At 34.6% G+C, this 115,343-nt stretch carries 99 protein-coding genes and 4 tRNA genes (2 of these 103 cut by a window edge); 71 read left to right on the top strand and 32 right to left on the bottom strand.

The window, feature by feature from the left end; translation table 11 throughout:
* From DR871_RS05260 to DR871_RS05270, 3 genes are all read left to right on the top strand, one after another.
* On the top strand, positions 1 to 895 hold the 3' portion of the coding sequence (locus tag DR871_RS05260) for an NADH-quinone oxidoreductase subunit N (RefSeq protein WP_113664535.1). It extends 476 nt beyond the left edge of the window; only the last 895 of its 1,371 coding nucleotides appear in the window; the start codon falls outside the window, past its left edge; it ends in the stop codon at positions 893 to 895.
* Positions 896 to 1,090: 195 nt separating this feature from the next.
* Positions 1,091 to 1,807 carry a DsbA family oxidoreductase gene (locus tag DR871_RS05265; protein ID WP_113664534.1) on the top strand — a complete coding sequence of 239 codons (717 nt, stop codon included), beginning with the start codon at positions 1,091 to 1,093 and terminating at the stop codon, positions 1,805 to 1,807.
* A gap of 140 nt (positions 1,808 to 1,947) precedes the next feature.
* Entirely contained in the window at positions 1,948 to 2,931 is a 984-nt protein-coding gene (locus DR871_RS05270; RefSeq protein ID WP_113665432.1) for a Gfo/Idh/MocA family protein, read from the top strand.
* Between the two features lie 75 nt (positions 2,932 to 3,006).
* On the opposite strand, the gene DR871_RS05275 is transcribed toward DR871_RS05270, so the two are convergent.
* Entirely contained in the window at positions 3,007 to 3,603 is a 597-nt protein-coding gene (locus tag DR871_RS05275; RefSeq protein WP_113664533.1) for a T9SS type A sorting domain-containing protein, read from the bottom strand.
* Between the two features lie 188 nt (positions 3,604 to 3,791).
* Here DR871_RS05275 and DR871_RS05280 point away from each other — a divergent pair, with 188 nt between their 5' ends.
* Positions 3,792 to 4,664 (top strand): AraC family transcriptional regulator, encoded by an 873-nt coding sequence (locus DR871_RS05280; RefSeq protein ID WP_113664532.1) that lies wholly within the window; start codon positions 3,792 to 3,794, stop codon positions 4,662 to 4,664.
* Between the two features lie 96 nt (positions 4,665 to 4,760).
* On the opposite strand, the gene DR871_RS05285 is transcribed toward DR871_RS05280, so the two are convergent.
* Positions 4,761 to 5,423 carry a hypothetical protein gene (locus DR871_RS05285; protein ID WP_113664531.1) on the bottom strand — a complete coding sequence of 221 codons (663 nt, stop codon included), beginning with the start codon at positions 5,421 to 5,423 and terminating at the stop codon, positions 4,761 to 4,763.
* 392 nt (positions 5,424 to 5,815) lie between these two features.
* Between DR871_RS05285 and DR871_RS05290 the strand changes: the two genes are divergently transcribed.
* The 4 genes from DR871_RS05290 to DR871_RS05305 all read left to right on the top strand — a co-directional run bounded on the left by DR871_RS05290 (position 5,816) and on the right by DR871_RS05305 (position 11,456).
* Positions 5,816 to 7,090, top strand: coding sequence for a Y-family DNA polymerase (locus DR871_RS05290; protein WP_113664530.1), 1,275 nt, complete (start codon positions 5,816 to 5,818; stop codon positions 7,088 to 7,090).
* The gene (locus DR871_RS05295; protein WP_113664529.1) at positions 7,081 to 7,521 is read left to right on the top strand and encodes a LexA family protein; all 441 of its coding nucleotides are present in this window, start codon (positions 7,081 to 7,083) and stop codon (positions 7,519 to 7,521) included. Before DR871_RS05290 ends, DR871_RS05295 begins: the two co-directional genes overlap by 10 nt.
* A gap of 517 nt (positions 7,522 to 8,038) precedes the next feature.
* A complete protein-coding gene (locus DR871_RS05300) occupies positions 8,039 to 8,833 on the top strand; it encodes a GLPGLI family protein (RefSeq protein WP_113664528.1) in 795 nt (264 codons plus the stop codon).
* Between the two features lie 7 nt (positions 8,834 to 8,840).
* Positions 8,841 to 11,456, top strand: a complete 2,616-nt coding sequence (locus DR871_RS05305; protein ID WP_113664527.1) for a carboxypeptidase-like regulatory domain-containing protein — start codon at positions 8,841 to 8,843, stop codon at positions 11,454 to 11,456.
* Positions 11,457 to 11,609: 153 nt separating this feature from the next.
* On the opposite strand, the gene DR871_RS05310 is transcribed toward DR871_RS05305, so the two are convergent.
* From DR871_RS05310 to DR871_RS05330, 5 genes are all read right to left on the bottom strand, one after another.
* Positions 11,610 to 14,783, bottom strand: coding sequence for an efflux RND transporter permease subunit (locus DR871_RS05310; RefSeq protein ID WP_113664526.1), 3,174 nt, complete (start codon positions 14,781 to 14,783; stop codon positions 11,610 to 11,612).
* A 90-nt stretch (positions 14,784 to 14,873) separates the two neighbouring features.
* Positions 14,874 to 15,935, bottom strand: a complete 1,062-nt coding sequence (locus DR871_RS05315; RefSeq protein ID WP_113664525.1) for an efflux RND transporter periplasmic adaptor subunit — start codon at positions 15,933 to 15,935, stop codon at positions 14,874 to 14,876.
* Positions 15,936 to 15,939: 4 nt separating this feature from the next.
* Entirely contained in the window at positions 15,940 to 17,280 is a 1,341-nt protein-coding gene (locus DR871_RS05320; protein WP_113664524.1) for a TolC family protein, read from the bottom strand.
* A gap of 1 nt (position 17,281) precedes the next feature.
* A complete protein-coding gene (locus DR871_RS05325; RefSeq protein ID WP_113664523.1) occupies positions 17,282 to 17,878 on the bottom strand; it encodes a TetR/AcrR family transcriptional regulator in 597 nt (198 codons plus the stop codon).
* A 155-nt stretch (positions 17,879 to 18,033) separates the two neighbouring features.
* Positions 18,034 to 18,555: a YceI family protein gene (locus DR871_RS05330; protein ID WP_113664522.1), complete on the bottom strand. Its 522-nt coding sequence runs from the start codon at positions 18,553 to 18,555 to the stop codon at positions 18,034 to 18,036.
* 212 nt (positions 18,556 to 18,767) lie between these two features.
* On the opposite strand from DR871_RS05330, the gene DR871_RS05335 reads away from it, so the two are divergent.
* Positions 18,768 to 19,742, top strand: a complete 975-nt coding sequence (locus tag DR871_RS05335) for a polyprenyl synthetase family protein (protein WP_113664521.1) — start codon at positions 18,768 to 18,770, stop codon at positions 19,740 to 19,742.
* Positions 19,743 to 19,899: 157 nt separating this feature from the next.
* Positions 19,900 to 20,250, top strand: a complete 351-nt coding sequence (locus tag DR871_RS05340) for a hypothetical protein (RefSeq protein WP_113664520.1) — start codon at positions 19,900 to 19,902, stop codon at positions 20,248 to 20,250.
* On the opposite strand, the gene DR871_RS05345 is transcribed toward DR871_RS05340, so the two are convergent.
* The gene (locus DR871_RS05345; RefSeq protein ID WP_113664519.1) at positions 20,251 to 21,582 is read right to left on the bottom strand and encodes an alkaline phosphatase D family protein; all 1,332 of its coding nucleotides are present in this window, start codon (positions 21,580 to 21,582) and stop codon (positions 20,251 to 20,253) included.
* A gap of 8 nt (positions 21,583 to 21,590) precedes the next feature.
* Positions 21,591 to 22,133, bottom strand: a complete 543-nt coding sequence (locus DR871_RS05350; protein WP_113664518.1) for a hypothetical protein — start codon at positions 22,131 to 22,133, stop codon at positions 21,591 to 21,593.
* 121 nt (positions 22,134 to 22,254) lie between these two features.
* Between DR871_RS05350 and DR871_RS05355 the strand changes: the two genes are divergently transcribed.
* Together DR871_RS05355 and odhB are read left to right on the top strand one after the other, a co-directional pair.
* Complete coding sequence (locus DR871_RS05355) at positions 22,255 to 25,029, top strand: 2-oxoglutarate dehydrogenase E1 component (RefSeq protein ID WP_113664517.1); 2,775 nt, start codon at positions 22,255 to 22,257, stop codon at positions 25,027 to 25,029.
* Between the two features lie 83 nt (positions 25,030 to 25,112).
* Positions 25,113 to 26,363, top strand: a complete 1,251-nt coding sequence (gene odhB, locus DR871_RS05360; protein ID WP_113664516.1) for a 2-oxoglutarate dehydrogenase complex dihydrolipoyllysine-residue succinyltransferase — start codon at positions 25,113 to 25,115, stop codon at positions 26,361 to 26,363.
* A 55-nt stretch (positions 26,364 to 26,418) separates the two neighbouring features.
* Here odhB and DR871_RS05365 read toward each other — a convergent pair whose 3' ends face one another.
* Entirely contained in the window at positions 26,419 to 26,859 is a 441-nt protein-coding gene (locus DR871_RS05365; RefSeq protein ID WP_113664515.1) for a retropepsin-like aspartic protease, read from the bottom strand.
* A gap of 155 nt (positions 26,860 to 27,014) precedes the next feature.
* On the opposite strand from DR871_RS05365, the gene DR871_RS05370 reads away from it, so the two are divergent.
* The 5 genes from DR871_RS05370 (at position 27,015) to DR871_RS05390 (ending at position 31,298) form a co-directional block, all read left to right on the top strand.
* Entirely contained in the window at positions 27,015 to 27,794 is a 780-nt protein-coding gene (locus DR871_RS05370) for a TatD family hydrolase (RefSeq protein WP_113664514.1), read from the top strand.
* Positions 27,795 to 27,859: 65 nt separating this feature from the next.
* Positions 27,860 to 28,996: a 1-acyl-sn-glycerol-3-phosphate acyltransferase gene (locus DR871_RS05375; RefSeq protein WP_113664513.1), complete on the top strand. Its 1,137-nt coding sequence runs from the start codon at positions 27,860 to 27,862 to the stop codon at positions 28,994 to 28,996.
* A complete protein-coding gene (locus DR871_RS05380; RefSeq protein WP_113664512.1) occupies positions 28,986 to 30,014 on the top strand; it encodes an asparaginase in 1,029 nt (342 codons plus the stop codon). The genes DR871_RS05375 and DR871_RS05380 overlap by 11 nt, the downstream gene beginning before the upstream one ends.
* Before the next feature lie 61 nt (positions 30,015 to 30,075).
* Positions 30,076 to 30,162, top strand: a tRNA-Ser gene (locus DR871_RS05385).
* Positions 30,163 to 30,596: 434 nt separating this feature from the next.
* Positions 30,597 to 31,298 carry a porin family protein gene (locus DR871_RS05390; protein ID WP_113664511.1) on the top strand — a complete coding sequence of 234 codons (702 nt, stop codon included), beginning with the start codon at positions 30,597 to 30,599 and terminating at the stop codon, positions 31,296 to 31,298.
* On the opposite strand, the gene DR871_RS05395 is transcribed toward DR871_RS05390, so the two are convergent.
* Entirely contained in the window at positions 31,293 to 31,898 is a 606-nt protein-coding gene (locus DR871_RS05395) for a hypothetical protein (protein ID WP_113664510.1), read from the bottom strand. The two genes, DR871_RS05390 and DR871_RS05395, sit on opposite strands and share 6 nt — an antisense overlap.
* 221 nt (positions 31,899 to 32,119) lie before the next feature.
* Here DR871_RS05395 and DR871_RS05400 point away from each other — a divergent pair, with 221 nt between their 5' ends.
* From DR871_RS05400 to DR871_RS05445, 10 genes are all read left to right on the top strand, one after another.
* On the top strand, positions 32,120 to 34,561 hold the full coding sequence (locus DR871_RS05400) for a bifunctional UDP-N-acetylmuramoyl-tripeptide:D-alanyl-D-alanine ligase/alanine racemase (RefSeq protein WP_113664509.1): 2,442 nt from the start codon (positions 32,120 to 32,122) through the stop codon (positions 34,559 to 34,561).
* Between the two features lie 86 nt (positions 34,562 to 34,647).
* A complete protein-coding gene (mscL, locus tag DR871_RS05405; RefSeq protein ID WP_113664508.1) occupies positions 34,648 to 35,064 on the top strand; it encodes a large conductance mechanosensitive channel protein MscL in 417 nt (138 codons plus the stop codon).
* A gap of 363 nt (positions 35,065 to 35,427) precedes the next feature.
* Positions 35,428 to 36,417: an aspartate-semialdehyde dehydrogenase gene (locus DR871_RS05410; RefSeq protein ID WP_113664507.1), complete on the top strand. Its 990-nt coding sequence runs from the start codon at positions 35,428 to 35,430 to the stop codon at positions 36,415 to 36,417.
* Between the two features lie 99 nt (positions 36,418 to 36,516).
* Entirely contained in the window at positions 36,517 to 36,870 is a 354-nt protein-coding gene (locus tag DR871_RS05415) for a hypothetical protein (RefSeq protein ID WP_113664506.1), read from the top strand.
* Between the two features lie 147 nt (positions 36,871 to 37,017).
* Positions 37,018 to 39,225, top strand: a complete 2,208-nt coding sequence (locus tag DR871_RS05420) for a TonB-dependent receptor (RefSeq protein WP_113664505.1) — start codon at positions 37,018 to 37,020, stop codon at positions 39,223 to 39,225.
* A 419-nt stretch (positions 39,226 to 39,644) separates the two neighbouring features.
* The gene (locus DR871_RS05425; protein WP_242497079.1) at positions 39,645 to 41,747 is read left to right on the top strand and encodes a prolyl oligopeptidase family serine peptidase; all 2,103 of its coding nucleotides are present in this window, start codon (positions 39,645 to 39,647) and stop codon (positions 41,745 to 41,747) included.
* A 312-nt stretch (positions 41,748 to 42,059) separates the two neighbouring features.
* Positions 42,060 to 42,455, top strand: coding sequence for a (deoxy)nucleoside triphosphate pyrophosphohydrolase (locus DR871_RS05430; protein ID WP_242497073.1), 396 nt, complete (start codon positions 42,060 to 42,062; stop codon positions 42,453 to 42,455).
* On the top strand, positions 42,452 to 45,592 hold the full coding sequence (locus tag DR871_RS05435) for a DEAD/DEAH box helicase (protein ID WP_113664503.1): 3,141 nt from the start codon (positions 42,452 to 42,454) through the stop codon (positions 45,590 to 45,592). Before DR871_RS05430 ends, DR871_RS05435 begins: the two co-directional genes overlap by 4 nt.
* 139 nt (positions 45,593 to 45,731) lie before the next feature.
* The gene (locus DR871_RS05440) at positions 45,732 to 46,046 is read left to right on the top strand and encodes an HPF/RaiA family ribosome-associated protein (protein WP_091255890.1); all 315 of its coding nucleotides are present in this window, start codon (positions 45,732 to 45,734) and stop codon (positions 46,044 to 46,046) included.
* A gap of 192 nt (positions 46,047 to 46,238) precedes the next feature.
* Entirely contained in the window at positions 46,239 to 47,066 is an 828-nt protein-coding gene (locus tag DR871_RS05445; protein WP_113664502.1) for a BRO-N domain-containing protein, read from the top strand.
* 189 nt (positions 47,067 to 47,255) lie between these two features.
* Here the strand turns inward: DR871_RS05445 and DR871_RS05450 are convergent, their stop codons facing one another.
* Positions 47,256 to 48,839 carry a L,D-transpeptidase family protein gene (locus tag DR871_RS05450; protein WP_113664501.1) on the bottom strand — a complete coding sequence of 528 codons (1,584 nt, stop codon included), beginning with the start codon at positions 48,837 to 48,839 and terminating at the stop codon, positions 47,256 to 47,258.
* A gap of 604 nt (positions 48,840 to 49,443) precedes the next feature.
* Between DR871_RS05450 and DR871_RS05455 the strand changes: the two genes are divergently transcribed.
* Positions 49,444 to 51,906, top strand: coding sequence for an AsmA family protein (locus DR871_RS05455; protein WP_113664500.1), 2,463 nt, complete (start codon positions 49,444 to 49,446; stop codon positions 51,904 to 51,906).
* Positions 51,907 to 51,910: 4 nt separating this feature from the next.
* A complete protein-coding gene (locus DR871_RS05460) occupies positions 51,911 to 52,417 on the top strand; it encodes a nuclear transport factor 2 family protein (RefSeq protein ID WP_113665430.1) in 507 nt (168 codons plus the stop codon).
* A 93-nt stretch (positions 52,418 to 52,510) separates the two neighbouring features.
* On the opposite strand, the gene DR871_RS05465 is transcribed toward DR871_RS05460, so the two are convergent.
* Positions 52,511 to 54,556, bottom strand: coding sequence for a M13 family metallopeptidase (locus tag DR871_RS05465; RefSeq protein ID WP_113664499.1), 2,046 nt, complete (start codon positions 54,554 to 54,556; stop codon positions 52,511 to 52,513).
* Positions 54,557 to 54,819: 263 nt separating this feature from the next.
* Entirely contained in the window at positions 54,820 to 56,424 is a 1,605-nt protein-coding gene (locus tag DR871_RS05470; RefSeq protein ID WP_113664498.1) for a L,D-transpeptidase family protein, read from the bottom strand.
* A gap of 232 nt (positions 56,425 to 56,656) precedes the next feature.
* Between DR871_RS05470 and trmB the strand changes: the two genes are divergently transcribed.
* The 6 genes from trmB (at position 56,657) to DR871_RS05500 (ending at position 60,540) form a co-directional block, all read left to right on the top strand.
* Positions 56,657 to 57,334: a tRNA (guanosine(46)-N7)-methyltransferase TrmB gene (gene trmB / locus DR871_RS05475; protein ID WP_113664497.1), complete on the top strand. Its 678-nt coding sequence runs from the start codon at positions 56,657 to 56,659 to the stop codon at positions 57,332 to 57,334.
* Between the two features lie 46 nt (positions 57,335 to 57,380).
* On the top strand, positions 57,381 to 58,016 hold the full coding sequence (locus DR871_RS05480) for a LysE family transporter (protein ID WP_113664496.1): 636 nt from the start codon (positions 57,381 to 57,383) through the stop codon (positions 58,014 to 58,016).
* Positions 58,017 to 58,066: 50 nt separating this feature from the next.
* The gene (locus DR871_RS05485) at positions 58,067 to 58,396 is read left to right on the top strand and encodes an MGMT family protein (RefSeq protein ID WP_113664495.1); all 330 of its coding nucleotides are present in this window, start codon (positions 58,067 to 58,069) and stop codon (positions 58,394 to 58,396) included.
* Between the two features lie 197 nt (positions 58,397 to 58,593).
* On the top strand, positions 58,594 to 59,724 hold the full coding sequence (locus DR871_RS05490) for an Mrp/NBP35 family ATP-binding protein (protein WP_113665429.1): 1,131 nt from the start codon (positions 58,594 to 58,596) through the stop codon (positions 59,722 to 59,724).
* 71 nt (positions 59,725 to 59,795) lie between these two features.
* Positions 59,796 to 60,035 (top strand): NifU family protein, encoded by a 240-nt coding sequence (locus tag DR871_RS05495; protein WP_073205171.1) that lies wholly within the window; start codon positions 59,796 to 59,798, stop codon positions 60,033 to 60,035.
* Between the two features lie 187 nt (positions 60,036 to 60,222).
* Entirely contained in the window at positions 60,223 to 60,540 is a 318-nt protein-coding gene (locus DR871_RS05500; RefSeq protein WP_113664494.1) for a 2Fe-2S iron-sulfur cluster-binding family protein, read from the top strand.
* A gap of 34 nt (positions 60,541 to 60,574) precedes the next feature.
* Here DR871_RS05500 and DR871_RS05505 read toward each other — a convergent pair whose 3' ends face one another.
* The 6 genes from DR871_RS05505 to DR871_RS05530 form a co-directional block, all read right to left on the bottom strand.
* A complete protein-coding gene (locus DR871_RS05505) occupies positions 60,575 to 61,471 on the bottom strand; it encodes a serine/threonine protein phosphatase (protein ID WP_113664493.1) in 897 nt (298 codons plus the stop codon).
* A gap of 153 nt (positions 61,472 to 61,624) precedes the next feature.
* On the bottom strand, positions 61,625 to 62,407 hold the full coding sequence (locus DR871_RS05510) for a DUF3050 domain-containing protein (protein WP_113664492.1): 783 nt from the start codon (positions 62,405 to 62,407) through the stop codon (positions 61,625 to 61,627).
* A gap of 92 nt (positions 62,408 to 62,499) precedes the next feature.
* Positions 62,500 to 63,678, bottom strand: coding sequence for an acyl-CoA dehydrogenase family protein (locus tag DR871_RS05515; protein WP_113664491.1), 1,179 nt, complete (start codon positions 63,676 to 63,678; stop codon positions 62,500 to 62,502).
* A 232-nt stretch (positions 63,679 to 63,910) separates the two neighbouring features.
* On the bottom strand, positions 63,911 to 64,621 hold the full coding sequence (locus tag DR871_RS05520) for a tRNA1(Val) (adenine(37)-N6)-methyltransferase (RefSeq protein WP_113664490.1): 711 nt from the start codon (positions 64,619 to 64,621) through the stop codon (positions 63,911 to 63,913).
* A gap of 104 nt (positions 64,622 to 64,725) precedes the next feature.
* Entirely contained in the window at positions 64,726 to 65,250 is a 525-nt protein-coding gene (gene rimM / locus DR871_RS05525; protein WP_113664489.1) for a ribosome maturation factor RimM, read from the bottom strand.
* A 14-nt stretch (positions 65,251 to 65,264) separates the two neighbouring features.
* Positions 65,265 to 65,822, bottom strand: coding sequence for a 30S ribosomal protein S16 (locus DR871_RS05530; RefSeq protein WP_113664488.1), 558 nt, complete (start codon positions 65,820 to 65,822; stop codon positions 65,265 to 65,267).
* Between the two features lie 198 nt (positions 65,823 to 66,020).
* Here DR871_RS05530 and DR871_RS05535 point away from each other — a divergent pair, with 198 nt between their 5' ends.
* On the top strand, positions 66,021 to 66,500 hold the full coding sequence (locus DR871_RS05535) for a DUF6252 family protein (RefSeq protein WP_113664487.1): 480 nt from the start codon (positions 66,021 to 66,023) through the stop codon (positions 66,498 to 66,500).
* Between the two features lie 153 nt (positions 66,501 to 66,653).
* Entirely contained in the window at positions 66,654 to 67,016 is a 363-nt protein-coding gene (locus DR871_RS05540; RefSeq protein ID WP_066079550.1) for an RNA recognition motif domain-containing protein, read from the top strand.
* 161 nt (positions 67,017 to 67,177) lie between these two features.
* On the opposite strand, the gene leuB is transcribed toward DR871_RS05540, so the two are convergent.
* From leuB to leuC, 4 genes are all read right to left on the bottom strand, one after another.
* Entirely contained in the window at positions 67,178 to 68,239 is a 1,062-nt protein-coding gene (gene leuB / locus DR871_RS05545) for a 3-isopropylmalate dehydrogenase (protein ID WP_113664486.1), read from the bottom strand.
* A gap of 33 nt (positions 68,240 to 68,272) precedes the next feature.
* The gene (locus DR871_RS05550) at positions 68,273 to 69,799 is read right to left on the bottom strand and encodes an alpha-isopropylmalate synthase regulatory domain-containing protein (RefSeq protein WP_113664485.1); all 1,527 of its coding nucleotides are present in this window, start codon (positions 69,797 to 69,799) and stop codon (positions 68,273 to 68,275) included.
* A 139-nt stretch (positions 69,800 to 69,938) separates the two neighbouring features.
* Positions 69,939 to 70,535 carry a 3-isopropylmalate dehydratase small subunit gene (gene leuD / locus DR871_RS05555; protein WP_113664484.1) on the bottom strand — a complete coding sequence of 199 codons (597 nt, stop codon included), beginning with the start codon at positions 70,533 to 70,535 and terminating at the stop codon, positions 69,939 to 69,941.
* A gap of 191 nt (positions 70,536 to 70,726) precedes the next feature.
* Positions 70,727 to 72,121, bottom strand: coding sequence for a 3-isopropylmalate dehydratase large subunit (leuC, locus tag DR871_RS05560; RefSeq protein WP_113664483.1), 1,395 nt, complete (start codon positions 72,119 to 72,121; stop codon positions 70,727 to 70,729).
* Between the two features lie 641 nt (positions 72,122 to 72,762).
* Between leuC and dnaE the strand changes: the two genes are divergently transcribed.
* The 9 genes from dnaE to DR871_RS05605 all read left to right on the top strand — a co-directional run bounded on the left by dnaE (position 72,763) and on the right by DR871_RS05605 (position 81,788).
* Complete coding sequence (dnaE, locus tag DR871_RS05565) at positions 72,763 to 77,307, top strand: DNA polymerase III subunit alpha (protein WP_113664482.1); 4,545 nt, start codon at positions 72,763 to 72,765, stop codon at positions 77,305 to 77,307.
* Between the two features lie 222 nt (positions 77,308 to 77,529).
* Positions 77,530 to 78,441: an outer membrane beta-barrel protein gene (locus DR871_RS05570; RefSeq protein WP_113665428.1), complete on the top strand. Its 912-nt coding sequence runs from the start codon at positions 77,530 to 77,532 to the stop codon at positions 78,439 to 78,441.
* 333 nt (positions 78,442 to 78,774) lie between these two features.
* Positions 78,775 to 79,092: a thioredoxin gene (gene trxA, locus DR871_RS05575; protein WP_024980008.1), complete on the top strand. Its 318-nt coding sequence runs from the start codon at positions 78,775 to 78,777 to the stop codon at positions 79,090 to 79,092.
* Between the two features lie 167 nt (positions 79,093 to 79,259).
* Positions 79,260 to 80,198: a DUF58 domain-containing protein gene (locus tag DR871_RS05580; RefSeq protein ID WP_113664481.1), complete on the top strand. Its 939-nt coding sequence runs from the start codon at positions 79,260 to 79,262 to the stop codon at positions 80,196 to 80,198.
* A gap of 86 nt (positions 80,199 to 80,284) precedes the next feature.
* Positions 80,285 to 80,358, top strand: a tRNA-Asp gene (locus tag DR871_RS05585).
* A 282-nt stretch (positions 80,359 to 80,640) separates the two neighbouring features.
* A tRNA-Asp gene (locus DR871_RS05590) sits at positions 80,641 to 80,717 on the top strand.
* 67 nt (positions 80,718 to 80,784) lie between these two features.
* Positions 80,785 to 81,030 carry a GIY-YIG nuclease family protein gene (locus DR871_RS05595; RefSeq protein ID WP_113664480.1) on the top strand — a complete coding sequence of 82 codons (246 nt, stop codon included), beginning with the start codon at positions 80,785 to 80,787 and terminating at the stop codon, positions 81,028 to 81,030.
* Positions 81,031 to 81,152: 122 nt separating this feature from the next.
* Positions 81,153 to 81,332, top strand: coding sequence for a GIY-YIG nuclease family protein (locus DR871_RS05600; protein WP_113664479.1), 180 nt, complete (start codon positions 81,153 to 81,155; stop codon positions 81,330 to 81,332).
* A 270-nt stretch (positions 81,333 to 81,602) separates the two neighbouring features.
* A complete protein-coding gene (locus tag DR871_RS05605; RefSeq protein ID WP_165355308.1) occupies positions 81,603 to 81,788 on the top strand; it encodes a GIY-YIG nuclease family protein in 186 nt (61 codons plus the stop codon).
* Between the two features lie 124 nt (positions 81,789 to 81,912).
* Here the strand turns inward: DR871_RS05605 and DR871_RS05610 are convergent, their stop codons facing one another.
* Positions 81,913 to 82,413 carry a DUF456 domain-containing protein gene (locus tag DR871_RS05610; protein WP_113664477.1) on the bottom strand — a complete coding sequence of 167 codons (501 nt, stop codon included), beginning with the start codon at positions 82,411 to 82,413 and terminating at the stop codon, positions 81,913 to 81,915.
* 51 nt (positions 82,414 to 82,464) lie between these two features.
* On the opposite strand from DR871_RS05610, the gene DR871_RS05615 reads away from it, so the two are divergent.
* Both DR871_RS05615 and DR871_RS05620 read left to right on the top strand, forming a co-directional pair.
* Positions 82,465 to 82,854 carry a hypothetical protein gene (locus DR871_RS05615; RefSeq protein ID WP_113664476.1) on the top strand — a complete coding sequence of 130 codons (390 nt, stop codon included), beginning with the start codon at positions 82,465 to 82,467 and terminating at the stop codon, positions 82,852 to 82,854.
* Between the two features lie 42 nt (positions 82,855 to 82,896).
* Entirely contained in the window at positions 82,897 to 83,373 is a 477-nt protein-coding gene (locus DR871_RS05620) for a hypothetical protein (protein ID WP_113665427.1), read from the top strand.
* 101 nt (positions 83,374 to 83,474) lie between these two features.
* Here the strand turns inward: DR871_RS05620 and DR871_RS05625 are convergent, their stop codons facing one another.
* Both DR871_RS05625 and DR871_RS05630 read right to left on the bottom strand, forming a co-directional pair.
* Positions 83,475 to 84,578, bottom strand: a complete 1,104-nt coding sequence (locus tag DR871_RS05625) for a glycosyltransferase family 2 protein (RefSeq protein ID WP_317125672.1) — start codon at positions 84,576 to 84,578, stop codon at positions 83,475 to 83,477.
* Between the two features lie 3 nt (positions 84,579 to 84,581).
* Positions 84,582 to 85,544 (bottom strand): lysylphosphatidylglycerol synthase domain-containing protein, encoded by a 963-nt coding sequence (locus DR871_RS05630; protein WP_113664475.1) that lies wholly within the window; start codon positions 85,542 to 85,544, stop codon positions 84,582 to 84,584.
* A 55-nt stretch (positions 85,545 to 85,599) separates the two neighbouring features.
* Here DR871_RS05630 and ruvC point away from each other — a divergent pair, with 55 nt between their 5' ends.
* The 14 genes from ruvC to DR871_RS05700 all read left to right on the top strand — a co-directional run bounded on the left by ruvC (position 85,600) and on the right by DR871_RS05700 (position 97,790).
* Positions 85,600 to 86,154, top strand: a complete 555-nt coding sequence (gene ruvC / locus DR871_RS05635) for a crossover junction endodeoxyribonuclease RuvC (protein ID WP_091172893.1) — start codon at positions 85,600 to 85,602, stop codon at positions 86,152 to 86,154.
* Positions 86,155 to 86,211: 57 nt separating this feature from the next.
* Positions 86,212 to 87,348: a radical SAM family heme chaperone HemW gene (gene hemW / locus DR871_RS05640; RefSeq protein WP_113664474.1), complete on the top strand. Its 1,137-nt coding sequence runs from the start codon at positions 86,212 to 86,214 to the stop codon at positions 87,346 to 87,348.
* Positions 87,349 to 87,428: 80 nt separating this feature from the next.
* A complete protein-coding gene (locus DR871_RS05645) occupies positions 87,429 to 88,226 on the top strand; it encodes a cyclase family protein (RefSeq protein WP_113664473.1) in 798 nt (265 codons plus the stop codon).
* Positions 88,227 to 88,235: 9 nt separating this feature from the next.
* Positions 88,236 to 88,601, top strand: a complete 366-nt coding sequence (locus DR871_RS05650) for an MmcQ/YjbR family DNA-binding protein (RefSeq protein WP_113664472.1) — start codon at positions 88,236 to 88,238, stop codon at positions 88,599 to 88,601.
* 116 nt (positions 88,602 to 88,717) lie between these two features.
* Positions 88,718 to 89,131, top strand: a complete 414-nt coding sequence (locus tag DR871_RS05655) for a response regulator (RefSeq protein WP_113664471.1) — start codon at positions 88,718 to 88,720, stop codon at positions 89,129 to 89,131.
* Between the two features lie 2 nt (positions 89,132 to 89,133).
* Entirely contained in the window at positions 89,134 to 89,676 is a 543-nt protein-coding gene (locus tag DR871_RS05660; RefSeq protein WP_113664470.1) for a heme NO-binding domain-containing protein, read from the top strand.
* 9 nt (positions 89,677 to 89,685) lie between these two features.
* A complete protein-coding gene (locus DR871_RS05665; protein ID WP_113664469.1) occupies positions 89,686 to 92,370 on the top strand; it encodes a PAS domain S-box protein in 2,685 nt (894 codons plus the stop codon).
* Positions 92,371 to 92,372: 2 nt separating this feature from the next.
* Positions 92,373 to 93,506, top strand: coding sequence for an FIST signal transduction protein (locus DR871_RS05670; RefSeq protein ID WP_113664468.1), 1,134 nt, complete (start codon positions 92,373 to 92,375; stop codon positions 93,504 to 93,506).
* Entirely contained in the window at positions 93,506 to 94,543 is a 1,038-nt protein-coding gene (locus DR871_RS05675; RefSeq protein ID WP_113664467.1) for a sensor histidine kinase, read from the top strand. The genes DR871_RS05670 and DR871_RS05675 overlap by 1 nt, the downstream gene beginning before the upstream one ends.
* Complete coding sequence (locus DR871_RS05680; protein ID WP_113664466.1) at positions 94,530 to 94,847, top strand: Hpt domain-containing protein; 318 nt, start codon at positions 94,530 to 94,532, stop codon at positions 94,845 to 94,847. The genes DR871_RS05675 and DR871_RS05680 overlap by 14 nt, the downstream gene beginning before the upstream one ends.
* A 13-nt stretch (positions 94,848 to 94,860) precedes the next feature.
* A complete protein-coding gene (locus DR871_RS05685; protein ID WP_113664465.1) occupies positions 94,861 to 95,568 on the top strand; it encodes a LytR/AlgR family response regulator transcription factor in 708 nt (235 codons plus the stop codon).
* Between the two features lie 107 nt (positions 95,569 to 95,675).
* Positions 95,676 to 96,023: a hypothetical protein gene (locus DR871_RS05690; protein WP_113664464.1), complete on the top strand. Its 348-nt coding sequence runs from the start codon at positions 95,676 to 95,678 to the stop codon at positions 96,021 to 96,023.
* A 177-nt stretch (positions 96,024 to 96,200) separates the two neighbouring features.
* Positions 96,201 to 96,491: an STAS domain-containing protein gene (locus DR871_RS05695; protein ID WP_113664463.1), complete on the top strand. Its 291-nt coding sequence runs from the start codon at positions 96,201 to 96,203 to the stop codon at positions 96,489 to 96,491.
* Between the two features lie 588 nt (positions 96,492 to 97,079).
* Positions 97,080 to 97,790 carry a PH domain-containing protein gene (locus DR871_RS05700; RefSeq protein WP_113664462.1) on the top strand — a complete coding sequence of 237 codons (711 nt, stop codon included), beginning with the start codon at positions 97,080 to 97,082 and terminating at the stop codon, positions 97,788 to 97,790.
* A gap of 70 nt (positions 97,791 to 97,860) precedes the next feature.
* Here the strand turns inward: DR871_RS05700 and DR871_RS05705 are convergent, their stop codons facing one another.
* The 3 genes from DR871_RS05705 to DR871_RS05715 form a co-directional block, all read right to left on the bottom strand.
* On the bottom strand, positions 97,861 to 98,961 hold the full coding sequence (locus DR871_RS05705; protein WP_113664461.1) for a DUF4407 domain-containing protein: 1,101 nt from the start codon (positions 98,959 to 98,961) through the stop codon (positions 97,861 to 97,863).
* Between the two features lie 166 nt (positions 98,962 to 99,127).
* Positions 99,128 to 100,729 carry a phosphoenolpyruvate carboxykinase (ATP) gene (gene pckA, locus DR871_RS05710; RefSeq protein WP_113664460.1) on the bottom strand — a complete coding sequence of 534 codons (1,602 nt, stop codon included), beginning with the start codon at positions 100,727 to 100,729 and terminating at the stop codon, positions 99,128 to 99,130.
* A gap of 74 nt (positions 100,730 to 100,803) precedes the next feature.
* A complete protein-coding gene (locus DR871_RS05715; protein ID WP_113664459.1) occupies positions 100,804 to 101,196 on the bottom strand; it encodes a DUF423 domain-containing protein in 393 nt (130 codons plus the stop codon).
* Positions 101,197 to 101,377: 181 nt separating this feature from the next.
* Between DR871_RS05715 and DR871_RS05720 the strand changes: the two genes are divergently transcribed.
* From DR871_RS05720 to DR871_RS05750, 6 genes are all read left to right on the top strand, one after another.
* Complete coding sequence (locus DR871_RS05720; protein WP_113664458.1) at positions 101,378 to 102,748, top strand: saccharopine dehydrogenase family protein; 1,371 nt, start codon at positions 101,378 to 101,380, stop codon at positions 102,746 to 102,748.
* 434 nt (positions 102,749 to 103,182) lie between these two features.
* Positions 103,183 to 103,923, top strand: coding sequence for a DUF3667 domain-containing protein (locus DR871_RS05725; RefSeq protein WP_113664457.1), 741 nt, complete (start codon positions 103,183 to 103,185; stop codon positions 103,921 to 103,923).
* A gap of 471 nt (positions 103,924 to 104,394) precedes the next feature.
* Complete coding sequence (locus DR871_RS05730; protein ID WP_113664456.1) at positions 104,395 to 105,045, top strand: DUF6624 domain-containing protein; 651 nt, start codon at positions 104,395 to 104,397, stop codon at positions 105,043 to 105,045.
* Between the two features lie 187 nt (positions 105,046 to 105,232).
* Complete coding sequence (locus tag DR871_RS05735) at positions 105,233 to 105,670, top strand: hypothetical protein (RefSeq protein ID WP_113664455.1); 438 nt, start codon at positions 105,233 to 105,235, stop codon at positions 105,668 to 105,670.
* A gap of 516 nt (positions 105,671 to 106,186) precedes the next feature.
* Entirely contained in the window at positions 106,187 to 107,035 is an 849-nt protein-coding gene (locus DR871_RS16525; RefSeq protein ID WP_242497074.1) for a carboxypeptidase-like regulatory domain-containing protein, read from the top strand.
* Positions 107,036 to 107,050: 15 nt separating this feature from the next.
* Positions 107,051 to 107,956 carry a clan AA aspartic protease gene (locus DR871_RS05750; RefSeq protein ID WP_165355309.1) on the top strand — a complete coding sequence of 302 codons (906 nt, stop codon included), beginning with the start codon at positions 107,051 to 107,053 and terminating at the stop codon, positions 107,954 to 107,956.
* Positions 107,957 to 109,167: 1,211 nt separating this feature from the next.
* Here the strand turns inward: DR871_RS05750 and DR871_RS05760 are convergent.
* The gene (locus tag DR871_RS05760) at positions 109,168 to 110,556 is read right to left on the bottom strand and encodes a dipeptidase (protein ID WP_113664452.1); all 1,389 of its coding nucleotides are present in this window, start codon (positions 110,554 to 110,556) and stop codon (positions 109,168 to 109,170) included.
* Between the two features lie 110 nt (positions 110,557 to 110,666).
* Between DR871_RS05760 and DR871_RS05765 the strand changes: the two genes are divergently transcribed.
* Positions 110,667 to 110,748 (top strand) — tRNA-Leu (locus tag DR871_RS05765).
* A 407-nt stretch (positions 110,749 to 111,155) separates the two neighbouring features.
* A complete protein-coding gene (locus DR871_RS05770) occupies positions 111,156 to 111,743 on the top strand; it encodes a DUF937 domain-containing protein (RefSeq protein ID WP_113664451.1) in 588 nt (195 codons plus the stop codon).
* A 107-nt stretch (positions 111,744 to 111,850) separates the two neighbouring features.
* Here DR871_RS05770 and DR871_RS05775 read toward each other — a convergent pair whose 3' ends face one another.
* Entirely contained in the window at positions 111,851 to 113,614 is a 1,764-nt protein-coding gene (locus DR871_RS05775) for a DUF885 domain-containing protein (RefSeq protein WP_113664450.1), read from the bottom strand.
* Positions 113,615 to 113,794: 180 nt separating this feature from the next.
* Between DR871_RS05775 and DR871_RS05780 the strand changes: the two genes are divergently transcribed.
* On the top strand, positions 113,795 to 115,343 hold the 5' portion of the coding sequence (locus tag DR871_RS05780; RefSeq protein ID WP_113664449.1) for a M3 family metallopeptidase. It continues 599 nt past the right edge of the window; 1,549 of the gene's 2,148 nt are visible here — the first part of the coding sequence; it begins with the start codon at positions 113,795 to 113,797; its stop codon lies off the right edge, out of view.

Consider the following 115,343-nt stretch of genomic DNA (forward strand, 5'->3'; position numbering starts at 1 on the left):
TCTTTTTGGTGTCTGTTTGATTTACGGAGCCATGGGAAGTTTTGATGTTACTGAAATCAGTGAGTTATCACAATCTGCTGAGTTGCCGGTTTGGTTCCCAATAGGAATTGTATTGGTAACTATCGGAATGTTATTTAAAGTGGCTGCAGTTCCATTTCATTTCTGGGCACCGGACGTTTACGAAGGTTCTCCAGCGTTGACAACAGCATTGATGAGTACTTTGGCTAAAGTAGTTGCTATGGCGACTTTGTACAAATTATTATCGGTTATGAATGCTGATGTTTCTGAGTCATTCAAAATGGTAGTTGTTATTATTTCTATGGCTTCAATGACCTTTGGTAATATTATGGCATTAAGACAAACGAATGTAAAACGTATGTTGGCTTTTTCAGGGGTTTCTCATGCTGGTTTTATGTTGATGACTTTATTGAGTTTGTCTACTTCAGCAGGAAGCTTGTTGTATTATGCATCAGCGTATTCTTTATCTGGAATCGCAGCTTTTAGTGTGATTTTATATGTTTGTAAAAATAGAGACAATGAAGATGTGGTTAATTTTCACGGATTAGGAAAAACGAATCCATTGTTAGCAGCCATTCTTACGGCAGCTTTACTTTCCATGGCTGGTATTCCAATTTTTGCAGGATTTTTTGCTAAGTTGGTTTTATTCAATCAAACGATTCAAGCAGGTTATTTAGCTTTAGTAATCGTGGCAGTTGTGAACTCTATTATTAGTGTTGGATACTACTTCAAATTAATTTTGGCGATGTATACCAAAGAACCAAACGAGGAACGAAAAGGAACTCCGGTTATTATTTATGCTGTTGCCGTTATAGCAATTGTGTTGAATATCGCATTAGGGTTGTTCCCTTCATTTATTTTAGATTTATTGGCATAAGCCAAATCTTTATAATTATACAAAAACCATCAAGAGTAATTTTGATGGTTTTTTTGTTTAAAGGTGTTTTCTTGATTGGAATAAATATTTACTATTCCGGTATCTATAATTAAATACTAAAACTAAAAAAGCTAAAAACTGAATTGATTAATTTTGTATCTCAGAATTAATTTGAATTTAATTATAGAAAGTAAGATGGGAAATACATTAAAAATACAAATCTGGTCGGATATCATGTGTCCGTTTTGTTACATAGGAAAAAGAAGAATAGAAGGTGCTTTAAAGAATTTCGAACATAAAGATGCTGTTGAAATTGAATGGAAAAGCTTTCAATTGGATCCAAGTTTTATAGCTTCTCCGGAGGATAATATGGTCGAGCATTTGGCAGAAAAATATAGAAAAGATACCGATTGGGCACAAGAAATGCTGGATAATATGACTCAAAATGCTAAAAATTCAGGATTGGATTTCCATTTCGAAAAAGCGGTTATGGCGAATTCATTGCATGCGCATCGCTTGTTGCATTTGGCAAAAAAATATAATTTGGCAAATGACTTAGAAGAATTATTATTCAAAGCCTATTTGACGGAGGGCAAGAACATAAATGATTTAGATACTTTGAAAGCATTGGGATTGGAAGTAGGACTGAATGCTGAAGCCATTGATGAAGTATTGCACTCGAATGCTTATGCCAATGAAGTGCAGCAAGATATTAATGAAGCACAGTCTGTGGGTGTTCAAGGTGTTCCTTTCTTTGTTTTCGATAATAAATATGCAGTTTCGGGCGCGCAACATGTCGAAACATTTGTGAAAACACTTGAAAAAGTATGGGAAGAAGGTAAATTTGATTCGAAAGTAACGCTATTGAATACTACCGATGGAGACAGCTGTGGAATCGATGGTTGTGACTAAAAATAGATTTTCAAACCATTCAGAGACAAAGTTACATGAGGTGTTATATCTAAATGAAACTCAATTTATGAATAGTTTAATTATAATGTGAACATTTGCATTATCGCACAACTGTCAGAAGCAATGAAAAATCAGTAATTATGAGTGAAGATACAAAAGTAATCCGTTGGGGGATATTGGGTTGTGGCGATGTTACCGAATTGAAAAGTGGTCCTGCATACCAGAAAACAGATGGTTTTGAAGTGGTTGCAGTAATGCGAAGAGATGTGGTTAAGGCTGCGGATTATGCTAAAAGACACGGAATTAGTAAGTATTACACGAATGCTGATGATTTGATTAATGATCCTGAAATTGATGCGATTTACATTGCTACACCTCCCGATGTTCATAAATTTTACGGACTCAAGGTCGCTGCAGCCGGTAAGATTTGTTGCATCGAAAAACCTTTGGCGCCAACTTATCAAGACAGTCTCGACATTTATACTGCTTTTGAAACAAAAAATATTCCTTTGTTTGTTGCCTATTACAGACGCACATTGCCTCGTTTTGAAAAGGTAAAAACGTGGTTGGATACAGATTGCATTGGTGAAATCAGGCATATAAGATGGCATTTGAGTAAACCGGCAAATGCTAAAGATGTATCTGGAGAATACAATTGGCGAACTGATGCCGCTATTGCTACAGGTGGTTATTTTGATGATTTAGCAAGTCACGGACTGGATCTATTCACACATCTTTTGGGAAATATAAAAGAGGTTTCGGGCTTAAGCCTCAATCAACAGGGATTGTATTCGGCTAAAGATGCCGCGGTTGCTTGCTGGTTGCATGAGTCTGGAATAACTGGTTCAGGAAGCTGGAACTTTGGTTGCTATGAACGGGAAGACAAAGTGGTCATTTATGGAAGCAAAGGAAAAATCACGTTTTCTGTATTTGAAAATGATCCTATAGTACTTTCTAATGCACAAGGAAAAACGGAATTATTCATTGAACATCCTGAAAATATTCAGTTGTATCATGTGCAGCAAATGCGAGAAGACCTTCTTGGGAATAGTACACATCCATCCACAGGTTTAACGGGAGCACATACGAGTTGGGTTATGGATTCTATAATTGGAAATCTTTAGGATTTTTTGATTATTTATAACAAAAAAAGAGGCTATCCGAAGAAAGCCTCTTTACTACAACAATTTATTTAATCACTATTTGATAGCCACTGTTTCGATATATGTTTTTCCGTTATAAGTAATCTCAAACGTATATTTTGAACTAGGAGCGCTTGTTAAATCAAATATTTTACCCACATAAAGATCAGCAGCCAAAGTTTCATTGTACACCTCGTTTTCCTCTGAGTTGTAGATGGCAACACTAACCGGAGTTTTTTCTAAGTTTAAAATGTTCACGGTAACCATTCCGTTTTTGTTCACTAAAACTGGTTTGTACACCTCAGAAATAGCTTCAGCTGATAATTTAGCTTTGTTACCTACAACTTCAATTTTGTACTTTGAAATTTTAAGATCACTCTCTGCTTTCAAGAAGTAAATTCCGTCTGGTAAAGCAGTCAAATCGTATGTTCTGCTGATATTTTCTTCAGAAGTAATTTTTTCTTGATAGATTAATCCGTCATTGGTGTCATAAATGGACAAATCAATTTTCTTTGTCTCTTTCAAATTAAAACTTACCGTTTTTCCTTCTTCTTTTATTAAATCCAGTGAAAAATCTGCGTTTCCGGCGTGTGCTTGTGCGGCAGTCAATACTATTGCGGCTAACACTAAACTAAATTTTAAAATCTTTTTCATAAATGTAAATTTTTAGATTTATAATGATATTTATCTGAGGCTAAATTACTGTAACCTATTTAGTATGAGTAGTGCTGAATTTTCTAATTTGTGTGCTATTTTACCTTTTACGAAATCGATTAAGGTTAAAAAAGTTAATTGAGTGTCTATTTTTGGTAAATTTGTGCTAATTCTAAATACGGATTCGTCTGAAAATTATACCGCCAGCTTTTGAAATCATTGCACCATCGTTCGGGAGTTCTTTTTACTTTTCGAAATATGTTGAAAACGCCAACAGCAAAGCACACTTGTGGCATTATCATCCTGAAATTGAACTTGTTTTTGTAAATGGTGGTTCTGGGAAACGTCAGATTGGAAGCCATATTTCGTATTATACCGATGGGGATTTGATTTTGATAGGAAGTAACCTGCCGCACTGTGGGTTTACCAATGAAGAAACCGGCAATAAAAACGAAACGGTTATCCAAATGAAACCGGATTTCTTAGGGAATGGTTTTTTTGATATTTCCGAAATGACGAATATTCGGAATCTTTTTAGTCAAGCCAAAGCCGGAATTGCTTTTCATGGCGAAACTAAAAAGAATATCGGGAAGAAAATAGAATCGATGGAACAACAACCGCAGTTTGAGCGATTGTTGACGATGTTGAGTATTCTTAATGAGCTGGAATTATCTAAGGAAGGGACTGTTTTGAATGCCGATGGATTTTCGATGGAAATGCAAATGCAGGATAATGACCGCATCAATGCTGTTTTTAATTACGTAAAAGATAATTTTCATGAACATATTACGCTGGAAGAAGTTTCAGAATTGGTGAGTATGACAGAACCTTCTTTTTGCAGGTATTTTAAAAAGATTACGAACAAAACTTTTACCAAATTCGTCAATGATTATCGCTTGGTTCACGCCTCGAAATTGCTGGCGGAGAAACCTATCAGCATCACTGAGATTTGCTATGAAAGTGGTTTCAATAATTTTAGTTATTTCAATAAATCGTTCAAAGAATTTACAGGCAAAAGCGCCTCGCAATATCGTCAGGAATTAAGATCGGTGCTGAAGTAGGGTAAATAATGATATTTCAGAATGCTTTTCAAACAAAAATCCCGCTGATACGAGTACCAGCGGGATTTTTCTAACCAATTATTCCAAACCAAATAATTATCTTCTGTTTAATACAATGACTGCATTGTCAATTACTTTTGTTTTTTCAACTTTGGCTTTTATGCCATTTGTTCTGTAATAGTAAAGGTCATCGTCATTTGAGTTTTGGTTGTTACCAAAATCATTGTTGCTGTTACTGTTTTGGCCGTATTGGTAGGCTCTTCCTCCTTTTACTGCTCCAACGGTGTCAACAATTTGACCACGACGGTTGTAAATAATTTCCAATCCGCCTACTCTTTCTAATGCATAACGGTTGTAGGTCATGTAAACAGAACCAATTCGTTTTACTCTGTCATTTGCATCATAGTTAATGAACACATTACCAACTTGTCGTACGCGACCCATATTGTCGTGTTCCACTTTTACACCATAGTTTCCGTTTCGGATATTTCCCGGAGCGCCAAAGGTTTTATTGACACCATTTTTTCGGCTTGATTTGTAATACATATCGCGACCGGTTGTTGGGCGTGTATTAAAATCTAATTGTCCGTCAGGGAACACGAAGAACTCAATTCCTCTTTCTGTGAACACAATTGGGTCGGCGTTTCTAAAATCTACTGGAGATCTTCTTTCTACAGAAAAATCGATTTTCTCTGCTGCGTTCGCTATACTACCTCCAAATACGAAGATACTAGCAACTAAAAGGGTAATTTTTTTCATGATAATTATATTTTGAATTTTGCCTACTCTTGAGCTTTTCGGCTTTCGCTTTTTTACTTATTTGATTAGGTATATCCAAGTAGCGTGCCAGAAAATGGAATAAAGGTTTTGTGTTTTTAGATTGAATATTGTTTTTACGAATTTAAATAATTTAAAATCAATGTTTTATTAGTGAAAAATAATTTTATTAAATACGATATATTAAGATTTTTTTAATAAAATTGATGATTCGGTTTATACTTTTTCTTGCGTTTTTAACAACGAAATAATTCCAATAAAAGAGAAATTATCTTGTTTTTAAAAACTTTTAATTTGAAAACTACTTATCAACAGTGCTTAAAATTAACTTATGTTACGAACTCACTTCAACTGATATTGAGTAATTTTGCAGCATGTATGCATTAGTCGATTGTAACAATTTTTACGCTTCCTGCGAACGTGTTTTTCAGCCGAAATTCAACGGGAAACCGGTTGCGATTTTGTCAAATAACGACGGCTGTGTGATTTCCAGAAGTAATGAAGCAAAAGCGGTTGGGATTCCTATGGGTGCGCCGGCATTTCAGATTAAGGAATTGGTAAAAGAGAAAAATGTACAATTATTTTCTTCGAATTATGCGCTATATGGGGATTTAAGTAATCGCGTGATGGCAATTTTAGGTCAGTTTACACCAAATCTAGAAATTTACAGCATTGACGAAGCATTCCTGAATTTTGATGGTTTGACGATTTCCGATTATCATGATTATGGAATCCAAATGAAAACCCGTGTGCAAAAATGGGTAGGAATTCCCGTTTGCATTGGCTTTGCACCAACAAAAGCATTGTCAAAAGTAGCCAACAAAATTGCCAAAAAATTTCAAGACAGAACGAAAGGTGTTTACGTTATTGATAGCGAAGAAAAACGAATCAAAGCTTTGAAATGGACAAAGATTGAAGACGTTTGGGGCATTGGTTACCGAATGAATAAAAAGATGAAAGCCAAAAATATTGTGACTGCTTTAGATTTTACTGAACCGCAACACGAAGCTTGGATCAAAAAAGAAATGGGCGTGATTGGTATGCGTTTAAAATACGAACTCGAAGGAAAATCAGTCTTGGATTTAGAACCCATCGTAGATCAAAAGAAAAGTATTGCTACAACCAGAAGTTTTCCAAAACAAATTGCTGATTTTGATTTGCTACGCGAACGTGTAGCGACTTTTGCAGCCGTTTGCGCTGAAAAATTGCGGAAACAAAACTCCTGCTGTCATACCATTATTGTAATGCTTGTGGTGGATAAACATACAGTTCAAACCTCCAAATATTATTTTAATATGGCGGTTACATTGCCGTATGGGTCAAACTCTACGTTGACAATTTCTAATGCTGCGATCTCGATGCTGAAAAAGCTGCACCAAGGAAATGAGCATTTAAAATTCAAAAAAGCGGGCGTTATTGTCACTGAATTGATTGATGAAAACAAAAAACAGTTGCAGCTGTTTGATGAGGAAAATCCAAAACATCTGCTATTGATGAAAGTAATGGACGGCCTGAATAAAAAGATTGGTGACAAGAAAGTAAAGTTGGCTACCCAAAATTTAAGTTTGACCTGGAACATGAATCAGAAGCATTTGTCACCTAAATACACCACTAATTTTAAAGATATACTCGAAATCAAATGTCAATAAACAAAGATCAAAAACTAACTTTTTTTCTGCCTGATTTTGAAAGTGAATTGCGAATTCCTTTCATCAGCGAAGGTGTTTCAGCAGGATTTCCATCGCCGGCAGCTGATTTTATGGAAATGAGCATTGATTTGAACAAACAATTAAGCGAAAATCCATTGGCGACTTTTTATATAAAAGTCAAAGGAAATTCCATGATTGATGCCGGAATCAATGACAAAGATGTTCTTGTCGTGGATAGAAGCTTGGAACCGCAAAACAATAAAATTGCCATTTGTTTCATTGATGGTGAGTTTACGGTGAAACGCATGCAAGTCGAGAAAGACTGTTTGTTTCTGATGCCCGAAAACTCCAATTATGCTCCTATAAAAGTCACCGAGGAAAACCAATTAATTATTTGGGGAATTGTGACGTATGTGATTAAGAAATTATAATTAAATCTTTTATTTCGAATTGATAGTATTAAAAAGAAAGTCTTCCAATATGATATTGGAAGACTTTCTTTTTAAATATAATTACGTTTTATACTGTATGTTTTGGATTAAAACCATCTTCGCTTAACTCGATGTGGTCATAATCAGCAACCATTTCCGCTTCGTAATCAACTACTGCTTTGCTGGTGAGAGCTTTGTGTTAGCTGTTTTTATTATGCTAGATTGTCAATGTTGTTTTTTATAAAACGATGTATTCTTTAATTAGGCTTAATAATACTGTTAATTATTTGTTAATATTTGTTAACTTACATTTTTTATATTCAGATTTGTGAGACAATAAAATGAAAGAATTTATTGTAAAAAATATTCAATAACGACGAAGTGTAGAGTTTTGTTTATTTGATAACCAAATAAAATTTAAAATAAAATAGTGATAGTTGATCAAAATAAATTTGCTTTGAAGGTCGAAAACTATCGGCTCAAGTCCTAAACGAGCTAGATAAAAAAACTGTTATTTATGAAAAAAATGTTATTATTAATACTTATTTCTTTTTATTACACGAGTTATTCTCAGGATGGGATTGTATATTATGAATTCACTGACGCCATAGGAATGGGAGGTGGCAATGGAGAGGTATATAATGCGTACTCCATGTTTTCAAAAGACAAGTCCTATTATGTAGTAGCAAAGGATTCTTTAGAGAATGCTGTTAGTATTTCTAAAGCAAAGTCTCATTATCAAAACAGTAATGGTAGTGTTAACAAAATTTCAAATGGATTAGTGCTATCTGCTGCAGGAAATCAAGTAGTTTGTGATTTCAGTACAAAAACACTTGACAGTAATTTGTTTGATGGCAAACAAATTTATGTTTCGGAAACGTTACCAAAGTTTAGCTGGAAAATTACAAAGCAAAAGAAAAAAATTGGCTCATTTGAATGTATTCTGGGAATCTCTAATTTTAGAGGTAGAAAATATTATGCATGGTATGCTCCTGATATAGCAGTGTATTCAGGCCCTTGGAAATTAAATGGTTTACCAGGAATGATTCTTGAAGCGTATGATGAGGGGAAGAATGTGATGTGGAATTTTAAAAGTTATAAATTTCCAATTATTGTTAAACAAGATTACACTATTCGTAAAGAGAAAAACAGCAAGAAGATTACATTTTTGACTATTGATGCGTTTAAAAAATACTGCATAAATACTATCGAAAGTAATTATGAAAGTGCCATAATAATTGCAAAAAGTCACCCAGGAATGACTCCAGTAAAGGCTCCTATGGCTTCCTACTATTTAGAATCTTTTGAATAATTTTTTAATGCAAAAAATTATTTTTCTACTCTTTTGGTTTGCATCAATTTCTGTTCACTCTCAAGAAATTATCGTAAAAGGAACAATTACGGACAAGGATGGACTTGGAATACAAAATGCGTCTATTACTATATTAGACGATAATGATGATAGTGTGGAGTATACATTTACAGATGATAAAGGGAGTTACGGTCTTTCATTTCAAAAAGAAAATCTGTCATCATTGAAACTAGAAATCTCTTGTCTAGGGTACAGTAAAACATCTAAATTGATAACTGCGGTAAGTCAAGTTCAAAATTTTGTTTTAGAAAAAAAAGTTGAAACGTTAAAGGAAGTAATAGTTGAGGCTAGTCAAAAAATAAAAAAGGAACAGGATACAACTACAATTAAAGTGGCTAGTTTTGGAAATAAAACAGAGCAAACACTGGAAGATGTTTTAAAAAAGCTACCAAGTATCGAGGTTCAACAAGACGGTTCCATTAAAGCGCATGGAGTGGCTATTGATAAACTATTGATTGAAGGTGAAGATATGTTTGATAAAAATTATAAACTGCTCACTAAAAATCTTGATGCCAATGTGTTAGATGCCGTACAAATTATTGACGGTTATGAAGATAATCCGGTTCTAAAAAAAATGAATAACTCTGATAAAGTTGCCCTCAATCTTAAACTAAAAAAAGGTAAAAAAAATATTTGGTTTGGTAATGCTACTCTTGGTGCCGGGATAGTTAGCCAAAACCGTTGGAAAGAGAGTTTGAATTTGGGATTGATAAGGAAAGAAATAAAGCTATTTTATTTAGCTGATTACAATAATCTTGGCGAAAAAGCAACTGATTTAGTTTCATCCAATGTAATGGAAAACGATATTTTTAGTGAGGATAGATTAGAATATACTGCTAAATCTTTATTTACTATTAACAGCAACGAAATTGGACTTTTTAGTAAAACGCAAAGTATTTTTAATATTGCGTTTTTAAACTCCTTAAGTTTTACCAAAAAAATTAAAAAAAATCTTTCTCTTAGGGGTGTGGCATATCTGGCCAATGACAAACAAAATCAAAATTCATTTGCAGAAACAAATTATAATTTTGGTGCTAATCCAATTTCTTTTACTGAAAATAGTTTTTACAAGAGTAGAAATTCGCTTGCATCAATAGAATTAGAACTAAAGTATTATCCTGATGATAAAAACTACATCACGAATTTGTTCCTTTTTAAAGAGCATCCCTCAAAAACTAATAATAATTTGCTCTTTAATACTAGTGAAATAAATCAATCGTCAAAAAACAATAATTATACATTTTACAATCATTTTAACCATACTTTGCAGCTGGATCATAACAAAATTCTAAATAATTACATCTACTTTGGAAACGATAAAATGGAAGAAAATGCAAAGATTATCTCTCCTTTGCTCAATTCCTTTTTAGAGGTAAATAGTGGTGAAGTTATTCAACAAAAGTCTAATAACAGTTTGTTTTATATAGGAGACAAGACAAAATTGATTACTCAATTTGATAATGTTGATCTCACCAACAGCTTGCAATTTGAGTACAGTAAAGAAATATTTGCTAACCAGTTCAGAATTGTTGAGCAAAGATTTCCTGACTACGAAAACAATTTAAATTTGAATAAGATTAAGGTGAGTTTTGATAACGCTGTCCGTTACAATTTTTCTAAAAAGATAAATTTTACAGCATCGTTGAACCTTCAAAATACCAACTTTAATACTAGTATTGATAATAAAAACTTCTGGATTGTCAATCCAACTATTTTATTGAACATCAAAAAAACAAGGTTTGGTAATTTTACAGTTTCGTACTCTGAAAATAATGATTTGCCAGAGATCAATCAGCTTACTTCTAATTTTCAGTTGATGGATTATCGTAGTTTTTTAAAAGGCACAAGTTTTCAAAATCCATTAAAAAATAGTGTAACGCAGTTTACGTATTCGATTTATCAAGATCAAAAAAGGTTTTCCGTAAATACTGGTATTATCTACATGAAATCAAAAACAATTCTGAATACTGCTAGCACAATAACGAATGATTTTAATTTTAGTTCTAGTGTGCAGACCCCGGGAGGTGATAATTTTAATTTCAATTTTAGTGTTGTGAATTACTTGCGCAAATTAAAATTAGCATCAAAAATAGAAACAATTCATAATTGGAATACTTCTCCTTTCAGTGTGAATAATGATGTTTTTTTAATTGCAAAAAACTATTCTAACACAATCAAATATACTGCTACGACGTATTTCAAAAAAGGAATCAATTTCGATGGAGGTTTTGCGTATCACTTCAATAAGTCTGTATTTGATGGAAATACAAATGAAAATAGGACTAAAGATGTTTTTCTAAATTTAAATTATCCTATTTCTGAAGTCCTTTTGGCTGAATGTAACAATGCATTGTATTTTGTTAATAATCAGAATTATACTTTTAGCAATCTTGTATTGAATTACAATCCATTAGAGAGTAGGTTTTCCTTTCGACTTATTTTCAATAATATTTTGAATGAAGATAAATTTACGTTTGTAACTTTAAACAATTTTACATTTTACCAGTCAAGTGTCGACTTAGTGCCCCGGTATTTGCTTGGAACTGTAAAATATCGGTTTTAATCCATACATCAATGAACTTGATTTTATCAATCTTTCAAGTCATAACTCCAATTTAAAAAAGGAAGGATTAATTCATTTTTCTAGCTCAGACTGCTCAATAAAAAAACCTGTTCAAACAAATGAACAGGTTTCGTATTTTAAAATTATTACGTTTTATACCGTATGTTTTGGATTAAAACCATCTTCGCTTAACTCGATGTGGTCATAATCAGCAACCATTTCCGCTTCGTAATCAACTTTTTCTCCTTTACTGAATTTAGCAATCAATTTCTCCATGATTTCATAAATTACTGGAACGACAATCAAGGTTAGGAATAAGGAACTTATTAATCCACCAATAATTACCCATGCCAAACCATTTTTCCATTCGGCTCCAGCTCCAGCGGCTAATGCAATTGGGAACATACCAAAAACCATTGCAATTGTTGTCATCAAAATTGGACGAAGACGCGCATGATTCGCTTGAATTAATGCGGTTCTAATGGTTTCACCAGCGGCTCTACGTTGGTTGGTGTAATCCACAAGCATGATCGCATTCTTACATACCAGACCAATAAGCATGATGACTCCAAGAATCGTAAAGATGTTCAAGGTGTTATTTGTTAATGCTAATGCTAGTAATGCTCCAATGAACGAAAGCGGAATAGCAAATAATACTACGAATGGATGCACAAAACTGTCGTATAAGGAAACCATTACAAGGTAAACCAATATAATGGCAGCCAATAAAGCAATTCCTAATGTTCCAAAACCTTCTGACTGGTTCTCTTGATCACCACCCCAAATGTAGTTGACACCAGTAGGTTTTTTTAGTTGATCTATTTTTTCTTGCCATTGCGCAACAATTGTTCCAGAAGCAACTCCCACGTTTTGTCCTTTTACTGTCACCGACGCCGTTTTGTCCCTACGTTCCAATTGGCTTGGACCAGAACCTTCCGTAACGGTTGCAAATTGATTTAACTTGATTTGTTGACCCATATCATTGATGAAAATCAAGTTGCTTACATCAGCAATACTTTTTCTATCGAATGCATTGTATTTAATATTGATGTCATATTCGTATTCTCCAGCTCTAAAACGTCCGTCGGTATTCCCGCTAAAAGCCGTTTGCATCGTAATACCAACTGTTTGTAAACTCAAACCAAGTGCGGCCATTTTATCTCTGTCCACTTTTACGTTTACTTCAGGATTTCCATCTTCTACAGATAATTCGATTTCTGTTGCTCCTGGAATAGTACGCAATTCTTTTTCAGCAGCAATGGCAAATTTCATGGCACTTGCTACATCTGGACCCGTTACAATAAGCCCTAAAGTAGCATCTTCAGCCGTTCCTAAAATACCTACCGGAACGGTTTTAACTTTTGCACCAACTAATAGTTTTTCTAATTTACGTTTGGTTTTTGCAGCGTAAACATTTGCAGGTTCATCGCGTTGGTCTAATTGGACCATTTTCACGTTAATTTCTGATTTGTATGCAGTTGCTTGCGAAGCTCCAAGCCCACCACTGGTTTGACCCACAATAGTAAACTGGCTTTCGACAAAAGCTTCATTCTCTAAAAAAGCTTCAGCTTTTTGTGTCATGAAGTTGGTTTGTTCTAGCGAGGCATCTTTTGGCATTTCGATTTGAACTAAAAACTCACCACTGTCTGATGCTGCAAAGAATTCACCTCCAATAAACCCTGCAGGAACCAATGCAATTGAGCTGAAAAAGATAACTAAAACAATAGCTAGTGTTGTTTTGTAATGATCTAAACTCCAAGTCAATAATCCAGAAATCCAGTTGATGAAACGCGTTAAATAACTTTCAAAACCAAGGATGATTCTTCCGAAAAGGTTTTTACCTTCAATATGCTCTAATTTTCCGTATCGGGAGGATAACCAAGGAATAATAGTAAATGATGCCACTAATGATAGTAAAGTAGATATAATTACCGTTACACAAAACTGCGTAATAATATTAGAAACCAGTCCAGAACTCAATGCAATTGGTAAAAACACAACCACGATTACAAGCGTAATCGATACTACAGTTCCACCAATTTCGGCTGTACCATCATAGGCAGCACGAACTTTGTTTTTGCCCATTTCCATGTGCCTGTAAATATTTTCTAGAACCACAATAGCATCATCCACAAGAATACCAACAACAAGAGACAGTCCTAATAAACTCATTAAGTTCAAGGTGTATCCCATTAAATAGATTCCAATAAAAGTAGCAATTAACGATGCTGGGATTGAAATCATTACAATCAACGAGTTTCGAATACTGTGTAAGAAAAACAACATTACAAACGCTACTAAAAGTACCGCAATAAGTAAATCATGTACCACGGCATCAGCAGCTTCAAGTGTAAATACAGTACTGTCTTTTGCGATTTCTAGTTTTAGTTCAGTCGTTTTATACTCCGCTTCTAGTTTAGCAATTGTTTTCACCAACTCTTCACTTACCGCAACCGCATTAGCATCGGACTGTTTTATGATTTGTAAAATAATAGCACTTTTTTGATTGACACGAGCTACTTTTTCAGTGATTTTTTGAGTGTCTTGAACATCAGCGATTTCGCCTAAACGAACTTGGATTCCGTTTTTAGAAGAAACAATTAAGTTTCTTAACTCTTCAACATTCTTATATTTTCCGGCTAAACGGATTAATATTTTTTGCTCACGGGTTTGAATATTTCCGGTTGGGAAATCCAGGTTGGAGGATAAAATGTTTTGTTGCACTTGCGGTACCGAAAGTCCGTAGGCTTGCATTTTTACAGCATCAAGATTGACTTGAATTTCTCTTTCTTGTCCACCGGTAATGTTTACTTGTGCGACTCCTTGTACACGAGATAATACGGGCGCTAATTTTTTATCAACTAAGTCATAAAATTCAACTTCGTCCATTTTTCCGTTGGCACCAATGGTCATAATTGGTAAATCGCTCAAAGAAAACTTGTTTAATGAAGGCGCTTCCGCATCATCCGGTAAGTCGTTTATGATAGCGTTTATTTTACGCTGTGCATCATTCATTGAAATATTAACATCAGCATTAGATGTCAGTGTTATAGACACCGAAGATAAACTTTCAAAGGACTTAGAGTCGATCTTCTTTATGTTTTCTAAAGAGGAAATCGCGTCTTCAATCTTTTTGGTAACGGTATTTTCGACCTCACTAGGTGATGCTCCGGGATAAACCGTTGCAATCGAAATCACGTTGGTTTCGAATTTTGGAATCAATTCGTAGCCTAATTGGCTGTAACTGAACAATCCTCCTAAAGTTAGTATCGTAAACAATACGATGACTAATGAGGGACGTTTTATGGATATTTCTGCTAATTTCATTTTTTTATTTTAAAAGAGTGATAAGTGATAAGTGAATAGTAAATAGTAAAAAGCTTTTGGCTAATAACTGTTCACTAATCACTAATTACTTTATTTAATAACTTCCACTTTAGATCCGTCTTGAAGGTTGATTTGACCGGTAACAATTACGGTTTCACCCTCTGAAAGTCCGTTTAAAACTTCTACTTTATCACCAAGAATTCTTCCTGCAGTAACCGTTTTCAGTTTAGCAGTTCCGTTTTCAATTACAAATATTTCATTGCTGCTCACACTTCCTACGAAAGCATTTCTAGGAACAACCATCAACGATTGTTTTCCTTGATTTGCAGAAAATTCAGCAGTTCCGTACATTCCTGCTTTCAAATCATTTGCTGCATTATTAGCAATTTCTATTTCTACAGGAAAGTTTAAACTCGCATCCGATTTTGGGGCGATGAACGAGATTTTCCCTGAGAATGTTGCATCTGGATACACACTCGCTTTTACAGATAGTGCAGTTCCTACTTTTAAACCTGCAACCTGATTTTCATTGACATTGACCTTTAGTTTCAATTTAGAAACATTAACAATGTCAAACAATTGTGTTCCGGCACCAAGAACCGATCCTGGTTCAACGTATTTTTTGTTCACAATTCCGTTGATTGTCGCTTTGATATTCGTATCGCCAATATTCACTTTTGCTTGTTGCAATCTTGATTTTGAAGTCACTAAACTCAATTTAGCCTGATCCAATTGTTGTTTAGTTACACCGCCAGTTTTGAAAGCATTTTCAAAACGACTGTAGTCGGTCAAAGCATTTTGATAGGATGCTTGTGCAGTTTGTAAGTCAGCTGTAATTTGTTCGCTTCTTACAATTGCCAATGTTTGACCAATGCGCACTCTGTCACCTTCATCAACTAAAACACGAACTACTCTTCCTGGCTTCTCAGCTGAAAAACTTAATTCTTGTAGTGGTGCAAAATTTCCATTGGCTACAAAATCAAGGGAAACTTCTTCGGTTTTTACCGTTGCTACTTTTACTGAAATGCTAGCATTTTTCTCTGCTACTACAGCAGTTTTTGCTTCATTTTCTTTTTTATTATTGGTTAAAACGTAGGCAATAATCCCTAAAGTGGCAACAATTAGTACTATGGTAAGTATGCTTTTTTTCATTTTGTTAATTATTTATAAGTGTTTTTAATTCGCCTTTTGATTTGATTAATTGTATTTCTGCCAGTTTGTATTCCAGTACGGCCGATGTGTAGTTGTTTTGTGCTTCCGTCAAAGCGTTTTCAGCATCCAATAAGTCAGTTAAAGAAGCTAATCCCTGAACATAATTATTTCTGGTATTGTCTAAAACTTCTTTGGCTAATTGCGCATTCTCTTTTTGATTGTTGATTGTAGTTAAGCTATTGTCAATTTGTGTTTTTGCATTGGCGAAAGCCAGATCAAGCGCTAATTTGGTGTCAACTAAATCTTCTTGAACCGTTCTAATTTCAATATCGGCTTGTCTTACTTTGGCACGGGTACCAAATCCAGTAAAAATAGGTACTTTCAAATTCAGTCCAATTGATGAGAAATCAGACCAATAAACTCCGTCAGCTGGTTTTCCTCCAATAGGCATTTTTGGACCTTGACCAATATAATTGTATCCGGCGTTCAATGATAATGTTGGGTAATACGAAGCTTCAACCGCCTTTTTTTGATAAAATAAAAGTTGTTCTTGTTTCTTCAAAAGCAAATATTCCGTTCTGTTAGTTGTATTTGGAATTTCCGAGAGTGCTTGTGGTCCCACTTCAAATGCAGTTTGTGGAATCTCAATTTGAGTTTCTATCGGCATTCCCATATAAAATTTCAACGCATTTTCCTGAATTTGAACCGCATTCAGCACTTGTTGGCGTTGCGTATTGATGTTTGAAATCTTCACTAAGATTCGATCCAAATCAATTTTCTTAGCTAATCCGTTGTCAAATTGCCCTTTGATAATGTCTTTTACTTTATTCGTATTTTTGTAAGTACTATCAATGACTGTTAGTTTTTGTCTTTGTACATAAACCTGGTAATAATTATTGGCTACGCGTTCAATTACTTGTTCTTCGCTCAACTGGTTGTTGATTTGGTAAAACTCTCTAGTAGATTTTGCTGCCTTCAAACCGGTAAAAACTGTTTGGTCAAAAATTGCTTGAGTCAAAGAAACTCCCGCTGTTGAAACCCATTTTTGTCCAAAAGCGGCCTGAATAGTTGTTCCTGGTTGTCCAAATCCAGCTCCATCAATTACAGTAGTTTGAATCACAGGATTATAAGTCAAATTTCCGTTTGCCGATATTTGTGGTAAAGCTCTGGAGCGTACTTCCTGAATTTGGTATTCACTGTTCTCTACTTTTAGTTTTGCTTTTTTGGCATCGGCTTTATTTTCTAAAGCGTAGTTAATAGCTTCTCTCAGCGTGAGGGTTTTTACTTCTTGTGCATTGGCGCCAAGCGCAAATGTCAGAATTATTAAAAGAATTGTTTTTTTCATTTTATGTAATTGGATTAAGTAAGTTTTTTTCTAATTCGGCTATTCCTTTCTCTGTTGCCATTGCTCGGGTGTGATATTCCAGTGCTTCCATTTCTAAGGCCGCAGCTTCTCTTTCGGAACGGGTATTTTCATTAATGGTAAAAATCAAAGCGTAATAAAGTTTAACATAAACGTCAATATTGATTTCTTTTCTGTACAAGCCTTGAGCAATTCCTTTTTCAATGTTTTGTGTAAAACAACTTTCACATTCTTGAACTTGATACTCTAAAGCCTTTTCATATACTTCCGGATAATGCTTTTTTAGCTGATAAATAGGGGAAGTGTCTGTCGATTTGAACATATCAGCAAACATTTTTCTAATCTGGAAGTTTTCCTCTATTGCATTGTAATCTCGAGAGATAATTTCGGTTATGATTTCGTGAACTTCCTTGTGAAGCACTTGTGTGCTTTCCTGTATCAACAATTCTTTATTGGCAAAATATTTATAAATCGTTTTCTTTGAAATACACATTTCACCAGCAATATCATCCATCGTTATGCTTTTGAAACCAAGTCTCAAAAACATATCTTTTGCTTTATTTATAATTTTTTCTTTCATCTTTGTATGCTGAAATAGTTTCAGTGTGTTTTAATTAAGTTTTCTTGTAAAAGCGGATTAATCAAATCGAGTGTAAATGTAAGAAGGAAACTTTGAAAACTAAAATAGTTTCCATTTAATTTGTAATTATTTAACGTTTAGTTTAAATTGGTTGGTTAAATCGTAAATTCAAGATTAGCAATCAGTTTGATATCTTGTCCCAAAGCCAAGCCACTGGTTTGATTGAAAGAATTAAAGGTCAGTCCAAAATCTTTACGGTTAATTTTACCTGTTATTTCAAATGCTGCTTTCTGATCGCCATTGTAAGCGTTTATTCCAATGAATTCCGCATCTAATTCCACCACTTTTGTAATGTTTTTGATAGTCAAATTTCCTTTCAAGAAATTGATGTTCTTATTTACTTTTTCGAATGAAGTTGACTTAAAACTAATGATAGGATATTCAGTGACATCAAAGAGGTCATTCATTTTTAAATGCGTGTCAATTTGCTCCAGTTTTCCATCCTTGTTGTTTACATCCAATGAAAATTCGATCGAGGCGTCTTCAATTTCATTGTTTTCAATATCGATATGCCCGTTGAATTTGTTGATGGTTCCCGCTAAATAGGCAATAATTGAATGCCTCATTTTAATCAGAACATCAGATTGGTTGGAGTCAATTGTCCATTTAGTTTTCATAATTCATCGGGTGTATTAAAATTTTAATTGATCTAACAATCACTTAAAAAAAGTAGCTAAGGATTTGAAATGTTAAATTCGAGTGCAAATGTAAGACGGAAACTTTGAATACCAAAATAGTTTCCATTGTATTTTGATTTATTTAACATTTGATAATGAAACGGAGTTTGTAATGCAAATTGAATACTGTAAATTAGCCGAAAATTTATTTTATGCATACCATTTATCAGTATCAGGAGTTCCTTTCGGATTATTTGCAATCACAATATGAAACCAAAGAACCTAGAAATTTATATGAGCCTATACATTACATTTTAGATCTTGGCGGAAAAAGAATGCGTCCAGTACTTACTTTAATGAGTGCGGAGGTTTTTGATGCAGATTACAAGAAAGCGCTTCCTGCTGCTCTGGCTGTCGAAGTTTTTCATAATTTCTCGTTGGTACATGATGATATTATGGATGATGCTCCTTTGCGCAGAGGACATGAAACCGTGCATGAAAAATGGAATTTAAACACCGGAATTTTGTCAGGGGACGCTATGTTAATTTTAGCGTACCAATATTTCGAACAATACGAGCCTCTTATATTTAGGGATTTAGCAAAGTTGTTTAGCAAAACGGCACTCGAGGTTTGCGAAGGACAACAATGGGATGTTGATTTTGAAGAGCGTACCGATGTAACCATTGCGGAATATTTGAAAATGATTCAATATAAAACAGCGGTTTTAGTGGCAGCTGCCATGAAAATGGGAGCAATAATTGCGGAAACTTCTGTAGAAAATGCTAATTTAATTTATGATTTCGGATTAAATTTAGGCTTGGCTTTCCAGTTGCAGGATGATTTTCTGGATGCTTTTGGTAATCCGGAAACCTTTGGAAAACAGGTGGGCGGTGATATAATTGAGAACAAAAAAACCTATTTGTATCTTAAAGCGGTTGCATTTTCAAATGAAGAAGAAGCGCAGGAATTGAAAAGCTTATTTTCGATTCAGCCAGAAGATAATACTGATAAAATAGAACGTGTAAAGGCGCTGTTCAATAGTTCTGGTGCTTCAAAGGCAACTCAGGATGCAATCCAGGACTTTACGTTTAAGGCTTTTCAAACCTTGGATAAAATGAATATCAGCACAGAGAAAAAAGAAATGTTGAAGGCTTTTGGTGAGAACTTAATGGGAAGAAAAGTTTAGATTTTTGATTGCAGATTAACGATTTTTGATCGCAGAAGTTTTACTTCGGGTAAATAATGGTTTATTTCAAAAATCAGTATAATTCAAAAAAATCAAACATTTAGAGAGTTTCTTAAAATCAAAAATCTAAATTCGTTAATCAACAATCTGAAATCAAATGTTTATAGTTCCAAAAAATACCGATTTACTACTTACTGAAGCCGAAGGTGAAAACTTATATTTGAAATTAATCGAACAAATGAATAAGGATTTCAATTTGGCTAACGAAGCAATTGATTTTCCTTTGAGTATTTCTCCTAATGAATTGAAGTTACAGCTTCATGAAAAAATCTACCGACTCATTCAGTATAAATTTGCTGAATATCTCAATTTACTTTATATAATTGATGTTTCCGAAGAAGAAATAAAAAAACTCGATGGTTCTGATTTAGTAATTCTGGCGGAACAAGTCGCTTTTCTGATTCTAAAAAGAGAATGGCAAAAAGTTTGGTTCAGGAATAAGTATTAATTATTCCAAGTCCTTTTTTAAGATTGTTTTATTCCACAATTCAATTCCTTTAGCATCAAAAACAGTAAGCTTCATTTGGCGGTTTTCTTTGGAACCTAAGAATGAAATTGTTCCAAAATTATGCTGTGCAATCAAGCTGCCTTTTGTTCTGTAAATATTGTTTTCCTTCCACACTTTTTCAGAAGCGACACCGGAAGTTAGTGGTGATACAGTCCAGTCAAACAAAGGATAAGTGTTCTCTCGCGGAAGTTCAGAGAACTCTGTAAAATGTCTGTCGCCACTTATAAACAACACACCTTTGATTTTATTATCTAGAATTTCTTGCAGTAATTTTTCTTTCTCTTTCGGGTAATTGCTATAATTCTCTTTTTCAGCAACTGAATTTAATACTTGGCCACCAATTACAATTATTTTAAAACTGGCTTTTGAAAAACTTAATGCGTTAATCAGCCATTCTAACTGTGTGTTACCTAATATTGTTCTTTCACCAGTAATCCTGTTGTTTGGAGTTTTGAAATAGCGGTCATCCAATAGAAAGAATTGCGCATCACCCCAGCTAAATGTTGAATAAATGCCTTCATTTTGTTCTGGATGCATGCCGTAGCTTTTATTTGCCCAGAAGTCTTTGAATGCTTTTTGAGTTAGGAATTTGTTGTAAAAACTGCCGTCGCTATCATCCGGACCAAAATCATGGTCGTCCCAAATAGCAAAATTTTGAGTTTTTGCGAGTAACGGTTGGATTGCTTTTATGGACCGGGAATGCGTATACCTGTGATAAATTCCGGTTTTACTATCCCAATCGGCTTCTCGAAGATAGATATTGTCACCACTCCAAATCATAATATCCGGATTCTTTTTGACTATACTTTCAAAGATTCCATTTTCGCTTCCATACGCTTTGCCAGGCCGATCCAGTGGTGGCTCATTAAAATAAGAACAACTCCCAACCGCGACGGTAAAATCTGGTGCATCTTCGCGCCATTCCCAAAGTTTTTTTGCTGAAAAAGAAGTTTCGTAAGGCAAGATTATTTTTTTGTCATTTATAAAAACATCATACTTGTATTTTTTCCCGGGAGTTAATTGATCTAAAATAATATGATGTGTAAAGCCAACCTCCTTCGAGGAAGAGTAAACATCCGAATACAATATTCTAGCAGGATTGTCAATGTCAAAATAAGTTATTTTTACGGAAGCTTTTTCGCTGGTTTGTAGCCAAATCACCGCTTCTGTCATTTCGCAATACCCTACCATGGGACCGGATTGCAAAAGGCTGTTTTGTGCAAAACTGTAAGTTGCAAAAAAAATAAATAGGAGTTGAAAAGTTTTTTTCATGATTAATTTTAAAAATATACTCGGATGAATGGCATAAAGGCACTGCCGTAAATGTTGTTTTTGTCTGTCAAAACATTATAGCGTCCGCCAATAGTAGCACTTCCGGAGCGGTAACCGGCTCCAATAAACAATCCAGTGTTCCAATAGTCCTGTGAATTAGTATTGGATCCTTCTAGATTTACATTGACTCTTAATTGTTCCAGTTCAGCCGAAAGTTGGATTTCAGGTATCGGATTAAACAATCCTATCGCACTTCCACCATACAAATGAGAAGCATAAAAATCTCTTTGTTTTAAATATTTATATTGTACGCCAGCGCCCAAAGCTAAATATTCATTGAAATTATAAATGGCGCTTGGAGCCAAAGAAATGTCCGTAAAGCCGGAACCAAAACCTAATCCAATTCCACCTCCAAATTGTACATTTTTCCAAAACTGATTTTGGATTTTTGGATCCGAATTATTTTGTTGCGCAAACAGACAGCTTGAAATAAATACAGTTAGTAATGCCAAAAATGATTCGGGAATACTATAAATGCAATTCTTTGTCATGAGTTTTTAGTTTTTTTAACATTATTCAATGTAAAAGTATCTTAAAATAAATTATAAATTTATTGTATTATCGTACTTTTGCCAAACTATTTTAACAAAAAAGGTATATTCACTAAATATTATGGATAGGTTTTCATTTTTAAACGCAGCACACACAGAATTTTTCGCACAATTATACGATCAATATTTAGAGAATCCAGATAGCGTAGAGCCAAGTTGGAGAAGTTTTTTTCAGGGTTTCGACTTTGGAATGACGACTTACAATGAGGAAAACCTTGTGGAACAAATAGCAAATTTTGCCTCTAATAATACGGATGTAAGTTTGGTCTCTGATAAGCTTCAAAAGGAATTCAATGTATTAAAACTAATAGATGGATATCGTTCTCGCGGTCATTTGTTCACTAAAACGAATCCGGTTCGAGAAAGACGTACAACATCGCCAACACTTGAAATCACAAATTTCGGACTTTCCTCAGCAGATTTGAATACTGTTTTTGATGCCGCCAAGGTGATCAATATTCAGCCTTGTACGCTTCAGGAAATTATAACTCACCTTGACACTATATATTGCCAGCACATTGGGGTAGAGTATATGTATATCCGTAAACCGGAAGTGGTAGAGTGGATTCAGAAAAAATTGGGTGTCAATGACAATCAACCTAAATTTTCATTGGAAGAAAAGAAATCCATTCTGAGTAAACTAAACCAGGCTGTTTCTTTCGAAACCTTTTTGCATACTAAATATGTAGGTCAAAAACGTTTTTCACTGGAAGGTGGAGAATCAATCATACCAGCTTTGGATGCTTTAATTGAAAAAGCAGCCGAAAAAGGAGTAGAGCAATTTGTAATGGGAATGGCACACCGTGGCCGTTTGAATGTTTTGGCAAACATTTTTGGCAAATCAACCCAAGACATTTTTGGAGAGTTTGATGGTAAAGATTACGATCAAGAATATTTTGACGGTGACGTAAAATACCATTTGGGTCTCACTGCTGATAAAGTGACTAGCACTGGTAAAAAAATCAATATCAATTTAGCGCCAAATCCTTCGCACCTTGAAACTGTAGGTGCAGTAATTGAAGGAATCACAAGAGCAAAACAAGACAAGTATTTTCCTAACGATTTCTCTAAAGTATTGCCAATCGCCGTTCACGGGGATGCCGCAATTGCAGGTCAGGGAATTTTGTATGAAATTGTGCAAATGGCGCAATTGGACGGTTACAAAACCGGAGGAACAATCCATATTGTAATCAATAATCAAGTAGGATTTACGACTAATTACCTTGATGCACGTTCTTCTACCTATTGTACGGATGTTGCCAAAGTAACACTTTCGCCAGTATTGCACGTAAATGCGGATGATGCTGAAGCTGTCGTTCACGCAATGTCATTTGCTTTGGATTTCAGAATGCAATTTGGACGTGACGTTTTCATCGATTTATTAGGATATAGAAAATACGGACACAACGAAGGTGATGAGCCTCGTTTTACGCAGCCGGTATTGTATAAAATTATTGCTAAGCACAAAAATCCAAGAGATATTTACATGGAGAAATTACTTGCTGATGGAGTAATTGACAACACTTTTGTAAAAGGATTAGAGCAAGAATACAAATCAAATCTAGAAATAAACTTAGAAGAATCCCGTAAAAAAGATTTGACCATCATTACCCCATTCATGAAAAATGAGTGGAAAGGTTTTGAGCAGGTTTCAGATGTTGAAATGCTTAAAAAAGTAGACACTACTTTCTCAAAAGAAGGACTTACTGAGGTAGCAAATGTAATTTGTAACTTACCAACAGATAAAAAGTTTATCAGCAAAATACAAAAATTGATTAACGACAGAAAAACAATGTTTTTCGAAACGAATAAGCTGGATTGGGCTATGGCCGAACATTTGGCGTATGGTTCGCTTCTGAAAGAAGGATACGACGTTCGTATTTCCGGACAAGATGTGGAGCGTGGGACATTCTCTCACCGTCACGCTGTTGTAAAAGTGGAAGATTCAGAAGAAGAAGTTACTTTATTGAGTAATTTAGAAGGAGCAACCGGAAAATTCAATATTTACAATTCTCTTTTGTCTGAGTACGGAGTGTTAGGATTTGATTACGGATATGCTTTGGCAAACCCAAATACACTAACCATTTGGGAAGCACAGTTTGGAGATTTCAGTAATGGAGCTCAAATTATGATTGACCAATACATTTCTTGTGGAGAAGATAAATGGAACAACCAGAACGGAATTGTTTTATTATTGCCTCACGGATATGAAGGGCAAGGAGCAGAACATTCATCAGCCAGAATGGAGCGTTATTTACAACTTTGCGCCAGACATAATATGTATGTTGCGGATTGTACAACGCCTGCCAACTTCTTTCACTTGTTGAGAAGACAAATGAAAACAACCTTCCGTAAACCGCTTATTGTGTTTACACCAAAGAGTTTATTGCGTGATCCAAGAGTGGTTTCTACAGTTGAAGAATTTGCGACAGGTAGTTTCCAAGAAACATTCGATGATGAAACAGTGAATAAGGATGAGGTGAAAACACTAGTTTTCTGTACCGGAAAATTCTATTATGACATTACTGCCGAAAGAGAAAATCTGGGTAGAAATGATGTTGCAGTTGTTAGAATCGAACAATTATTTCCACTGCCAGTGGAACAATTAAAAGAAATTATTGCTAAATATCCAAACGCTGATGATTATGTTTGGGCTCAAGAAGAACCAAAAAATATGGGAGCATATAGCTTTATGTTGATGAATTTCGATTTAGTAAAATGGAGATTGGCGTCCCTAAAAGCATACGCAGCTCCGGCAGCTGGAAGTTATACAAGAGCAAAACGCCGTCAGGCAGATGCTTTACGAATGGTTTTTGATAAAAATTTATACAGATAAAAAAATAGTTTAAAGTTTAAGGTTTAAAGTTGCTTTCAGGTGACTTTGAACTTTAAACAATTCAAACCTTAAACAAAAAAAAGATGATTTTAGAAATGAAAGTCCCATCACCAGGGGAATCTATAAAGGAAGTTGAAATTGCAACTTGGTTAGTAAAAGACGGAGATTATGTAGAAAAAGACCAAGCTATTGCTGAGGTTGATTCTGATAAAGCAACCTTAGAATTGCCAGCAGAAGCCAGCGGAATCATTACTTTAAAAGCAGAAGAAGGAGATGCAGTAGCAGTAGGAGCAGTAGTTTGTCACATTGATACTGACGGAGCAAAACCAGCAGGGGATGCGCCAGTGGCTGAAGCTACAAAAACAGTTGATCCCGAAACTTCGGGACCAAAAGCGGAAGTTAAGGCAGAAGCGCCAAAAGCGGCACCGGTAGCAGCAGCTCCAGCAGCGACTTATGCTTCAGGAACTCCATCTCCAGCGGCAAGAAAAATATTAGATGAAAAAAATATAGCGCCAGCTTCCGTAACAGGAACTGGAAAAGACGGAAGAATCACTAAAGATGATGCCGTAAATGCCGTACCTTCAATGGGAACGCCTACAGGTGGGTCTCGTGGATCGGAGCGTACTAAGTTATCGATGTTGCGTCGTAAAGTGGCTGAGAGATTAGTTGCCGCTAAAAACGAAACAGCAATGTTGACTACTTTCAACGAAGTAAACATGACGCCAATCAACACGTTGCGTAATGAATACAAAGATGCGTTCAAAGCAAAACATGGCGGAATTGGTTTAGGATATATGTCTTTCTTTACTAAAGCTGTAACTAGAGCATTAAAATTATTCCCAGATGTAAATTCAATGATGGATGGTGATCATAAGATTGCTTTCGATTTTTGCGATATTTCAATTGCAGTTTCAGGACCAAAAGGATTAATGGTTCCTGTAGTTCGTAATGCAGAGAATTTGACTTTCCGTGGAGTTGAAGCTGATATTAAAAGATTAGCAATCAAAGCGCGTGATGGTCAGATTACAGTGGATGATATGACTGGAGGAACTTTCACGATTACTAATGGTGGTGTTTTTGGAAGTATGTTGAGTACACCAATTATCAATCCTCCACAATCTGGAATTCTTGGAATGCACAACATTATTGAGCGTCCAATTGCCGTAAACGGAAAAGTGGAAATTCACCCAATGATGTATGTAGCACTTTCTTATGACCATAGAATTATTGATGGTCGTGAGTCTGTTGGATTCTTGGTAGCTGTAAAAGAAGCATTAGAGAACCCAATGGAATTATTGATGGATAACAATCCTAAAAAAGCGTTAGAACTATAGTTTTAAGGTTTTGGAAATATATAAGAGTCCTGTTTAGTTTTCTAAACAGGATTTTTTATTTCAGCAAATACAGATAATGGTTGTAATAATCCACAATCGCTTTTCCTTTCATCAATATATCAGCACCTATAATGCCATGAACTGGTTTCGCTTTGTGCTGTGTTAGCGCTTCATTTACATGTGACAAATCAAAAATAACGAGTTCAAAATCAGAGTCTTTCCAAGAACCAAGTTGCAGTTGATTTTTTAAAGCCAGTTGGGTAAACATTCCGGTGGCTCCCGCACCAGCGGCTTTCGTCTTGGATTTTTTTGCTTCCAATAAAAATAAATCAACACTTTCAAATCCTACACAGCTGTTTGAAGCTCCTGTGTCCAGAATAAAATTCCCTATCACACCATTGATTTTTGCTTTTATTAAAAGGTGCTGTGTTTTAGTAATTTTAAATTTTACTTTTCTGTAGTTTTCCTTTTTAAGGATATCGTGGAGGTTCTTCATTTATGCCGAATTTATTTCAGTAATTTTTTCTGTTTTACAAAGATACATGGAGTTGTTGAAGGAATTGTACGAATCTATTTTTCTATGAGAATCTTTTTAAAACCATTTTTGCGACAAGTTTTATTCTTGTAATTTTGTACTCTTAAACTTTACACTTGGAAACAAATAGTACAATTACCGATACACATACCCATTTATACTCAGAGGAATTTGATCAAGATCGAAACGAAATGATACAACGCGCCATTGATGCTGGTGTTTCGCGTTTTTTTATTCCCGCAATCGATTCTACCTGTACCCAATCGATGTATGAATTGGAGAGAAATCATCCTGAAAATGTTTTTTTGATGATGGGTTTGCACCCAACATATGTAAAAGACAATTTTCTGGAGGAATTACAGCATGTAGAAAATGAATTGGCCAAAAGAAAATTTTATGCGGTTGGAGAAATTGGAATCGATTTGTATTGGGACAAAACCCATTTGCAACAGCAACAAATCGCTTTCAAAAAGCAAATTCAATTAGCCAAGCAGTACAAATTGCCTATTGTGATTCATTGCCGAGAAGCTTTTAATGAAATCTTTGAAATTTTGGAGGAAGAAAAATCACCGGAATTATTCGGTATTTTCCATTGTTTTTCAGGAACTTATGAGCAGGCTTTACAAGCAATTTCGTATAACATGAAGTTGGGAATAGGTGGTGTGGTGACCTTTAAAAATGGAAAAATCGACCAGTTCCTGAACCAAATTGATTTAGAACACATCGTTCTGGAAACCGATTCTCCTTATTTATCACCGATCCCTTTTAGAGGAAAGAGAAACGAAAGTAGTTATATTGTTAATGTCGTAGATAAGTTAGCGCAAATTTATAGCCTTTCAGCAAATGAAATCGCGGCAATCACCACAGAGAATTCTAAAGCTATTTTTGGGATTTAAAGTAGAATTTACCTTATTTTGATATTTTTTTTGTTCATTTGCCCACACAAAAATTGAGAACCAAAATGCAGAAATTTGACGCCATTCGGCCATTTTATGATTCCGAAATAAACGAAGCACTTCAGAATGTTGTTAATCATCCCATGATGAAAGCATTGATGAATTTTACTTTCCCGGATGTTGCGGATGAAGTTTGGAAAGAACAACTTCGCAAAACGCATTCTATTCGTGATTTTCAGTGTAATTTCATTTACAAATCGGTACAAAAAGTGCTCGAGAAAAGCTCTGAAGGATTGACTACTTCCGGTTTTGAAAACTTAGAACCAAATACTTCTTACTTATTTATATCCAATCATCGCGATATTCTTTTAGATACAACGTTGTTGAACACGGCTTTATTTGAGCATGGTTTAGTAATGACTGCTTCAGCAATTGGTGATAATTTAGTCAAAAAAGCATTCTTGAATACATTAGCTAAACTGAACCGGAACTTTCTCGTACAACGCGGTTTAACGCCAAGGGAAATGCTGCAAAGCTCAAAGTTATTGGCAGAATATATTGGGAATTTATTGCTTCATGAAAACCGTTCCGTTTGGATTGCACAACGCGAGGGAAGAACAAAAGATGGGAATGACGAGACCAATCCTGGCGTTTTGAAAATGCTTGGAATGGGTTCTGATGAAAAGAATTTGATGGATTATTTTAAGAAAGTAAAAATTGTACCGGTTTCTATTTCATACGAATATGATCCTACTGATGCTTTGAAAATGCCTCAATTAATGGCTGAAGCCAATAATGAAGTTTACATTAAAGAGAAAAATGAAGATTTCATGACGATTCTTAGCGGTGCTTTGGGACAAAAGAAAAGAATTCATATTCATGTAGGCAAAGTTTTAAATACAGAAATTGAAGCCATCAAAACTGAAAATGATAGCTCCAACAAGCAAATAGTAGCTTTGGCACAAGTAATTGATGATGCCATATTGAGCAATTATAAATTGTGGCCAACAAATTTCATTGCATTTGATATTGTAAATAAGACCAATCGCTTTGCTCATTTATACACCGAAAATGAAAAATCATTATTCGAGCGTAGACTTGAAATGCGAATTGATCATGACAATCCAGTGGCCTTAGACGGTTTTCTAGCGATGTATGCCAACCCGGTTGTAAATAAATTAAAATACCACGATGTTGTATAAAGCCAAAATACTTTTAATCTATACCGGAGGAACAATCGGTATGAGAAAAGATTTTGAGACGGGAGCGCTCAAAGCTTTCAATTTTAGTAAATTATTACAGCGCATTCCAGAATTGAAACAATTAGATTGTGAAATCGAAACTATTTCTTTCGAAAATCCAATTGATTCCTCGAACATGAATCCTGAAGAATGGGCTAAAATGGCAACCATTATTGAGGATAATTACCATTCTTTTGACGGATTTGTGGTGCTTCACGGCTCAGACACGATGTCGTATTCGGCATCGGCATTGAGTTTCATGCTCGAGAATTTATCGAAACCTGTAATTTTTACTGGATCTCAATTACCCATTGGAGATTTACGTACTGACGCCAAAGAAAACTTAATTACGGCCATTCAAATTGCATCTTTGCGAAACAATGATGAACCAGTTATTAGCGAAGTATGTCTTTATTTTGAATACAAATTATACCGAGGGAACAGGACTACAAAGATAAATGCGGAACATTTTAAAGCATTTACCTCTCCAAATTATCCTGAATTGGTAGAATCTGGTGTGCATTTGAAATTAAATCCAGATTTATTCCTAACTAAAAGTGAAAATGTAGAATTCAAGGTTCATAAAGAATTGGACAATAATGTGGCTATCATAAAAATGTTTCCAGGGATTAGCGAAGCAGTTTTGGCAGCGATTTTTGATATTCCAAATCTGAAAGGAATTGTTTTAGAAACGTATGGAGCGGGAAATGCACCCACAGAAGATTGGTTTTTAAACCTATTAAGAAAAGCAATAACTGCAGGTTTACACATTGTCAATGTTACTCAATGCTCCGGTGGAAGTGTGAGTATGGGACAATACGAGACCAGTACAGGCATGAAAGAAATTGGAGTTATTTCCGGAAAGGATATCACAACTGAAGCTGCAATCACTAAATTAATGTATTTGTTGGGCCAAAAAATAGCTCAAAAAGACTTCAAAACTATTTTTGAAACTTCTTTGCGCGGTGAAATAGCATAATAGTTAGATTTTACTTTTCTAAATCATTTTTTTTATTGTTATTTGCAACCTCAAATAAAATAGAGAGGTGTCCGAGTGGTTGAAGGAGCTAGCCTGGAAAGCTAGTATGTGGGTAACTGCATCGTGGGTTCGAATCCCATCCTCTCTGCAGAAAAAAAATGCTTCCCAAAAGGGGAGCATTTTTTGTTTTACAGCGTGGCAAACTTTTTTATTTGTCGGAGCTATAAAACAAAAAAGTGTCAGGCATGAAATGCCAAGCATTACTTCCTTAGTCAGACGACCTTTTTGGGATCAACACAGTCTATCCTGAGTTTTTGGGATTAAAAATCAGTGCATCTATGGCAGAATAATACATTAGGTTTCTGGAAATCATCAGTGCTAGTCCAATATGAATCGTGAAGTAAAAAAGTTTAAGTAGCTGTGGTTTGTCATAGTTTTTAGATGTGTAGGTTTTCAGAATGATTATTTGTTGTTATTACGTATCAAAAAACCACCAAAATGGTATATTTGTGACGTTACAATGAGTAATGAAACCTGAATTGTGTTTTAACCAATCATTGAGCAATTTAAACCCAAAACAATATGCGAATTTTTCTTAGTTGTTTTCTTCTTTTATCAGTTTTGAATGTTTTTTCTCAAGAAAATACAGCTACTAAAGACTCGGTCTTCGTGAAAGTGGATTCTTTATATCGAGAAGATCAGTTTTATTTTGCAGTCACGTATAACACACTTACCAGCAAGCCTGCAGGTTTCTCGCAAAGTAAATTTTCTTCAGGATTCTCGGCGGGTTTTTTGAGAGATATGCCCATCAACAAGAACCGAAGAGTCGCTATTGCTACTGGTGTTGGTTTTACTTATAATAATTACAATCAGAATCTGGCGATTTCTTCTACCGCCGAAACACCGGTTTACACCATTATTGATTCAGATACCCAGTATACTAAAAATAAATTTTCGCTACTCTCCGTGGATGTTCCGCTTGAATTCAGATGGAGAACTTCTACCTATCAAAGCCACAAGTTCTGGCGCATTTACACCGGAATAAAATTCAGTTATTTGTTGTATGATAAATCTATTTTTGAGGGTAGCACCGGCAAAGTAGTACTAACCGGAAACAAAGATTTGAATAAATTTCAGTATGGTGCGTACATTTCATCAGGATATAATACAATCAATTTATATGCATATTATGGTTTGAACCCGTTGTTTGAATCAGCAAAAGTCGATGGTGAATCCGTTGATATGAAATCACTGAATTTTGGAATTATATTCTATATTTTATAACCATAAAACCAACAAAAGTAACTGAGGGATTGCGCCTAACATAAAGCCAATAATCAGTTCTTTATTAGTGTGTGCGTTCATTTCCAGACGGGACGAAGCTACAATTCCGTTAAGGAGAATCAACATTGCAATCGTAAAAGTACTCTGAATTTGGAGGTGCATGCTTAAGCCAATTGTAAAGACGGTCAAGGAACTCATACCAATCATGTGAAGGCTCGCTTTTATGTTTCCAAACAATAATATCAGCGCTAAGAGGCTACTCAAAAGTCCACCCAACAAGAAAAAATGCAATTCTGGATAACGATCAATGGTTATGTTATTTCGCACTAACAAGATAATTAAAAAGCAATGCAGTAGTAACGGAATTTTACGCTGTGATACTTTAGATAGCATAATCGAATCAACATTTCCTATAGCTTGCAAAAGAAGGAAAGCCAGGACAGGAATAAATACTGTTACAATTATAACTTGAAAAAAAACAAGTAGTTTCTCTTGCGTCACAAATGCAGTTCCATTCAAAAAAAGATAGAACAACGTGGCCATCGCCGGTATGAAAATCGGATGGAAAACGTAAGAGAAAAAGGGAAGAATTTTTTTCAAGAGTTATTTTTTTCAAAAACAAATATAAGCAATCTGTGAAAAACAGTACTGCATAATCTGGTTGTTTCTGTATGATTTATAAACGGGAATGCTCATAATTATAGTATATCGAGGTTCTCGTTTTGAAAAGAAGTGGTATTTTTGGAGAAGTATTAGAGCAAAAAGAACGGCAATACATATATTTCCCAGAAAAGAAATTCACCTCAATCTCTTTTAATTCCATGAGTCAAAAAATCCTAAATAGCCTTCAAAGAATCATCGCAAAATATATTGGCAGCCCGGAAAGAACAAATTTAGACAGTGTTTCCATAGACAGTCGTTCATTGCAAAACGGACCTCAAACAGTTTTCTTTGCATTGGTTGGTGTTCATAGTGATGCACATCTTTACATCAAAGATTTAATTGCAAATGGCGTTCAAAATTTTGTAGTCACCCATATTCCGGATGATTGTAAGGAGAAAGCGAATTTTTATGTTGTTGAAAATACACTTACAGCCTTACAACAATTTGCCTCCAATTACCGCAGTCTTTTTGAGTTCCCTATTATCGGGCTGACCGGCAGTAACGGTAAAACGATTGTAAAGGAATGGCTCAACTTTTTATTGAGTCCTGATTATAACGTTATCCGAAGTCCAAAGAGTTATAACTCTCAAATTGGTGTTCCGCTGTCCGTAATTGCGATTAATGAAAAACACAATTTAGGGATTTTTGAAGCGGGTATTTCCACGCGTTCTGAAATGGATAAATTAGAGCAGATTATCAAGCCGACTATTGGAATTCTTACGAATATTGGAACTGCACACGATGAAGGGTTTGCAAGCACAGAAGAAAAAATTATCGAAAAATTAAAACTTTTTGAGCACGCTGAGGTTTTAATTTATCATAAAAATAAAAGTATAGATGCTCTTATCAATCCGGAAATCAATTCGTTTTCGTGGAGTTTCAATGATAAAAGTGCATCTGTTTTTGTTTCCAAAAAAAGCGTTTTAGACAAGACTGTTTTGAATATTGAATTCGGGAAGAACCATTTTGAGATTAAAATACCGTTTCAAGACGAGGCTTCGGTCGAAAATGCCATCTCCTGTTTGATGGTTTTGTTGTATTTTGAATACGATGCAGCCACCATTCAAAACCGAATGGAATTGTTGTATCCGGTAGAAATGCGCTTGAAAGTCAAAAACGGAATCAATAATTGCAGTATTATTGATGACAGTTACAGCTCGGACTTTCAGTCGTTGAAAATTGCATTGGATTTTCTCGAAAGTCAAAAGCAATACAAGAAGAAAACGGTGATTTTGTCTGATATTTTCCAAAGTGGTTTGGCTACTGAGGCGCTTTACGCTAAAGTTTCCGAGTTGATTATTTCCAATAAAATTGACCGTGTTATTGGTATTGGAGAAACCATTTCGGTATTCGAAAATGAATTCGATAATTGTGTCACTTTCAAAAATACAGCAGCATTTGTAGCTGATTTTGAAAACATGGATTTTGGTAATGAAACCATTTTGATAAAAGGAGCCCGATCCTTCCAGTTTGAAGAAATTGTGTATTTGTTAGAAGAGAAAACACATGAGACGGTTTTGGAAATCAACCTGAATGCAATCAGTTACAACTTGAATTTTTTTAAATCAAAGCTGAAGCCAAAAGTGAAAATTATGGTGATGGTAAAAGCATTTGGTTATGGAAATGGTGGGCTCGAAATAGCGAAATTATTAGAATATCATAAGGTTGATTATTTAGGTGTGGCTTTTGCCGATGAAGGTATTTCATTAAAAAACGGAGGTATTCAGGTACCTATTATGGTGCTAAATCCTGAGAATACAAGTTTTTCGGCCATTATTCAACATCAATTAGAACCTGAAATTTACTGCTTGAAAGGACTGTATGCATTTTTGAAAATAGCGAAACAGAAAAATTTAGAATACTTTCCAATTCATATTAAACTAGATACGGGAATGCACCGATTGGGTTTTGAGGAAAACACGATTGATGAACTGATAGCCGCGCTGAAAGGAAATACAACTATACAAATAAAAAGTATTTTGTCACACATGGCCACCAGTGATGATCTTGAACATATGGATTTTGCTCATGCTCAAATTGCTTTATTCGAAAAGTTATCGTCTAAATTGATGTCTGAGTTGCAAATAAATCCGTTACGACACATCTTAAATACGTCTGGAATCAGTAATTTCCCAGATTCACAATACGATATGGTCCGATTGGGAATTGGATTGTACGGCGTTTCAAATGATGCCGAAGAACAAAAACAACTTGAAAATGTGGGTTCGCTGAAATCAGTGATTTCGCAAATAAGAGCGATTGGTCCTGGAGAAAGTGTGGGTTACGGCCGCCGTTTTGTAGCCGAAAAACCAACAAAAATTGCCACTATTCCAATTGGCTATGCCGATGGAATTTCCAGAGGTTGGGGAAATGGTTTAGGATTTGTGATGATAAAAGGCACAAAGGCTTATATAGTTGGCAGTATTTGCATGGACATGCTCATGGTTGATGTCACTGGAATCGAATGTAAAGAGGGCGATTCAATACTTATTTTTGGGGAAAACCCAACGGTATCTTTTATCGCCGAAAAATTAAATACAATTCCCTACGAAATCCTTACTAGTGTTTCTCAGCGTGTAAAACGGGTCTTTTATCGATAAAACTTGGTTTTTTATGTTAAATATTAAAAGTATGTTAAAATTTTATTATTTTCGTTTTCTAATGTTTAACAATTTAAAAAAAAATTATGGGATTTTTCGGTGATTTTAAGGCTTCTTTAATGAAAGGAGATGTATTGAGTTTAGCTACTGCAGTTGTAATTGGTGGTGCTTTTGGTAAAATAGTGGGTTCAGCAGTGGATGATGTAATTATGCCAATCGTCGGATTACTTACTGGTGGGATTGATTTCACGCAAAAATTCGTAACACTCGATGGTAATAGTTATGCTGACTTAGCTGCTGCTAAAGCTGCAGGAGCTGCGGTGATAACTTATGGAAATTTGGTGCAAGCTATTATTAACTTCGTTATTATCGCTTTCTTTATTTTTGTGGTTTTAAGAGCTGCTGAAAAAGCTAAGAAAAAAGAAGAAGTTGTTGTGGCTGCTCCAGCTGGACCAACACAAGAAGAATTATTGACTCAGATCAGAGATTTATTGAAAAAATAATTTCCGCTACATTATATATTCTTACTAAACCGCTTCATAACCGAAGCGGTTTTTCTTTAAAAGTTTGTCTAAAACAGTATCGGCTTTTTTACCATCAAGAAATTAAGTTACATTATAAAGCACTTTAAAACTTAATCTTCTTAATTTCGTAATGGTTAAAAAATTATATAGAACGTTATTTCACAAGCTTTGCTATTCAAAAAGAAAACAAGTATTTAAAACAATTTTACGTTCTTTTTTCGTGTTTTTTATTTAAGTGTTATAAATTTAACATTTTGTTATTTTTTGTGAGGTCACTTGTTTTGATTTTAATATTACTTACTTTTGTACTTCAAATTTAATATTCAATAATATAAATATAAGATGAGAATAGCAGTTGTAGGTGCTACCGGAATGGTTGGCGAAGTAATGTTGAAAGTTTTAGCAGAAAGAAATTTCCCTGTAACAGAATTAATTCCGGTTGCTTCTGAGCGATCAGTGGGTAAAGAAATTGAATACAAGGGCAAAAAATATAAAGTAGTGGGTATGCAAACGGCAGTAGATATGAAAGCGGATATTGCTTTGTTCTCTGCAGGTGGCGACACTTCATTGGAGTGGGCTCCAAAATTTGCGGCAGCAGGAACAACTGTTATCGATAATTCATCGGCTTGGAGAATGGATCCGACCAAAAAATTAATCGTTCCGGAAATCAATGCAGCTGAATTGACTGCAGCAGATAAAATCATTGCAAATCCTAACTGTTCTACAATACAAATGGTATTGGTCTTGGCTCCTTTGCACAAAAAATACAACATCAAACGTGTGATTGTTTCTACCTACCAATCCATCACTGGAACTGGCGTAAAAGCAGTGCAGCAATTGGAAAATGAATACGCAGGTGTTCAAGGTGAAATGGCGTATAAATACCCAATTCACAGAAATGCGATTCCTCAATGTGATTCATTCGAAGAAAACGGGTACACTAAAGAAGAGATGAAACTAGTTCGTGAAACTCAAAAAATTCTTGATGACAGAACGATTGCCGTTACAGCAACTGCGGTTCGTGTGCCAATTGTAGGCGGACACAGTGAAGCGGTAAACGTAGAATTCTCGAATGATTTTGATGTAAATGAAGTACGCAATATTTTGCATCATACCGACGGCGTAGTGGTTCAGGACAATAATGATACATATACATACCCAATGCCAATGTATGCACAAGGAAAAGATGACGTTTTTGTAGGTAGAATTCGTCGTGACGAAAGCCAGGAAAATACATTGAATATGTGGATTGTTGCAGACAACTTGAGAAAAGGAGCTGCTACAAATACAATTCAAATTGCTGAATATTTGATTGCAGCTAAATTGGTGTAAATCAAATTTTGTTTTAAAAGAAAACCATTTGTTTCGCAAAAATATATTTTGTGAAACAAATGGTTTTCTTTTTTGCTGTTTTTGTTACCTTTGGTTCGAATGAAAAAGAATAAACTCATAGTAAGTCTTTCTCTGATTGTTACAGTATTGTTTTCAATGCTGTTCCAGTCATTTCATACCTATGAGCATTTGGAAAAACAGCTTTCCCAAAAGCAGTGCCACCACAAATACAATGTTACCGGTACGGAGATAACGCATCAACACCACAAATTTGACCATTGTTATGTTTGTGAATTCGCTTTTGGTAGTTATATTACTCCAAAAGATTTCTCCTATCAATTGTACTCCAATAATGTAGAAATCCCTTATTTTTTTACTGCAGCGGAAACAGTTATTTCGTTCTCCGGCAGTTTGTATTCCCTCCGAGGTCCACCAGTAAATAGTCTAAGCTGAATTTATTTCAGCTTCTGTTGAATTTATTTTCCATGCAACTTCATTAATTTGATTTTGTTGGAATAATTTTTATTTACTAAATAATTCCAGCCACGGCTCCCTCTCCTTTGGAGAAAGCAGACAGCAGGAATACTACAATCATTTTCAATGAAAAAATTTATTATAGCCCTATTTTTGGGGTTTTCGGCGATGCTTCAAGCGCAAAATACCCTTTCGGGAACCGTAACTGATTTAAAAAACCAACCCATAAAAGGCGTTTCAGTCTATGCATCAGAACTGCATAAAGGAACCACAACAGATGAAAACGGAAAATATACTTTTTCAAATCTGCCAAATAGAAACTTAAAAATCAGCTTTACGTTCGTAGGATTTGCAACCCAAAATAAAACCATAAACAGTCTTCAAAAAGAAAACACACTTAATATTATTCTTGAAGAAGCAATTTTCGAAATGGACGAGGTTATTGTTTCCACCGCTTTCAATAAAATTCAATCACAAAACGTGATGAAAGTGGAGCACGAAAGTATCAAAAATTTGCAACGAAAAGGAACCGCCACTTTAATCGAAGGATTAGCTACTATTCCCGGAGTTTCTCAGGTTTCTACCGGAACATCTATTGGGAAACCGGTAATTCGTGGTTTGAGTGGGAATCGTGTTTTGGTGTATTCGCAAGGCGTTCGAATAGAAAATCAACAGTTTGGTGACGAACACGGTTTGGGATTGAATGATTCAGGAATAGAAAGTGTTGAGGTAATCAAAGGGCCAGCTTCTTTATTGTACGGTTCAGATGCTTTGGGTGGTGTTTTGTATTTTAACCCGGAAAAATTTGCCGATGCGAATACTTTTAAAGCAAACTTCAGTCAAAAATATTTCTCCAATACCGCCGGAAGCAGTTCTTCTTTAGGTTTGAAAACATCTACAGACAACTGGAAATTCATGGCTCGTGGAAGTTATAACACACATTCTGATTATAAAATTGCAGATGGTGACCGAGTGACAAATACCCGTTACAATGAAACCGATTTCAAGACAGGAATTGGTTACAGCAATGCTAAATTTTCAAGTGTATTGCGTTACAATTACAATGAATTGGATTTAGGAATTCCGGAAGATGGCATAGCAGACCAATCGACGAGCAAGAAAACCGGATTTCCAAAACAAGGCGTTTTCAATCATTTATTGAGTTTAAACAATGTTTTCTTTTTCGAAAAATCAAAACTGGATCTTGATTTAGGGTATGTTGCAAATGATCGAAGTGAGTTTGAAGACAGCAATGTGGCCGTTTTACACATGAAACTGAAGACATTCAATTACAATGCAAAATACCATTTACCAAAAATGGGAAAAATAGAAACCATTGTGGGCGTTCAGGGAATGCACCAAACCAACACAAATTCAGGAGAAGAATATTTAATTCCGGATGCGGTAACGAATGATTTTGGTGTTTTTGGAACGGCTAATTATGAGTGGAATACAAATGTGTTGCAAGCCGGATTGCGTTTCGACAATAGAAATATTACTACGGATGCACAGGGAATTGCAGGAGAAGAAGGTTCTTTTGAAGCCATCGATAAATCATACGACAGTTTTAATGCGTCGTTGGGTTACAAAACCAATCTGGCCGATGATTTGACGTTGCGTTTGAATGTTGCTTCTGGATTTAGAGCGCCAAACCTTGCCGAATTAACTTCAAATGGAGTGCATGAAGGAACGAATCGCTATGAAGTAGGAAATAGCGATTTAGAAACCGAGCAAAACGTACAAACGGATTTAAATTTAGAATACAAAACGGATCATTTTGAGTTTTTTGTGAACGGATTTTACAATCACATCAACAATTATATCTACACTTCGCCAACAGGAGCAGTGATTGACGAAAATGCTGTTTTTGATTATATTCAGAATAACGCCAAATTATATGGAGGTGAAATCGGATTGCATTTTCACCCGCATCCATTGGATTGGTTGCATTTTGAAACGAGTTTTGAAACTGTGACCGGCGAAAAAGAAAACGGAGATTACTTGCCGTTAATCCCTGCTAACAATTGGAACAACACCATTAGAACCGAATTCGAAATCAAAAACTGGTTGGAAGATGGTTTTGCAACTTTGAATGTTTCCAGTACGTTCAACCAAAAAAATGTAAGTGGATTTGAAACAGAATCGAATGGTTATAACTTGGTTAATTTAGGTTTTGGCGGAACAGTAAAACTGGGTAAAACTGCTTTTGATGTCAACATTAACGGGAATAATTTATTTGATAAAAGATACATTGCGCATCTTTCCCGTCTAAAAACAGATGGCATTCCAAACATTGGAAGAAACATCGTTTTGGGTGTTAATTTTAATTTGTAATTCATTTGCATCAGCAAAAAATCGAAAAACGCTATTCGAAAGAGTAGCGTTTTTTTGGTTTTAACTTACATGGCTTATATGTTTAATTTTTTTTAACACATAAGTCATATAAGTAGTTGCTGTTTTGTTATTGAAAACAATTATTCAATATTTAAGCGTTTTCATCTTATATGACTTATTTGATAAAAGTTTTTTTATACATAGGAAAATGTTGCAATCTCACCACTTTTTTAGTTTTATTTAAGACTTTCCCTTATTTACAACACTAACTATTTCCCTATTTTTGTAACAACCTAAAACAGAATCTAATGAAATGAGCATGACGGTAATTGGGTCGCAAGTACCAATGATGATATGCAAATTCCATATGACCGATGAAAAATAATAAATAACAACATATGAAAAAAACTTTTTTAATAATGGCTGTATCTTCTGCAATGGCGACTTTTGGACAAAATCCTAATCCAAAACCCATAACTTATCCTGTAACTACCAAAGGAGAAACTGTTGATGTATATTTCGATACTAAACTTCCGGATCCGTACCGCTGGCTTGAAGACGACAAATCAGCTGAAACCGGTGCTTGGGTCAAAGCACAAAACGAAGTGACGTATGGTTATTTATCCCAAATTCCGTTTCGTGATGCGTTAAAAGCAAGAATGGAAAAACTGTGGAATTATGAGAAAATAGGAGCGCCTTTCAAAGAAGGAAATTTTACCTATTACTATAAAAATAACGGTTTACAAAACCAATCGGTGTTGTACAGAAAAGACGCCAAAGGAACTGAAACGGTGTTCTTGGACCCAAACACGTTTTCTAAAGACGGAACTACTTCGCTTGGCGGATTGGATTTCTCCAAAGACGGTTCTAAAGTAGCCTATGCCATTTCAGAAGGCGGAAGCGACTGGAGAAAAGTCATTATTATGGATGCCATTTCCCAAAAAATTATTGAAGACACGATTGTCGATGTAAAATTCAGCGGCGTGTCTTGGAAAGGAAACGAAGGTTTCTACTACTCCAGTTATGACAAACCAAAAGGAAGTGAATTATCGGCAAAAACCGACCAACATAAACTGTATTTCCATAAGTTAGGAACTGCGCAAAAAGATGATAAAGTAATTTTTGGTGCCAATCAAAAACGCCGTTATGTAGGCGGTGGCGTAACCGAGGATGATCGTTATTTGGTTATCACAGCGTCTAATTCTACCTACGGAAACGAATTGTACATCAAAGATTTGACAAAGCCCAACAGTCCTATTGTGACGATTGTGGATAATTTTAAGAGTGACAATAACATCATCGAAAACGAAGGCGGGAAATTATTCATAGAAACCGACTTAAATGCGCCCAACAAACGCATTGTAACCGTGGATGTCAACAACCCGAAACCGGAAAACTGGAAAGATTTTATTGCAGAAACGGAGAATGTGCTGTCTCCATCAACAGGTGGCGGGTATTTCTTTGCTAACTATATGAAAGATGCCGTTTCGGTGGTGAAACAATATGATTATTCTGGAAAATTGGTGCGTGAAATTAAATTGCCGGGCGTAGGAACTGCTGGTGGTTTTGGTGGAAAGAAAAAGGAGAAAACGTTGTATTACTCTTTCACAAATTACATCACTCCTGGTTCTATTTTTTCATTTGAACCAGCAACAGGAACATCTGCGGTGTATCAAAAACCGAAAGTAGATTTTGACAGCGAGAAATACGAGTCCAAACAAGTGTTTTATACTTCTAAAGACGGAACCAAAATCCCAATGATTATCACCCACAAAAAAGGATTAAAACTCGACGGAACAAATCCAACGATGCTTTATGGTTACGGAGGATTCAATGTGAGTTTGACACCAAGTTTCAGTATTGCCAATGCCGTTTGGATGGAAAATGGAGGCGTTTATGCCGTGCCTAATTTACGTGGTGGTGGCGAATACGGGAAAAAATGGCACGATGCCGGAACCAAAATGCAAAAACAAAATGTATTTGATGATTTTATCGCAGCGGCTGAATACTTGATTGCTCAAAAATACACTTCTTCGCAGTATCTAGCCATTCGTGGTGGGTCAAACGGGGGATTGCTTGTTGGCGCTACCATGACGCAACGCCCTGATTTAATGAAGGTAGCTTTGCCGGCAGTGGGCGTGATGGACATGTTGCGCTACCATACCTTTACCGCAGGAGCAGGTTGGGCGTATGATTACGGAACGGCGCAGGACAGTAAGGAAATGTTCAGCTACATCAAGGGATATTCTCCCGTACACAACATACAAAAAGGGATTCAATACCCGGCAACCATGGTCACAACGGGCGATCACGATGATAGAGTAGTGCCGGCGCACAGTTTCAAGTTTGCTGCCGAATTACAGGAAAAACAAACCGGAACAAACCCAACCCTAATCCGTATTGACATCAATGCAGGACACGGCGCCGGAAAATCCGTAGCAGCAACCATTCAGGAAAATGTCGATATTCAGGCCTTTACCTTATTCAATATGGGAGTGGTGTTATTGCCAGAGTTGGAATAACAACAATTGTGATACCGATTTTACCCTGAGCGCAGTCGAAGGGAGGAGCTTATTCCTGCTATTCGTTGCAATCTTTATATCCGCCGAAAAGGCGGAGATAAAGGATTTTCACTGCTATCAGGGCTAGGGCATTCGATTCCTCACACGATTGTCATTGCGAGGAACGTGGCAATCACATCATAAATCGATAAATTTTTAAAAAACGCTATTCGAAAGAGTAGCGTTTTTTTTGTCACTTAGTCTTTTAATATTGATATAAAACAGACTATCTTTCGTACAAATTAAATATTACTCCTTTTAATTATTCATAAAATGTCAAACATTATAAACGTCGCTTGTGCTATCATTGTGATTGAAAATAAAATTTTAGTTACTCAACGTAGCGAAAAAATGAAATTACCATTAAAATGGGAATTTCCAGGAGGGAAGCTAGAAGAAAATGAAAGTGAAATAGATTGTATTAAAAGAGAAATAAAAGAAGAGATAAATATTGAAATTGAAGTTCTAAGAAAATTGTCAAATAGCATTTATGATTATGGAAATTTTAAAATTAATTTAATTCCTTTTATAGCGAAACATATACTTGGTGAAATTATATTGGCAGAGCATAAAGATTACAAGTTATTAGAAAAAGTAGAACTATTAAATCTTGATTGGGCAGAAGCAGATTTACCAATCGTTGAAGAATTTTTAAAACTCGAATTATGAACCAAGGACTGTATGAGGAATTAGTTACTAAGCTAATAAACTATAAAATAAACGAATTAGATAAAGATACTTTTCAGGTTAAGAAAACTTCAATAGATAAAGCCGAAGCTGCTCAATTACTATCTCAACATATCGGTAAAACAATTAAACATGCTTTTACTTTAATTAAGGGAGATGATGTTGTAGAGACACAAATTGAGATTGCTAATAAAATTATTTTATTTCTGAAAGAAGAATTAAAAAAAGAAGAGTTTGAGGATGATTTAATAGAAACCGAAGGTAAAATTCTAAAAGCTGTTTTTACAAAAGTGGATGCTCATTTCACTGATTTGGATTTGCATTTAAAAGAAATTACTCCTTACACAAGATTGATTCACAGTGAACTTTTTACAGGTGGAAATTCAGGGACAACTCTCGAAAGCGAATTGAGAAAAGAGATTCTATCTTCAGACAGAATTGATTTATTAGTTTCTTTTATTAAATGGAAAGGAATTAGAATTTTAGAACGTGAACTTAGAGAGTTTACGAGTCGTGGAGGAAAATTAAGAGTAATTACAACTACTTATGTTGGAGCTACAGATGCTAAAGCAGTGGAGTTTTTAGCTTCTTTAGAAAATACGGAAGTAAAAGTTTCCTACAATACAGGTAATGAAAGATTGCATGCAAAAGCCTATTTGTTTCAAAGAAATACTGGTTTTCACACAGCATATATCGGCTCTTCTAATTTTTCCCGTTCTGCTTTAACCGATGGTTTAGAGTGGAATCTAAAAGTGACGACTAAAGAAGTGGGGCATATAATTGATAAATTCAAGAAAACATTTGAGGCATACTGGCAAAATTCAGAATTTGAATTATATGATCAAAATATTCATTCTGTAAAATTAGTCGAAGCTTTAAAGCAAGGGAAGTTTTCAAAAGAATATACTTTTACAACATCGTATTTTGACATTAAACCGTTTCATTATCAAAATGAAATACTTGAAAAATTAGAAGTTGAAAGAACGGTTCATAATAGATATAGGAATCTTATAGTTGCCGCTACAGGAACTGGAAAAACAGTTATTTCTGCATTTGATTATAAAAATTTTAGAAGTAATAATAAATCATCGAAGCTACTTTTTGTGGCTCATAGAAAAGAAATTTTACAACAAGCAAAAGCCACATTTCAAGGAGTTTTAAAAGATAATAATTTTGGAGATTTATGGGTTGATGGAATGGAACCAAGTTCAAATGAATATGTTTTTGCTTCGGTTCAAACTTTAAATAATAGATTAAAAGATATTACTCTAACTCCCGAATATTATGACTTTATTATTGTTGATGAAGTGCATCATATTTCGGCATCAACTTATAGACCAATAATAAATTATTTCAAACCAAAAGTGCTTTTAGGATTGACAGCAACTCCTGAAAGAATGGATAATGAAAACATATTAGAAGATTTCTGTAATCGTATAGCTGCTGAAATTAGACTTCCAGAAGCATTAAATAAAAAATTATTAAGTCCTTTTCAATATTTCGGTATTACTGATAGTATAGACTTAACTAATGTAAAATGGGAGAAAGGGAAGTATGTAGCAAGTGAATTAACGAGCTTATATACTAAGAACAATATTCGAGTTGGAGAGATAATTCGCAATCTTGATAAGTATACAAATGATATAAATGATGTTCGAGCAATTGGATTTTGTGTGACAATTGAACATGCAACTTTTATGACTGAAAAATTTAATTTAGCAGGATTAAAAGCAGAATGTTTAACGGCTAAAAATTCTAATGAGCGAGATAGAATTAGAGAACAATTCAAGAAAAAAGAATTCAATTATTTATTTGTTGTTGATATTTTTAATGAAGGTGTAGATATTCCTGAAATTGATACAGTTTTGTTTTTAAGGCCAACAGAAAGTTTGACGGTTTTTCTTCAACAATTAGGACGTGGATTACGTTTGTCAGAAGGAAAAGATTGTTTGACAGTTCTAGATTTTGTCGGGAATTCAAGACCTGAATATGATTTTGAAAGTAAGTTTAGAGCGTTAATTGGAAAAACAACAACTTCGGTTCAAAAAGAAATTGAAGATGATTTTCCACATTTACCATTGGGATGCTCTATAGTTTTAGAGAAAAAGACGAAAGAAACTATTCTTGAAAACATTCGAAAAGCAACATCATTGAATGTAAATCAACTGATAACTAAAATTAGAAATTTTCAACATCAAACTAGTCTGCCTCTAACATTAAATAATTTTATTGAATTAAATCATATTTCAATTGAAACGATTTACAAAAAAGATAGTTGGTCGAGATTATGTCAAAGAGCCGGAGTAATTGAAGATTTTGAGAACATTAATGAAAAACAAATTTATTCTGCAATAAGCAATAAATGGCTTTCTACAAATTCAACAAGTTATTTTAACTTTATTCTTAGAATAGCGAAGCAAGGATTTGAAATTAATTTTAATGATTTCGATGAGAATGGAAAAGCTATGCTGTTAATGCTACATTATGATGTTTGGCAAAGTGTTGGTGGCTTTGATTCTTTAGAAAAAAGTATAAGACAAATTGGGAAAAATAAAACTCTTGTAAAAGAAATCATTGAAGTACTAGAAATATTGATTGATAAAATTGGTTTCAAAGAAATTGATATTAAACTTCCTTACGAACAACCATTAAAGTTGCATGCACGATATACAAGAGATCAAATATTAGTTGCTTTTGGGTTATCTACATTTCATAAAAAATCTTCAAATAGAGAAGGAGCGGCCGAAAATAAGAAGTTAAATACTGAAATTCTCTTTATTAATTTAATTAAATCAGAAGAAAATTTTTCTCCAACAACAATGTATGATGATTATGCAATCAGTGAAACTTTATTTCATTGGCAATCACACAACGCTTATGGTCCTGAAACAGGCAAAGGATTGTCATATATAAATCATGGTGAATTGAATAAAAAGATATTACTCTTTGTACGAGAAAAATCAAATGACATAAACGGAAATACTCTTGGTTATGTTTTTATTGGAGAAGCAAATTTTATAGAAACCGAAGGTTCAAAACCAATGAGTATTAAATGGGAACTCAGTGAGCCAATGCCAAATTATCTTTGGAAAGAATCTGCAAAAATGTCAATTGGATAATTAAGTTGATTATTAATTAACCCATTCCCATTTCACTTCAACATTTCCGTGGCTTTATTTTCCCAATGTTTTATTAATTGGTTCGGTTTTTTATACTGCAATCGGTAAATTTGGAATAGAACATTAAATATATAAAAACATGACAGTACAAATCAACACAGACAACAATGTAGAAGGACACGCACGTTTGAAAGCGTATATTGCGGATGAAATAGCAACAACTTTAGCACGTTTTGAAGATAAAATAACCCGTTTAGAAGTGCATCTTGGTGACGAAAACAGCGATAAAGGTGGCGTAAATGACAAACGATGCCTGATCGAAGCAAGACCAAATAACATGCAGCCTGTAGCGGTGACCAATCATGCGGATACAACCGAGAAAGCCTTTCACGGTGCCTTAGACAAAATCAAAAAAGTGTTGGAAACAACTTTCGAAAAAAAGAAGACCTATTAAATAGTTGCCTTTTGGCAAATAAAAAAATGACACTGTCTTTATAAGATAGTGTCATTTTTTTTTTTGGTTGAGATTCTTTAGAATTGGGATAGTGGTTTTAATAATTTTATCAGTAAATTAGGACTTTCAATTTAATATCGAAAGGCATTGAGAACTAGCAATTTGAGAAAATGAAATTTATAGAATAAAGTAATGGAAAACATAAAATTATTTGAAAGCCAAAAAATTCGTTCCTCTTGGGATAACGAACAAGAGAAATGGTTTTTTTCGATTGTAGATATTATTGCCGCTTTAACAGATAGTAATAATCCACAAGTGTATTGGAGAGTTTTAAAAAAACGACTTTTGGCTGAAGGAAATGAAACCGTTACAAATTGTAACGGTTTGAAAATGGTAGCTCCTGATGGTAAGATGCGTTTAACAGATGTTGCGGATACAGAGCAACTATTCCGTTTGATTCAATCCATTCCGTCGCCAAAAGCAGAGCCTTTTAAACAATGGTTAGCCAAAATAGGCTATGAAAGAATAGAAGAAAGTCAAGACCCAGAAAAGGCGATTGATCGTGCGATGGAAAATTATTTGAAATTAGGATACTCCACAGCATGGATTAATCAGCGGCTGAAAAGCATAGAAGTTAGAAAAGAGCTCACCGATGAATGGGAAAATAGAGGTGTTAAGAAAGGACAAGAATTTGCTTCACTTACCGATATAATTACCCAAGCTTGGAGTGGGAATACAGTTAAACAATACAAGAATTTAAAAAGCTTAAAAAAAGAAAACCTAAGAGATAATATGACCAATTTAGAATTGGTATTAAATATGTTGGCAGAAGCAACCACAACAGAAATTAGCAAAGAAAACAATCCTAAAACTTTTGCAGATAATAAAAAAATAGCCCGTAAAGGTGGTGAAATTGCCGGCGATACTAGAAAGCAAATTGAAGCGCAAACAGGTAAAAAAATTGTTAGCCCACAAAATGCTAAAGTTTTAAAAGAGGAAAAGAATAAATTAAAAGAATAGCACAAACAATAAACAGGATGAACAACTAGTTTTAAGTTCGTCTCAAATTTACTTTAAAACGATATTTTTTTGGTGTATTTCGCTTTTCGTTTTAATAATGTTGACCGTAAATTCGCAAATTATAGATATGTGTTTCATATTTTAATTTGCGAATTTGCGGTTTTTATGATTATTTAAATAGAATAAATTTTACTTATCAAACAATAAGGTTGCTAATGCCTCGTCTTTTTTGTAAACATCTTCATAGAAATGAACCACGCCGTCCGCATCAACCCAAGCAGTGAAATAACCAATGTATACCGGAATTTTGTTTTTGAGCGTGTACCAATATTCTTCCCCTCCGTTCATTGCGCTTTCTATCTTTTCAGGATTCCACTTTTTATCGTTTTTCATGATTATGGCAGCAAGTTCTTTTGGCTTGGCTACACGAATACAACCGTGGCTAAAAGCGCGATCTTCCTTACCAAATAAACTTTTGGATGGCGTATCATGCAAATAAATCGCATTCGAATTGGGGAATAAAAACTTCACTAATCCTAATGAATTTTCCGGTCCGGGTCTTTGTCTTACGTTGCTGTCTTTCCATTCCATGTCGTGTTCGGCTAAGTAATTTGGATTCTTTTCAATGGCAGGAAGAATTTCTTTCTTAAGGATACTGGTCGGCACATTCCAATACGGTCTGAATACGATGTACTTCATTGGCGCACTAAAAATAACGGTTTTGTGCATCGCTTTTCCCACAACAACTTTAGAGCGTAATTCGGGTTTTCCATCTCTGAAAAAAGTCAGTTCATACGCGGGAATATTCACCACGATTAATTCCTTGGATTTGGTGATGTCATTCGAAATCCATCGGCAACGTTCCATATTGACCATAACAGTTTTGATGCGATCCGCAACGGAAACGTTCATATAATTGATGTGTTCCGGCAGAATCGTTTTGTTCAGGAGATTGCCACTTCTTTTTTTGAATTTCAAAATTCCGGTAGCTAATTCATCATCATACACGGCACTTTTAGAATCTCGGGAAATATCATCCGTGATAAAAAGACGGGTTCTGATTTGGGCAATGGCAGTGGCACTGTCGCCAGGTTTATACGATTTTACATTTGGATCCAGCGCAATGGTTTTCCAGCCGCCTTTCTTTTCTATTTTGCGGTATTCCTGCAATACATCTCTAAGCAGGTAATACTGTTTCAAAACGCCTTTTTCCTCTTTGTGAATTAACGAAGGGTTGATCAACAATGAATCTAAATAATTGACATAAGATTGTCTTTTTCGAGGTAAAAACCATTCTAGATCTTTAGATTTTTCAGTGCTGATGCCGTCGTATACTTTATCCGCGTAAAAGAAGTATAGCGCAGAACTTAATAACTCTGTTTCAATACTTGCTTTTTGATTGTCGTCCGGATTGTTATAGATATCGTCTAATTTTTCCTTGTATGGAATCTCAGTTTCAATTCCTTCCTTGCTCAAATTATTTACCTTGTTGTACAACAAGCCAGCAAATTCATTAAGACCATTCTTATCAAACCAGATATAATGAAATTGATGCTTGCGGTACAATTGTTCTACTTCACCTTGATAAGGTTGTAGTTTTGGATATTTCCCGAAGAAAGTTTTGATTTGCGTGCTGTCAAACGCAACTTCTATAGCATTTATACTCGTTTGAGTATTGGCAGCCACAGTATTTCCATCTTTCTTTTTGCAGGAAACAATAGTAAAAAGCAGTATAAAAACAACCAATAGTATTGGGGAATGTAACTTTTTCATAGATTAACTTTTAATTCGCCTTGAATGAATTTATGGCATTACAAAAATACATCAAATCCAGTAAGGTGCTACCAGCCTTGGACTGCATAAGTTTTTACAAAACGCATCTCAATCTTTACTTTAAGGATATGTATGAAATTAGAATTCAAATTAAGTAATTGTAAATTAATGATTTATGAATTTATTTTTGTTTTGGAGATGGTTTTTTTGATTCAATTTGTTTTTAGAAAACCAAAAATTATGAAATAAATAGTCCTGCAAGATGTAAAATTGTTCCTGCAACTCCATTTTGTCGAAAGAGACAAAAAACCGAACCATATTACCGTTTTTAAAAAAGCAAAATCAAACGATAAAACCCAATAATTATCCCTTTTTATATGATTTTACTCAATGGAACATCTTAAAATATTGAACTTTTCAAGATGAAAAAGTAGATTGAACTTCGCAGAATTTAATTTTTAAAATGTGGTTGAACAGTCTGAAATTCGAGAAATGAAAATGGCATAGCAGGCGCTCAAAGGGGGTGTGAAATCCGTTTTTGGATTATTAATTCTTAAACCGAATGTTTTTAGTTACCTTTATTTAAAATAGTAAAGGAATACGTATGAATCAATATTTGCAGCGCATAAAATCTTATTTTCAAACCATAAATTTTCGGAAAATAATCAAAAGAATTGGTTTTTTACTTCTGGGAATTGTGGCTTTTTTGGTGATAGCTTCCGCGGTTTTATCGGTATATTTTAAGAATAATAAAGCTGAGATCGTAACGCAAATTAATGCGAAAATTAACGAAAATATTACCGGCACAATCGATATTGGCGATATTGATTACAAGTTTTTTAAGGGTTTTCCCAATATGACTTTGGCGTTAAGCCAAGTAGAATTAAAGGACAGTTTGTGGTCTTTACACAAGCGAACGTTGCTCAAAGCGGAACAAATTGAGGTGCGCGTCAATGTTTTGGGATTGCTTTCTAATGAGATTAACATCGACAAAATAGAAATCCAGCAGGCTACTTTGCATTTGTTTAAAGGAAAAAACGGAATTGTAAACACGAATATTTTTAGGCCTAAGCCAAAAAGCAAAAAGTCAAAAAGCTCCACAGATTCTAAAGTAAAAGAAGTCGTTCTAGATCAAGTGCATTTTATTTCCGAAAATCAAATGGGACATAAATTATTTGATTTTAATATCGTGGCACTGCGAAGCCAAATAGATCATGATAGCGAGAATTGGCACACGAATTTGTATTTGAAAACGCTTGCCAAAAGTATGGCTTTCAATACCAAAAGAGGAAGTTTTATCCAAAATAGAATGGTAGAAGGGGTTTTGAAAGTTGATTTTTCAGAACCAAAAAACCAAATTAGTGTTGCCACGGAGAATTTCGGAATTGGAGAGGAGTTTTTTGATATCAACGCCCATTTTAGTTTGGATAAAAACAAGTCTCCTTTTGATATTGCCATAAAAACTACGATTTTGTGGCGCGATGCTTCCGCTTTATTGAGTGCTAATATCAGTACTAAAATTAATCAGTTTGATTTAAAAAAACCGATTGATGTAGGTTGCACAATTATTGGCGATATGAATGTCACTGGCGATCCTGAAATTGTGGTGACGACAAAAATTAAAAATAACGAACTCACGATACCGGACGGAATCATTACGGACTGCAGTTTTGGTGCCACATTCACCAACCAATATAAAAAAGGAGCAGGCTGTAACGACATTAACTCGACTATTACTTTAACGGATTTTTCAGGGAAATACAAAACGATCCCATTTGCAATTCCAATAGGGATTATTTCCAATTTTGAGAAAACCACTGCGTCAGGAAGTTTTAAATCGGACTTTGCCGTTTCGCGACTAAATGAGATAGTCAATGCGGATTTGATGCATTTTTCTGACGGTCAGGCCAAAGTGAATTTGGATTTCAAATTTGATGTGGTGCACTTAAAAATACAGAAACCTTTATTCACGGGAAGTGTAGCCGTTAAAAATGCCACTGTAAATTATGGTCCACGGAATTTGACTTTCGTGAAAACAGACATTCAGCTTGATTTTACGGAGCAAGCATTGTTAATCAAAAAAATTAATTTTAAAGACCGCAGGAACATGGTTTTTATGGAAGGAAAAATTGATAATTTCCTGACGTTGTATTACGAAAATCCTGAAAAAATGGTTGTGAACTGGGATATTTATGCTCCCTTTCTGGATGTGAAACAGTTTGTAGGTGTTTTTACAAGTACCAGTAAAAAAGCTCCAAAAACTAAGAATAAAAAAGATGATTTTTCAGATGAATTGTATTCCGTGATTGAAATGAGCCAAATGGCGTTACATGTTAAAGCGGACAAAATGGTATACAGTAAACTCGAGGCGACGAACGCGAAAGCAACGATTTTGTTACTCAACAATACATTAATTGTCAAAAATGGCTGGGTTCAAAGTGTTGGCGGAAGTATTGCTTTTGATGGGCAATTAGTACCTGATGGAGATCATTTTCTGCTAGAGTCCAATGCGAAAATCAACCGGGTCAACATTGGCCGATTCCTTGCAGGCTTGAATAATTTTGGGATTCAATCTTTTGAACCTAAAAACATAGAGGGGTTTTTAACAGCTTCGGCAGCGCTTAAAGGAAAACTACTTTCCGGCGGAGAATTAAAAACGAACTCTCTTTCCGGTGCGGCTAAATTTAAGGTTGTTCAAGGCGCTTTAATCGATTTTAAACCCATCACAAATATAGGAAAGTTCGCATTTCCTTTTAGAAATGTGAACCATATCGTTTTTAGTGATTTGTCAGGAAATTTTAAAATCAATGGAGATTTAGTTGATGTAAATGATTTGAAAGTGAGTTCCAATGTATTGAATTTAGATGTAAATGGCGTTTATTCGTTTAACAGAGGTACAAATTTAGCGATGACTATTCCGTTGAGAAATCCAAAAAAAGATGAACTTATCACCGATGAAGCGGAAAAAGCTGAAAAACGTACGAAAGGAATCGTACTGCATTTAATGGCCGTTGATGTTGATGGAAAAATAAAAATCAGATGGAATAAAAACCATGAAAAACTTTAATTGTATGAAAAAACTACTGGCAGTTCTTATCATTTTTTGCTTGTTCGGATGCAAAAGCAGCATGGAGCAACAAACACTTTCGAAGACAAGTGTCAACGCTACACTCGATGCGTGGCATAAAGCCGCATCGCAAGCTAACTATAACGATTATTTCAGTTTAATGACAGATGATGCCGTTTTCATTGGTACCGATGCTTCAGAGAATTGGAATAAGACAGCTTTTCAAGTGTATGCAAAACCACATTTCGACAAAGGGAAAGCATGGAGTTTTACGGTTCTGGAACGCCATGTTTTTTTTGATAAAACCGGAAAAACAGCTTGGTTTGATGAATTATTGGATACTCAAATGAAGATTTGTCGTGGTTCTGGCGTTTTGGTAAAAATAGGAAACCAATGGAAAATTCAACACTATGTTCTATCAATGACGATTCCAAATGAAAATTCGAATGAAGTTATAAAAGTTAAAGCTTCTTTGGAAGAGGCCATGATCAAAACCTTAAAATCGAAATAATAAATTTATTTTGCATTTCTGCTAGAATGCTTCTTTTTGCATAAAAAAACCTCTGTTTTAGCAGAGGTTTTTTATGAACTGTAAATTCTATGATTACCAGATTTTGACTCTTTTCTCTGGAGCCAAATACAACGAATCGGTAGGTTGTATGTTGAAAGCGGTATAAAACTCAGGAATATTTCTCACGACACCATTAACTCTGAATTTTGCAGGCGAATGTGGATCGGTAGCGATTTGATTTCGCAAAGCTTCGTCACGAGTTTTATTTAACCAACATTGTCCCCAGCCTAATAAAACGCGCTGTTCGCCAGTGAAACCATCTAAAACCGGCGATGCTTTTCCCTCTAAGCTCATTTTGTACGCTTTTAGTGCAATGGATAATCCTCCTAAATCTCCTATATTTTCCCCTTGGGTAAATTCGCCATTCACATTGAGATCTGGAAATACTTTGAACATGTTGTACTGCGCAACTAATGCGCCTGTTTTTTGTTTAAAAGCGGTTAAATCTTCAGGTGTCCACCAATTGCGCAACACTCCGTCACCATCAAAGGTGCTTCCTTGGTCATCAAAACCATGACCTATTTCATGACCAATTACAGCTCCAATTCCGCCATAGTTTGCTGCGCCTTCTACTTTTACATCAAAGAAAGGAGGTTGTAGTATTGCTGCAGGAAATACGATTTCATTAAGCGGTGGATTGTAATAGGCGTTTACGGTTTGTGGAGTCATTCCCCATTCGGTTCTGTCAACAGGTTTTCCTAATTTATTAATTTGTCTGTTGTATTCAAAAGTGGTGGCTTTTTGCTGGTTTCCGTACAAGTCGCCTTTTACAACTTTCAAGCTAGAATAATCTCTCCATTTGTCAGGATAGCCAATTTTTGGAGTGAATTTTGAGAGTTTGTCCAAGGCTTGTTTTTTGGTTTCTGGGCTCATCCAATCCAGAGTTTTTATGCTTTCTCCGTAAGCTTTAAGAAGGTTTTTAACTAAAAGAGTAACTTGTTCTTTCGCTGCGGGAGAGAAATGTTTCTTTACATAGACTTTCCCAACGATTTCGCCAAGACTATTGTTTACTCGGTCAACACCTCTTCTCCATAATGGTTGTTGTGCTTGTATTCCGTTAAGTGTTTTGCCATAAAAGTCAAAATTTTCCTTATCTAAAGCGGTGTTCAATGATGTCGCCGATCCATGAATAGCATTCCATTTAAGGTAGGCTTTCCAAGTGGTTATAGGGGTAGTTTTTATGATTGTGTTGAGCGATTTGATATAATCAACTTGGGCAACGACGATGTTTTTTTGGTTCAGGATTCCGGCGTTCTTTAACATGATCGCCCAATTAAAATCAGGCATGAGTTGGCTCAAATCGGTAACAGCGTATTTGTTGTACAGTTTTACGACGTCACGGGTTTGTTCTTTTTTCATGTGTTGCGCAGCCAAAACAGTTTCTAATGCCATGATTTTTTTAGATAAATCAGGTGCATTAGCTATTCCGCCTAGTTGTAGCATCTTCTCGATATGGGTTACGTATTTTTTTTGGATTTCCTTTGATTTGGCATCTTCTAGAGAGTAATATTCTCTGTCGGGTAATCCTAAACCACCTTGCCAAGAAATAAGCATGTATTGCGTTGGATCTTTTAAATCTTCCATTACCGAAACGGAAAATGGAATGTTGCTTCCTGAGGTGTTTGCATACCCAAAATAAGCTGCTAAATCAGTGTAATTGGTTATGGCATCAATTTTTTTGTATTCCGGAAGTAAGGGTGCAATTCCTTTTTGATCTCTTATTTTAGTGTCCATGTAGGCTTCATAAAAGTCTCCGATTTTTTGTTCATCAGAACCGGCTGCAAAATCACCTTTGGAAGAAGCTTCGATAATGGCTTTTACGTCTTCTTGTGATTTTTCATAAACCATATAGCCCGCACCATAAGAGGCTTTATCATCTGGTATTTTAGTATTTTTTTTCCAGGTTCCGTTGACATAGGTGTCAAAATTATCACCTGGTTTAGCAGATATGTCCATGTTTTCTTTGTTAATCCCGGAAAGGAGCAGGTCAGATTTTTCAGAAGTGTTAAAAGCACCTAGCAATAAAATGGATGATACCAACACGAGTTGTGTTTTAATTGGATAAGATTTTGGTTTCATAAGTTGGATTTTAGGACATAAATATAATTAAAAAAAAAGTCACTTTTTTATAATAAATTGATTATTAAATACTTAAAATAAAAATAATTTTAATAAAGTGACTTCATCCATTGGTTTTACTGATTTATATAGTTTTTACACGAAATAGATAAATGTTAAAACACTACAGCATTGGCACTTTATAGAAGGTATAAGTGACTTGTAATGTGCATTTCTATGGAAGTAAAATAGTATGGTAAAACGAGGCGGTCTGAGTTATAAATTTATTTAGAATCATCGGCGAATAGTAGTTCGGCTAGACGGTCGTCTCTTAAATAGATATCGTTATAAAAGCTTATTTCTCCGGAATCATTTACCCAAGCCGTAAAATACCCAATGTGTATTGGAATTTTCTTTTTCAGGATGCACACCGTTTCCTTTTCTCCTTTCATTGCTTCATTGATGCGTTCGATAGGCCAATCTGGATCGTCTTTTAAAAGTAACAGTGCCAATTCTTTTGCTTTTTCTAAGTTGATACAGCCGTGGCTATACGCTCGGTACTCGTATTGAAATAAATCTTTAGATGGTGTATCGTGTAAATAGATGTCTTCTGAATTTGGAAACACAAATTTAATCAGTCCCAAAGAGTTTTTAGGTCCGGGTTTTTGCCTTGCATTGCCTTTGTTCCATTCTATATTATTTTTGGCTAGATAATTTTCATCCAGAGCCATCGCATCTTTTATTTCGTTTTCAATGATACTTTTTGGGATGTTCCAGTAGGGGCTAAATACTATTTTGCTAATACTGCTGCTAAGAACAACAGTTTCTGTCATGTTTTTGCCTACAAAAACTTTGGATTCCAATTCGTTTTGGCCATTTTTTTTAAAGAAAAACCGATAAGAAGGGATGTTTATAATGATGTATTCTTCGGTTTTTGTCAACGCTGGGTCAATCCATCTACAGCGTTCCATGTTGGCTATTATGGTTTTAATGTGTTTTTCGATGGGAATATTCATGCGTTGAATATGCTTAGAGGCAATCAGATAATCGATATTGAAGCCATTTCTTTTTTTGTAATTCACTATTCCAGCCATCAATTCCGAATCGTACACATTACTTTTTGAATCGGCTTTTAAATCTCCGGTTATGGCAAGACGCTGTCTGATTTTTCCAATGGTTGATGCGCTATCACTTGGTTTGTATGTTTTATCCAAAGAATCGATTGCTATGGGATTCCAGTCTCCGTTTTTTTCTATTTGGCGGTATCTCTTTAAAACATCCCGCAATTTGTAATATTGACTAAACAGCTGTTCCTCATTTTTATCTAATATTTGAGGATCTACTAATAACGAATCCAATAGATTCTCGTACGACAGTTTTTTTCGAGGTAAAAACCATCCCATTTCTTTCACTTTTTCGGAATCAATTCCGTCATATACTTTTTTAGCATAAAACACGTACATGGAGGACAAAAGTAGTTCTGCGTCAGTTTGGGTCAAATTATTGGCAGATGCGTCACTAAAAATCACGTCAATCTTGTCTTTATAAGCTAAGCGTGATTTTAAGCCTTCTTCTTCCAATAAATTTACTTTAGAGTACAGCAAATTGGCAAACTCGATAAGTCCTTCGTGGTCGTGCCAAATAGCATTGTGGTTTCGTTTTCTGTATAATGCAATAACATCTGATTTGTATTTTTTTAATTTTGGATGTGTTTTGAAAAATCTGTAAATAATTGTGCTGTCAATCTTGACAAAAGAGTTTTTAGTTTTGTGGGTGGGAAGTGTTTTTGCAAAAAACAATTCAATACCCGTTTTTGATTTGTTGCGGTGCGCGTAAACCAATGAGAAGCTAAATAATAATACCGCAATAGATAAAACGAAGTTTTTCATAGCAAGTTTATTTATATAAAGGTACAGTAATATTTTGTGTGCTAAAAGCGCATTAACAGGAATGTTAAGAATGGAAATAGTACAAAAGTCATTACTTTGGCTGTTATTTTTTAAAGAACTGGATAAAATATCAGCTTACAAATAGCGATTTTGAAAACGTTTTTTCATTTTTTTACCGCTTCGGCATTCGGTCTTATATATTTCCTTAATTTTGCCGAAATATTCTAAAAAAGTGGGAAGCAAAAATAAATTAAAGCGGTTCAAAGAAAACGAGACATTCAACAATGTTTTTCAACCAACAAGAGAAGAAGTGGTAGGCGATTTATTTCCGTTGAAAGGGAAATGGAACTCAGAATTCTTTAAAAATGAGAATCCATTGGTACTGGAATTAGGCTGTGGAAAAGGGGAATATTCTGTGGGCCTTGCGGAACGATATCCAAATAAAAATTTTGTGGGAATCGATATCAAAGGAGCTCGTTTTTGGCGTGGAGCCAAAACAGCGGTTGAAACCGGAATGTATAATGTGGCTTTTATCAGAACCCAAATCGAATTGATCAACCATATTTTTGCTGAAAACGAAGTAGATGAAATCTGGATTACTTTTCCGGATCCGCAAATAAAATACAAGCGGACGAAACACAGAATGACAAATTCGGAGTTTTTGCAATTGTATAAAAAAATCCTCAAAAAAGACGGTATTGTAAACTTAAAAACCGACAGTGAGTTCATGCATGGGTATACTTTAGGGTTGTTGCATGGAGAAGGGCACGAGGTTTTGTATGCCAATCATAATGTGTATGTAAATGAAGGAAGTCCAGAGGAAGTAACTGCTTTTCAGACGTTCTATGAAAAACAATATTTAGAAATTAACAAAGCAATTACGTATATTCGATTTAAAATTAAAGAATAGTTTTATATTTGAAACAGATTTCTTTTTTTGATCTTGCACCTTGCCTATGAATTTTATCACTTCTTTGTTTTTGGGTTTCGTTACGGCCTTTGTTGGGATTACGCCTCCTGGGTTAATCAATATGACGGCCGCTAAAGTGAATCTCAAGGAAGGAAAAAGAAGTGCGTACTGGTTTGTTTTAGGTGCAGTAATTATAATTTTCTTTCAAGCGGCGCTTGCTATATTTTTTGCTCAGTTTATAAAAGAGCGTCCGGATGTTATTGTTTTGTTACGGGAAGTTGGTTTTGGGATCTTTGCAGTATTGACGATTTATTTCTTATTGATTGCCAAAAAGCCAAAAAAGAAAAAAGGTAAAATGAAAAATAAGAGTACTTCCACTCGTTTTTTTCTTGGGATGTTGCTCTCTGCGCTTAACTTTTTTCCTATTCCTTATTATGTTTTTGTAAGCGTTACATTAGCGTCATACAATTTGTTTTATTTTGATACGACCCATGTTTTTACCTTTGTAACAGGTGTGGTTTTAGGATCTTTTTTTGTGTTTTATTGTTACATCACTTTTTTTCAAAAAATTCAAGACAAAACGGATTATCTGATGCGCAATATGAATACAATTATAGGTAGCATTACCGGATTGATATCCTTAATCACTTTAATTAATATCATACGGTATTATCTGCGATAATTTTTTACCGCTCAAGAACAATAAACAGACTTTTTATTAGATTCAGCATCATGTCAAACGACAATTTTTTCGAGAGAGTATATTTCATAACCAGACAAATTCCGCACGGAAAAGTAACTTCTTATGGCGCTATTGCAAAGGCATTAGGAACAGCTCGTTCTGCTCGAATGGTAGGTTGGGCAATGAATGCATCTCATAATCTGGAAGATGTTCCGGCGCATCGCGTGGTGAATCGAAAGGGTTTACTTACCGGTAAATTACATTTTGACGGAACCAATTTGATGCAACAATTATTGGAAAACGAAGGAATTGTTGTGGTGGATAACCAAATAGTAGATTTCGAAAAATATTTCTGGCAACCGGAAGTTAGGGTCGAGTAACGCCTAAAAGTCCGAACGTTATTTTTTGATATTAAAAAACGATATTTCTCTGATAATTGCCGTCAATTCTCACATCAATAAATGCGATACAAATCCTTTATAATAAGAACTTTTCATAGTATCTTTGTAATCTGAAATCAGTTTAAATAAAGATAATATTTTGGCATGAAATGCCGACAGAAAACAATAAACTAAAAATGAAATTAGATAGAAAAGATATTCTTAAAGCGTTAGAAACAATTACTATAGCTGGAGAAGGAAAAAACATGGTGGAAAGTGGCGCAATAGCAAATGTGATAACTTTTGGCGATGAGGTTGTAGTTGATTTAGTATTGCATACACCAGCTATGCACATAAAAAAACGTGCCGAAGACGATATCAAAAAAACAATTCTTGAATTAGTATCTCCAGATGCTAAAATCAAAATTAATAGTAAAGTTGAGGTTCCGGACAAACCGGAAATCAAAGGGAAATCAATTCCGGGAATCAAAAATATTATTGGTGTTGCCTCTGGTAAAGGAGGAGTAGGAAAATCTACTGTTACAGCAAATCTAGCGGTATCATTGGCTAAAATGGGTTTCTCAGTAGGAATTCTTGATGCGGATATTTATGGACCATCGATGCCAATCATGTTCGACGTAGAAAGCGAAAAACCAATTTCGGTAACCGTTGATGGAAAATCAAAAATGAAACCGGTTGAAAGTTACGAAGTGAAAATTCTTTCAATAGGATTTTTTACAGCGCCAAGTCAAGCGGTAATCTGGAGAGGACCAATGGCTTCAAAAGCGTTGAACCAAATGATTTTTGATGCGGACTGGGGAGAATTGGATTTCATGTTAGTCGATTTGCCTCCGGGAACAGGAGATATTCACCTTTCAATCGTACAATCATTGCCTATTACAGGTGTTGTCATCGTAAGTACGCCACAAGCAGTAGCTTTGGCCGATGCCAAAAAAGGAGTTTCAATGTTCATGTCTGAAGCTATAAATGTTCCTGTGTTGGGAATTATAGAAAACATGGCGTATTTCACACCAGAAGAATTACCGGAAAATAAATATTACATCTTTGGAAAAGAAGGAGCTAGAAATCTTTCAGAAGACTTAGGCGTACCGTTCCTTGGTGAAGTGCCTATCGTACAATCCATTCGTGAAGCGGGAGATTACGGTCGTCCGGCAGCAATGCAAACCGGTTCCGTTATTGAAACCGTTTTCGAACAAATCACAAGAAATGTAGTGCAAGAAACCGTAAATAGAAATGAAAGTTTACCTGCGACTGAGGCAGTTAAAATTACTACTATGGCCGGTTGTTCAGCAGTAAATAAAAAATAGACTACTTAGATTTTTTAGACTACTTAGACAAACTAAGAAATCTAAAAGTCTAAAAATCCAATAATCTAATTATGACAACAGAAGAATTAACAATAGAAGTTCAAAAAGCGCTCGAAGAAATTAGACCCTTTTTGAATTCTGACGGTGGCGATATCACACTGATTTCCATCGAAGACGACAAACACGTAAAGGTGCGTCTCGAAGGAGCATGCACGAGTTGCAGTGTAAACCAAATGACGCTGAGAGCCGGCGTGGAAACTACCATCAAAAAGTTTGCTCCACAAATAGAAACTGTTGTAAACATTCTATAAATTTGTCATCCTGAGCGCAGTCGAAGGAGGGCGTGACCCTTTTAAGAAAAAAGGCTACTCGATATACTGGGTAGCTGCCTTTTTTCTTAAATGCGTCGGGCTATCCGCGCTACTTCGGTAGCTAGCTGCTATCCCTCACGCAAATTTGCATACCCACAACACATAACTTATAACTCATAACTGATTTATGGATGTATTAATAAAAATTAAAGATCGAGAAGGAGTAGTGCACGAATTACAGGCTCCTACAGATATGGCCATGAACATCATGGAATTATGCAAAGCCTATGAGCTTCCTGTAGAAGGAACTTGTGGCGGAATGGCCATGTGTGCTTCTTGTCAATGTTATGTGCTAAATGATGTGCCCTTGCCAGAAATGGGCGATGATGAAGAAGCAATGCTGTCCGAAGCATTCTACGTAAAGTCAAACAGTCGTTTGGGTTGTCAAATAGCAATCACCGAAAGTCTCGAAGGATTAGAACTGGAGTTGGCTCCTGAAAATTAAATAAAAAAAGCGTTTGTTCTTAGCAAACGCTTTTTTATTGATAATCTTTTAGATTTGTCGGGCCTTCAAGTACTTCCCTAACAATTTGAAGAATGCCATTTTCCTTGGTGTCAATGAACCATTTTATCAATGTGATTGTTCCATTTACAATCTCGATGCCAGTAATGCTTCTTGGATGTACGCAGCTCCCGTCATTAAAATAAGGCGTGCTGTTCTGACTTGGATAGGAAAAACTGGGGCGATGCGTATGGCCTACAATGGTGATTTTGCGATTGTTGTTCTCAATCCATTTTTTAATTCGGAGTTCGATTTTTATACGTTCCACATAATTTTTTGCGGGACTTGTAGGATCTGATATTCCCCAGATTTGGAGTGGTTTCCATAAAATACGAACCATAAATCTGTTGATCTTCCAGCCTACATAATTCATAAAATCAGCTTGATGTCCATGAGTCAAAAATAGTTCCTGCTTAGTATCCTGATGAATCAAAACAATAGCTTCATGGCATTTAATGCCGGTAAATAAAGGTGCAAGCGTATCGTTTTGGGTGTTTGTATAGGTGGTAAGTGTTTTTGCTACATGATCTTTATCCCGAAAAGTCATTTCATGATTGCCCCAAATTTTATGATATCTATTGGAATCATGGAACTTCTTTAGTAAAAGATAGACGTTTTTGTGTGCTTCAAAGATGGTTTTAAAAAAAATATTCTCCCATAATTCATCTCCGTCACCCAATTCACAATAGGAAAAACCATCATTGTAATATTGAGTCATTGCATGAAAGTATACGTTTCGATTGCTTGCAAAGTCATCGGCAAAACTATTATCACTTCTGTGACAATCACTAAAAAGAATGAATTTGGATTGGTCGTCAAAAGGAATCCTTTCAGCTTCTTTGTAGGCTTTTGTTAATCGTTCTTGAGAAGACATTTGTTTGTTTTAAAGAAAAATAAAGATAAAAAAAATAGCTAATAAAGCTATTTTTTTCATCGGTACTTCTTTTAAGAAGTCGTTTTTCATTATTTTGAAATTAGATATAATACATTTCTAAATAATAGTTACGTTTATCTGGATGTGTTGGATTTATGCCAACGCAACATTCATAGTAATTGTTTCTTCGATTGCATCCCAAAGACCGATGCGTTTTTCTAAGGCTAATTTTGAAACCTCTTCTACATCGGACCATTTCTGTGCATCTGTTCCACAAAGTTCTATGATCATTTTCATTGCCATCGGACCGTGTTCGTCAGCATCCAGTTGAATGTGTCTTTCAAAATAGTAAATGAGTTTACTCAAATCTGTTTCTGGGAAATTTGCTTGAAAGTTTTTTAGGATTTCGGTAAACATACTTGGAATCAAATCTTCTCTTCCAAAAGTAAAAGCGGCAGCGATTTCATGAGATTTTCCCTCTTCAATAACTCTGAACGTAAAATCTAAGAACGCTTTGATATTAGGGTGTAAATTGCTTGTTTTGATAGCAACAAATATATTTTTAAGCGAATCTACTTCGGATAAAAAATCTTCAATTCCAGCGGTGTTTGCTCCACAAGCTTTCATTGCTTCAATGTACATTTCGTAATGACTGGAGCGGTTTCCGTCTAGTGTTAAATCAGACTCTTCCGCAAGCACTATTTCATTTATCAAATATCTGGTTTGGGGATTTTGAGTAGCAAACCATGGAGTCGTTGTACAGGTCAGTTTAGATTGTAATGCTTTTAATAACGACATGAAATCCCAAACGGCATAAACATGGTTTTCGAGAAAACACTGTAAATCTTCAATGGTTCTAACTTTTTTGTATAAAGAATGTTGTAACAATAGTTCTTTTTGGGGCTGAATGCTATTGTTGATTGTCTCAATATTCATGGATGGTATTTTTTATGTAAATATAAAAAAGCTTCCTGTTTCCAAGAAGCTTTTTCTATCAATTTTACAAATACTTTAATAATCGTTTACTACTATTTAAAAGCTGGAATTCCAGTAATATCCATTCCGGTAATCAATAGATGGATATCATGTGTTCCTTCATAAGTAATCACCGACTCTAAATTCATCATGTGTCGCATGATAGAATATTCTCCGGTAATTCCCATTCCGCCCAGCATTTGTCTGGCTTCACGGGCAATATGAATTGCCATATCTACATTATTTCTTTTTGCCATTGAGATCTGAGCCGTTGTAGCTTTACCTTCATTTCTTAAAACGCCTAATCTCCAAGTCAATAATTGCGCTTTGGTGATTTCAGTAATCATTTCGGCTAATTTCTTTTGTTGTAATTGGGTTCCCGCAATAGGTTTGTCAAACTGAATTCTTTCTTTTGCGTAACGTAATGCTGTATCATAGCAATCCATGGCTGCGCCAATAGCGCCCCAAGCAATTCCGTAACGTGCTGAATCAAGACAGCCAAGGGGTGCTCCTAATCCAGATTTATTTGGTAATAAGTTCCCTTTCGGAACTTTTACATTATCAAAAATCAATTCTCCGGTTGAAGAAGCACGAAGCGACCATTTGTTGTGCGTTTCTGGAGTGGTAAAACCTTCCATTCCGCGTTCTACAATTAAACCGTGAATTCTTCCTTCTTCATTTTTTGCCCAAACAATAGCGATATCTGCAAAGGGAGCATTTGAAATCCACATTTTGGCACCATTCAATAAATAATGATCGCCCATATCTTTGAAGTTGGTAATCATACTTCCTGGATCTGAACCGTAGTTAGGTTCCGTTAATCCAAAGCAACCCATGTATTCGCCAGTGGCTAACTTTGGTAAATATTTTACGCGTTGCTCTTCATTTCCGTATTTCCAGATTGGATACATTACCAAAGAGGATTGTACTGATGAAGTAGATCGTACACCAGAATCTCCACGCTCAATTTCCTGCATGATTAAACCATAAGATATTTGATCAAGACCAGCTCCTCCATATTCTTCTGGAATGTAAGGACCAAATCCGCCTATTTCACCCAAACCTTTTATGATTTGTTTTGGGAATTCTGCCTTTTGAGCATATTCTTCAATAATAGGAGAAACTTCTTTTTTTACCCACGCACGTGCGGAGTCACGCACTAATTTGTGTTCTTCGGTTAGTAAGTCGTCTAGTAAGTAATAATCTGGAGATTGAAATAAGTCTGGTTTCATGGATGTTAATTTTAATGTAATGCAAATTTACATAAAGAAATATAACAAAAGCATTAACAAATGTTATATTTTTATATTATAACCTAGAAGTAATTGATTTTTAAATATAAAGTTGGTTTTTCAAAGCTCGTTTTATTTAAAAATTGATGTACTAATTTACAATAAAATAATTAGTTCTCTTGGAAAATTTGTTTGGAGTAGTAGTGCTGTTATTTTTAGATGTGATTTTGAATTACATCTTCAAATAATAATCTTTTGTCAATTCAATATATTCGGAAGTGTATTGATGTCTCGAAGTTTCAATTATTAATTCATCAATTGGAAAATTCACATTTTCATTTCGGCTGAAGGCCAATAAACTGCGTTTAATTTCTGTAGTTGGAGTTCCTTTTACGCGAGTTATTTTTAAAGGATATAATTCATAATCTTTGGCTAAAGCCAAAAATTTTTGCTCTTCTTTGTAAGGAATAATTACGGCAAATAAACCGTTTTCCGAAAGTAATAAATCAGCTGCTTCAATCAAATCTTCAAAAGGCATCGCGTCAGCAAAACGGGCTAAATCACGCTGTTCGTTATCAGATTTATAATCTTCAGTATAAAATGGGGGATTGGAAACAATTAAATCGTACTCGTCTTCTGGTTCTTCTACAAATTCATCTAAACCGGCATGAAAACAGAATAAGCGATCACTCCAAGGTGAGTTTTCAAAATTATCTACGGATTGTTCGTACGCTTCTTCATCAATTTCTAACGCATCAATTTGTTCGGCATGACTCCGTTGTGCTAGCATCAAAGCAATAACACCAGTTCCGGCTCCAATATCTAAAATGCTGAACGGATTGTTTTCAATTGGAGTCCAAGCACCCAATAAAACGCCATCTGTTCCAATTTTCATGGCACAACGATCTTGTTCTACTGAAAATTGTTTAAATTTGAAAGACATAAAAGTAGTAAGGTTTAAGTATTAAGACAAAAAAAGAAAAAGAGGATAGAGAAAAGATAATTCTAAAATCTAAGAAGTCTAAAAATCTAAAATGTCTAAGCAGTCTAAAGATACATTTCAATCAATCCTTCTGGTAAATCCATGATGACTTTTTTGTTTTCTCTATCGATTTTAACCAAGAAATGGTCAATCATTGGAATCAAGATTTCTACATCACCGTTTAAAACTTCAAAAAGAGGTTGGGCAGTAGTATCATTTATGGATTGAATTTTCCCTACAACGCCAAGACGTTTGTCTTCAACTTCAAAACCAATTACTTCGTGGAAATAGAATTTGTTGCCGGTAAGTTTTGGCAACATATTTAAAGGAAGATAAATGGCATTGCCTATAACGGCATCAGCAGCTTCCTCGGTATTCATGTCTTCAAAACGAATTCTAAGGAAATCGTTTTTGTGTAGTGAACTGCTTTCAATAAAAAAAGGAACCAAGTGTTTGTTGCATTCAACAAACACTGATTCCAAGTTTTCGTATAACTCAGGTTCGTCCGTGTCTAAATAGGCAAGAACTTCTCCTTTGAAACTAAATTTTTTAGCGATTTTACCTAAGTAGAAACAATCTTCTTTACGCATCTTCGCTTCTTAAATTATGCTTCAGTTGTTTCGTTATTTTCTTCTGCAGCAGGAGCTTCTTCAGCTTCAACTTCAGCAACTTCTTCAACAGCTGGTGTTGCAGCAGCGATAGCATCAGCTTCTGCTTGAGCAGCTGCAGCTAAACGTTTAGCGTTAACATCTTGTTCTGCTTTGAAAGCTTTAGCTTTAACATCAGCTTGTGCTTTAGTTAAACCTTCTTTTTTAGCATCAACTTTTCCAGATTTTGCATCTAACCAAGCGTTTAATTTAGCATCAGCTTGTTCTTGAGTTAGAGCTCCTTTACGGATACCACCGTCAAGGTGATGTTTCAATAAAGCTCCTTTGTAAGAAAGAATTGCTTTTGCAGTATCAGTTGGTTGAGCACCATTGTGCAACCATTTTACTGCGCTATCAAGGTTTAAGTCGATAGTTGCTGGGTTTGTGTTTGGATTGTAAGTACCAATTTTTTCAAGGTATTTACCGTCTCTTTTTGAGCGTGCATCTGCTGCTACAACCCAGTAAAAAGGTTTTCCTTTTTTACCGTGTCTTTGTAATCTAATTTTTACTGACATAATCTTGTGATTAAATTTTGAGGTACTCGACCCCTGTTAATTAAGGGTGCAAAGATACATCTTTTATTGATAAATGCTAATTCGATGTATATTTTAATGAATAGTAAAGGGTTAAGTTGATTTTGACTGGATTTTCTTTAATGAAATTCTAGTTTTTACGCTTTATTGCCTTATTTTTGTTAGTTCAAAAGAGTTTTTATGAAAAAATATTTGCTGTTTCTGGTCGTGATTTTTGCTATATTTTCTTGTGAGGAAAACGTGAGTTTTAACAACCCTTCTTTTCAAGGTATGAAAGATAATGTGTTTTGGAGAGCAGTGGACTCTAAAGCATTCTTGGCTTCTGACGGTTCTTTGATGATTGAAGGATATACTGGAAATGAGGTTTTAACTTTAAGAACCACTTCTACTGCTATTCAAAATTTTCCTTTAGCTACCAGCAACTCTAAAACAGCTGTTTATGTATTGACTGTTGGTGCGGATGAAATTTCCTTTACAACTGGAATTGGGATTGGTGACGGTGAAATTGTTATCACCGAATATGATGATGTAAATAGTACCGTATCAGGAACATTTAAATTTAATGCAGAAAATGCAGACGGCAATCCGTTAGCTGGTGATGTTTTGAATTTTCAACAGGGCGTTTTTTATAAGGTTCCAATAAGTCAGCAAGTTCCGTAAACTATGATAAATTAGAGTATTAAATTACAAAAATCAGATGTTTTGTTAGAATCTTTTGGGTTGACGATTTAAAATAAAATCATAAATAAGCTAATATATAGTAGATTAGAAAATAAATGCAGTACATTTGTTGTATTATTTAAATAAGTACATATGAATATTTTTGTTGGAAGCCTTCCATTCAGTATTGAGGAAGCAGATTTAAGAGAGTCTTTCGAGGCTTACGGAGCAGTTGATTCAGTTAAAATTATTACTGATAAATTTACTGGAAGAAGTAAAGGATTTGGTTTTGTTGAGATGCCAAATGATGACGAAGCTCAAAAAGCAATTGACGAATTGAACGGAGCTACTGTTCAAGGACGTGCAATCGTAGTAAACAAATCTGAGCCTAAACCAGAAGGTGAAAGAAGAAGTTTTAACAATAACAGTCGTGGTGGAGATTCACGCGGTGGTTATGGTGGTGGAAACAGCCGTGGTGGAGAAAACCGTGGTGGTGGAAACAGAGGAGGATATTAATATTTTTTTCTAGCTATAAAAAAAGGTGTCAATGAAAATTGACACCTTTTTTATTTTTTATTGTTTTGTTTAAAGCTGAGTAAAAGCTAAATGGTAGTGTTGTTTTTTCAGGTTGTAATCTTAGCTATTACTCAATTTTAAACAAATGAAACTTTTAAAATTTACAGATTAGCAACTAGCCAGTCACCAACTTCACTAGTTTTGTATGCTTTTGAGTCTTTCGAAGCTAAATCCTCGGTCACAATTCCTTGTTCCAATGATTTGTTAACTACTGTTCTAATAGCCTCTGCTTCTTCTTTTAATCCAAATGCATCTTCAAACATCATTGCTGCAGACAATACTGTCGCTAGTGGATTTGCAATATTTAATCCTGTAGCTTGTGGATAAGATCCATGAATAGGTTCGTACAATGAAGTATGTTCTCCAACAGATGCAGAAGGCATCAATCCCATAGAACCTGAAATTACAGAAGCTTCATCCGTTAATATATCTCCAAATAAGTTTTCTGTAATCAAGACATCATAAGAGTTTGGCCATTGTACTAAACGCATCGCAACAGCATCAACAAATTCATAACTTACTGTTACTTCAGGGTAGTCTTTTTCCATGGCTTGTACGGTTTCTCTCCACAATCTGGAAGTTTCCATTACATTGGCTTTGTCCACACAACATAGTTTTTTAGTTCGGGTCATGGCTAATTCAAAGCCTTTTTTTGCTAAACGTTGTACTTCAGGTCTGGTGTACGTACAGGTGTCGAAAGCTGTTTCGCCATCGTCTTTTCTTCCTTTTTCTCCAAAATAAATTCCTCCGGTAAGTTCTCTCAAGAAAACCAAATCAGTTCCTTCGATGCGTTCTCTTTTCAAAGGAGAATTATCAATCAAAGACGGGAATGTAAAGGTTGGACGTACATTGGCAAACAAGCCTAATTTTTTACGCATCAATAGTAAACCTTGTTCGGGTCTTACAGGTGCACTTGGGTCGTTATCATACTTTGGATGTCCAATGGCTCCGAATAAAACAGCATCAGCTGCCATACAAATTTCATGCGTTTCATCAGGATAAGGAACTCCAACGGCGTCAATGGCACAAGCTCCTGTAAGTGCAGGCGTCCAAGTGATTTCATGGTTGAATTTTTTTGCAATAGCATCCGAAACTTTTACAGCTTCATGGATTACTTCGGGTCCAATTCCGTCTCCGGCTAAAAGGGCTATGTTAAATTTCATTAGGTATATTTTATATTAATATATTTCTATTTATTATTGTGCTGCAACAACATTCAACATCTTTTGTGTTGCAATGATCGCGGCAACTGTTTGGTCTGAATCAAGTCCTCTGGTTTTGAATTCTTTTTCATTATTCGTCCAGGTAATTATGGTTTCGCATAAGGCGTCAGAACTACTTCCTGGCGGAATTCGGACAGCATAATCAATCAATTTAGGTAATTCTAAATTTTTGCTTTTGTATATTTTTGCCAGTGCATTCATAAAAGCATCAAATTGTCCGTCACCCTGTGCGTGCTCTTCAATGATTTCACCGTCTATTTTTAAAGATAAAGTAGTCGATGGACGCATGCCTTTTGCATGAGATAAAATATAGGACTCAACAATAATCTTTTCCTGATAGGTTTGACTATCTAAAACATCAGAGATTATATAAGGTAAATCCTCTTTGGTAACGGTTTCTTTTTTATCACCTAATTCAATAATCCTTTGGGTAACTAACTTTAAATCCTCAGAGTTTAATTGAAGACCCAATTCCTGAAGGTTTTTTTCAATATTAGCTTTTCCGGATGTTTTTCCAAGAGCATATTTTCGTTTTCTTCCAAAACGTTCTGGAAGCAAATCATTAAAATATAAATTATTTTTGTTGTCTCCGTCAGCATGAATACCGGCTGTTTGTGTAAATACATTGTCACCAACAATTGGTTTGTTTGCTGGAATTCTGTATCCTGTAAAAGTTTCGACCAATTTACTCACAGAATATAATGAAGATTCTTTTACGCCAATTTCTATTTGTGGAAAAAAGTCATTGATTACAGCAACAGTGCTTTCAAGTGGAGCATTTCCAGCGCGTTCTCCCATTCCATTTACGGTCACGTGGAGTCCTTGAATACCGGCTTTCACCGCTTCCATTACATTAGCGATGCTTAAATCATAGTCGTTATGTGCATGAAAATCAAAATGAGTATCAGGGTATCTTGCTATAATTTTCGAAATAAATTCAAAAGTTTCTGAAGGAATCAAAACGCCTAAAGTATCCGGTAGCAAGACTCTTTTTATAGGTTGTTTGGTTAGAAAATCTAAATATTCAAACACATATTCAGGGGAATTACGCATTCCGTTACTCCAATCTTCTAAATATACATTGGTCTCAATATTATTTTCCTGAGCCAAAGTTATGGCTTGAGCAATTTCGGTAAAATGCTGTGTGGGTGTTTTTTTTAACTGATGCGTTAAATGATTCAAAGATCCTTTGGTTAATAAATTCTGGACTTTAGCTCCGGTTTTTTTCATCCAATCTATGGAAAGCCCGCCATCTACAAAGGTTAAAACTTCAATTCTATTGGAGTAATTTTTTTCGTTAGCCCAATTCATTATTCCTTTCACACCCTGAAATTCCCCTTCGCTCACGCGTGCAGAAGCAATTTCGATTCTATCAATATTTAATTCTTCCAACAACAATTGCGCAATGGTTAGTTTTTCTGCAGCAGAAAATGATACTCCCGAGGTTTGTTCACCATCACGGAGTGTCGTATCCATTATTTCAATTTTTCTTTTTTTCATTATAAATTTGATGCTAAAAGTAGTTTTGATTTCAGTAATTTGAAGTCTTGCTTTTGTGTTTTTATAAAAAGGTAAAAGCAGTTCTCGGGCTTAATTATACTATTGAACTTTAGATGACTGCTTTTTTATTGTTTGTTTTCTAGTAAGGAAGTTTGTCTGCAAACCCAACAATCTCCTCTTTGATGTTTTGCAAATAATCAATATCATCAAAACCATTAATCATATTATCTTTTTTATAACCAGATATAGCGAAAGATTCTTTTTGACCGGTAGCTTTTAGTATAATAGTTTGTTCCGGAAGGTTGATTTCTAAATTTGTTTTTGGATCAGCTTCAATAGCCTTGAAAATAGTTTCGGCAAATTCTGGACTCACTTGAACTGGTAAAACACCAATATTCAAGCAATTCCCTTTGAAGATATCTGCAAAGAAACTAGAAACAACAGCACGAAATCCGTAATCGTATACTGCCCAAGCTGCGTGCTCTCTTGAAGAACCGGAGCCAAAGTTTTTCCCGCCAACTAATATCTTCCCGCTATACGTTGTGTCATTTAGTACAAAATCTGCTTTTGGAGTGCCATCTCCATTGTATCTCCAGTCACGGAAAAGATTGTCTCCAAAACCAACGCGTTCAGTTGCTTTTAAGAAACGTGCAGGGATTATTTGATCGGTATCCACATTTTCTATTGGTAGTGGCACTGCACTACTGGTCAGGATATTAAATTTATCGTATGCCATTGTGATTTATGATTTTTGATTAACGATTTATGATTTTTGATTTACCGTGAGGAAAATATAATCGTAAACGTTAATATTATTTTGTGTAATGTAAATTGTCTGTTCTAATATGAATGCTGTTAAAGAAATCTGTGATTTGTGGACTAGCGAAATCTGAATTCAGAAATCGTTAATCTTCAATCTGAAATCTTTTAAAACAAATCTCTTGGATCTGTCAATACTCCCGTCACTGCTGCAGCTGCTGCCATAATTGGAGAAGCTAACAAAGTTCTTGAACCTGGACCTTGACGACCTTCGAAGTTTCTGTTTGAGGTGCTTACTGCGTATTTTCCTGCAGGTACTTTATCGTCATTCATTGCTAAACAAGCGGAACAACCCGGCTGGCGTAATACAAAACCAGCTTCAGTAAGAATGTCCAAAAGTCCTTCTTCTTTGATTTGTGCTTCTACAACATGAGATCCCGGAACTAACCAAGCCGTAACATTTTCTGCTTTTTTACGCCCTTTTACAATTTCTGTAAAAGCTCTGAAATCTTCGATTCTACCATTAGTACAACTTCCTAAGAAAACAAAATCGATTGGTTTACCAATCATTACATCGTTTTCTTCAAAACCCATGTAGGCTAACGATTTTTTGTATGTTTCCGCGCCACCTTCCACTTGGTTGGCATTCGGGATATTTTTTGAGATACCAATTCCCATTCCTGGATTTGTACCATAAGTAATCATTGGTTCAATATCTGCAGCATCAATATTTAATTCTGCATCAAAAACAGCATCAGCATCGGTTTTTAACGTTTTCCAATACGCAACAGCTTTATCCCAAGCCTCGCCTTTTGGAGCGTATAATCTTCCTTCTAAGAAATCGAATGTTTTTTGGTCAGGTGCAATCATACCACCACGAGCTCCCATTTCGATACTCAAGTTACAAACAGTCATACGACCTTCTATCGACATATCTTCAAAAACGTTTCCAGCATATTCTGCAAAATATCCGGTACCTCCAGAAGTCGTTAATTGAGAAATAATATAAAGTGCAACGTCTTTTGGACCAACACCTTTGCTCAATTTACCATTTACGTTGATGCGCATTTTCTTTGGTTTTGGTTGCATGATACATTGTGTAGCCATAACCATTTCAACCTCCGAAGTTCCAATACCAAAAGCAATTGCGCCAAAAGCACCATGCGTAGAAGTGTGTGAGTCTCCACAAACAATAGTGGCACCTGGTAAAGTGATTCCGTTTTCAGGACCTACAACGTGTACAATTCCATTTTTTTTATGACCTAATCCCCAGTGAGAAATACCATATTCTGCTGCGTTGTCTTCCAATGCTTTTAGTTGATTGGCAGATAATGCATCTTCAACTGGCAAGTGTTGGTTTATGGTAGGTGTATTATGATCCGCAGTAGCAAAAGTGCGTTCTGGGTATAAAACCGAAATTCCTCGTTCTTTTAAACCTAAAAAAGCTACAGGACTAGTAACTTCATGGATGAAATGACGGTCAATAAAAAACACGTCCGGTCCATCTTCTATCTTACGCACCACGTGCGAATCCCATACTTTGTCAAATAATGTAGTACTCATTTTGATATATTTTAATGTATTTTTTTATAGCCAAGTTGGCTAAGATGATAACTATGAAAGCAAAACTAAAAAAACAATCAATTCTTTACTTATCAATATTTCATTATATACGATACCCAAAATCTCATCCGGATATTTCTTAACTGAATTTTGTCTTTTAGACTTCTTTTTTAGTAGTGTAGTTTTTTATTTAGATAAAGTGTATTGTCAGTTTTTTTAATTTTTTGATATTTATCGAATAGTTAGTATTCATGTCTTAAAAGCGGTTATGATTGTGAATATTTAATTAAATGCGATTTAAATTGATTTTTTTTTTAATTTTAAATTCGCAATTTGACTTTTGTTGAAGCTGTTTTTAAACCTGATTTTATTAGTAAGTTGACTTTTTTTTAATCGTATTGCAGTATTTTTATTTGATGAAATACTACGACATCCAAAAATCAATATGTGGTCTTTTTATCTTTATAACAAAGTACGATTAAGATGATTTCTTCAAAATGATTGTTGTTTTAGTAGGAGAATAGTCCTCAAAAATAAATTTGTTTTTTGTTGTTTATTTGCTTCAATTCTATTCTAAAAAAACTAAATTTGAAATTCATTTTTTGTGATTTTTTAAAATCACAAACACTTCAACTCCAGATATGTACTTAATATTCGATACCGAAACTACAGGATTACCAAAGCGTTGGGGCGCTCCCATTTCAGATACGGATAATTGGCCGCGTTGTATTCAAATTGCTTGGCAGTTGCACGATGATATGGGAAAACTCATCGAGCATCAAGATTATTTGGTCAAGCCCGAAGGTTTTAATATTCCGTATGACGCTGAACGAATTCACGGTATTTCTACGGAACTAGCGGAAGCTGACGGAATCTCTCTGGCGGAAGTTTTGGAAAAATTCAATATTGCCTTAGGCAAAGCCAAATTTATTGTGGGTCAGAATTTAGGTTTTGACATCAATATTATGGGTTGTGAGTTTTATAGAATGGGAGTGGAAAGCCAAATGAGTTCTATGCCAATTCTGGATACCTGTACCGAAGTAACCGCTTCTTTATTAAAATTGCCGGGTGGTCGAGGAGGAAAATTCAAGTTGCCTACGTTAACGGAATTGCACTCTTATCTTTTTAATAAACCTTTCGGCGAAGCGCACAATGCGACTGCCGATGTGGAGGCAACAACGCGTTGTTTCTTAGAGTTAATTCGTAGGGATATTTTCACAAAAGAGGAGCTGGATGTTCCAGCTAGTTATTTTCAAGACTTTCAAAGTAAGAATCCAAGCGAGATTAAACTCATTGGTTTAAAACATATCAATCTCAAGGAAGCTTCGGATAAAATTCGGCAGCAGTTTGGCGAAAAACAAGCTCCGGCTGTTTCCAGAGCAGAACTTTCGGAGAATAAAAAGGTGCTTATTGATGCGCCTTTTGTGCATTTGCACAATCACACCCAATTTTCCGTGCTACAATCTACAATTAGTATTGCGGCATTGGTAAAAGCCGCAGCTCAGCAAAAAATGCCTGCGGTTGCCATGACGGATCATGCGAATTTGATGGGAGCTTTTCATTTCGTGCGCGATATTTTATACCATAATAAGGCAGCTGAAGCCAAAAACAAAGCAGCTATAGAAAATGGCGAGGAACCTACCGAAGTTCCGATGAAACCAATTGTGGGTTGTGAATTTTTTGTGTGTGAAGACCATAAAAATAAGTCAGTAAAAGACAATGGATACCAAATAGTACTTTTGGCGAAGACCAAAAAAGGCTATCATAATTTGGCTAAAATGTCTTCCATCGCGTATACCGAAGGATTTTATTATGTGCCAAGAATCGACAGGAAAGTCATTCAGGAATTCAAAGAAGATATTATTGTTTTGTCTGGAAATCTTTATGGTGAAATCCCAAATAAGATTTTAAACATTGGTGAAAACCAAGCCGAAGAAGCCTTGCTTTGGTGGAAAAACGAATTCAAACAAGATTTTTACATTGAGGTGATGCGTCACAATCAGGAAGATGAAAATCGGGTAAATGCGTCTTTAATTTCATTGGCAAGAAAGCATGATGTCAAAATTATTGCGACAAACAATACCTTTTATATAGACAAAGAAAATTCGAATGCACACGATATTTTGTTGTGTGTGCGAGACGGTGAAAAACAAACTACGCCTATTGGTCGTGGTCGTGGCTATCGTTACGGATTGCCTAATCAGGAATACTATTTCAAGTCGGGAGACGAAATGAAACAGCTTTTCGCCAATTTGCCGGAAGCCATTTCGAATATCTCGGAGATTGTGGATAAGATTGAAATTTTTGATTTGGCACGTGAAGTTTTGCTTCCAAAATTTGAAATCCCGGTTGAATTCAATAATCCCGAAGATGCAGTTGATGGCGGAGTACGAGGTGAAAATGCGTATTTAAGGCATTTAACTTTTGAAGGAGCAAGAAGACGCTATCCCGTAATTACTGAAGAAATTCAGGAACGATTGGATTTTGAATTGTTAACGATTTCCAATTCCGGTTATCCGGGTTATTTCCTGATTGTACAGGATTTAATTGCTGAGGCGAGAAGTATGGGCGTTTCTGTAGGGCCTGGAAGGGGGTCTGCGGCAGGATCCGTGGTGGCATATTGTTTGAAGATTACCAATATTGACCCGTTGATGTACAACCTGCTTTTTGAGCGTTTCCTGAATCCGGATCGTGTGTCACTACCCGATATTGATATCGATTTTGATGATGAAGGCCGAAGCAGTGTAATGGATTATGTAATCCGAAAATACGGTTCAAAACAAGTGGCGCAAATTATCACATACGGTAAAATGGCAACTAAATCGGCGATTCGAGATACCGCTCGTGTATTGGATTTGCCTTTATTCGAAGCCGATAAAATTGCGAAATTGATTCCGGGAATGATGCCGTCAAAATGGAATTTGGCTCGTTTTTTAAATGAAAAAGAAGATATCATTAAAAAGGCGGTTCGTCCAGAAGAATACGATAAAATAAAAGAATTAATAGGTCTTGCTAATGAAGATGATTTAGGAGGAGAAACCATTCAGCAAGCCAAAGTTTTAGAAGGAAATCTTAGAAATACAGGGATTCACGCTTGTGGAGTAATTATTACGCCAAGCGATATTACTGATTTTGTTCCTGTGGCTACCGCCAAAGATTCGGATTTGTATGTGACTCAGTTTGATAACTCGGTTGTGGAAAGTGCTGGATTGCTGAAGATGGACTTCTTGGGTTTGAAAACCCTGACTCTGATAAAAGACACCGTTAAATTAGTAAAATACAGAACCGGAATTGATCTTGATCCAGACACGTTTCCGATTGATGATTTGAAGACGTACGAACTTTTTCAACGGGGAGAAACAGTAGGGATTTTTCAGTATGAGAGTCCTGGAATGCAGAAATACATGAAGGAATTGAAGCCAACAGTATTTCCCGATTTGATTGCGATGAATGCGTTGTATCGTCCTGGTCCAATTGCCTATATTCCGAGTTTCGTTAAGCGAAAAAACGGTGAAGAGGAAATTATTTATGACTTGGATGCCTGCGAAGAATTACTGAAAGATACTTACGGAATTACGGTTTATCAAGAACAAGTAATGCTTTTGTCTCAAAAACTGGCAGATTTCTCTAAAGGTGATGCCGACGTTTTGCGTAAAGCGATGGGAAAAAAGCAAAAAGACGTTTTGGATAAAATGAAACCTAAATTTATCAGTCAGGCTGCCGCCAAAGGCCATGCCGAAGATAAACTGGAGAAAATTTGGAAAGATTGGGAAGCTTTTGCGGAATATGCGTTTAATAAATCACACTCTACTTGTTATGCATGGATTGCATACCAAACAGCATTTTTAAAAGCCAATTATCCAGCCGAATATATGGCTGCGGTTCTTTCGAATAATATGAGTGATATTAAGCAGGTTTCGTTCTTTATGGAAGAGTGTAAACGCATGGGATTACAGGTTTTAGGACCTGATGTAAATGAGTCGTTTTACAAATTTACCGTAAATGACGACTATGCCGTGCGTTTTGGAATGGGAGCCGTAAAAGGTGTGGGGTCTGGAGCTGTTGCAACAATTGTAGAGAATAGGAAAGACGGAAGATACAAGTCGATTTTTGATTTGACCAAGCGTATTGATTTGCGTGCCGCAAATAAAAAAGCATTAGAGAATCTGGTTTTGGCCGGAGGATTCGATTCGTTTTTAGGGACAACGAGAGCGCAGTATTTCCACGATGATGGTGATGGAATTACTTTTTATGAAAAAGCGATTCGGTATGGTGCAAAATTTCAGGAAAATGAGAATTCATCGCAAGTGAGTTTGTTTGGTGACAGCAGTGATGTTCAAATCGCAGAACCTATCGTGCCGCCTTGCGAGGATTGGAGCACGATGGAAAAATTAGCTAAAGAGAAGGAAGTCGTAGGGATTTATATTTCGGGACATCCTTTAGACGATTACAAATTTGAAATGAAATATTTTTGTAATGCCAAACTGGAAGCGTTGAAAAACATGGAATTGCATGTGAGTAAAAACCTTGCGTTTGGAGGAATAATCAATAACGTGCAGCATCGTGTGGCCAAAAATGGAAAAGGTTGGGGCATGTTTACATTAGAAGGATATGATGAAAGTTATGAGTTCCGAATTTTTGGGGAAGAGTATTTAAAGTTTCGTCATTTCTTTATTCAGAATAATTTCACTTTCATGAAAGTACTGGTAAAAGAGGGTTGGACGGACCGAGATACTGGTAAAAAAGGAGAGCCTAGACTACAATTTGTTGAGGTCAAACAATTGCAAGATGTATTAGAAACTTTCGCTAGAAAATTAATTGTGCTGCTAAATATTAAGGATTTAGAAACAGAATTTATCCATAAATTGAGTCACCTTTTTCAAGAAAACAAAGGCGATAACACTGTTTCTTTTGAGGTTATGGAATTGGAAAAAACAAAACGTCTCGTTGCTGTTGCTCCAGTTGAATTAGAAAATGAAGAAGTTGCTTTTGTTGATGAAAATGATAATTCTGAAATGGAAACTCTCGAAATTCCAGACGCTAATGCTGTAGCAAAAGTAGAAGAAGTAGAAGAAGTTAAGGTGGTTACCAAACTAACGATGCCGAGCAGAAAATTGAAAATCAAAATTTCAAATGAATTGCTGGTAGAACTTGAGAAAATGCAAATTAACTTCAAGTTGAATTAAGGGTTTACGGATTGTAAATGATAATGGAGTAATCATAATTTTTTAACTTTTGATGGATTCATGCTGGTGTGAAATTGAATTGTATTCTTTATTCCTATTTTAAAATTCCGTAATCAACTGATTATTATGCATTAATCATTTTTAACATATAATTGGTGGTGTTTGTTATTAAATTTTCAGTGTAAATGGTTTATTTTCGCATAAATGATAATAAACGAAATTATGAAAAAGCAGTTATTTTTATTAGGATTTGCAATTTGTTCTATGACAATGGTAGGGCAAACAGAGAAAAAAGAAAGTTGGTATTTTAAATTGGGAGGATCTTATTTTATCCAAACGGCTGCCACTGAGTTTCCTACTGTAGGTGGGAATGCGGCACTAGATAAAGTGTATGTAGGCGGGAAATTAGTTTCTGAAGAAAGTGTTACAGGTTCATTTGGTGAAGGTTTTAGAACTGGAGCAACTGTTGGCTATAGATTTAATACGCGTTTAGGTGTTGAGATGGGGATAAATTATTATTCTAGTAACGATAAAACAATGGCTCAAACAACTACAGATGCAATTTTTATGTCGGGTGGTCGCCCTGTTTATAATTTTAAATCAGTGGGACAAATCACTGCTTTTGATTTAGCACCTGCTTTAGTTTTATTTTTAGGAGAACAAAATGGTTTTGAACCCTACACAAAAGTTGGAGTTCTTGTGCCAGTTCATGGGGATTTAGAAATTACTACAGATGCAATTGCGCCAACTGGTGTGGCTAGTCCAGCTACCGTGGCTGTTCATAGTGTGGATAAAGTGAAGCCAAATCCTACCGTAGGTTTTATGGCTGCATTAGGAACTTCTTATAAATTAGGAAAACATATTTCTGCATTTGCAGAAGTGGAGTATCGTAATTTTACTGTTCATGGTAAATCGAAAGAAACTACTGAATTTACTATGAATGGTCAAAATGCTTTGGCAGGTAGAAGTCAGGCTCAAATTAATACGAATTATGTTGATCGTTTGGACGTGAATTCAAATAATGCTGCAACTAATCCAAACGGATTGGATTCTAGTAAAGCAATGGATGAATTAAGTTCATATGTTGGAATCAGTGGTCTTGGTTTGACTTTAGGATTGAAATATAGCTTGTAATATCGCTTTTTTATAAATGAAGGGATGCTTGAGAAAGCATCCCTTTTTTTGTTTAAAAAACAGGTTTTGGGAACACGGGTTTTAGCCCTCGTGGTCGAATTGCTAACGCAATTACCTTTTTAGGCTTTTTTAAGCTGGAAAAGATACAGTGTACAGCAGGAAATAGCTTCTGAAAAGAAAAGGTGAAATTTACAGCGAACAAGAATAGGAATTGATAATGGATTAATAGTCAAAACTAATTTGGGAATAGTGTTTGATTTGTTTTTAATTTCTAAATTTGTAATCTAGTTTGAACTATGAAATATTCAAACGATAAACTTTAAATAAAATATTATGGCATTAGCAATAACAGATGCTACTTTTGAAGAAGTAGTTTTGAAATCAGACAAACCTGTAATGGTGGATTTTTGGGCAGCATGGTGCGGACCTTGTAGAATGGTAGGTCCAATCATCGATGAATTAAGCAACGAATATGAAGGAAAAGTTGTTGTAGGGAAAGTTGATGTTGATGCAAACCAAGAATTTGCTGCAAAATACGGAGTTAGAAATATCCCAACAGTATTGGTTTTTCATAATGGTGAAGTAGTAGGAAAACAAGTAGGAGTTGCTCCTAAACAAACTTACGCTGATAGTTTAGACGCTTTGTTGTAATCGGTAGATTATGATTTATATAGAATCTGTATGGATTCAGAGAAAAGGTTTGACGAAAGTCAGGCCTTTTTTTTGTTTAAACTGAATTGATATCAGCTTCTTGATTAAGTTTTGCTTCGGTAATCTTTTAATTTTTAAATCGTTCAATCTTTTAATATATTTGGTAGATGAAGATTGAATCGCAAATAGAGAAAATTTCTAGTTTTCAGCACCTGGAATTGTTGGCTAATCAAGTTGTGGAAGGTTTTATTTCAGGAATGCACAAAAGCCCGTTTCATGGCTTTTCAGCTGAATTTGCCGAGCATAAAGTGTATAATGTTGGCGAAAGTACTAAGCACATTGATTGGAAGTTGTTTGCCAAAACGGATCGTTTGTTTACCAAGCGCTTTGAGGAAGAAACGAATTTGCGGTGTCATATCATTATTGATAATTCCTCATCGATGCATTATCCAAAACTAAAAGACGATCAGAACTTTTTTGAGAATAAGATTGGGTTTTCGGTATTGGCTTCGGCAGTTTTAATGAATCTGTTGAAGAAACAACGCGATGCTGTGGGTCTAAGTGTGTTTTCGGATAGATACGAGTCCTATGCGCCTGAAAAAGGTAGTGATCGCCATCACCGAATGATTTTGAATACACTCGAAGGCTTGCTTGTGAAACCTCCTGTTGAAAAAAAGACAGACACAGTTACATTTTTGCATCAAATAGCGGAGAAAATCCATCGTCGTTCGATGATCATCTTATTTACGGATATGTTTCAGTCCGGTCCAGAATCATCCAGTGAAGAAGTACTCTTTAATGCGCTGCAACATTTGAAACACAACAAGCATAAAGTAGTCCTGTTTCACGTTGTTGATAAGAAAACAGAGTTAAGTTTTGACTTTGATAATGCTCCAAGGAAGTTTATTGATGTGGAAACGGGAGAAGAAGTGGCTGTTTTTGCAGATAATGTGAAGGAAGAATATGAAAAAGAGATGGAAAGTTACTTCAAGAAGTTAGCTTTAACCTGTGCTCAAAATAGAATTAAGTACATTCCGGTGAGTGTGGATGAAAGTTTTGAAAAAATATTAATGACATACTTAGTTGAAAAACAAAACTTTGGATAATAAGGCGAAAATTTATCAATTATTTTTTCAAAAAACGCTTGCGTAAACGGAAATCTATTGTATCTTTGCCACCGCAATAACGCAGAGGTTTGGTAGTTCAGTTGGTTAGAATACATGCCTGTCACGCATGGGGTCGCGGGTTCGAGTCCCGTCCAGACCGCAATATTGGGGAAAGCCTTTCGTAACAGAAAGGCTTTTTTGCCCCATAAGGTTTTTAACGTTAGTTGTGTTGTTTGCTACGAATTTGTAACTCGTAGCGGGTTTAGTAGTTAGACCAATGAAAAGCTTTCCACTTTTGTGGATAGCTTTTTTGATTTAAAAAGAAAGAAGGTTTGGTAGTTCAGTTGGTTAGAATACATGTCTGTCATCTCGTTTTTTGGGACGAGACGGGTTCAATTCCAGAACTGGGTTAAAGAATTAGAATGTTATAGATTAAAATACTGGTTTGGTAGTTCAGTTGGTTAGAATACATGCCTGTCACGCATGGGGTCGCGGGTTCGAGTCCCGTCCAGACCGCCAGTAATAAAAAAGCTTTTCTTAATAGAAAAGCTTTTTTTGTTTTTGTAAAATTCAAATAGTAATCGATATGTATTTTGTTTATATCATAAAAAATCATCAAGGATTATTTTACAAAGGATTTACTCAAAATCTTGAGAAGAGTATTTTTGAGCACAATAATGATTTAAGCCGATATACGTCTGGAAAAAGCCCATGGATTTTGGTTTATTTCAAAGAATTTGAAACCAAAACAGAAGCATTGAAAGAAGAATTACGATTAAAAAAACTTAATGCTGCTTCGATAGAAAGATTATTAAGCGGTTTTCAAGTTTAATAGAACACATGCGTGTCATCTCGTCTTTCGGGACGAGACGGTTTCGAGTACTCTCGTTCCAAAAACGCGATTAGTAATAAAAACGCTTTTTTTGTTTTTGTTAAATTCAAATAGTAATCGATATGTATTTTGTTCATATCATAAAAAATCATCAAGGATTATTTTACAAAGGATTTACTCAAAATCTTGATAAGCGTATTTTTGAACACAATAATAATTTAAGCCGATTCACTTCTGGAAAAAGTCCATGGATTTTGGTGTATTTCAAAGAATTTGAAACAAAAACGGAAGCATTAAAATAAGAATTACGATTAAAAAAACTTAATGTTGCTTCGATAGAAAGGTTAGTAAGCAGTTTTCAAGTTGAATAGAACACATGCCTGTCATCTCGTCTTTCGGGACGAGACGGTTTCGAGTACTCTCGTTCCAAAAACGCGATTAGTAATAAAAAAGCTTTTCTTAATAGAAAAGCTTTTTTTGTTTTTGTAAAATCCAAATAGTAGTCGATATGTATTTTGTTTATATCATAAAAAATCATCAAGGATTATTTTACAAAGGATTTACTCAAAATCTTGAGAAGCGTATTTTTTGAGCACAATAATGATTTAAGCCGATATACGTCTAGAAAAAGCCCATGGATTTTGGTTTATTTCAAAGAATTTGAAACCAAAACAGAAGCATTGAAAGAAGAATTACGATTAAAAAAACTTAATGTTGCTTCGATAGAAAGATTAGTAAGTAATTTTCAAATTGAATAGCACAAATGCCCTATCTCGTCTTTAGGTACGAGACGGTTTCGAGTCCTCTCGTTCCAAAAACGAGACCAGTAATAAAAAGCTTTTCTGTTAAGAAAAGCTTTTTATGTTTTAGTATGTTTATAAATTAAAATAACTCGGATTTATAGTTCCAGACAATCCACACAAACAATCCCAAATACATCACGCAAACTACAAATTTCATAAAGCTGGAAGCTAGAAAACCTGCAAAGGATCCCGCGGCTGCTTTCAAAGCCCGATTATGGTCTTTAAAATCATAAATAAGTTCTCCTATCAACGCGCCAACAAAAGGGCCGATAATGAACCCAAAAGGAACAGGAGCAAGAATCCCAACAATCAAACCGATGTTTGTTCCCCAAATCCCGTACGAGCTACCGCCAAATCTCTTGGTTCCCTTGGCTGGAATCACGTAATCTAAAACGGAAATAACAATTGTAATCAACAAAGCAATTCCTAAAATCCAATAGTTAGCAGGAACAGCATTCGTAAAATAAAGTAATGCTAATCCAACCCAACTCACACTTGGACCTGGTAAAACCGGTAAAAAACTGCCAAGTAAGCCAGTAATGATGCATGCGAAACCAAGAATTAAAAGTAAGATATCCATAAATTTATTTTTAGTAATTTTGAAAACACAAAAGCAACATGTATTTATAAAATGAACAGAATTAAATTAATACAATTATTTTCTGCAACGCTCATCTTTACGCTTTCTTTTTGGTCTGTAAATGCGCAAGAGAAAACGGTAAGTGGTAATGATATGCTTTTGAAAGAGACCATCTATGACGAAAACAGAGTAAAAGTATTGAATTTTTCTTTGAAAGAGTTTGATGCGCTTTTTTTTGAGTTTTTTGAAAAAAAATCGAATCCAAATATTGTACTTACAAAAGAGGAATTTTATACATACACAATTCAAATTGCTGTTTTCTCAGATCGATTGGCAGCTTTGTATCCGGATCAAAAAGAAATTGCTGCCGAAAGTAAAAAGAAATGGTTTGCTGAAAACTACAAAGATTATTTAGTTTTGAAAGCATCTCAAAAAAAATAATTGTATTTTTATAGATTATTAGACCAATTCAAAAACAGAACCTTGAAGCAGTATTACCTCTTTTTAATATTTATATTTTTTAATTCCTGTCAATACTTTGACAAGCAAATTCCTTCGGAAAAGGAATTATTGCAAAAGGAACTGAAATCCATCAACTGGAAAGAAGTCGATGAATACCCATCGGTAGTAGATTGTGAAAAGATTGATAATAAAGCCCAACGTCAACAGTGTTTTTTCGAAGTTTTAACGCAGCTGATTCAAGAGAAATTGAGTGTTGATACACTTTCGGTTCTCTATCCTGAACTGGATACGATCGAAGTTAAGGTGACTGTCTTCCCTAATGCAACGATGCAATTTGAGCCTCAATTTTCAAAGGATTCAGTTGCCTACGACAAAATCAAAATTGACAGTATTCTGAAAGCTCGTTTGGTTGATTTTCCAAAAATTAATCCAGCTATTAAGCGCGGTATTCCAGTAAAAACACAATTTATTATTCCGGTAATTCTAAAAGTAGAGTAGTTTTTTTGGAGCTATTTCCAGTTGTTCACTGTATCTTTTTCTTTTTGGGAGCAAAAATAAAAAGGATGTCGTTTCCACTTGGGCTAGGGCTTTAGTGCATATTAGAATTTTCTACCTTTCCATTCGTATTTCCCAACCAGCGAATACAAAGCCACGCTCACACTAAAAAACGGATATAAGAAACAACTCAAAAGCAAATATCGCATTTTGTTTTTGGACAAAAAATGATTGGTTTTATAAATCAAAATGGTATCAACTGTGAACTTGAAAGTACATGCTAAAAAGACATTTTGAAAAGTAGTTAAGCCTAAGAACCAAGAACCAAGAATTAATAGCCAACTCAGATTCCCAGCAAAAACTAACAATCCCAATCCTTTTCCGAAACTACTTTGATACGAACTCGTTTTTGAGGCCCAGCGAGCGCGTTGGTAAAATAATGATCTCCAATCGTTCATTGGTTTGGTGATGATAATATTATTCTCAGATTTTAGATAATGCACTTTTTCGGCCGATTTTGCAATCGCTTTTTGCAACAAGAATACATCATCGCCACTGGCAATTCCATCATTTCCTTCGAAACCATTCAGCTTCTGGAAAAAGGATTTGGTATATGCAAAGTTGGCGCCATTGCACATAAATTCTTTGTGAATACCAAAACTTCCAATGGTTGCGCCTTGTAAACTCGCCAAATCCAATTGCTGAAAATGATGCAAAAATGAATTGCCAAAATCATACGTTACTGCTCCTGCGATCATCGCAACATCATGAAGCTGAATGTAATTGTCTAAGGTCAATAACCAGTTTGTATTGACTACACAATCGGCATCGGTGGTAATAATCCAATCCGTGGTTACAATTTGCATCGCAGTTACTATTGCATTTTTTTTGGGTGAATTGGAAACCCGAATGTTATTTATGACTGAAACTTTAAACTTTAAATTTGGAATTTTAAATGATTCCTCAGATTCATCGTCGACCAAAATCACTTCAAATAATTCCATCGGATAATTCAACTTTGATAAACTTGCTAGTAAAATAGGCAGATTTTCGGTTTCATTCCGGAAAGGAACAATAATGGAGACTTTTGTTTTTGGCGTTAAGCCGGTATATTCAATTGTATTCACTTTGGTAAAACCATAAATCAGTACAATTATCGCCAAACAATACGTGAAGATTATGATGTATAAAACAATGGTAATCATCATCTTTTATTGCGTTTTGTCTCCTTCTACTTTGGAGAGAATTTTAAAATTCAATACATAATAAATGCCAATTATCACCGGTAAAACCACATTCAAAAACCACATTAAAGTCGAAATGAAAATCACAATCCATTCGTTTACGCCTAAAATCCCAAAGAAATAAACGGCGACACTTCCTTTTACGGCAAAGTCTAAAAATTGAAAAGTAGGCAAGGAGGAAGCCAAGAAATAAACAGACGAAATGGTTGCAATCAACGTAAAATAAGGTAAATCAACATCAAAAGCCAGAAACAAAAAGTAGTATTGGTGTGAGAAAACGAGATAGCGGCAAATGCCTAAAAAGATGTTTTTTTGATGAATCGATTTTGGGATTTCATTAATCTTATGAATCAGTTTTTCGATAGAATAGCCTTTGATAGTAATTTTTTTGATTGAAAATAAAATAATGAAAAGTAGTAGGAGCATTCCAAAAAGCAGCATTACCGTTTTTGTGGTAATCACATTGTACTGCGCATTAAAATACAACAACCCAAAAATTCCAAAAATAACGGTCAATATCATTTGGATTCCGTTGCAAATCAGATTCAAGAAAATGACTTTTTTAGTATTTGATTTATCAAAAAACAACGCTTTTCCAGCATATTCACCAACTCCATTCGGCGTAAAAATTCCCGCGGTTAATGCGCCAAGAACTTGTTTGGTTGCTTTTCCCAAAGATATTTTATGGATAAATTTTACTAAGTTTTGCCATTTCAAGATTTCAAAAAACCGATTCAAAACACTTAATAACAAAATAAACGCGATTCCGCCAATCGATTGATTTTTTTGGAATAGAACAATGAATTTCTGCCAATCTAATTTGTCATTATTAGCTACTTGATTGTAAATAAAATAAAACGCACCGCCGACAATCAAAAGTTTGATTAGAAGTACTAGGAATTGCTTAGTTTTGTGTGGAATTGAAATCATTGGTGCAAAGTAACAAAACTTTAAACTTTTAGACTTTAAACTTTAAACTAAATCATTGGCAAACGAACGTATCATATTAGGAATTGACCCGGGAACGACGATTATGGGTTTTGGATTGATAAAAATTGTCAATAAAAAAATGGAGTTTTTGCAACTGAACGAATTGCAATTGTCCAAATACGACAATCATTATCAAAAACTAAAAATCATTTTTGAGCGTACGATTGAGCTAATCGATACACACAATCCAGATGAAATTGCAATCGAAGCGCCTTTCTTTGGTAAAAACGTGCAATCTATGCTAAAGTTGGGACGCGCACAAGGCGTTGCCATGGCTGCGGGACTTTCGAGAGATATTCCAATCACCGAATACGAACCAAAAAAAATAAAAATGGCAATTACCGGAAACGGAAATGCTAGCAAAGAACAAGTTGCCAAAATGCTACAGCAATTATTAGGATTGAAGGAATTACCTAAAAATCTGGATTCAACTGATGGATTGGCAGCCGCAGTTTGTCATTTTTTCAATTCTGGAAAAGTGGTTGGTGCCAAAAGTTATACCGGTTGGGATGCTTTTGTTAAACAAAACGAAGAACGAGTTAAAAAATAGTAGTCGGTTTTCAGTTTGCAGAACTGACTACTAAAACTGACCACTAAATACTAATAAATGAGCGGAATCTACATTCATATCCCTTTTTGCAAGCAGGCGTGTCATTACTGCGATTTTCACTTTTCGACTTCGATGAAGAAGAAAGAAGAAATGGTTTTGGCTATTGCCAAAGAAATTCAAATGCGTAAAAGTGAGTTTGAGAATCAAGAAGTCGAAACCATTTATTTCGGTGGAGGAACGCCAAGTGTTTTAAGTTCTGAAGAAATTAATTTTTTGATTGCTGCAGTTTATAGCAATTATTCTGTGATTGAAAATCCCGAAATCACACTGGAAGCCAATCCGGATGATTTGTCAAGCGAACGAATAATTGAATTGTCTAAAAGTAAAATTAATCGATTAAGCATCGGGATTCAATCGTTTTTTGAAGACGATTTGCAACTGATGAATAGAGCTCATAATTCGGCGGAAGCCAAAAAATGTTTGGAAGAAGCCACTAAGTATTTCGACAATATTTCCCTCGATTTAATTTACGGAATTCCCAGAATGAGTAATGAGAAATGGAAACAAAATATTGAAACAGCACTGTCTTTTGGTATCCCGCATATTTCTAGTTATGCCTTGACAGTGGAACCAAAAACCGCTTTGAATAAACTGATTCAAACGGGAAAAATTGCTGCTCCTAAAGATGAAGTAGCGCAAGAGCATTTTGCTATTTTGGTAGAAACGCTTGAAGCCAATGATTTTATTCATTACGAATTATCAAATTTTGGGAAGGAAAACTATTTCTCCAAGAATAATTCGGCGTATTGGTTGGGGAAAAAATACATTGGAATTGGTCCTTCGGCGCACAGCTATGATGGCATTTCGAGAAGTTGGAATGTGTCGAATAATTCGCTGTATATAAAATCCATTCAAGAAAATAAACTGCCTAACGAAACTGAAATCCTTTCGATTACGGATCGTTACAACGAATATGTTATGACGGGTTTACGAACGATTTGGGGTGTTTCTTTGGATAGAATTGAAACCGAATTTGGAATTATTTATTTGGAATATTTGAACAAACGATCTCAAAAATTCATTGGTGATGATTTAGTTTTTATCGAAAATAACATTCTAAAACCGACTCCAAAAGGAAAGTTTTTGACGGATGGAATTGCATCAGACTTATTTTACTTAAATTTGGAAGAGTAACGTAACCGCAAAGGTCGCAAAGGTCGCAAAGTTGAAAGGAATTTTGTGTCGTAGCGTCTGATTAGCATAAAAAATAACTTGTGTTAGCAACAGTTCAATATAACAATCAAACAATTAAAGTCAACCTATCAAAACCCATTGATATTTCGATTCCATTGACAAATACAGATGAAAATCCAATTGCTTGGTATATCGAAAAACCAATTATTGAACCCGTGGTTTTTGGGGATTGGATAGGGAAAGTTTCGGAAGGGAAATCTTCGACAAACTTTAATAATATTTTCTTCAATCCCCACGGGCACGGAACGCACACGGAATGTCTGGGGCATATTACACGGGAATTTTACAGCATTAATCAGTCGTTGAAACAGTTTTTCTTTTTGGCTGAATTGATTTCGGTTGTGCCGGAATTGCAAGGGGAAGACTTGGTTATTACACTGGATAACATCTTGAATGCGCTCGATGTGACACTGAAATTAGGTGTTCCAAAAGAAGCTCTAATCATTAGAACACTTCCTAATTTTAAAATAAAAAAATCTTTAAAATATTCGAATACCAATCCGCCATATCTTTCTGAAGAGGCTGCCCGTTTCATTCGCGAAAGCGGTATTCAGCATTTATTGATTGATCTGCCTAGTGTGGATAAAGAAAAAGATGATGGAAAATTACTGGCGCACAAAGCCTTTTGGAATGTCAAAGATGTCAACAATCTGAATGCTGATGCACGATTGGACTGTACGATTACCGAATTGATTTTTGTTCCAGATGAAGTGAAAGATGGCACTTATTTGCTGAATATACAAATCGCATCTTTTGAGAATGACGCGAGTCCGAGCAAGCCTGTTTTGTATGCTATTTTAAATGAGGAATCAAAATAATTTTACAAAATGAATTTAGAAACGTACTACGAATATTGCTTGTCTAAAAAAGGAGTGACGGAACATTTCCCTTTTGATGAAGATACTTTAGTTTTTAAAGTAGGCGGAAAAATGTTTGCATTATCGTCTTTAAGTCAATGGGAGAAAGGGCAACCGTCAGTCAATTTAAAATGTGATCCGGAGCGTGCCGAGGAATTACGAGCGGAATACGATGACATTCAGCCCGGTTTTCACATGAGTAAAACCCATTGGAATACAATTGCTGTAAATGAATCGGTTTCAGATAATTTAATTAGAGAGTTGATTGATCATTCCTATGAGTTGGTTTTCGGAAGTTTAACAAAGAAGATGCAATCAGAACTTTACAGTGGTTAAAAACCATTCGTCGCTTAAAATCAGTTGTTCGACTACAGTAAATGGCTATTTTATCGAAAATTAGGGTATATCATCTCTAATTTATTTATTTTTAAAAATTACATTATATAAAACAGATGAATAAATTACTAAATATTTTATTAATTGAAGATGATGCTATTGAAGTTATGAAATTCAATAGAGTTTTAAGTACCTTAGATATTAAGCATAAAATTCTAGAAGCAAATAATGGAGAAGAAGCAATTAAAATATTAAAAGAAAAAGAAACTGTTCCGGATATTATTGTGCTGGATTTAAATATGCCAAAAATGAACGGAATTGAATTTTTAAGGATATTAAAAGCTGACGAATATTTAAAATACATCCCAGCCGTGATTTTAACTACATCAAACAATAGGAAAGATATATTAGAATGTTACAAAATTGGAATTGCGGGTTATCTATTAAAACCTCTTAAATACGATGACTACATCGATCGAATAAAACATCTAATAGAATACTGGAGTAGAAATGAATTAATATCTCAGTAGATATGTATGGAATTGTTAATAAGGCGATAGAAGAATTAGTCATAGCTAATTTTGGTGCGAATAAATGGGAAGCCATTAAATTACGCAGTGGTGTAGATGTTGATTATTTTATAAGCAGTGAGCCCTATGATGATGATTTGACTTTTAAGTTGGCTCAGGCAGTTTCTAATGAAATGGGCATGACATTGAGTGCTGTTTTAATTGCGTTTGGAGAATGGTGGGTTGTAAAAACAACAAAAGATAAGTACGGTGGTTTAATGGAAGCAGGGGGAGATAATTTAAAAGAATTTTTAATAAACTTACCTCTTTTTCATAATAGAGTGATGCTGATTTATCCAAAACTGACTCCGCCAGAATTCAAAGTTACTGAAGTCACTGAAAACAGTATTCATTTGCATTATTTTTCAAAAAGAGAAGGGCTTCAAGATTTTGTAAGAGGGATAATCCAAGGACTGGGAATAATGTATCATACGCCGGTAACCATAAGTTTAATTCAAACTCGAGACGAGGGTAGTTCACATGAAATTTTTTATGTAAATTGGTAAAAAAAAAGAATGAAAAACTTAGGATTTCAATTTGATGAAAACAGCTTCAATAAGTTGTTTCCTTTTTATATTCTAATTGATTCTAATCTAAAAATAATAGGGTTGGGTAAAAGTTTATCTAAGACTTTTCCATCAATCAAATTAAACGACAATTTTGCTTCAACTTTTGAAGTAAAAAGGCCTTATATTGAAAATTCCACCACTGACGGATTAAAAACAATTATTGATCAACTTGTCGTTTTAGGAACAACAGATGATTCTGTTGATTTAAGAGGTCAATTTCAAGAATATAAAGATTCTATTTTATTTGTAGGTTCTCCATGGTTTATTTCAATGAACCAAGTTATAGAAAAAAAACTAACATTTCACGATTTTGCTTTTCACGATCCTTTATTGGACCTTCTTCATGTGCTGAAAACGCAAGAAATAACTACTCAGGAACTTAAAGAGTTGTTGGATAGAATTAATAATCAAAAAAAAGATTTAAAAAGGGATCAGCAAGAGTTAAACAGGCTTTCTCTTGTGGCTAGTGCTAATGAGAATGGAGTTGTTTTTACTAGACCAGACGGTATTATTTTTTGGTGTAATGATGCTTTTTTAAAATTGACAGGCTTTTCTAAAGAAGAAATAATTGGAAAAACTCCTGTTGAGGTTGGCAAATGTGAGTTTACAAATAAAGAAGATTTAAATAAAATGATTGACCCATTTTTTAAAGGGGAAACATTTGACGTAGAATTAGTTCATGGTCGTAAAGACGGAAGCTATTTTTGGACTAAAACGAAAGGACAACCTATTCTGGATTCAGCAGGAAATGTTATTCAGTATTTTGCAATGATTGAAGATGTAACTGAAAAAAAGAATGCTGATTTTAAATTAATTGAATCGGAAGACAGGCTTTCATTTCTAATTCTGAACCTGCAAACGGGTGTTATTCTAGAAGATGAAGACAGAAGAGTTTTATTGGTAAATAAAAAATTCTGCTCGATGTTTGATTTTGAAGAAGAGCCGGATCTTTTAATCGGGATGGATTACTCTAATTCTGTAGAGGATTTAAAACGGTTTTTCAAAAATCCGGATTTATATGTAGCAAGATTAAATAGTATCCTCAAAGCTAAAGAGCCTGTTTATAATGAAGAATTAGAGCTCGTAGACGGTAGGTTTTTTGAGAGAAGCTATATTCCCATTTTTAGAGATGGTATCTATAAAGGAAATCTTAGGTCCTATGTGGATATTACCTTAAAAAAGAATCATCAAACATTATTGCAAAACGAAAAAGAGAAATACAGTAGCATCATTGCCAATATGAACTTAGGTTTGGTTGAGGTTGATCAAAACGATTGTATCACTTTAGTGAATCATAGTTTTAGTGAAATTAGTGGCTACAGTATGGAGGAATTAGTTGGGAAAAATGCTTCAGATCTATTTCTGACCAAAGAAAGTAAAGAGTTTGTTGGTACAAAAAATATATTACGGACTCAAAGGGTATCAGATTCATATGAAATACAAATAAAAAATAAAACGGGAGAGAACAGACATTGGCTAATCAGTGGCGCACCAAATTATGATATCAATGGAAAAATTGTTGGTTCCATAGGAATTCATCTGGATATAACTGAGCAAAAAGAGCAAGAAGAAAAAATTTATTTGCTCTCCTTAATTGCTGAAAAAAATATAAATGCAGTTGTGATTTCTGATGCACAGGGCAATACAGAATGGGTTAATTCCAGTTTTGAGAAAATGTCTGGCTACACTAAAGAGGAATTGGTAGGAATAAAACCAGGGAATCTGTTGCAGGGTAAAGAGACAAACCCTGAAACTATTCGGTATTTAAAAGATCAAATTAGCAAAGGTCAACCCTTTAATTGTGAAATTGTAAATTACACAAAAACGGGGGAGAAATATTGGGTAAAAATACAAGGGCAAGCTTTATATAATAAAAAAGGTGAAATAGTCCGATACTTTGCTATTGAAGAAAATATATCTAACAAGAAATTATTAGAAAATCAAAGAGAAGAATTGGTTGCAAGATTAGCAAAAACAAATAAAGAACTCGAAGATTATGCCCAAATAGTTTCCCATGATTTAAAATCACCTTTGCGTAGTATTCATTCTCTAATTTCGTGGATAAAAGAGGATAGTGATAAAGCATTTAGTGAGCAAACTTTAGGATATTTTTCAATGATTGAAAATAAAGTAGAAAAAATGGATCATTTAATCGAGGGGATATTGACCTATTCTAAAATTGATAAAGAAAATCTAACTTTAGAAAGTGTAAATACACATCAAATCATACAAAGCATCATTGATATAATTCACATTCCCAAACATGTGACCATTGCTATAAAAAATACATTACCTATACTCATGGCAGATCGTTATAGAATTCAGCAATTATTCCAAAACATTATAGGAAATGCTGTAAATTATATAGAACGGGATCCTGGTTATGTAGAAATAGCTTCAGAAGAATACGTTGATCATTATGTAATCTCTGTTAAAGATAATGGCGTAGGAATTGCAAAAGAACATTATGAAAAAGTATTTAAGACTTTTCAATCATATACTAAAAGTGAGCATTCCACAGGACTTGGCTTGGCAATCGTAAAGAAAATTATTGAGGCCTATAATGGTAAAATTTGGATCGAAAGTGAATTAGGAGAGGGGTCAACCTTTTTTGTAAAACTTAATAAATAACTATGAAAATTATTCAGGCTTCAAAAGTGGAAAATCAAGGTTGGAACTATTTACAAAAAAAAGTAACATTAAAAAATCCGTTGGTTTTAGTGTTCGCCAATAGATTGCTTTTGGAGGATGATGCTGTAATAGAGAGTATCCGAAAAGAATTTCCCTATGAACATTTAGTTTTTGGATCAACAGCGGGGGAAATTGTTTCCTGCAACGTATTTGATAATTCTATTTCAGTGACAGCAATAGAGTTTGAAAAAAGCTCTTTTGTAGTGAAACGGGAAAATATTTTAGACTACGGCAAAGATGCCCAAACACTAGGCAAAACGCTATATAATAAAATTCCTAAAGAGAACTTAAAACACTTATTTGTTTTGTCCGAGGGTAGTTTTGTAAATGGAAGCTCTTTAATAAAAGGTTTAGAAAATGATATTGATCTGGAAGTTTCTATAACTGGCGGAATGTGCGGCGATGATGCACGATTCGAAAAAACAGTTGCTTCGTACAAAGAAAATCCTAAAGAAGGAGAAGTGATTTTAATTGGTTTTTATGGAGATACGTTAGAGATATCTTACGCAAGTTTTGGTGGTTGGATTCCATTTGGACCAGAAAGAATTATTACAAAATCAGAGGCAAATATTCTTTATGAAATTGATGGGCAGCCAGCACTTGATTTGTATAAAAAATACTTGGGAGATAAAGCCAGTGAATTGCCTCAAGCTTCCTTGTTATATCCTTTAAATGTAACTCCGGAAGGTAAAAAGGAACCTGTCGTTCGAACTATTTTGAACATTAACAATGATGATCAGTTCATGATTTTAGCGGGTGATGTGCCAATGAACGCAAGAGTGCAGTTAATGATGGCATCTGTAGACGGAATTGCAACTGGAGCACAAATTGCTGCTGAATTTGCGATGAAAAATCGTAAAGCCGATCCGGAATTAGCCATCTTAGTAAGTTGTATAGGCAGAAGACTAGTGATGAACCAAAGAATAGAAGAAGAAGTTGAGCATGTTCGTGAGACTATTGGAGAAAAAATTCCAATGACTGGATTTTACTCATACGGGGAGATGGCACCTTTTAATGAAAGTACTTCTTGTGAACTTCATAATCAAACAATGACGTTAACCCTAATTAGCGAGTAATGAATTCATTATTAAAAAGACAAATAGACAAAAAACTTAAAGGCGGACTGAACGATTTAGATATCTTTCTAGCGGCGATTGATGATTCCTATAACAATTTTGAAAATCAGATAGGCTTACTGCATAGAGCAATGAAAATTAGTTCTGATGAACTTTTTGAAGCCAATCAAAAATTAAGAGATGAAGCGGGGAGTTTAAAAGAAGTCAATAAAAATTTGCAGTTTATTCTTAATTCTATGAGTCTGGATGTAGCAATTACATCAAATGTTGATTCCTTTAATTCGTCAGAATATATTAAGCAACAATCAGTAGAAATTATCAAAATCAATAAGCAAAGAGAGGAATTACTTTTGAATCTTGAAAAACAAAATCAGGTTTTAAATGAATATGCTCATATGGTTTCCCATGATTTAAAAGCACCTTTGCGGAGCATTGATACATTGATAAACTGGTTTATTGAAGATAATCAGGCAATGATGAATGAAACTAACTTGAAATCATTGAATTTAATTCTTTCTAATGTGGAGAAAATGGATTTTTTAATTAAAGGAATCCTAAACTATACTGCTATTGATAATAAAGAAAATCAAGACAGAATAATTGATTTAAATATTTTGATAGAGGAAACTTTAAGAACCATACATATTTCTGAACACGTCAAAATCAAAATTAAGAATCACCTGCCCAAAGTATTTGGAAATGACTTTAGATATAAACAGCTATTTCAAAACTTAATACAGAACGCCATAAAGTACAATGATAAAGAAAATATTACTGTCGAAATTGGAAATTTAGAAAGTGATACGGAAATTAGTTTTTATGTAAAAGACAACGGAATTGGTATTCCAGAACAGTACCAGACTAGAATTTTTGATATTTTCTCTAAATTAGAAAATAATGACCCGTCTTCAGGGATTGGACTTTCTATTGTGAAAAAAATTATTGACTTTTACAATGGTACCATTTGGCTGGAAAGCCAAGAAAATATAGGAACAACTTTTCATTTTACGATACCCAAAGAAAATGGAGCAGCCTAATCTAACCTACATCAACGATCTCTCAGGAGATAATCTTGAATTCAGAGCTAAATTAATTGGTATTCTTAAAAAGGAACTTCCCGAAGAAATAAATGGCTATTCAGAACAAATGGCAAACACTATTTTTGTCGAGGCTGCGCAATCAGTTCATAAACTAAAACATAAAATATCTATACTTGGTTTAGAAAAAAGTTATTATATTGCTGAAGAATATGAAGTTAATCTAAAAAATAACTCTACAAGTCTCCGTGCTGATTTTGAAACTATTTTGAAAATTATGCAAGAGTTTGTAAACCGTTTGTAACACCTCTTACTGTATGAATTGCATTACTATAGATGACGAAGAGATGGCAAGAGCTATTATTACTCAGATGATCACTGTATATCCTGAACTTAACCTAATGCAGGAGTTTCCGAATGCTATGCAGGCTATAAAATTCTTAAATAACAATGATGTTGATTTAATCTTTTTAGACATTCATATGCCTGATTTTACAGGATTTGATTTCATTCAAAGTTTAAAAAATCCTCCAAAAATAATTTTAGTCACCTCTGATAAAAAATTTGCTATAGAAGCTTTTGAGTACGAGTGCATAGTAGATTATTTAGTAAAGCCCATTACTGGAGATCGATTTCAAAAAGCAATTCAAAAAGCAAATGCCTATAAAATCACTTCCAAAGCAACAGAAATTAAACAAATTGTTGAGGATAATGCAAATGAGTTTTATATCAACATAGACCGGAGATTGATAAAAATTGAAATGGCATCTGTAAATATTGTAGAAGCCAAGGGGGATTATATCCATATAAAAACCGAGAGCAAAAATTATGTAGTTCATTCTACCCTAAAGAAAATAGAAGATAAATTACCAAAAGATTTATTTTTAAAAGTACATCGATCCTTTATTATCAACACTAAAAAAATTATTGATATTAAAGACAATAGTGTCTTAATTGCCAAAGATGTAATTCCAGTAAGTCGTTCTAACAAAACGGAGCTTCTAAAAAGAATAAATGTCTTGTAAAATATAGCTATTAAATTACAAAATCATCTAAAAAATACACTTCATCGATTAAAATTGCTTTTAACCGTCATTGTGCTTATTTTTGCCGGGTATTTATAATATTAGCTATGAAAGTAAAATTACTTAATGCACCCATTATTTTTTTAGATTATTCCGGGGATGTACTCACAGGATATTATTTAATATCTAACCGTTGGACAGTACTAAACGACGTTTACATAACTTTTGTTAGAAGAAAAGGTATTGGATATTGTTACAATTTGACTTGGGCTGGACCTTTAACAAAATCTGAAGCTGAAAAATTAAGCTGTGATAATGAAACTATACTTGCAGTAAGGCATGATGTCATAAAGCCTTTTTTACAGTTTCTTGATGATGAAGTGTTTTTACCCAATAGTGTTGAGGTTCGAACAATAATTGGTCTTGATTGTGATCAATTAAATTTAGCAAATTAAGTCATTTAGATATGAATTATTTAATACTGTTTTTGGTTAAGGGCTCTCATTATACGAGTCAGGTATAAAGTGATGATGTTTCACCTGCAGCAAATGTCTATTCGTCGAAAAATTAGATGTCTACGCAAGAATACTCATGATCTTTGTGCCTTTATTAACAAGTATAGTTAAAAAATTATGGCAATTCAAATCACATATAATGGAGGAGTTTATGAAATAAATGGGTTGTTAAACTCTCAAAATGGAGAGTCTTTAAAAAATCATTTTGAAACGCTCATGATTCATTCCAATGCAATGGTTCTCTCTTTGAATAAAGTCCTTGATATAGATTGTAATGCAGCTAATATTTTATCGGATTTACATAAAAAAGCCGATTTGTGCGACATATTATTTTACATCATTGGCAGAGAAAATAAAAAAGTACAAGAATTGTTTAACGTCTTGAATTATCATGACATTCTCCTTTAATAACCACATATTTTGTGTGATAATTAACATATTTAAATCATTTAGTTACGCTAATTAAATGATTTTCAGTTTAGTTAATAAGAGCAATTCTACTTCTGTCAAATAATGGTTTAACAGTTTTTATCTCATAAATCATTACAGTTTAAGTCGTTAAATTTGGCTCTTTAAGCATGTTTTTATTTATTCACCCATTTGCAGTAATAACTTTTCAGACTTTATCTTCTAAATATTACTTTTTGTGTACCCATAAAAAACGTAGCGTACTTGCAAATATGATTATTAATATGTCGTTTTAAATAGTATGGTGTTAGATTTTTTAAAGTTAGTTCATAATTCGATATTATTAGCGTAATGATTTAATAACCGTCGGTAAGTTCATTACACAGAGGAAACACGAATATTTTTATTTAAAAAGAGATTATGCAATTTGCATAGTCTCTTTTTTTTATGGATTTCATTTGGTTTTCAAAAGTTTAACAAAGAAATTGCAAAGCGAAATTCAGGAATTAGAAAATTAGGCATTACTTTTGCCAATAAAGTTGGATTAAAAAAACATAAACGCGCACTGAAATAAATTCTGCCTATCATATGAAAGAACAATTTAAAAAGTTTTTAAACGAAGAACAAGACCCAAAGGCTATTGAGAAAATCGCTTCAAAACTGAGTGATTTATTGATGAAAAATGAAGAAATAGGTTATATAGCTGTTCAAAAAAAACCAGCAATTACCGTTTTACCGGACAGTATTGTTTTGACCAATAAAAGAATTATTATTTGTCAGCCTAAAAATCTGGGACTTTCAATGAATTTCATTGATTACACTTGGGACGAAATAGAAGGTACTTTTGTGAAAGAAAATATTTTGGGTTCTGAGTTTTCTTTTACAACCAGAACGAATATGGAAGTTTCTATCGATTATATCCCTAAAATTCAAGCGAGAAAGATTTTTACGTACGCCAAAGAACAATTGGATATATTAAAAGTTGGGTCTGTATTGAATGCAACCATGATGGATGAAGTTCCAGTTTCTCCAATAGAAGAAGTAGAGATTATTGAAGAGATGGAAACAGAAGAAGTGACCAGTTTTGCTGAAATAATGCCTGTTTCACAGCCCAATTTTATTGCTGAAAATCAAGTATTCGAAGACGTTCCATCAAGTCCGAAAGACAAATCGTTGAGTGATTTATCGCAAGACGAACTTTTTGAAAAATTACAGAATTATAAAAAATTATTGGACAACGGATTAATTTTACAAGGCGAATATGATGCTTTCAAAAAAGAAATTTTGAGTCATATGTAGTTTCGTCTAGAGCGCTAAGGAATAAATAATAAAAAACCCGACACTTGATAGTTGTCGGGCTTTGTTTTTATTATAAAGTTCTTTTCTGCTTTTCTACAAAATTATTAGATTGTAATTCTAGTAAATCGGTAGCGTTTTTTCGTTGTAAATCATATAACTGTTTGTCGTCAGCAATGTCTCCGTAGACTTTGTCGTGCATCGTGGCGCTAGTTTTTACCAATAAAGTACGTTGGTATTTGTCTTGTTCGATTGTTGCTTTCAAAGCTGTTTCCAGATCTTCCAGTTTATAATCATATTCTCCTTTTGGAGATAGAAGTTTAGCAATAATAGGAGAAGTTTCAATAGCTAAAAACAAGAGCATGATAAAAAACGAAGGCAGCCACGGTAATTTGTCCAAGGCATTGATTCGTGCCATTAAACCATCAAATCCATCAATAATAGGTTGTGTTTCGCTAACTTTCTTGTCTAAATCGGTTTGCAGCGTTTTGGTATTTTTCTCCATTTCGGCAATTTTAGCCAAATTGGTTTTTTGTAAGGTGTCCAGTTCTTGTTTTGCCAAATCATGTTTGGCAATTTTTTCTTTAAAAACGGGACCTTTGCCTAATTTTTTGGTTCCAGCAGTTCCTTCAGCTTCTGTGATGTAGGTTTCATACAGCGTGTTTACTTCTTTTTCTTTGTTTGTGATTTCCGATTTTAATTTATCGATTTCTGTTTTATTTTTATCCAAATCCGATTTGAAATAATTAGCCACTTCTTTTTTATTATTCAAAGCCATAGCATTTTTCTCTTTTAACAAAACAGTATTAATTTCTTTTTCGAAGATTTTAATTTCTAATGGTTTCGAAATAACTATCGCAATAATCACTGCCAAAATAATTCGGGGAGTTGCCTGTAGAAATTCACTTCCTATTTTGTCTCTTTTTCGAATAGTGGAAACAATAAAACGATCGAGATTAAAAATAAGTAAACTCCAAACGATACCAAATGCGATTGCGGGATATATACTGTCAAAGACAGTAAATAATGCATAAGAACTGGCAAGGAAAGCCATGACAGCGGTAAAGAAAACGGTGGCGCCAATACCTACATATTTGGTTTGTTCGCCTTCGGAACAGCCTTCAAGTAGGTCTTTGTCAGCTCCGGAACAAAGGATAAAAAATTGTTTTAACATGATTGATGATTTTTTGAATGATGATTACAAATTTAACGCCAAAAAATGAATCTTGGTATAAATAATTGATATGTATTTATTTAAGGCATTTTGTTACGGTTTGTACCAAATAAAAGAGAGCTGCTCACAAGGAACAGCTCTCTTTCTTTTTTGAATTATAATTAACTTATGCGATTGGTGCTCCCGCCATAATCTCGGCATTGGCAAATTCTTCAAATTTGGCAAAGTTAGCTTTAAATTTTTGAGCTAATTCTACCGCTTTTTTATCATATAGTTCTGGATCTTCCCACGTGTTTCTCGGATTCAATATTTCACTAGGAACATTTGGACAGGTTTGCGGTTTTGCAATTCCAAAAACTTGGTGGTTCTCGTAAGCAACATCGTCCAATTCTCCGTTTAATGCAGCGGTAATCATGGCACGCGTGTATTTCAATTTCATGCGGCTTCCTATTCCGTATGGACCACCTGTCCAACCTGTATTGATTAACCAAACTTTTACATTGGCATCTTTCATTTTTTTACTCAACATTTCAGCATATTTCGTTGGGTGTAATGGCATAAATGGCGCACCAAAACAAGCAGAGAAATTAGGTTGAGGTTCTGTAATTCCAGCTTCGGTACCTGCTACTTTTGCTGTGTAACCAGAAATAAAATGATACGCAGCCTGTCCTGGAGTAAGTTTAGAAATTGGAGGTAATATTCCGAATGAATCGGCCGTTAAGAAAAATATGTTTTTTGGATTTTTCCCAATGGATCCTGGTTGTATGTTATCAATATGAAAAATAGGATAACTTACGCGGGTATTTTGAGTGATGGAAATATCCTCAAAATCTACTTCATTGGAGTCTTTATTGATGATTACATTTTCAAGGATTGCTCCTTTTTTTATGGCCCTAAAAATGTCTGGCTCGTTTTCTTCGGACAGATTAATCACTTTTGCATAACAACCGCCTTCAAAGTTGAAAACCGTATTTTCATTTGTCCAACCATGTTCATCGTCACCAATTAATTTTCGGTCTGGATCAGCAGATAAAGTTGTTTTTCCAGTTCCTGATAATCCAAAGAAAATAGCAGTGTCACCATCTTTTCCAACATTGGCACTGCAATGCATTGGTAAAGTATTTTTGAAAACTGGCAAAATAAAATTCAAAGCAGAAAAAATTCCTTTTTTCATTTCCCCGGTATATCCAGTTCCACCTATCAAAACTACTTTTCTGGTAAAGTCAAGAATGGCAAAATTGCTTTGACGTGTTCCGTCTACCGCTGGATCTGCCATAAAACTTGGTACACATAAAAGAGTCCATTCTGGGTCGAAATTTGCTAATTCTTCCATTTCAGGTCTCAAAAACATGTTGTAACAAAATAAATTTGCCCAAGGAGTTTCTGTGATCACACGAACATTTAATCTATAATTGGGGTCAGAACATACATAAGAATCTCTAACGTAAATGTCTTTGTCTGATAAATAAGCGGTAACCTTGTTGTATAAAGCTTCAAATGCCGCTGGTTCAAATGGGATGTTTACTTTTCCCCACCAAACTTGATTTTCACTAATACTGTCTTTTACGATATAACGGTCTTGCGGCGATCGACCCGTATACTCTCCTGTATTCACTGCTAATGCTCCAGTAGAAGTCTCAATTCCTTGACCTGTTTTTATAGTTATATCTTGTAATTCTTCAGGGGATAACTGGTAATGAATTTTGGCATTTTCAATTCCTAATTCTTTTAACGAAATCGATTGCGAGAAAAGCGTGTTATTGTCCATAAATTTATTATTGTGTAGTTACTTTTTATAGACTGCAAAAGTAGAAATTATATTTCAGTTAGCGTTTGATTCTTCTAATTTTGTGATTTTTTATTCATAATATTCAATAATAAAACGCCCCAGCCCAGTATTAATAGGAGTCCGCCAATAGGAGTAACGAATCCTATAATTTTAAAATCAAAAGAAGTAAGATCATTTGTAGCTAACAGATAAATGGATCCAGAGAATAAAATTACCCCAAAAAGAACCAAAAAATAGATGGTTTTTTTTGTTTTTTGAGGAACGTCTTTCAGTAGTCCTAAAAACAATAAAAACAATGCATGGTACATTTGATAGCGTACACCGGTTTCAAAAGTCGATAATTGTTCGATAGACAGTACTTTTTTTAGGGCATGCGCGCCAAAAGCACCAAGAATTATTGCAATCATTCCTAAAATTGCTCCTGTTGAAAGTATCTTTTTGTCCATGTTGGTTTTATTTTACTACAAAAGTATCTTATCCGTACTTAAATTGAAAATGTTTTCTGGGTTACTTTTTCCATCTATTGATGTATTGTAGATTAATTTTCAAGAACCCGTATAAAATATTTTACTTCTATTTGTTATAAATACAACATTTTTGTATGTTTGTGTTATAAATATATAAAGAATGAGAACAATTTTAATCATTGGGGCAGGAAGATCAGCTTCATCTTTGATTCAGTATCTTTTAAATAAATCTGAAAAAGAGAATCTGCATCTTGTTATTGGTGATTTGTCTTTGGCTTTAGCCCAAAAAAAGACAAACAATCACCCCAATGCAACGGCAATTGCCTTAGATATTTTTGATGAAGATCAAAGAAAAAAAGCCGTGCAAATTGCTGATATTGTTATCTCGATGTTGCCGGCTCATTTGCATATTCAAGTGGCCAAAGATTGTATTATTTATAAAAAACACTTAGTTACCGCTTCCTACGTGAGTGATGCGATGCAGGAATTGGATGCTGCCGCAAAGGAAAATAATCTGATTTTCATGAATGAAATTGGACTTGATCCAGGCATTGACCACATGAGTGCGATGAAAGTGATTGATGAGATTAAGGAAAAAGGCGGTGAGATGATTTTATTCGAATCCTTTTGTGGCGGGCTTGTAGCTCCGGAATCCGATACTAATCTTTGGAATTATAAATTTACCTGGGCACCACGCAATGTAGTTCTTGCGGGTCAGGGTGGCGCTGCCAAGTTTATTCAGGAAGGGACTTATAAATACATTCCGTACTGTAATTTGTTTCGCAGAACCGAGTTCTTGCAAGTGGAAGGATATGGTCGATTTGAAGGTTATTCGAATCGCGATTCGTTGAAATATCGCAGTGTGTATGGTTTAGATAATGTGCTTACGTTATACAGAGGAACGATTCGTAGAGTAGGTTTCTCGAAAGCTTGGAATATGTTTGTGCAATTAGGAATGACGGATGACAGTTACGTTATGGAGGATTCAGAGAACATGAGTTACAGAGAATTTGTGAATTCTTTCCTGCCATATCATCCCACGGATTCTGTAGAAATCAAGACCCGTTTGATTCTGAAAATTGACCAAGATGACATCATGTGGGACAAATTATTGGAACTTGATTTGTTCAATCCAAACAAGAAAGTAGGTTTGAAAAATGCCACTCCGGCACAAATTCTGGAAAAAATATTGACAGATAGTTGGACGCTTCAGCAAGATGATAAAGATATGATTGTCATGTATCACAAATTTGGATACGAAATATATGGCAAAAAAGAACAAATAGATTCCAAAATGGTTTGCATTGGCGACGATCAAACCTATACAGCCATGGCAAAAACAGTGGGTTTACCCGTTGCAATGGCGACCTTATTAATCTTGAATGGCAAAATCACGACTCCGGGAGTGCAATTGCCTATTCGTAAGGAAGTTTATGAGCCTATTTTGAAAGAATTAGAAGAATATGGTGTTGTTTTCAAGGAACAGTCCATGCCGTATTTAGGATACAATCCGGATAAAGAGTTTAGTTAGTAGTTTTTTTTAGATTTTTAGTTTGATAAATCCGCTCCTCTTGAAGCGGATTTGTTTTTTAAAATTCTTTCTTTATGCTGAGCGTAGCCGAAGTATGGGCGTGACCCTGCAAATTGCTTCGTCGTTCCTCCTCGCAACTTCGGGTCGGGCTGTTCGCTGCAATCTTTATGTTTTTAAAGAAAAAACATAAAGGATTTTCGCTGCCATCCCTCACGCAACGCATTCTAATAACACGCCGTTTATTTTACTAAATTGTAAGAAAATTTTAATATATTTGGAAAACGCAAAGCGAAACAAACCTTCGCTTATCTACCCATGTTTGGGTGTGTATACGAAGGTTTTTCGCTTATATACAATTTAGCGGTAAAACCATCGCAGACGCAACAGAAGACAAGAAAAGAAGACATAAATTGACAAAATATTAAAACGGACCAATGACAAATAACTGCTTAAATTGCAATAAAGAAATTATAGACAAATTTTGTAGTAATTGCAGCCAAGCAACATCGACACATCGATTTTCCTTATCGCACGTTTTTCAACACGATTTTATTCACGGAATATTTCATTTTGACAAAGGCTTTTTCTATACCATAAAAGAACTCTTTACCAGACCAGGACACAGTATTAGAGAATATGTGCAAGGAAAAAGAGTAAAACACTTTAACTATTTTGCAACCATAATTCTTTTAATGACAATAGGCTATTTTATTAAAAAATGGACGAAAATAGATGCGTCAGGATTATATGATGATAAAAAAACAGTAGAAGGTCTTTTAAAAGTGTTAAAAGATTATTCAAAATTTACAGTATTTCTACATATACCAATCATATCTATTTTGAGTAATTTGTTTTTTAAAAAGAGTAAACAAAATTATGCAGAAAACGTAGTCCTCAACCTATATATGTTATGTGGAACATTAATAATTAGTTTTGTACTATTCAGCTCTATGATTTTTACCGATAACAAAGATTTTCTTGTAGGTGTAAACTATTTTGCTGCAGCTCTAACATTTTTGTATATTATAATTTTTTATTATCAATATTTTTCTGTCTTTGGTCTGAAAAAATATCAATTAATCATACGAGTAATTATTATTGCTATTTTGTATTTATTGACAAAGCAAATAACTAACAATATCTTAAACACAATAGGACTTAAATATTTTAATTAACGAAATAAAAAAGTACTACCGCTAAAGCTGGAGTTGCAAAGGTAACACGAACAATGAAGCTTCGGTTGAACAGCTTGTCCCGTTTTTTGCGGAAGAACCGGTCACTGGCAGGTACTATGGAGTATTAGTAAAATTGTAAGAGAGAATATTAAGAGGATTTAGTGTCCTCTTTTTTTTGGGGAACTGTTTTTCGGGCGTGACCCTGCAAATTGCTTCGTCGTTCCTCCTGGCAACTTCGGGTCGGGCTGTGCGCTGCAATCTTTATGTTTTTAAAGAAAAAACATAAAGGATTTTTCCCGAAACTTCGGGACCATCCCTCACGCAACGTATTCCAATGACACGCTATTTATTTTACTAAATTGTAAGAAAATTTTAATATATTTGAAAAACGCAAAGCGAAACAAACCTTCGCTTACATGCAAGTTGTGTGTTAGTTAAAACCAAAATTCCGGAAAAAATCTAAATTTAGAAATGAAAAAAATAATTATAATATTTACTTTTTTAATTTTGAGTTGTTCAACAACTAAATTGAGTAAAACTGAATCTGAAAATCTGAAAACAGAATTTACAGAAATGTATAAAATTGACCAAATTGCGCAAGCAGGGAAACCAAATGGAGAATTTAAAAATTATCCATTAGAAAACTGGCATAAATTTAAAGACAGTGTTTTCACAAAAAACAAAAATAGAGTCGAATATTTATTTAAAAAATATGGATATTTAGGAATTAATGAAATTGGGAAAAATGCATGCAATGTTTTTTGGATTTTAGTTCAGCATAGTGATAAGTTTCCTGAATTTCAGAGGAATGTTTTGAAATCAATGAAAAAAGAGTTAAAAAAAGGAAATGCGAACCCAGATAATTATGCTTTATTACTTGATAGAGTAAATGTAAACAGTGGAGAAAAACAAAATTTTGCAACTCAAGTTGATTATAGGTTAAACGGACAAGCGAAACCAAAAATTGGTTTAATTGATAGTTTGAATATTGATAAAAGAAGAATTGAATATGGATTAAAACCGTTAAAAGATTATTTAAACCAAATGACAGAAATGCATTTTGAAATGAATAAAGAATACTTTGCAAAAAAAGGAATAGCAAAACCAAACTTATACAATTAAAAATAAATAACGAGCACGCATCGGCAGTTTGCAGAAATGGCGGGTTTTGGGCTTAATTTAAAGTTGGTTTTGTACTTGTAAAGTGAGTGTTTAGCGGAAATTTTAGGCTTCCGTAGTCCGCCACTTATGTAAGCTGCAAAATATTATCTGCAACTTTAGAAAAATTGGAAAAAATAAAAACGACAAAATGAAAAAATTTTTAAGTATCACTTCTACACTATTTTTCTTCACTTTTAATTTGAGTATTGCTCAAAAGAAAAATTTAGATTCTTTGATTCAAAATATTAATAATAAAGATGCCTACATAGTTTTAGTGAAAACAATGTCGCCAAGAATTCATGGAGATTTAGCAAACAGTATTGTAGCAATTGGAAAAAAAGCTACGCCAGAATTGATAAAAGTATTAGACAATAAAAATAAAGGAGTTATTGCTCATTTTATACTTTCAGAAATCTGGAAAGACAACTGGAAAGAAGAAATTTGTTGTAATGTTACAAATATTGACAATGAAGAAATAATTATCATTAATGGACTTGAAGTTCATATCAAGGATAATATTTTATTTTCGACAATCGAAAGCCTAAATAAGAATATGGAGAATTGGAAAAAATTTTGGCATGCATAAAAAAAGCTGTAGATAACAGCTAGAGTTACTTGCGCAGCACGAACAATGAAACTCCAGTTGAACTGAACAGATCGCAAGTTCGTTAACAGTATGGAGTTTTTCTAAAATTTTGAGAGAGAATTATAAGAGGATTTAATGTCCTCTTTTTTTTGGAAAACTGTTTTTTGGGCGTGACCCTGCAAATTGCTTCGTCGTTCCTCCTCGCAACTTCGGGTCAGGCTGTACACTACAATCTTTGTGTTTTTAAAGAAAAAACACAAAGGATTTTCGCTGCCATCCTTCACGCGAGCCCGGTTTTCAGTTGCTGATTTTTTTAAATAGTAAGAAAATTTTAATATATTTAGAAGACCCAAAGCCAAACAAACTTTAGATTATTTATGCATGTTTGTTAATGTATTCGAAGGTTTACTTTGCTTATGTACTAGTTATATGCCATTTTATGAATTAAGGGAGAATTCAATGATGTATTGTAACAAATATAAAGTTTATTCGTCATAAAGTAAACTTATCAAAAGAATGAAAACATACACTAAATTTCTATTATTAGCTTGTTCGCTTTTAGCTTCTTCAACTTTTGCTCAAATAAAAGGAAAATGTGTAGACCAATACGGAAAAGGAATTCCCTACGTCAATATATCGGTTAAAGAAAAATCTATTGGAACAGTAAGCAATTTGAATGGTGACTTTTTTATTGAAAATCCATCTATAAAAGAAAATGATGCAATAATTTTTTCACATTTGAATTTTGAAAAAAAGACAATTAAAATCCCTTTAAAAACAAACGAAATTCAACTCATTAGTAAGATTGAGAGTTTAAAAGAAGTAGTCGTTTCAAATTTAAAAAGAAAATTTAAAGAAAAAATTGTTGGAACTAAAACAGAAACTGACAATACTGTAACTTACTTTAATTCAAAAAATTTAGGTACAGAAATAGGTAAAATAATTACTGTAAAAAAGAATAAAGTTTATCATTTAAAAAATGTTCAGTTTAATATTCCTGACTTAGAATACAAATCTGTAACTTTTAGAATCAATTTTTATAGAATTGAAAATGATGCTATTAATTTAATAAAAGAAAATGGAATAGATAATGTTGTTAAAATCACTAAAAGCGGTATGGTTAAGGTAGACCTATCGGAACAGTATCTATCATTTGAAGAAGATTTTTTAGTAGCAGTAGAATGGATTGACTACGAGAACAATGGCGCTAATGCAAATGAATTTAATATCATTAGATTTTCTTCAACTGTTTTCAGTGGTCCTTTTGTTTCTAGAGATAATATTAATCTTGCATGGGAAAGTAAAAAATTAGCTATGAATATAGGAGTTGGTATTCATTTAAGAGTGAAAGAATATTCAAAATAAAACTATTCGCAAGGATTGAATTATAAATACAAAAAAATGAAACTAACCTTTTTACTTGCTATTATACTTATTTCTATAAACGGTTCTGCTCAGAAATTAGAAATAAGAGACACAATTGCACTAACAATAAACGAGCATAATACCATTTCTGTAAAAGCTATTTTCAACGAAAACGACACTTTAAACTTAAATTTTGATACAGGAACAACTGAACTCGTTTTAATAAATGATATTTTAAAGAATAAGCTTAAATCTACTACTGAACTTTACAGCAAATTTTATAATTTAAAAATCGGAAAAACAATCTACAAAACTAAAGTTTACGACGCTGAATTAGCAGGACATGGAACAGATGGTAGATTTGGCTGGGACTTTTTTAAAGGAAAAGTTGTAGAACTCAATTATGACAATAATTCTATGATTATTCATTCTGAATTACCTAAATACGCAACATTAGATAGCAAATTCACTGTACTCAAAATGGAATTCTGGAAAGATTTGTTTTTTGTTTCGAGTGAAATTAAGGAAAATGGAATTGCAAATAAAGATCTTTATCTCTTTGATACTGGTTTTGATAGAACTCTAATGTTAGATAATGATTTATTAAAGGAAGTTAATTTTCCAACTAACAAAATGAAGGTTATCAAAAAAGTAATGATGAAAGGTGCTCAGGGAAATGAAATACCAGTAATTACTTCTAATTTGAAAATCTTGAAAATTGGAAATTATAAACTTAAAAATATTCCAGTTCAAATAACAAATGCGCAAAAACCGTTAAAAAATAAAAACGTCCATATTTTAGGTAATGAAATTTTGAAAAGATTTAATATATTTCTCGATTTTCAAAATACTGTTGTTTATATGAAACCGAATAAGTTTTATAACGAAAATTATAGAGATGAGAAGAAAAACGGAATATAGCAGCGGTTTTGCGAGATCGCGAATTTAGTGGTTAATTAACGTTTTCGTTTCGAAATTAATTTAGCGACAATAGAAAATCTCGGTTACGAAGTTCTTAACCTCGCTTAGCGCCGGCCCGTAAGTTAGCATGCAATAAAAATTCAGGAAATAAAAAAACACAAAGTGAAGTCATCAACTTGACGAGTGCCAAGAAACAATCAATTAAAAACCGGAAGAGAATAACACTAAATGAAATTATCCGAATATATAAAGAAGAGAAATGGCGTTCCAATTGGACATCCTAACTCGCTTCGTAATAATTTAGAAAGGTCGCTTGGTGCAAATAATTTTTCAACTTTTTGGAATTTCTGGAACCCAATTTTCGGCTATTATTTGGGAACAAAAGTATTTCGACCGTTAAAAAAAATATTTCCTTCTGGATTTTCTTTAGTGTTGACATTTGTTTTTTGTGGACTCATTCACGATTTAGTTACGACTGTAATAAGAGGTGAAATTTCACTTTTTTTTGCAGTTTGGTTTCTTTTAATGGGGATTTGCGTTGTGATTTCAAAAGGAATTAACTACAACTTATCCAATCGGAAATGGATTTTTAGAGCTTTAATAAATTTACTAATAATTGGTATTTGTTTTTTTCTAACAAAAGGTCTTAATACAATCTTCAATTTTTATTGAAATTCAGGATAATAATAACAAGATGTACTAACGCTAACAGGCATGGCAAGATTGAAAATTTTGTAGTAAATTAACATTTATATTTAGCAGGAAATTTTGCTTTTAAGAGAAGAACTTAGGTTTCAGATTCATAGGATCTGTACCATATTTAGTTGATGGTGTAGAATTAATACGCAGTTAGGCTAAAGCCTCAGATGCATTCTGAGCAACCTCAATTTGTAAAAAAAAAGCCAAAAAAAATTGCTTTATCAAACTGAGAAATTTAATGCGCATCCGTGAGAGCCGCTTTGAAAATTCGCCGCAAATTCGCAGATTCTCTTGATTGGATCAATTAAGAAATCTTCGAGGGTTTGCGTTAAGGATGGAAGTGGAAATCCTTTTTAGGCGCCTTTTTTAGGCGGCTAAAATGATTGAGAACGAACAGCCTGACCTTGTTGCTTGAAGAATTGTGTTTTTTAAGAAGGATTTTATGCAACAAAGGAACGCCCCAAAAAAAATCCGCCCTGTTTAGAGCGGATTTAGTATTTAAGGAAAGGAATTTATTTTGATAACTCCACAAAATATTTGTAAAACAACGGAATGGTTTCAATTCCTTTGAGGTAATTGAAGATCCCGAAGTGTTCGTTTGGCGAGTGAATGGCATCGCTGTCCAGACCAAATCCCATTAGAATAGTTTTGCTTTTTAGTTCTTTTTCGAACAACGCTACGATAGGAATACTTCCACCGGAACGCACCGGAATTGCAGGAACGCCAAAGGTTTCCGTATACGCCATGTTTGCGGCTTTGTAGCCAATGCTGTCTATTGGGGTTACGTAACCTTGTCCGCCATGATGTGGTTTTACTTTTACGCTAACGCCGGCAGGAGCAAGGCTTGTGAAGTGTTTGGTAAACAATTCGGTGATTTGTTCCCAGTCTTGATTTGGTACCAAACGCATCGATATTTTAGCGAAAGCTTTGCTTGCAATAACTGTTTTGGCACCTTCTCCGGTGTAACCACCCCAGATTCCGTTGACATCCAATGTAGGACGAATGGAGTTTCTTTCGTTCGTTACATAGCCTTTTTCGCCATAAACGTCATTAAGGTCTAATGCTTTTTTGTAGTTTTCTAAACTGAAAGGCGCTTTAGCCATTTCAGCTCTTTCTTCCAAGGATAATTCTGCTACATTATCGTAGAAACCGGGAATGGTAATGTGGTTGTTTTCATCATGAAGCGAAGCAATCATTTTAGACAGCACGTTGATAGGATTGGCAACAGCACCTCCATACAATCCAGAATGTAAATCGCGGTTTGGTCCTGTAACTTCTACTTCTACATAACTTAATCCACGTAATCCTGTTGTAATTGACGGCTGCTGATTAGAGATCATTCCGGTATCCGAAATTAAAATCACATCATTTTTTAGTTTTTCCTGATTGCGTTCTACGAACCAACTCAAACTTTTAGAGCCAATTTCCTCTTCGCCTTCAATCATGAATTTTACGTTGCAAGGCAAAGTATTGGATTGCACCATATATTCTAATGCTTTTACGTGCATGTACATTTGGCCTTTGTCATCACAAGATCCACGGGCAAAAATGGCGCCGTCGGGGTGAATTTCGGTTTTCTTGATTACGGGTTCAAAAGGTGGAGAAGTCCATAATTCAATTGGATCTGGTGGTTGCACATCATAATGTCCGTAGACTAAAACGGTGGGTAATGTTGGGTCTATAATTTTTTCACCATATACGATTGGATACCCTGGAGTATCACAAATTTCAACAAAATCACAGCCTGCTTTTTCTAAACTGGCTTTTACGGCATCAGCTGTTTCAAAAACATCGTGAGAATAAGCGGTGTCAGCACTTACGGATGGGATTTTTAATAATTCGATTAACTCATTGATAAAGCGATCTTTGTGTTCTTGAACGTATGCTTTAATATTTTCCATTATTTGAATTTTGTTTATATTTCAAAAGTACAAAAAAGAGTATGAATAATTTTTATCAAAATTGTTTTGAAAATTGGAAGTTAAGTGTATCTTTGCACCCACAATTACACGCGGATATGGTGAAATTGGTAGACATGCCAGACTTAGGATCTGGTGCCGCAAGGCGTGTAGGTTCGAGTCCTATTATCCGCACTTTAAAACCCTTTAATCGTTATTCTAACGTTTAAAGGGTTTTTTGTTTTAGATTATTAATTCTCTGAATAATTAGTTATAAAGTGATTCAGGCTTAGATAATTTATGTTTGATTACTTTCTTTTTGTTAGCAATAATGAAATCAAAAGCGTTTTTTGAATTTGTTTTAAGGTAAAATGTATCGAATAATATGTTGTGTTGATTTGTGTTTTTATTATCAATTCTGCAAAATTTCCATTGTAAGATAAAAACTATTTATCTTATACTTGTTTCTGTTTAAAACCTACAATTTGTAAAATATATACCATTTTTATTAAAAATCAGTATTATTTTTTATAAATTTAACACTTGAACGGTGAAAAATAACATTTAGTCGGTATTTTAAATTAATTAAACAAGGTTTGTCTATGGTTGCATATTTACATAATCAATTAAGAGGTTTTATTTCACCATTTCTAGTTTCAAAACTGAGTAGGGAGTACAATGAGAGTGAAGTGCTGATGAAAAAATCTATAGAAACAAGTATTTCTACTATCTTGATAGGATTGAATAATAAGTTTGATGATAAAAATCTTTATGATGAACTGATGGAGTATATTGCCAATTCTGAGTTTTATCTTGATTTTAAAATTGAAGCTACAAAAATAGTAGTCATAAATAGTTCCTTTAATAAAGAAGGTTTTAAACCATTAAACTTAATTTTTTCGAATAAAAAAGAAAGGATTTCAGAAATGATTTCAAATGAAATTGGTGTTAAAAGTGAAACTGCTTCTGCTATATTAAATTTTTCAGTAATGTTTGTTTGTTCCTATCTGAAAAATCAAAATCAAAATTTCAAAAGTCTTCAATTGCTTATAAATGAACAAAAGAGAATGATTATGAGCACTATGCCGGAAGGAATCCGACTTCTTCTTGGTGTTTCTACTGTCGAAATTGTACAAGAAAAAAGTAAACGAAATTTTGCATCAAATATTTATAGTTTTTTTCTAGGGTAAAAGTAATAGCGTTTTATTTTTTACTTCAATTTATTGATATTAAGTGTGTTATATAAAAAAAGCTTCTCAATTGAGAAGCTTTTTTTATACCTATCGATAAATGAAAATTACTTGTTTTCTATCCAAGCATTAATTTTCTTTTCCAATAATGCTAATGGCATTACTCCGGATTCCAATACCTTTTCATGGAATTTTTTAATATCAAATTTGGTACCCATTTTAGTTTCCGCTTTTTTGCGTAGCTCCATGATTTTTAACTGACCAATTTTATACGATAAAGCTTGTCCTGGAATCGCCATATAACGCTCTATTTCAGGAATAATACTCGCTTCACTTTCAGCTTCATTTGCTAACGAATATTTAATCGCTTGCTCTCTGGTCCAGCCTTTTGAGTGTAATCCGGTATCAACAACTAATCGAACCGCACGGTGCATTTCATTGCCCAACATTCCAAAATACTGATACGGATCTTGATACAATCCAAGTTCTTTTCCTAAGCTTTCCGTGTACAAAGCCCAACCTTCGCCGTAAGCGCCAAACCAATTGAATTTTCTGAAATCAGGCAAACTTTCGTTTTCTTGTTGTAATGATATTTGAAAGTGATGTCCTGGAATCGCTTCATGCAAAAACAAATCTTCATCACCATACATATTATAATTCGCTACATCAGGAATTGGAACATAGAAAATACCGGGGCGCGTGCCGTCAGCAGTTCCTTGATTGTACTCAGCACTGGCTGTTTTTTCTCTAAAAGCTTCCGTTCGTCTGATTTCAAAATTTGTTTTGGGTTGGAGTGCGAATAATTTATCTACATTCGGTTTGATGCGCGTATAAATGCTTTGGAAATTAGCAATCACCTCCTCTGGTTTGGAGAAAGGTTTTAACTCCTTTTTATTTCGAACTTCCTCAAAGAATTCTAATAATGTGCCTTTGAAGCCTACTTGGTTTTTTACCTTTTCCATTTCGGCATTCAATCGCGCTACTTCTTTTAATCCCAATTCATGAATTTTCTCGGGAGTCATTTCGGTAGTAGTCCATTGTTTTACATAGGTTGCATATAACTCTTTTCCAAAAGGCAGACTTCCTATTCCGCTGGTTGCTCTAGAAGCAGGAAGATATTCTTTATTCAGGAAATCAGCCATTTTCTTGTATTGCGGAATCAGTTTGGTATTGATTGTCGCTGTGTATTTTGCTGTTAAATCTTCTTTTATGCTGTCAGGGAAAGAAGCAGGCATTAGTTTTATTGAAGAGTAAAATAGATTGTCTTCAATATTTGGCGAAGCCATTTCTGCAAATTGTGGAATCAGTTTTACCGTTAACGATTTTGGTAACACAACACCTTTTGCCATTCCTTTTTTCATGTAGACCATCGCTGAATCAATCCAAACAGCATATTTATCCATTCTTTTTAGGAAATTGGTATAGTCTTTTTCAGTTTTAAACGGTTGTGCTCCGGTTCCGCCTGCAAATTGCCCCATAGTCAGATGCGTTCCCCAAAATTGATGAACAGGAAGCAAATTTGTAGGTTGTTTTAGTAAATCTTTACCAATCTCAACTTCCCATTTGATGATTTCGTAACTGTTTTTTTCTTCTTCTGATAAATCTTCGACAGTGATATTTTGTAGTGCAGATTGGTATTTGTCAAAGAAAGCTGCTTGCGATTTTCTGAAACTGTCTGTCATTTCAAACTGCAACTGATCGTTGTATTGGTTTTGACCACTTTGAGTCGCATCCAAGGGACTCATGGCATTTTTGTCGTCAAAATAGTTTTTCGTCAGACTGCTGAAGTCTTGTTTTTTATCTTCGGATTTACAGTTAACCAGCAATAATGATGTGGTTACGGAAAGTAAAATAGTGGTTATTTTTCTCATAATGTATATTTGGTAATAGATCGAGCTAATTTATTGATTTTTTTTCAATTTATAATGTCAGAATAATTTTTCGTTTATAAAAGTGTTTTTGTTTGTCATAAAATTTAGTTAAGGCGCCGTTGTAGTTCTTGTTTTAAATAGATTTCGGCTAAATTTACTATTCTAATTAATCACACCTAAATGAGAAAAAAATCCTTTTTCATTTTGTTAGTCATTGGGAATATGCTAACAATTGAAGCACAAGAAAAAAAAGAAAACACAACTATGAATCCATTTTTTCAAGCTTACGACACGCCGTTTAATGTGCCGCCTTTCGACAAAATTAAAAATGAACATTTTAAACCCGCTATTTTAGAAGGAATCAGTAAACATCAAGCGGAGATTAATGCTATTGCAAATAATACGCAGCCGTCTACTTTTGAGAATACGATTCTTGCCATGGAAAATGCAGGGGAATTATTGTCGAATGTGAATACGGTTTTTTCTAATCTGAATTCGGCTAATACCAATAAAGAGATTCAAAACATTGCTAAAGAAATGGCGCCAAATCTTTCGGCTCACAGAGATAATATTTACTTGAACGAGAAATTATTCGCAAAAGTAAAAACGCTTTGGGACAAAAAAGAATCATTAGGCTTAAATTTAGAACAGTCCAAAATTTTAGATAATGCGTACAAAGATTTCGTTAGAAGTGGAGCCAATTTATCCAATGCTGACAAAGAAATATTGCGTAAAATAAACGGAGATCTTTCGCTAACTAGTTTAAAGTATGGTCAGAATATTTTGGCGGAGACTAATTCATACCAGTTGGTTATTGATAATAAAAAAGATTTAGCCGGATTGCCACAAGGATTAATTGATGCTGCCGCTGTTGATGCTAAAGCAAAAGGCAAAGAAGGAAAATGGGTTTTCACCCTTTCTAATTCCAGCGTAATGCCGTTTTTGCAATACAGTTCTAATAGGGAATTGCGCAAGCAAATTTGGAATGCCTACCAAACTAGAGGCAACCATGATGATGCTTTTGATAATAAGAAGAATGCAATAGATTTAGCAAATCTTCGTGGGCAAAAAGCGAGATTGTTAGGCTATAAATCGCATTCTAATTATGTTTTGGAAGAATCGATGGCTAAAACACCGGAAAATGTAAACAAGCTGTTGAATGATTTGTGGAAACCAGCATTGGAAATAGCTAAAACGGAAGCCGCAGATATTCAGAAAATGATGGTTAAAGAAGGAATTAAAGGTGCGGTACAACCCTACGACTGGAGATATTACACGGAGAAAATCAGAAAAGAACGTTTTGATCTTGACGAAGAAGAATTGAAACCCTATTTCAGTTTAGATAATGTTCGAAAAGGTGTTTTTCAAGTAACTGAAAAATTATACGGAATTCAATTCAAAGAGTTGACTAATGTTCCAAAATACCACGAAGACGCAACCGTTTGGGAGGTTTTAGAAAAAGATGGTACACATCTGGGTGTTTTGTACATGGATTTTCATCCGCGTGAATCGAAACGTGGTGGTGCTTGGATGACCTCATACAGAAGTCAGAAAACGGTGGATGGAAAACGTGTTGCTCCAGTAGTTTCTATCGTTTGTAATTTTACAAAACCATCAGCAACCGCTCCTGCACTTTTGACTTTTGATGAAGTGACCACTTTCTTTCATGAATTTGGACATTCTTTACACGGATTATTGTCGAATGTGACGTACAAAAGTTTAGCTGGTA

Source organism: Flavobacterium petrolei, from assembly GCF_003314435.2.
Classification (GTDB): Bacteria; Bacteroidota; Bacteroidia; order Flavobacteriales; family Flavobacteriaceae; genus Flavobacterium; species Flavobacterium petrolei.

Coding starts and splice junctions, on each gene's coding strand:
- DR871_RS05375 (WP_113664513.1), top strand. CDS start 27,860: ATGCAGAAATTTGACGCCATTCGGCCATTTTATGATTCCGAAATAAAC.
- DR871_RS05340 (WP_113664520.1), top strand. CDS start 19,900: ATGTTTATAGTTCCAAAAAATACCGATTTACTACTTACTGAAGCCGAA.
- DR871_RS05335 (WP_113664521.1), top strand. CDS start 18,768: ATGCATACCATTTATCAGTATCAGGAGTTCCTTTCGGATTATTTGCAA.
- DR871_RS05655 (WP_113664471.1), top strand. CDS start 88,718: ATGAATAAATTACTAAATATTTTATTAATTGAAGATGATGCTATTGAA.
- DR871_RS05300 (WP_113664528.1), top strand. CDS start 8,039: ATGAAAAAAATGTTATTATTAATACTTATTTCTTTTTATTACACGAGT.
- DR871_RS05630 (WP_113664475.1), bottom strand. CDS start 85,544: ATGATTTCAATTCCACACAAAACTAAGCAATTCCTAGTACTTCTAATC.
- DR871_RS05455 (WP_113664500.1), top strand. CDS start 49,444: ATGAATCAATATTTGCAGCGCATAAAATCTTATTTTCAAACCATAAAT.
- hemW (WP_113664474.1), top strand. CDS start 86,212: ATGAGCGGAATCTACATTCATATCCCTTTTTGCAAGCAGGCGTGTCAT.
- DR871_RS05345 (WP_113664519.1), bottom strand. CDS start 21,582: ATGAAAAAAACTTTTCAACTCCTATTTATTTTTTTTGCAACTTACAGT.
- DR871_RS05480 (WP_113664496.1), top strand. CDS start 57,381: ATGAATTTTATCACTTCTTTGTTTTTGGGTTTCGTTACGGCCTTTGTT.
- DR871_RS05415 (WP_113664506.1), top strand. CDS start 36,517: ATGAAAAAGAATAAACTCATAGTAAGTCTTTCTCTGATTGTTACAGTA.
- DR871_RS05550 (WP_113664485.1), bottom strand. CDS start 69,799: ATGAAAAAAAGAAAAATTGAAATAATGGATACGACACTCCGTGATGGT.
- DR871_RS05610 (WP_113664477.1), bottom strand. CDS start 82,413: ATGGATATCTTACTTTTAATTCTTGGTTTCGCATGCATCATTACTGGC.
- leuB (WP_113664486.1), bottom strand. CDS start 68,239: ATGAAATTTAACATAGCCCTTTTAGCCGGAGACGGAATTGGACCCGAA.
- DR871_RS05705 (WP_113664461.1), bottom strand. CDS start 98,961: ATGTTAAAACAATTTTTTATCCTTTGTTCCGGAGCTGACAAAGACCTA.
- DR871_RS05325 (WP_113664523.1), bottom strand. CDS start 17,878: ATGAAAGAAAAAATTATAAATAAAGCAAAAGATATGTTTTTGAGACTT.
- DR871_RS05580 (WP_113664481.1), top strand. CDS start 79,260: ATGAAGATTGAATCGCAAATAGAGAAAATTTCTAGTTTTCAGCACCTG.
- DR871_RS05650 (WP_113664472.1), top strand. CDS start 88,236: ATGAATTTAGAAACGTACTACGAATATTGCTTGTCTAAAAAAGGAGTG.
- DR871_RS05600 (WP_113664479.1), top strand. CDS start 81,153: ATGTATTTTGTTCATATCATAAAAAATCATCAAGGATTATTTTACAAA.
- DR871_RS05700 (WP_113664462.1), top strand. CDS start 97,080: ATGAAAGAACAATTTAAAAAGTTTTTAAACGAAGAACAAGACCCAAAG.
- trxA (WP_024980008.1), top strand. CDS start 78,775: ATGGCATTAGCAATAACAGATGCTACTTTTGAAGAAGTAGTTTTGAAA.
- DR871_RS05670 (WP_113664468.1), top strand. CDS start 92,373: ATGAAAATTATTCAGGCTTCAAAAGTGGAAAATCAAGGTTGGAACTAT.
- DR871_RS16525 (WP_242497074.1), top strand. CDS start 106,187: ATGAAAACATACACTAAATTTCTATTATTAGCTTGTTCGCTTTTAGCT.
- DR871_RS05365 (WP_113664515.1), bottom strand. CDS start 26,859: ATGAAGAACCTCCACGATATCCTTAAAAAGGAAAACTACAGAAAAGTA.
- DR871_RS05520 (WP_113664490.1), bottom strand. CDS start 64,621: ATGTCTTTCAAATTTAAACAATTTTCAGTAGAACAAGATCGTTGTGCC.
- DR871_RS05690 (WP_113664464.1), top strand. CDS start 95,676: ATGAAAGTAAAATTACTTAATGCACCCATTATTTTTTTAGATTATTCC.
- DR871_RS05465 (WP_113664499.1), bottom strand. CDS start 54,556: ATGAAACCAAAATCTTATCCAATTAAAACACAACTCGTGTTGGTATCA.
- DR871_RS05380 (WP_113664512.1), top strand. CDS start 28,986: ATGTTGTATAAAGCCAAAATACTTTTAATCTATACCGGAGGAACAATC.
- DR871_RS05730 (WP_113664456.1), top strand. CDS start 104,395: ATGAAAAAAATAATTATAATATTTACTTTTTTAATTTTGAGTTGTTCA.
- DR871_RS05495 (WP_073205171.1), top strand. CDS start 59,796: ATGACAACAGAAGAATTAACAATAGAAGTTCAAAAAGCGCTCGAAGAA.
- DR871_RS05530 (WP_113664488.1), bottom strand. CDS start 65,822: ATGTCAGTAAAAATTAGATTACAAAGACACGGTAAAAAAGGAAAACCT.
- mscL (WP_113664508.1), top strand. CDS start 34,648: ATGGGATTTTTCGGTGATTTTAAGGCTTCTTTAATGAAAGGAGATGTA.
- DR871_RS05265 (WP_113664534.1), top strand. CDS start 1,091: ATGGGAAATACATTAAAAATACAAATCTGGTCGGATATCATGTGTCCG.
- DR871_RS05540 (WP_066079550.1), top strand. CDS start 66,654: ATGAATATTTTTGTTGGAAGCCTTCCATTCAGTATTGAGGAAGCAGAT.
- DR871_RS05400 (WP_113664509.1), top strand. CDS start 32,120: ATGAGTCAAAAAATCCTAAATAGCCTTCAAAGAATCATCGCAAAATAT.
- DR871_RS05695 (WP_113664463.1), top strand. CDS start 96,201: ATGGCAATTCAAATCACATATAATGGAGGAGTTTATGAAATAAATGGG.
- DR871_RS05330 (WP_113664522.1), bottom strand. CDS start 18,555: ATGAAAACTAAATGGACAATTGACTCCAACCAATCTGATGTTCTGATT.
- DR871_RS05570 (WP_113665428.1), top strand. CDS start 77,530: ATGAAAAAGCAGTTATTTTTATTAGGATTTGCAATTTGTTCTATGACA.
- DR871_RS05440 (WP_091255890.1), top strand. CDS start 45,732: ATGACAGTACAAATCAACACAGACAACAATGTAGAAGGACACGCACGT.
- DR871_RS05595 (WP_113664480.1), top strand. CDS start 80,785: ATGTATTTTGTTTATATCATAAAAAATCATCAAGGATTATTTTACAAA.
- DR871_RS05445 (WP_113664502.1), top strand. CDS start 46,239: ATGGAAAACATAAAATTATTTGAAAGCCAAAAAATTCGTTCCTCTTGG.
- DR871_RS05390 (WP_113664511.1), top strand. CDS start 30,597: ATGCGAATTTTTCTTAGTTGTTTTCTTCTTTTATCAGTTTTGAATGTT.
- DR871_RS05685 (WP_113664465.1), top strand. CDS start 94,861: ATGAATTGCATTACTATAGATGACGAAGAGATGGCAAGAGCTATTATT.
- DR871_RS05275 (WP_113664533.1), bottom strand. CDS start 3,603: ATGAAAAAGATTTTAAAATTTAGTTTAGTGTTAGCCGCAATAGTATTG.
- DR871_RS05625 (WP_317125672.1), bottom strand. CDS start 84,578: ATGATGATTACCATTGTTTTATACATCATAATCTTCACGTATTGTTTG.
- DR871_RS05490 (WP_113665429.1), top strand. CDS start 58,594: ATGAAATTAGATAGAAAAGATATTCTTAAAGCGTTAGAAACAATTACT.
- DR871_RS05285 (WP_113664531.1), bottom strand. CDS start 5,423: ATGAAAAAAATTACCCTTTTAGTTGCTAGTATCTTCGTATTTGGAGGT.
- DR871_RS05470 (WP_113664498.1), bottom strand. CDS start 56,424: ATGAAAAACTTCGTTTTATCTATTGCGGTATTATTATTTAGCTTCTCA.
- DR871_RS05305 (WP_113664527.1), top strand. CDS start 8,841: ATGCAAAAAATTATTTTTCTACTCTTTTGGTTTGCATCAATTTCTGTT.
- DR871_RS05535 (WP_113664487.1), top strand. CDS start 66,021: ATGAAAAAATATTTGCTGTTTCTGGTCGTGATTTTTGCTATATTTTCT.
- DR871_RS05355 (WP_113664517.1), top strand. CDS start 22,255: ATGGATAGGTTTTCATTTTTAAACGCAGCACACACAGAATTTTTCGCA.
- DR871_RS05500 (WP_113664494.1), top strand. CDS start 60,223: ATGGATGTATTAATAAAAATTAAAGATCGAGAAGGAGTAGTGCACGAA.
- DR871_RS05660 (WP_113664470.1), top strand. CDS start 89,134: ATGTATGGAATTGTTAATAAGGCGATAGAAGAATTAGTCATAGCTAAT.
- DR871_RS05505 (WP_113664493.1), bottom strand. CDS start 61,471: ATGTCTTCTCAAGAACGATTAACAAAAGCCTACAAAGAAGCTGAAAGG.
- DR871_RS05420 (WP_113664505.1), top strand. CDS start 37,018: ATGAAAAAATTTATTATAGCCCTATTTTTGGGGTTTTCGGCGATGCTT.
- DR871_RS05430 (WP_242497073.1), top strand. CDS start 42,060: ATGTCAAACATTATAAACGTCGCTTGTGCTATCATTGTGATTGAAAAT.
- DR871_RS05680 (WP_113664466.1), top strand. CDS start 94,530: ATGGAGCAGCCTAATCTAACCTACATCAACGATCTCTCAGGAGATAAT.
- DR871_RS05295 (WP_113664529.1), top strand. CDS start 7,081: ATGTCAATAAACAAAGATCAAAAACTAACTTTTTTTCTGCCTGATTTT.
- dnaE (WP_113664482.1), top strand. CDS start 72,763: ATGTACTTAATATTCGATACCGAAACTACAGGATTACCAAAGCGTTGG.
- DR871_RS05435 (WP_113664503.1), top strand. CDS start 42,452: ATGAACCAAGGACTGTATGAGGAATTAGTTACTAAGCTAATAAACTAT.
- DR871_RS05290 (WP_113664530.1), top strand. CDS start 5,816: ATGTATGCATTAGTCGATTGTAACAATTTTTACGCTTCCTGCGAACGT.
- DR871_RS05460 (WP_113665430.1), top strand. CDS start 51,911: ATGAAAAAACTACTGGCAGTTCTTATCATTTTTTGCTTGTTCGGATGC.
- DR871_RS05315 (WP_113664525.1), bottom strand. CDS start 15,935: ATGAAAAAAAGCATACTTACCATAGTACTAATTGTTGCCACTTTAGGG.
- DR871_RS05485 (WP_113664495.1), top strand. CDS start 58,067: ATGTCAAACGACAATTTTTTCGAGAGAGTATATTTCATAACCAGACAA.
- leuC (WP_113664483.1), bottom strand. CDS start 72,121: ATGAGTACTACATTATTTGACAAAGTATGGGATTCGCACGTGGTGCGT.
- odhB (WP_113664516.1), top strand. CDS start 25,113: ATGATTTTAGAAATGAAAGTCCCATCACCAGGGGAATCTATAAAGGAA.
- DR871_RS05450 (WP_113664501.1), bottom strand. CDS start 48,839: ATGAAAAAGTTACATTCCCCAATACTATTGGTTGTTTTTATACTGCTT.
- DR871_RS05270 (WP_113665432.1), top strand. CDS start 1,948: ATGAGTGAAGATACAAAAGTAATCCGTTGGGGGATATTGGGTTGTGGC.
- DR871_RS05425 (WP_242497079.1), top strand. CDS start 39,645: ATGGCTGTATCTTCTGCAATGGCGACTTTTGGACAAAATCCTAATCCA.
- DR871_RS05760 (WP_113664452.1), bottom strand. CDS start 110,556: ATGGAAAATATTAAAGCATACGTTCAAGAACACAAAGATCGCTTTATC.
- DR871_RS05715 (WP_113664459.1), bottom strand. CDS start 101,196: ATGGACAAAAAGATACTTTCAACAGGAGCAATTTTAGGAATGATTGCA.
- DR871_RS05320 (WP_113664524.1), bottom strand. CDS start 17,280: ATGAAAAAAACAATTCTTTTAATAATTCTGACATTTGCGCTTGGCGCC.
- DR871_RS05675 (WP_113664467.1), top strand. CDS start 93,506: ATGAATTCATTATTAAAAAGACAAATAGACAAAAAACTTAAAGGCGGA.
- DR871_RS05510 (WP_113664492.1), bottom strand. CDS start 62,407: ATGAATATTGAGACAATCAACAATAGCATTCAGCCCCAAAAAGAACTA.
- DR871_RS05350 (WP_113664518.1), bottom strand. CDS start 22,133: ATGACAAAGAATTGCATTTATAGTATTCCCGAATCATTTTTGGCATTA.
- DR871_RS05735 (WP_113664455.1), top strand. CDS start 105,233: ATGAAAAAATTTTTAAGTATCACTTCTACACTATTTTTCTTCACTTTT.
- DR871_RS05770 (WP_113664451.1), top strand. CDS start 111,156: ATGGTTGCATATTTACATAATCAATTAAGAGGTTTTATTTCACCATTT.
- pckA (WP_113664460.1), bottom strand. CDS start 100,729: ATGGACAATAACACGCTTTTCTCGCAATCGATTTCGTTAAAAGAATTA.
- rimM (WP_113664489.1), bottom strand. CDS start 65,250: ATGCGTAAAGAAGATTGTTTCTACTTAGGTAAAATCGCTAAAAAATTT.
- DR871_RS05310 (WP_113664526.1), bottom strand. CDS start 14,783: ATGAAATTAGCAGAAATATCCATAAAACGTCCCTCATTAGTCATCGTA.
- DR871_RS05410 (WP_113664507.1), top strand. CDS start 35,428: ATGAGAATAGCAGTTGTAGGTGCTACCGGAATGGTTGGCGAAGTAATG.
- DR871_RS05725 (WP_113664457.1), top strand. CDS start 103,183: ATGACAAATAACTGCTTAAATTGCAATAAAGAAATTATAGACAAATTT.
- leuD (WP_113664484.1), bottom strand. CDS start 70,535: ATGGCATACGATAAATTTAATATCCTGACCAGTAGTGCAGTGCCACTA.
- DR871_RS05720 (WP_113664458.1), top strand. CDS start 101,378: ATGAGAACAATTTTAATCATTGGGGCAGGAAGATCAGCTTCATCTTTG.
- DR871_RS05775 (WP_113664450.1), bottom strand. CDS start 113,614: ATGAGAAAAATAACCACTATTTTACTTTCCGTAACCACATCATTATTG.
- DR871_RS05665 (WP_113664469.1), top strand. CDS start 89,686: ATGAAAAACTTAGGATTTCAATTTGATGAAAACAGCTTCAATAAGTTG.
- DR871_RS05515 (WP_113664491.1), bottom strand. CDS start 63,678: ATGAAACCAGACTTATTTCAATCTCCAGATTATTACTTACTAGACGAC.
- DR871_RS05615 (WP_113664476.1), top strand. CDS start 82,465: ATGAACAGAATTAAATTAATACAATTATTTTCTGCAACGCTCATCTTT.